The sequence below is a fragment of the Comamonas sp. 14P8.1.4 genome (assembly GCF_057799285.1).
This window is the reverse complement of the sequence record NZ_JBYOKN010000003.1, coordinates 396,355-481,364: the sequence shown is the minus strand read 5'-3', so window position 1 is coordinate 481,364 and position 85,010 is coordinate 396,355. Positions and strand designations below refer to the sequence as shown.

The following is an 85,010-nucleotide window of genomic DNA, read 5'->3' as shown; positions in this document are numbered from 1 at the left end:
AACCTAGCGCATGCGTAGTGCATCAGGTAGTTGCTGTGTAACTAGGTCGTATCAAAGGCACTTTTTTACGGCAAAGCTGCTTGTTTGGGTGCGTTGATGACTTCGGCCACGTTGAGTAGCAGCATGGGCGGGTACAGCTCTAGAGTTTGTGCTGTTTGCATGTTTACGAGTAGTGAAAAACGTTGCAATGTGGATGCTGGAATGTCCCGCGCAGTTTTTTCTCCACTGAGGATTTGCTTGGTCATGGACGCAGCAAAACGACCAACGTTCAGATCGTTGGAGAAGAGTCCAAACAGACACCCAGACTTCCGGACAATGCTTTCTGTGGTGCAAAAGGTGGGAAGTTTGTGGTGCATGGCAGCCTGTGTGACCGCATCGCGGTGCGTGAATGCCAGAAACGTGATGGGCCCCACGTAAAGCAAATCTATTTTTTGAACGACTAATTCGGCTACTTTGGGAGCAATGTCTGCAGGGCTAGGGCCTCCATTTTTTTCGGGCAAGCTAGCCTCGATGACATCAAACCCATGGCTGGGTGCGATGCTTTGTAGGCGTTTCAAAATAATGGCTGAATTGGGCTCAGATGGATTGTGTAGATAACCAATGCGTTTGAAAGGCCGGTAGGACAGCATGGCATTGATCTGAACCGGCAAGGGGGCTACATGGCTGACCCCGGTCAAATTTCGGAAACCGTTTTCCAAAGAAGGTAAGAGGCCTGAAGCAACTGGGTCCGTCACTTCTGTGAACACAATGGGAATGTGGTCCAGGTTGTTTTTGGTGTGAGGGGCATCATGACGCCCTGCCAGCGCGAGGGTGGTGGGAGTACCCCACGCATAAATTAAATCTGGCTGTGTGGCGAGTACTTGTTCGCGCAAACGCTCTGCAGAGAGCCCGGTCTCATTTCGAACGTAGGCATAGCGCAAACTAAGGTCTGTACGCGCTAAATAGCTTTTATAGCCAGACTCTGTCGCTTGGTCGTCGTGCGGCATCACCATGGTGATGGTGAATACTTTTTTGGAAGCGTACGTTATTGTGGGCAATACAGTGCCTGCCAACAATGCTTTGGTCAGTTTGCGGCGTAAGTGAGATGTGCTTGTTTTCATGGCGCGAAACCTGCTTTGATGGTGGATGCATGCTGGCGCTTTAAACGCACATACATGCTGAATGTGGCAATGAGCAAAAAGATGCTCAGACTGGTAATGGCACCTGCATAGCCCCACGCAGTGATGGCTCCTGCAATCAAAAATGGGGCAGCAACGCTGCCAGCGCGCTCAAGCAGGCGAAATGCTGCCAATGCTTGCTCCGGTGTGGCTACCCTCAGAGGATTGTCTTCAAAGGCTTCTGTGATGAGCGCAACCTGGGCGGATGACTGCATGGCTTGGCCTAAACCGAGCAGTGCACTGCATAGTGCCAGTCCCCATACGCCTTCCATAAAAATCACACTGATGCATGCCAAAGCGCATGTGAAACCTCCTGCCACGATGATGGACTGTCGATTCCCGGTCTGATCGGACCATTTCGCGCAAGCTCCAACAGAAAGCGCAAAAACAAGAAAGTACAGCAGCAAAATTCGGCCGGTGACAGCGCTCGCTGTATGGAGGTGACTGGCATAAAGGGGGATCAGAATAGACAGAATCCCAACTGCAGCCAGACGAGCAGGCAAAGCGGCACCGAGAATTATGCTCATCGCACGAGGCTCTTGCCATATATCGCGGTAGGCCTGCCATAAATAGCTTTGTTTTTTGGTCGCAGTTGTTGGATCGCCAGGAAGGCTGCGGACTTTCCAGATCGCAGCGATCGCCGCGCACATGCAGGCGGCACATCCCAGGAAGGCTATCTGCGGCCCTGCTTGGGCTGCGATCATTCCTCCGAAAGGCGGCCCTACGATGCCCGCCGCCACAATAGCTGCTGACACACTGGTCATGCCTTGTGCGCGTTGTTCGCGAGAGGTGGTTCGAACAATCGCTGTTTGAGCAAGAATAAGAGCGAGCCCGTAGGCCATTCCTGCTCCAGCCCGCCAAGCAATCAATGCTGCAATCGATTCTGAAGTGGCGCTCAGAGCCAGCATGCATGTGCTGATCAATGCTGCAGCGATCATTAATTTGCGTAAATCGAATCGACCTGCCAGCGCGGGTCCCACTGGCTGCGCTATGGCCAAGGTCAGCATGAAGGCCGCGACAGGCAGTCCCGCGCTGAGGCTGCTGTTCAGTTGACTATCGAGCTGCGATGCAAAAACAGTGAGAAATGGGCGTAGTAACTCTTCCGAGAGAGCCACTAGAAAAATAAAGAAACGAATTCTTGAAAGATTACGGCTCTTTTCTCTGGCATCGGCAGCACGGGAACTCCAATCGCCATTGGATGTCTTGATTTCCCATAGTTTTTTCCATCTTCCACGTGAAATTTCGTAAACCAAAAAAGTCGAAATAACCACGGCCAAAACGAGGTCCACCAGGATGCTTGAAAGCTGCTGATCTACAAAGTCATCGGGATAGTTGAGTGCAACGAAATAGCCGGAGTGAGCGCTGTTTGTGACGACTTCTTGGGGGGCGGGTTGGTAGCCAGGATGCCCCACTTGGATCGATGAAATTTCTGGGGCCTTGAGTTGGGCCTGTTCAAGCCAGGGTTGAACGCCCATGAGTTGCAGGTAGGGGATGCCTGCATCTAGCGCGCGTGAAAGCTCATTGGCGAGTCTGCTTCCTAGGCTCTCTGCATTGCTTTTTATTTGCTCGAACACCAGAGGTTTGGCCTCTTCTCTGGCGTTCCATAAAACGGTGATGGGTGTTATGGAAAAGCATATCAAGCAGCATGCCGTTACCAGATATCTCCATTTCCGAAGATGGCGCATTTCCGCAGGGCTGAGATGTTCACGGAGAGTCCATGCCAAAAAAACAATGCAGGCCAGAATGAATGGCCAGGTTTTGGTGAGAACTTTCAGTCCCAATACGCGTGCTTGTTGCTGGGCGTAGCTGTAGTCAAAAGCCATCATTAACGAGCCGGATTGCAGGCCAGCAGCGTCTTCAATGGGCTGGTAAATCCAGGCCTTGGTTCCTTCTCGAAGTACAGAAATATCGCTGGGATAGCTTGCCGTTTTTTCAGTTTTTAAAAGCTGCGATGGAACCTGTGTAGAGCCGATTTCCACTAAGGGCTGATGGTGTGCAGCTAAAACTTGTATGCCAGTGATTGCTTTTTCGCTCTTGAAAAGTCCGTGGAGTTGTTGCTCCAGTGGCATCTGATCTTCAAGGGCGATGCCAAGGCGAATGCCTTGCTCTGCAGAGTGGTGGATGTTTGTCGCTGTACGCAGACTTTGCTGAAGAGCTAAATCGGACAGCATTTGCTCTACCCGCCAGGTAATTAACAGCAAAGAAATCCCGAACAACAGCATCGTTGCAACGGAAGCCAGTGGGAATGCATGTCGCCATATGCGAGATCCATGGATGTTCATGCTTGTACTTGGTGGTGTGAGTGTGGATCTGGAAAACACCGCGCGTTATCGCCGGAGAAATGGAAAAGAATCGATGAACGCATCCCTTTTTGCACAACGGCCGGATTTGGTGCATCCCCAGTTATTTGGTGGTAAGTCCAATTTGAGTTTTCGGAGCTTGGGTTCTCATGATTTCGCTGCCTGGAAAGCGTTGCGTGATCTGGTTATCGGCAATCTCTCGGATCCTGACCATTACGTACGTGAACTGGATGAAGCGTGCTTTTATTCGCAGCATAGCCAGCCACATGGGCATTGCATTGGTGCATTTGCGGGCGAAACCTTGGTGGCATATGCCATGCTCAGAGTTCCAAAGTTGACCGATAAAGACAATTTGGCAAGGGTGGGGCAATTGCAACCAATGCATTGGTGTCGCGCTGCGCATTTGGCCAGTTGTATGGTCCATCCCTCTTGGCGGGGTGATCATTTGCAAGTGCTGCTCTTACGGACAAGGATGGCCTTGGCTTTGGCGTGGGGGAAGCCTTTGTGTCTAGCCATGGTTTCTTTGCGCAATCGTGCAAGTCAGCGCAATTTGTTGCGCCAGGGGATGGCGGTGATCTGGACAGGGTGGATGGATGGTCTTCAGCGGCACATCGTCGCGCTGAATTTGGAATCTCCCTGGCAAGTGTCGACCTCGCATACGGATCAAATCTTGGTTCCTGCAGACGACTTTGGTTGCATGGTGCGGTTAACGCAAAATGGCTATGTCGGTCTGGAGGAGGTGCAATTGCGGGAAGGCTCTGGATTGCGATTTGTGCGGGTGGCTATGTCTTGAGTCCCTCTCCACGCGATTTCTCTCCCAGATATTGCAATGAGACAATCGTGATGTCATCAGCCTGTGCGGCGCCCTTTTCGAAATCTCGGATGTGCGAGAGAAGGTAGCTGGGCAGCTCAGGTGATGAGGGGGCATGCTGTGTCACCGCATCCAGTAATCGTGCCTCGCCAAACAAGGCGTTGGATGTATCCGTTGCCTCGGTTACACCATCGGTATACAAAATAATGCTATCGCCTGGCATCAGTGTGAGTTCACCAGACGAAAACGTTTGCTCCTCCAAGACAGCCAGTGCCATATTCTTTTCTGCCATCAGGTAGGCTGTGCCGTTTTGTTGCTTCAAAAGTGGTGGATTGTGGCCTGCATTCACATAGCGTAGCTTGCCAGTGCTGAGCTGCAGCACTGCATAGAACACCGTCACAAACATCATCTGATCGTTCTCAGCGCACAGCTGGTTATTGAGCTGACTGATGGTTTGGCTTGCGCTCTCTAGATGCATTGCATTGCTTTTGAGCAATGTGCGAGAAATGGCCATAAAGAACGCGGCTGGTACACCTTTGCCAGACACGTCTGCGACGACCACAGCCAATTGGTCTTCATCGATCATGAAATAGTCATAGAAGTCACCGCCAACCTCTTTGGCGGGCAGCATCAGGGCATCGATGTACACCTGATGTGCTTCGGGTGTATGGCGCGGCAGAATGGAAAGCTGCATTTGTCGTGCAATTTCCAGTTCTTGCTGCAAGCTGGCGAGCACCGCTTGCGTTTGCATGGATGCCTGAAGCTCTTTAAGTAATTTGAGCAGTCGATTTTGCTGAGTGCTAACAAGTCCGGACATGCGGCCCAATACGCCAGCCAGTTTTGCCAAGGTGTTTTCTTGGTGCTGGGTTTCATGGGAGGGCGCAGGGTTTTTGTGAGCCAGGCTCTGCAAGATCTCATCACGGGAAGTGCTGTCCAGGCTGTCCGCTAGTTTTCTCAGCTCTGTGCGGATCAAGCGTTCATGCTGAACTCTCAGGCGCTGTTTTTCCTGTCGCAAAGTCTCCAGCTGAATCAGTTCATTGCGGATGGTGTGCAGGGCATGGAATAACTGCGCTTGCTCATCATCCCCATCACCGTCCAGATGGGTTTCATCGATGTGTGAATGAACGTCGCCTTGAATTAGACGATTCAAGGCCGAAATACCTCTATCAATAGGCTGCAGCTGAACGGCAAGCACTATCAATATGACCAAGAGCAAAGCACATCCTGCGAGCCCAATCATCCAAATATTACGTAGCGATTGCTGCTGGATAGATTGCAGATAAGTCTCCCAACCAAGAGGGCGCCAAACCAAATGCGCAACCAGGTGATGGTTGATGTCAAACAGTGGCAGTTCAATCGAATCTCTTGAGCTTGTGCAAGCACGCTGGGTATTGCCTGTCATGGCATCAGCGCATGATTCGGTCAGCTCCCATGGGCTTTTGAGTGAAAAATCACCACCTATTTTTTCGTGCAATTTTTTTAGCGTTGCCGATGCGGAACGCATGACAAGGTGCATCTGATCAGACTGCTTGAAAAGCATGATCCAGTGAAAACTTTGCGCATCTGTTGCAAAAAAACCGGGCATGGCGTTTGGTTGCAGCAGCCATTCCTGCAGCACATTGGCGGGAATCGGCAATTTGTCATCGACGAGCTCAGATGCCAGGAGCTGCGAGTGTGAGCCTGGAAGTTTCAAGGAGATATGCTGGGTCTCCTCATGGGCGCTGGAGGCGATATTTTTGAGTGTCTCAGTAGAAAATCCTTGCTTCAGCGCTTGCATTTCCCGCTGAGCTTGTTGCTCCCAGATGGATGCCAATTGCACTTGCCAAGATTGGCGGGCAGCAGCTTGAAGCTGTCCATCTTGATGCCAGAGCCAGATCATGCAGGCGGCGCAAATAGACGCAATCGCCAGAACAAGACTGGCATACGAGCGTTGTTTAATTTGCATGGGAAGTTCCTTGACGAGAGGGCTTCAAGGAAAGAATCCAGGAGGCGCCCAGCACAATGGCGCTCAGCGATAAAACAATGGAAGGTGCAAAGAAGTAGCTCATGATTAAGCCCGTGCAAAGGCCTGCGCCAATTGCTACAGGCGTGCGGCTCGCACGAAGTTGGGCATGTGCACCACCAGCGCCAAATGCAAGCATGTAAACCACCAGCATGATGGTGACTTCACTCGGCCAGATAAATGCCAGGGATCCTGCGGTTAGCTGTAGCACTGCGAGACCTAAACGTAAGACCTTATGTGTGCTGGAGCGTAAAAAGTATCCAGAACACCAGCCTGCGATAAGCCAGCATGCATGGTCTGCAGCGTTGTGGTTGACGTTGGTGGTGAGGGCGGCGATGCCCAGGCCGATCGCTATATAAAAAAAACTCACTGCCCAGTAGGTGCTTTTTGGACGTCGGTATTTTGTCGGGCGTATACGTGTCCGCCATGGGCTGGCGTGGCTGTTCCAAAGTAAACATGCCATCAAGCCACAAGCTGCTGGTAGTAGCAGAGCGATCCGCGCAATGTCATCGCTGAACGAGTGCACGGTCAGCATTGCCAATATGGGGCCTAAGCTCGCCAGTGCGTACAGATATGCGCGTTCAACGGGGCGTGACAGTCTTGGTTGCGCGAAGATGAACTTGCGCCGTGCTGCATGGAGCACGGACTGAAATGACTGATAGCTGAGCCCTGCGACCACGCCTGAAATGGTGGCTTGTATAACGACCCCAGCATTGCTTTGCGCAAGTAAAAATGGTGCAAACAGTAAAGCCAAGAATCCTGTGGTCAAGACTTGCATGACAGGCAGCTTGATGTGCTGGCCTAACTTATATGCCAGGAGCAGTGAGACAAAATAGGCGCTTGATGCTTGGATGGATAGGCTGTCAGCACGATCAGCAAGCATCGTTTGCCATATCCAAGGACTGGTACTTGATAGCGCCAGTATCAGGCTTAGCCAAAAGCACTGCTGTTCAATTGCATAGATGCGTTGGCGCTCAAGTCCTGTGCTGAGCGTCAGTCCTTTGGTAGCTTGACCTAGGATGGAGTCCAGCTGTTGACGATGGTGGGCGGATGGCTCCGTTTGTCGGAGTGAGTGCACCAGGCGCTGTAATCGGTCTTTGGCTTCATGCACCGAGCGAACATCTGCAGAGAGCTGCTCCGGGCGAGTGTCATGCGCTGCTGAATGCGGAACAAGCCACGAGTTTTGAAAGATGCCGCTGTGAATATTGCGAGATATGTTGGCGATGACATCTTCGCGCAACCAAGGACGCAATGAATAACTGAGCTTGGCAGCCCAGTAGCTGAGTGCGGTAAGCAATGCCAATAGGCTGACCCAGATCCATAAGTTGTGTGCGAGTAGTTCTCCCGCCTGCTGGGGGTGGATGTAGACATTGACAACGGCGGCTGTTTCGCGATTGTGATGGGCTTGAACAACGGCCGCCGCTTGTACCGACGCATCCTCGGATGGCGCCGAGCGAGAACTCCAGATTGGCAAAGACAGCGGGTCTTGAATGTCAATGGCGACAAGGTCGGCGTGCTGCTGCTGAAGGGCGTCTAGCATGGCATCTACGCCGATCAATTTTGACAGCGGAATGCCTAAGGAAATTGCATGTCCGATTTTCTGCGCAGTGTCGTTGGCAATGGTTTGCCCGCGAACCAGTGCGGCATCTTGATACATCTTCTGCAGTGTCTGCAATTGTTGCTGGTGCAGGATGGTGGCAACCAAGCACAGCATCACCAAGCTGCTGAGCGCCAAGAAAAGCGGTGCGGATCTGCGCGAGTGGGTGGTGCTCATTCTTTTCGCTCCAGGCTGTCTAAGTCATCAAAACCTTGATGAATTTGACGCAGTGCCTTGGCGGTTGCTTGCTGGGTCGCTTGCATGGCGGGGGCGTACTTCTGTTTCTCTTTTCTGGCTTGGATACCTAAAAAAATTACGATCCCAAGTCCAAGCGTTGCACACAGGCCCAAAGAGAGCAGCAGCGAATGGGTGAGTTCCGTGCTGAACAACGAGCTTTGCGTAGTCGTTTCCTGTTGCAAAAAAGCGGGTTTGCTGAAAAAGATATGACCTATTTGTTCAGCATGTGCATTGGTGACAGGGGCGCCAATGAGCCACCAGTCGCCCCATTGAAATTGCCAGCTTGCAGCGCTTGATTGCTCTTGAATGCGGGTAAGAAGCTGCGCGGGTAATTGGCGGCGCAATTCGGCGCGATTCGTGCTGTACATCACGACGCCTTGCTGATCTGCCACGTTGGCACTTTGGAGGCTGGGGTCGGTTTGGAGCGATCGCCCCAGCATGTGTTCAATGCGTGGGTTGTCCTCTAACTCCACGCCCATGGATGTGTCGGTTGCAATGGCTTCTTGAAGGGTCTGTAAGCCCAAGATCAACGCTTGCTGCTGAATGGCAAGTTGTTGCGCCTTCTGCTGTTGTGACATCAATGCCACCATCAAGATCACACCGGCTAAAACCATTGCAAGCCACAGTCCCCCGCGTTCTAGGCCAGCTTTCAAGCATTCATTTTCCGTCGACTTATTTTTTCTTTTAAACATTTTAGAAAATGATATTTTTTGTGTTAATTTAATAAAAGAAGAATGCTTTTGATATGAATTCAAAGAAAATCACAGAGATTTTGAATGGGCATGTGGATGCGCTACCTGGGTTCTTTGAGGGCCTTGAGGAGTGGTGCTTGCAGCGTGGTGTAGCTCCTCAATTGACGATGCAGTTCGTTCTTATGCTGGACGAGCTTTTGACCAATGTTGCTATGCATGCCTATGAAGGTCGTGGAGGCTGGGTCGAAGTGGCTGTTGAAGTGCTTGAGCCCATGGGCTTGCAGGCAAGGATTTGTGACCAAGGCCCCGCTTTTGATCCCACCCAACGATCGCCTGTCGATGTGACAGCCTTGCTTGAGGAACGCCCTATTGGTGGCTTGGGGGTTCATTTCATTCACCAATTGGCGAGCGAATTTGCGTACCAGCGTGTGAATGGCTTGAATGTGGTCACTATCAAAAAGATGTCTGCACAGGCTTAGATGGCAACGCGGCGTGGGGCTAGGCCTCCATCGCTTGCGCACCCGTCGCAAACTCAATTTTTTCCCGCAGCATGGTTCTTGCGCGTGACAGGCGGCTGCGCACGGTGCCGACGGGAACATTTAAATAAGCAGCCGCCTCTTCGTAGCTGAGCTCGTCGAGGGTCACGAGCATCAGGACTTCGCGCATATGCTCTGGCAGCTCAGCCATGGCTTCTTCCAACTGATGAATTTTTTGTGTGAATTCCGCGTTCTCCAGCGGATTCGGGCTTTCCTGGGCAATGTCGGTCAGTGCTTCTTCGCTAAGAAACTCATAGCGTCGATGTGGGGTGCGAGAAAGGTAGTTGCGCACCAAGTTCATGGCAATGCCATACAACCAGGTGGAAAAAGCCGATTGACCGCGAAATGAGGGGTAGGCCTCGTACGCATAGACAAAGGCTTGTTGGGTCAACTCATTGGCATCCTCGTGCGGGCCAATGTATTTGGCAATGAAGCGGTTGAGCTTCACGCTGTGTTCTTTGACGCAATCTTGGAAAACTTGGTTGCGTTCACCCTCGAAATACATGACGTATTCGCTTCGCAGCTGAGGGTCCAGCTTGGATAAGAACGCTGACATCGGTTTTCCTTACAAAGAGCAACAGTCGTATGAGCTTAGGTAAGGAGCAAATGTTTAACAATCACCAATTTCAGTGATTTTGATGTTCCGGTACGCGATGGCTGGCATCTCGTCCCCTTTGTTTTTGGTAAGGGGTTTGGCACATTTTTTTCGGAAAACTGCAGGGCGCGCAGCCCGGTGGAAGGTGTTGCTGCGAGGTGAGTCGGTCGCGTTAATTGCGTTCACGCTTCGCATCTACCCAGCAGTTGGGTAAAAAAAAGCCTGCTACTTTGGAGGTAGCAGGCTTTGCTTCACCAACGTTGGCGATACTTAGCTTTTGATCGCTACTTCGCCGCGCAATGTGTAGGTCATGGCTTCGGTGATCTGCACGTCAACCAGTTGGCCAATCAGACGCTCGTTGCCGGGGAAGTTCACCACGCGGTTGCACTCGGTGCGGCCCATCAGCTCACCGTTGGCGCGCTTGCTGAAGCCTTCGACCAGCAGTTTTTGCACGGTGCCCACGCGCTCGTTGCTGATGTCCTTGATGTTCTGGTTGATCACTGCTTGCAGCTCTTGCAGGCGGCGCAACTTCACATCGTGCGGTGTGTCGTCGTGCAGGTTGGCCGCAGGGGTGCCGGGGCGGGGGCTGAAGATGAAGCTGAAGGAGTTGTCAAAGCGCACATCGTGAATCAGCTTCATCATCTTCTGGAAGTCTTCCTCGGTCTCTCCGGGGAAGCCGACGATGAAGTCCGAGCTCATGGCCAGATCCGGGCGGATGGCGCGCAGCTTGCGGATCGTGCTCTTGTATTCCATGGCCGTATAGCCGCGCTTCATGGCCATCAGAATCTTGTCGCTGCCGTGTTGCACGGGCAGGTGCAGGTGGCTGACCAGCTTGGGCAGCTTGGCATAGGCCTCGATTAGGCGTGATGTGAACTCATTGGGGTGGCTGGTGGTGTAACGGATGCGTTCGATGCCAGGAATCTCCGACACGTATTCCAGCAGCAGCGCAAAGTCACAAATCTCGGCGGTGTCCCCCATCTTGCCTTGGTAGGCATTCACGTTCTGACCCAGCAGCGTTACTTCCTTGACGCCTTGGTCAGCCAAGCCTGCCACTTCGACCAGCACGTCTTCAAATGGGCGGCTGACTTCTTCGCCGCGGGTGTAGGGCACCACGCAGTAGCTGCAGTATTTGGAGCAGCCTTCCATGATGGACACAAAGGCCGATGCGCCTTCCACACGGGCGGGTGGCAGGTGGTCAAACTTCTCAATTTCAGGGAACGAGATATCCACCTGTGGTTTGGCCTTGGCGGCACGGGCGTTCAGCAACTCGGGCAGGCGGTGCAGGGTTTGGGGGCCAAAAACCACGTCGACGAACGGTGCGCGTTTGATGATCTCGTCACCTTCCTGGCTGGCCACACAGCCACCCACGCCAATCAGCACGCCTTTTTCCTTGAGGTGCTTCACGCGACCCAGGTCAGAGAACACTTTCTCTTGCGCTTTTTCGCGCACCGAGCAGGTGTTGAACAGGATCAGGTCGGCCTCGTCCATGTTCTGGGTGGGCTCGTAACCTTGGGCTGCGCCCAGAACATCGGCCATCTTGTCCGAGTCGTACTCGTTCATTTGGCAGCCGAAGGTTTTGATAAATACTTTTTTGCTCATCGTGGTCGCAGCGCAGCGGCCGTAGCGGGCTGCGCGTTCAAGTAAAAACGGCCGCCAGCGTAAGCTGGGCGGGCGTTGAGGGGGTAAAAACAGGAGCGTTCTGCAGCGCAGAAGCAGTGCGCAATGCGCTAGCGTTTGGCCATGAAGCTGGCCAGCTCTTCGGGCGTCAGAATCCAGGCGGTCAGCAGCCACTGGGTGCTGGCTTCCTTGAGGTAGGCCACCTTCAGTTCCTGGCTTTGCACGGTATGGGCAAAGATCAGCTTGTTGTCGGCGCTGAACAGGCGAAAGCCTGGCGCGGTACGGATGGCGGTGCCACCGATGTACGCGTGGGGAATCTGGTCGATGCGCAGCACGCCCAGCTGTACCGAAGCCGGGAAGGTGCGGTGCCCCACCTTGGTGGCGGTGTTCGCGGTTTCCACCGCAGGCAGGGTGGCCTGGGCGGTGCAGGTCAAAGCAGTGGCCAGCAGAGGGGCGGCCATCAAAGTAGAAAGCAAGCAGCGATTCATGGTGTTCATCCAGGGGCTGACAGACCGCAGCATTCTACGTAAGAGTGGCTGGCGCAGCATGCGGCTCAGGTTCTGGAGCCGCCTCAGTCCAGCGACAGGCCGGCGCCAGCTGCATACAACGTGGCTTTGGGTGGGCGGCACAGACCCCAAAAGCGCAAGCCTGTCAGCTCGGCCATATGCACGCCCATGGCGGTTGGGGCGGAGATGGTGGCGAGTGCGCCAATGCCCAGCTTGGCGCATTTGCGCACCAGCTCATGGCTGCCACGGCTGGAGAGTACGACAAAGCCGGGCTGACCCAGCTGCCCAGTGCGTGCCAGGCGGCCCAGCAGCTTGTCGAGCGCGTTGTGGCGCCCAACGTCTTCAATCACATCGTGCACCTGACCATCCAGTGTGGCCCAACCTGCTGCGTGGATGGCCCCGGCTTCAGCGTTCAGGATTTGTTTAGGAGGCAGATTGTCGATGGCCTGGAGTACGGTCGGTAAATCGATCTGAGCGACCCAGTCGCGTGCGGGCAGTGCATCGAACGATAAATCCAGCGCCGCAAAGCTCTCCATGCCACACACACCGCAGCCGGTGCGTCCGCTCATGGAACGGCGGTGGTCTTTCAGGCGCACAAAGCAGCGCGATGAAATTTCCAGCTGCACTTCCATGCCATCCATGCCAGCCGGCAGGCCTGCAGCGGCAGCGGCCACGGGGCGCACCTCCACGCCATAGCAGTCAGCGGCGCTGTCGATGATGCCTTCGCTCAGCGCAAAGCCGATGGCAAAGTCTTCCAGATCCAGCGGTGTGCCCATCATCACAGCATGCGAGATGCCGTTGAACACCAGCGCAATCGGCACTTCACTGGCCAGCACGCGCTGTTCCGCTGTCACGCCGCGCTCGGCGTGGTGAAAGCGCACATCGCGCGGGGTCAGGGCGGGAACGCTGGAGGGTTCAATGGGGCAAGCGCTGGCTTCGGTCATAACTTCCCATGATAGGGCGATGCGTTTAATCGAGCAGGGCCACGCTTTTGATTTGCGCAATTACGGGCTGGCCTTGCTGCAAGCCCAGCTCACGCACCGACCGTGCCGAGACACGTGCCAGCAAGGTGGTGCCACCGGCTTGCAGCGTCAGCATGACATGGCCTGGGCTGTCTTCGCGCAGCGCAGTGATCGTGGCTGCCACGCGGTTCAAAATGCTGCTGCCGTTGGGCGTTTGCAGCGCAATGCTCACATCGCGTGCCAGCACGCGCAAACGTACAGATTCACCATGGGCACGTTCAGAGGCGCCGCTGATAAACAGTTCACCCCGGTCAAAGTTGACTGTGCTGAGGTGGTCTTGCGCGTCGTAATGACTGATGTGGCCTTGCACCAAGCTGGCGGCATCGGCTGCGGGGCCCATGGGGTGATCGCGCTGGGTGAGGAGGGTGGCGGTATCACCCTGACTGACCACGCGGCCGGCCTCCAGCAGCACAACATGGTGGGCCAAACGCGCCACCTCGTCTTGCGAGTGGCTCACGTAGAGCACGGGAATATCCAGATTGCGCTGCAGGCGCTCCAGATACGGCAGTACCTCGGCTTTGCGCTGGGCGTCGAGTGCAGACAGGGGCTCATCCATCAGCAGCAGCTGGGGGCTGGTGGCTAAAGCGCGCGCAATCGCAATGCGTTGGCGTTCACCGCCAGACAGTGTGGAAGGGCTGCGTTCCAGCAGATGGCCAATGCCCAGCAGTTCCACCGCTTGCTCCAATTGCACTTTGCGGCGCGCGGGTGGGGTGCGCTTGAGGCCATATTCCAGATTGGCGCGGGCGCTCAGGTGCGGGAACAGGCTGGCTTCCTGGAACACATAACCCAAAGCACGTTGGTGTGTAGGCAGCCATTGGCGCAGTCCATCGTCTTGCCAGATTTGCCCATTCACCACGACGCGGCCTTTGGCGCGCTCCAGCCCTGCCATGGCGCGCAAGCAGGTGGTTTTTCCGCAGCCAGAGGGGCCAAACAAGGCGGTGATGCCGTGGCCGGGCAGGCGCACATCTATGTCCAGGGCAAAACTATCGCGCTGCACATGGAGCTTCGCTTCGATCATGCGCGGGGCTCCTTCGGTTGTAGCCAGTGCAGCAGCATCAGCACGATAAAGCTAAACACCACCATACCGCCGGCCAGAATGTGGGCGTTGGCGTACTCCATGGCTTCAACGTGGTCGTAAATTTGTACAGACACCACGCGGGTAACGCCGGGGATGTTGCCGCCAATCATCAGCACCACGCCAAACTCCCCCACGGTGTGGGCAAAGCTGAGTACCGCCGCGGTGATAAATCCCGGGCGTGCCATGGGCAGCACCACGGTAAAGAAACGGTCGAGCGGCCCTGCGCCCAGCGAGGCGGCCACTTCCAGTGGGCGACGGCCCAAGCTTTCAAAGGCGCGTTGCAGCGGCTGTACGGCAAACGGCAGCGAGTAAATCAACGAGCCGACGACCAAGCCGGGGAAGGTGAAAGGCAAACGGCCCAAACCCAGCCATTCAGTGAACTGGCCGACAGGTCCGTTGGGCCCCATGGTGAGCAATAAATAAAAACCGATGACCGAAGGCGGCAGCACCAACGGCAGCGACACCACAGCGCTGATGGGCCCTTTGGCGCGGGAGGTGGTGTGCGCCAGCCACCATGCCAGCGGTGTGCACAGCGCGAGCAGCAAGAAGGTGGTGACGGCAGCCAGCTCCAGCGTCAGTGTGATGGCGGCCCAATCTTCGGTAGACAGAATGCCCAAGGTATTTGAAAGAATAAGTGAGCTGCTTACGCAGACAAAACAAGCACTTCAGCACGAAATCATGCTGAAGTGCTTGTGGATTAAGCGCTGGGTGCTTTAGAAACCGTAGCCGTAAGAGCTGATGATGGCACGGGCTTTGTCGCCCTTCAGGTAGGTCATCAACGCCTTGGCGGCTTCGTTGTCCTTGGCATTGTTCAACACAATCGCGTCTTGGCGAATGGGTTCATGCATCTCGGCGGGGACAATCCACGCCGAGCCGGACTTGATCTTGCCATCTTCCATGACTTGCGACAGCGCCACAAAGCCCAGCTGCGCATTGCCGGTGGCGGCGAACTGGTAGGTCTGGCCGATGTTCTCGCCCTGAACAAACTTGGGCTTGATGGTCTCCAGCAAGCCCATCTTGGTCAGCGTTTGCTCTGCAGCCAGGCCGTAAGGCGCCAGCTTGGGATTGGCAATAGCGATGTGCTGGAAGTCATTCTTCTTCAGCACTTCACCCTTGTCATCGACATAGCTCGCATCCTTGCTCCACAGCACCAGTTTGCCAATCGCATAGGTAAAGCGCGAGGCTGCGTCGCCCTTGCCTTCTTTAGCGATCTTCTCGGGGGTGGTGTCGTCCGCCGCCAGCAACACGCCAAACGGGGCGCCGTTGTTGATCTGGGCGTAGAACTTGCCGGTGGCACCAAACGACAGCTCGGCTTTGTGGCCGGTGTCTTTGGCAAATTCCGCCGCAATCTTTTGCATGGGGGCGGTGAAGTTGGAGGCCACGGCCACCGAGATGGTTTCGGCGTGGGCAGCGCCCGCCAACAGAGCAGTTGCTAGCAGGCTGGCACGCAGAACAGGAGGGGTGAACATAAGCGCTATTCCTTTTGTGAATAGCGAAAGTATAGCCCTGAGCGTGGCAACCCTGCTGGGCTTGGCGGCATGATGCAGGCATGGCCAAGCATTCTTCCGACCCCGACACTCCTGCGGCAGACCCCACCGCCCCAGTCCCACCCACGCTGATGCAGGCGTTGGGCCATCCGTTGTCGGACCGTCGGCTACAAGTGCTGCGCGCGCTGGGGGAGTGTGGTTCGATCTCGCAAGCTGCCCGCGCCGTGGGTGTGAGCTACAAGGCCGCCTGGCAGGCGATTGACACCTTGGGCAATCTGGCCGGTGTGCCGGTGGTCGAGAAATCCGTGGGGGGCGCGGGTGGCGGTGGCGCCAAACTGACCAGTGCCGGACAGGAGCTGTTGCGGGCCGCGCAGGCCATGGCCCAGGCGCGTGGCGTGGTGCTGCAGCAGTTGCAGTCGCCTGTGGCCGTGCAGCGGCTGGGTATTCAGACCAGCATGCGCAACCAGTGGCCGTGCGTGGTGCAGCAGGTGGATCTGGCAGGCCCTCTGGCGCGCGTGCATGTGCACAGCGTGCACGGCAGCTTGCAACTGGCCGCGCGCATCACGGCAGAAAGTGCGCAGTTGCTGGGGTTGCAGCCGGGAATGCCGGTGCTGGCCATGTGCAAGGCCACAGCGGTCACCGTCGATGCTGCCCGCAGTGCCGCGCTGCCCGCTGCCAACACCTGGAATGGCAAAGTCCGCCGCGTGACCTCGGGTGCCATTGGCGATGAAGTGGCCGTGCAGATGGCCGACGGCGTGCAATGGGTGGGGTTTGCCAGCGCCGAAAGCGGTCTGCGGCTCGGTGCCGAGGTGGGCGTGCACATGCCCGAGTCTGCGGTGGTGCTGGCGTTGGAAGGCTAAATACACCTGCTATTGATCAATATCAGCGGAATAAGGCATATTGCGGGGAATAGTGTCCAATCGTTAAAAGAATGGACGCAATCTCAGGGTTATCACGGTGATCCCCGCCACACGGCCCTTGGCTTTTTGCCACAATAAGCACCCAATGGAGTGGTGAGTGCCTGCATGTCGCAGGCAGATCTGAAAGAACAACAGCAGTGAGCATTTTTGATCGCTTGATTTCGACATTCACAGGCAGCGAAGAGGCCGCAGCCCCTGTGCCTGCCAAAAAAACCAACGCGGAAACCGAAGGCGAAACCAAGCGTTCCCGTTTCATGGGGCGCGAAGGCGTGGAGCCCGAGTCTGCCGCCGTGGTGGAAAAAGGCCTGGTGGACGGCCCGACCCTGATCTGGCTGCACGTGCAACCCACCACCCAGCGCTTGCTGCTGGTGCCGGAGTTGGGTGTGGCGGAGGGAGAAGAGCTGAACCCCACGATGATGGCCGACCTGCACCGTGCAGGCCTGTGCGAAGAAGTGGCCTACCACGCAGGCTACGACCAGTACTGGAAGATGCCTGCGCAAGAGGCGATTTTGCGCACCCCTTCGCTGTATGAAATTCCCACGCCGCCACTCAATCGCATGAAGCTGGAGACGCGCTTGGTCAAGCAGGGCGAGCCCCGGGGCTTTTGGATGCATGTGCGCATCCGTGCAGCTGAAGAGTTGCAGCTGCATGCCGAGGAATAAGCCAAGCAGTGGCTTGTCGTCAAACCCAAAGCGCCTCACCCTGAGGCGCTTTTTTCATGCCTAGCGCAGGCTGCCGGTCACGGGCAGCCCGCTGAGCAGCGGCCACTGCGTGCGCTGCACAAAGCTCTGGTAGTCCATGGGGCGGGTGATGGCGGCATCGGCACGGTTGGCCAGCACATAGGCCCAGGCACGCTGGCCGGCTTCGTCGTAGACCAGTTTGAACAGGTGGCTGGGTATCCAGACCGCATTGCGCCCAAGGGTCTGTGTTTGCCCCTCGTGCAAGGTGCCGGAGAACACATACACATTGCCGCTGGCCCGCAGTACGTACTTGCGGGTATCGGCCTCCAGCTTGGACCACAGCTTGCGGTTGTGCGTGGGGTTTTGCGGCACCATGTTGCTCAGCGCAAAAGACTGGGCCATGGCGTGCGCCGTGGGCTGGTTGGCGGCGGCGGCCAGGTGGCCCCGGTCAAAACCACTGCCCTGGTAATCGGCCAAGGCTGCGCGCTGGGCTTCGGGGATGCGGGTGTCGGCGTAGAACTGGTCGGTGCGCTCAAGCCCGGCGGCATTTTGCAGACGCTGGCGACTGAGTTTTTCCACCACCACCATGGGGGTCTTAGTCAGCCCGGAATAGAGCACGGCAAAGGCATCCGAGCACAGGGCCAGCGGAGCCCATTGCGTGCTGATCACAGCCACTTGCAGCGGGCGCTGGGCCGGAAACTGGTCGGCACAGGCGGCAAATGCCCCTGAGGCAGCCGGGGTGTCAGGGAAACTAGCGGGTGCAGGCACGCGCGGCAGGGCGGCGGTTTGCTCGCGAATGACTTCGGTCGCAGTCCCCGTGAATGCATCGCGGATCTGGCGCACGCGCTCGCGCAGTGCTTGCAGCCACTGCTGCGATGTGGCGCTGAGCATGTGCTCCGGCGGCTCCAGCAACAGGTTCAGCGGCTGAATGGGCTGGCTGAGGATGGCATTGCCAAAGATGGCGCCCCAGACAAAACAGGCCATACGGCTGGTCAGGCGCTGGCGCAATTGGCGCAGCCAAGTCACAGGAGGGAGAGATTTCTTCTTACGCGTAGCCATGGAACATGCAGGTCAGCCGCTGTCTGCTAGCGGGCTGATAGCATGCAACGCTTGAATTCTAAGGCTGACTGGCTGTTTTGGTTGTCAAAAACTGTATGTAGATACAGTTGTTTGCGCAGAGGTGCGAAAGAATTGCGGGTATTTACGGTGTTTGGGAAAAGTGGCCCCAAAAATGTGCATATAATTGTGGCTTAGCGGCTGTAGCTCAGCTGGATAGAGTACTTGGCTACGAACCAAGGGGTCGTGGGTTCGATTCCTGCCAGCCGCACCAAACGACAAGCCTCAGAACTGAAAAGTTCTGAGGCTTTTTCGTTTGGGGCTTACTGTTTACCAGCGCAGGGGGCGGCCCTTCGCGCGCCAAGGCCCATGTCCTTGGTTATGCCGGTGGCGCTGCCTGCGGAAGGCGCAGCGTGAAACAGGCGCCTTGCCCCACTGCGCTGTGCACCACAATGCGGCCTCCGTGCTGCAGCGCCGTGGCATGGACATAGGCCAAGCCTAGGCCGGTGCCCTGAATGTTGCTGGCCTCGTGCTGCTCCTGGCGGGCAAAGGGTGCAAACAGGCGCTCCTGCTCCTGCGGGCTGATGCCTTCGCCTTCATCACGCACACTGATGCACCAGTGCTGCCCTTCCAGGGTCAGGCTGCAGTAGACCGTACCCTCCACCGGGCCGTACTTGATGGCGTTGCTGATCAGGTTGACGCAGGCACGGCGCAGCATGCTGGCATCTCCCAGCACCCAGGCTTCTTGTTCCTGGGGCATCCATTCCAAGGCCACAAACCGCTCGTTGGCCGCGGCCCAAGTGTCATCCAGGGCTTGGTCAATGATGCTGCCCAGCTCGACAGGCAGGTGCTGGGCCACGGTGTTCTGCGCCCGGGCCAGGTGAACGAAGTCATCGGCCAGTGCCAGCCCATTGCGGGCATAGCGCTGAATGCGCTCCAGCAGGATGGGGGAGATGGTGTGGGCGCTGCTGCACTCGCTTTCTGGGGCAAAGTGCTGCTCCATTTCGATCACGGTGAGGATGGCGCCGATGGGGGCTCGGATGTCGTGCGAAATAAAGTGCATGGCCTGGTCGCGCTGGGCCATGGCCTGGCGCAGGTCGCTGATGTCCACCAAGCTCACCAGCCAGCCGGTTTGCCCGGCCACGGTAAAGGGCTGGCTCAGCATCAGCAGGCTGTTTTTGTGCAGATCAATGCCTTCGCGCTGCACGGCCTGGTTCAGCGGTGGTGGGTTCTGCGGATCCCACAGCGGGTGCAGGCTGCCGCGCTCCATCGCCCCTTCCAGCAACTGTGCCACGGGCTGGTTTTCCTGCAGCGTGCGCCCCAGGCTTTGGGCGTAGCGGTGGGCGGCGCTATTGGCCAGCAAGACCTGGCCCTGGCGGTTGCAGGCCAGGGTGGGCGAGGGCAGCTGCAGCAAGGTTTCGGTCACAAACTGGTGCAGTTGGCGCAACTGCTGTGAGGCTTGCTCCACGGCGGCAATGCGGTGCTGCAAAAAGTCACCACTGGCGCGTGGGGCAGGGCTGTCGGGATGCAGACCCTGAATGCGCAGCCCCTGCATTTCCTGGTTCAGAAAGCGTGCGGCGGCATTGAGGCGGCGCCAGCTCCACAGCGGGTAGGCCAGCATCAACACCACCACGGCTGAAGCAGGGCTGAAGGTGGTGTGCCACAGAGCGGCCGCTGCAATCTGCATGCACACCGTCAACACCGCCAGCAACACGCAGGTGAGCAAGGCGGCAGAAGGGCCCAGCACCGCCAGTGCAGCCAGCCCCAATATGACGGGGATGGCATTGAACACATGGTTGGCCCAGGGGCTGGCGCTGGCCACATGCGCGCCTTGCAGCGCACCGCTGAGGATGTGGCCCAGCAATTCCACGCTGTAGCTGGCGCCTGCGGTGGCGCCGTTGGGCGTGCTCAGCATGCTACCCAAGCCGGTGGCGGCGGTGCCGATGATGACGTGCTTGTTGCGAAAGGCGCTGGCGGGAATATGGCCGCGCAGCACATCAATGTAGGAGTACATGGTGAACGGCGGCGTTCCTTGCGCAAAGGCCATGTGCATGCCGTCCTGGCGCTGCCAGGGACCGTGCGGTGGCGCCGTCTTGTCGCTGGAGCTGGCGCAGCCCACGCGTGTGGGCTGGCTGACGCAGAGCATGGACAAGCCCATGTGCAGCCAGGGATGGGGGCCGACCCCTTCGTGTGCAAAAAAGCTGCGCACATTGCCATCTTCATCGAGTGGCAGCTGTACATGCCCCAGGCGTGCAGCCGCTTGCGTGAACATGGGCAGCGGCAGGCTGGCGGTTTGATCACCAAAACCACGCACCACAGGCAGCACCACGCGCCCGCTGAGCGCGATGCTTTCGGCCAGCACCAGATCGTCTTCGGGGTAGTCCAGGTCGGGCTCGGACAGCAAAAAGTCTACGCCAATCGACTGGGGCTGGCCGGCGCTGATCTGCTGGATCACGTGGGCATGCAAAGCGCGGCGCCATGGCCAGCGGCCAATGCGGCCCAGGCTGCGCTCATCGGCCACGACCAAAATGACATCGGGCGAGGCTTCGTGTTGCTGCAGGCGCAGCGACAGGTCTTGCAACCACAGGTTGGCGCGCGACAACTGCTGTGGCCCAGAGAGCCAGAGCACGAGGACCAGCAGGCCCAGGGACATCAGCAGCCATTCGAGGGACAGTGAGCGTTTCATGCCGTGCCCTCAGCTAAATAGTGAGCAGCTTGCGCTCGATGCTCCTTGCTTTCCAAATGAAATACATTGGAAAACCAGCTTGATCGTGCGCTACATGCTCACTTTTTCTCATGAACTCAGTCGTGCTCAAGGCCCAGACCAAAGCCGGAGTTGACGGGGGCGCCAGAGCCGTCGTTCACCAGATCCAGCACTTGCACGCTGCGCGTGGGGGAAAAAGCGCTGAGCAACCCGGACGGGTCTTGCACCTGGATGCGGACATGCCAGGTGCCTGCGGGCAGGCCCGCCGCCGTCCAGCGCGGGGTCTCCAGCATGGTGTCCAGCACCGGCTTGGCGGTGTCTACGCCATCGGGGCTGGCAAAGGCCTGCAGGCGAAAGCGCTGTGCAGGCTCGCCCACCCAGTAGATGGTGGACAGGCCAGCATGCATCTGCACTTGCACATCGTCCAGCGACAGCGTTTTGGGTTTGGGCGCAATGCGAAACACGTGGGCGGGGGCAAATGGTCCGAGGTCTTCCTGGCCGCGCACGGTGCGCACACTGGCTGCACGCCAGGCATAGGCGCCGGCAGGCAGAGCATTCAAATCCAGGCTGCACGCGGGGCTGACGCTGTGCAGCAGCGGCGTGGCAAAGGCCGAAGCCGGTGCGGGCGCTTCCACGCTGGGCAGCGCAATCAGCTGGTGGCGGTAGTGGCTGACGCCATCCACCGGGGTGCACTGCAGCTGTGCTTCGCCCTGCGGCAGCACGCCCGCAGGTGCAGGCGCTTGCGCCAGCGGGGGCACGGGGTGCGCCTTCACGCGCAGCGGGGCGGTGGCAGGCATGCCGCTGATGCCCTGGCTGTCGACGGCGCGCACATGCAAAAAGTAGCGGCCATCGGCCACGGCGACAAAGCGTGCAGCTGGCCCTGTAAACACACCGTTGCGCAGAATGTGCTGGCCACGTTCGTCTTGGCTGATGCTGACGCGCCAGGCCTGGGCTTTGTCCCAGGCGGGCAAGGGCAGATGCAGCCATTGCGCATCTTCATTGAGGGCGGGCAGCTCCTGCGTCGTGGCTGCGGGCAGCAGTGCGGTCACAGGCCCGGCCTGGCCAGCGGCAGACACGGCGATGCCGTTGCGTGCAGGTAGCAGGGCGGAAGGGGCTTCCTTATTGGCATCGGCCTGGGCGTGAACGGCCACCACGCCTTTCAGCACGGCAGCGGTGGCACGGCCATCAGGGGTCAGCTGTACATCAAATTCGGTACCGCGCACGCTGGTGGCGGCCACGGGGGTGATGACTTCCAGGCGGCGCTGCGGGTCTGGCTTGCCAGGCACTTGCACCTCCACACCGCCGCTTTGCACTTCCAGCACCGACTGCAAGCTGCCTGCGCGGCCATGCCGTCGCAGCTGATGGAGCTGTAGCTGCGACTGGGCCTGCACGCGCACCGTGCTGCCATCTGCCAGCTTGACGGTGACAAACGCCTGGGGATCAAGCTCCAGGCGGTCGCCCTCTTGCAAGGGCATGCCACGCGTGACGGTTGTGGTGGTGCCACTGCGCTGCAGGTTGGCGCTGCCCTGCACGTAGTCCACCGAGGCGGAGGCGCTGCGCATCAGGGGCAGCGGAATCTCCAGCAGGGAGCCGGGGCGCAGCCGGTAAGGGCTGGCCACACGGTTGTGGCTTTGCAGGCTGGGCCACAGTGTGGCGTCACCCAGGTATTTCTGCGCCAGATGCTCCAGCGTATCGCCCACACGTACCTGGTGGGTCAGGGTGGTGTGGGGGGCGAAACGGGACTGCGCCGAGGCGGTGGCAACCGTCATCGCGCAGGCCAGCAGGATCAGAGAACTGGGTGTGCAAAGGGGGGCAGCAAAGTGGCGCATAGGACTGGGGTGTAGGAACGCTAGTGCTCGTGGCTATCGAGGCGGTAACCCAAACCGTACACCGCTGCAATGGAGTACGTATTGCCGGGGCGCAACTGAAGGATCTGACGCAGGCGGGAGACGTGCGTATCCAGCGAGCGCGAGAGCACTTCGGAGTTCTGACCCCAAACGGCTTCGCGCAAATGGTCACGCGACATCAGGCGCCCGGTGTTTTGAAACAGCAGCATGGCCAGCGCAAATTCACGGTAGGTGAGCGTGAATTCCTTGTTCCCAAAAGCCACACTCAACGCCGAGCGCGTGAAGGTGTAGGGGCCAAAGCTTTGCACATCGTCGGTGCACTGCGGGTAGGCGCGGCGCAGCAGGGCCAGTATGCGGGCCTTGAGTTCTGCCACGCGCAGGGGCTTGGTCATGAAGTCATCGGCACCGCACTGCAGGCCTTCGACGATGTCGCTTTCTTCGCTGCGGTGGGTGATGAACAAAATGGGTAGCCCGGGGTCCAGGTGCTCTCGTGCCCAGCGAATGACTTCGAGGCCGCTGGTGTCCGGCAGCTCCCAGTCAACAATGAGCATGTCGAAGGTTTCGCGGCGCAGGTCTTGCAGACAGGCATGGCCTGTCTCATAGAGACGGCAGGAATGCCCCATCTCTTCGGCGACACGCTCCATCATGTCGAGTTGCAGTCGATCGTCATCCAGAACGGCAATGCGCATGCAGACGGCTCCTTCTCTTTATCTGGCTGTGTCGCTATCTTAGTTAGGCCTTGGCTGCTTCTTGCAACGTGTGCAGCGCTTGCGCCACAGCATCTTGCGAGATGCCTTGCGCCAGTTGCAGCACAGCAGCCATTTCCGTCAAGGCGCTGGCGCCTTGCTGCTGCAGCTGCGCAATGTGCTGCCCTGCCAGCTTGGGTTGCTCAAACCCGGTGCTTTGCAGCAGCAGCTGGCCATCGGCCGCCATGAACTTGAAATAGAACTTGCCGTCGGATTCACGGTATTGCTTGAAGCTGGGCAGCGCTACTTTGGCCGCTTTGGCCTTCTTGGCACCGCTGTCCTGGCTGGCCAGGCTGCGCAGGCCCACGGCAGCACGCAGCTTGGTGATGAAGGGGCGGCTCAGCGCGCGGGCACGCTCAGCGCCAATTTGCAGGGCTGCTTCCACTTTCTCAGGGTGGGCCATCAAGTCTTCATACAGCGCACGCTTGGGGGCAATCTCTGCATCGATGCGCTCGAACAGCATGTGCTTGGCATCACCCCAGCCAATGCCATCGGCAAAGGCCTGGCGCATGGCGGCGGTCTCGGCTTCGGTGGCAAAGGCCTGGTACAGCTGGAACAGGGCCGATCCTTCGGTGTCTTTGGGTTCGCCGGGCGCACGCGAGTCGGTCACGATACCGCCGATCAGCTTCTTGAGCTGCTCGCGCGAGGCAAACAGCGGGATGGTGTTGTCGTAGCTCTTGCTCATCTTGCGGCCATCCAGGCCGGGCAAGGTCGCGACGTTTTCTTCAATCGCAGCTTCTGGCAGCACAAAGTGCTCGCCGTACAGGTGGTTGAAGCTGGACGCCATATCGCGCGCCATTTCAATGTGCTGGATCTGGTCGCGCCCCACGGGCACCTTGTGGGCGTTGAACATCAGGATGTCAGCGGCCATCAGCACGGGGTACATGAACAGGCCCGCATTCACGCCATCGTCCAGGTCCTTGCCAGCTTCAGCGTTCTTGTCCTGCGATGCCTTGTAGGCGTGGGCGCGGTTGAGAATGCCTTTGCCGGTGACGCAGGTCAGAAACCAGTTCAACTCGGGGATCTCTGGCACATCCGACTGGCGGTAGAAAACGACTTTGTCCGGATCCAGGCCGCAAGCCAGCCAGCTGGCTGCAATCTCCAAGGTAGAGCGGTGCACGCGCGCGGGGTCCTGGCACTTGATCAGTGCGTGGTAGTCCGCCAGAAAGTAAAAGCTCTCCACGTTGGCGGTCTGGCTGGCGGCTACGGCCGGTCGAATGGAGCCCGCATAGTTGCCCAGGTGTGGGGTGCCAGAAGGGGTAATGCCAGTCAGAAAGCGGGTGGTGCTCATATCTCAAACCAATGGGGAAGAAGGGTGGCCGTGCCTGCAGCACAGCTGGTGAAGTGTTTAGCGCAAGGCTGCAAGCAGGGGCTGAATGATAAAGTCGATAGCGCTGTAACCAATGTTTACAAGCGGTTGCAGCCAAATGGTGCCGACGATCCCAAACAGAACCAGCGCCAGGACGATAAAGAAGCCATACGGCTCAAGGCGCGAGAAAACGATCGCAGCCCGGGTGGGAAGCAAGCCTGCCACGATGCGGCCACCGTCCAGCGGTGGCAGCGGGAAGAGGTTGAAGGCCCACATGACCAGGTTGACCAGCACGCCTGCGCGCGCCATTTCCAGGAAAAAGCGCTCGTTGGTGCCCGTGACGACCAGCAGTACCAGCACCACGGCCCAGAGAATGGCTTGCAAAAAGTTGGAGGCCGGGCCTGCCAGGGCCACCCAGATCATGTCGCGCTTGGGGTGGCGCAGATTGCCAAAGTTGACCGGAACGGGCTTGGCATAGCCAAACAGGAAGGCCCCTGAGGTCGAAAAATACAGCAGCAGCGGCATCAAAATCGTGCCGATGGGGTCAATGTGCTTGATCGGGTTGAGCGTGATGCGCCCGAGCATGGAGGCAGTGTGATCCCCGAAATAGCGCGCGGCATAGCCGTGGGCAGCTTCATGCACCGTGATGGCAAACAGCACGGGCAAGGCATAGATCAGGACGGTTTGAATGAGATCGTTCACCCGGTGATTGTCGCAAACATCGTTGGGGCTGTCTTATCTGGGGGCGTGGTTACAGGCCGAGTGTCTGCAGCGTGCCCGCACCTTGGCGCAGAACCAGGGGGGCATCTCCGGTGGCCATGGGGGTCAGGTCGAGCACTGTGGTGGGCTCCAGCGGGCATGCCCCAGCATCCACGATGGCATCGACCTCGTGCTCAAAACGTTCGCGAATGGCTTGGGCATCGTTCATCGGCGTTGTTTCGCCCGGCGCGATGAGCGTGGTGGCAAGCAGGGGTGCACCGTGCAGCTCCAGCAGCATTTGGGTGCCCTTGCGCTGGGGAACGCGCAGACCGATGGTCTTGCGCGATGGATGGCTGACGCGGCGTGGCACTTCCTTGGTCGCATCCAGAATGAAGGTGAAGGGCCCGGGCGTGCCCAGCTTCATGAGCCGGTATTGCTTGTTGTCGACCACCGCGTAGTTGGCCAGCTCTGACAAGTCGCGGCACAGCAGCGTCAGATGGTGCTTGTCGTTGACTTGGCGAATGCGGCGCAGCCGGTCTACGGCATGTTTGTCATCGAGCTGGCAAACCAGGGCGTAGCTGGAATCCGTCGGAATGGCCAGGACCCCGCCTTTTTGCAAGATGGTGACGGCCTGCTTGAGCAGACGTGGCTGCGGGTTTTCGGGGTGAATTTCAAAGTACTGGGCCATGGTGCGTCCTTTGCTGGGGCTGCATGCATTGTGCGCGTGGCACCACTTTACGCCTAGCTGGCCGCCGCCTTGCAGATGCGTGCTTGCAGCAGCTCCCAGACGCCGGGGACTCCTGGTGGATCGGCAGGCAAGCCACCCAGATCCATCTTGGATTCCTTGGGGCTGTGGAAATCACTGCCGCGCGAGATGGCCAGGCCCAGCTCTTTGGCCAAGGCGGCATAGCGTGGAAACTCGTGCGCTGCATGGCTGCCGGTGACTGCCTCGACGGCCTGGCCGCCATAGGACTGGAAGCTGCTGAAAAACGCATATTCCTCGGTATGGCTGAACCCGTAGCGTGCAGGGTGGGCAATGACGGCCACGCCATGCGCGTCGGTGATCCAGCGCACGGCGTCTTCCAGCGAAGTCCAGCGCTGGGCCACATAGCCGGGTTTGCCTTCAACCAGAAAGTGCTTGAAGACTTCGTAGGTGTCTTTGCATACCCCGGTTTCCACCAGAAAACGCGCGAAGTGGGTGCGGGAAATCAGGGCGGGATTGCCCACGTAGGTCAGCGCACCCTCGTAGGCATTCGGAATGCCAGCTGCCGCCAGCTGGCGGCCCATCTCCTGGGCGCGTGGGCCACGGTTGTGGCGCAGCGTGTGCAGGCCTTGCTGCAGCGCCGTGTTGGCTGGATTAAAGCCCAGCCCCACGATATGCACGGTGGTGTTGGCAAAGCTGACGGAAATCTCCACCCCGGTCAGAAAGTCCATGCCCAGTGCCTGTGCGTTGGTCTGTGCCTCCGGCAGACCGGCAATTTCATCGTGATCGGTCAGTGCCCACAGTGTCACGCCATGGCTTTGAGCACGCTGTGCCAGGGCTGCGGGTGTGAGCGTGCCATCCGAAAACGTCGAGTGGCAATGCAGATCTGCGTGAAAAGGATGAGGCATAGAAAAAACAGAATCCGCGGGCGCAGCCAGGGACTCGAAAAGTCTGAAAGATGCGACGGATTGTTAACTGGGTTTGAGTTCCCGCAAGAAGCGTCGGGTTGGTTGTTCGCATTTTTTGACACTTTTAGATACTGGGAGCACCGCTGGTCGGGAGAGGGAAAGCACCTTGCGCGGCTTCTGTGAGACGCAGGGTGCTTCATCCACCGGGGCACGGTGTTGCGCCGGGCCATTGTCATCAGGGTTAGCGAGAGCAGCTGCCGCTGAGCGGCAGTGAAAAAATGGAAAAGCCTCTCAGTTGCAGTGCAGCAAGAGGCGGTGGCGCAGGGAGGCTGTGCCGCCCATCAGTGAGACAAAGTCAGGAAATAGCTTGCTGCAAACAGCAAGAACAATAAGTTCGAGGGAGCCATCATGCGTTTGAATAACCTGCCTGTTGCGTACAAGCTGTGGGGTGTGGTGCTGGGGTCTATGGCCTCCATGCTGCTGCTGGCATTTGCCTTGACAACGCTGGCAGAGCAACGTGCCAGTGAGATGAACCTGAAGACGCAGCAAGTGGATCTGCGCATAGCCACCACCATGCGCTGGAGAGCGCTAACGGAGCTGACGGTCGAACGCGTGGTGGTCAGCGCCATGTCGTCGGAAGCCCAGCTGGTGCAAGAGATGAAAGAGCTGGGTGCCAAAGGCATTGCCGGCGTGAGCGAGCTGCAAAAGCAGGTGGAGGCGCTGGCCGAAACCGAGCAGGAAAAGGCGCAGCTGACCAAGGTGGGCCACAACCGCGCGCAGGCCCTGGCGGCGGTGGCCAAGATCAACCAGGAGCGCGATTCGGGCGATGTGCTGCAGGCCATGGACACTGCTGTCAACCAGTTGCGCCCTGCAGTGGCCGTGTATGTGCAGTCGCAGGAGGAGTTGCTGAACCTGCAGGAACGCATGCGCAGCGATATGCGTGAGCAGGCCATCGTCCAGCGCCAGCAGTCGTACTGGTGGGTGGGCGGGATCTGTTTGCTCGTGGTGCTGGTGGGCGTGGTGCTGGCGGGCATGATTGTGCGTTCCATCACACAGCCGCTGGACCGGGCGGTGAACCTGGCCGACACCATTGCATCCGGTGATTTGACCGTCGATGTGCACGATGACCGCAAGGATGAGCTGGGGCGCTTGCTGCGCAGCCTCAGCGAAATGACGCATAAGCTGCGCTCTGTGGTGGGTGAAGTGCGCAGCGGTGTGGAATCGGTGTCTTCCGCCGCCAGCGAGATTGCGACGGGCAACCACGATCTGTCGGCACGCACCGAGCAGACGGCCGCCAACCTGGAAGAAACCGCCGCCAGCCTGGAAGAGCTGACCGCGACGGTCACCCAGTCTGCCGACACATCGCGCCAGGCCAACCAGCTGGCCAGCACCGCCGTGCAGGCGGCCGAGCGGGGCGGCGAAGTGGTCAAGCAGGTGGTGCAGAGCATGGAGCAGATCAACCACTCCAGCCGCAAGATCAGCGACATCATCGGTGTGATCGATGGGATTGCCTTTCAGACCAACATTCTGGCGCTGAACGCCGCCGTGGAAGCCGCGCGCGCCGGCGAGCAAGGCCGTGGCTTTGCCGTGGTGGCTGGTGAGGTGCGCAGCCTGGCCGGGCGCAGCGCCGAAGCGGCCAAGGAAATCAAGACCCTGATTACCGACAGCGTGCAGAACGTGGACATTGGCTCCAGCCAGGTGGCCCAGGCGGGCGAGAGCATGCAGGAAATCGTGGCCAGCGTGCGCCGTGTCACGGATTTGATCGGTGAGATCAGCGCCGCAGCCAATGAGCAGCACGATGGTTTTGCACAGGTGAATCTGGCCGTGAGCAATCTGGATCAGATGACCCAGCAGAATGCGGCCCTGGTTGAGGAGTCCAGCGCAGCCGCCATGGCGATGAATGAGCAAGCCCAGCGCCTGTCCGAGGTGGTGGCCGTGTTCAATGTAGGCAGCGCAGGGTTCAATGCGGTGGTAGCGAGCACGCCCGCTACCGTGCGCGCGGCGGCCCCTGCCAAGCCAGGGAAAGTGGTGAAAACACCGGCATCGCTGGGACGCACGTCCGCTGCGCCGGTCAAGCCGGCGGCTGCCCTCCCTGTGGCTGCAGCACCTAAGGCTGCGGTCGCGCCAAAACCCGTGGCCACGACGGCTGCTGCTGACGATGAATGGGAAAGCTTTTAAGCCCAGTCATCGCCATCAACGGTTGAGCGACTGAAGGGAGGCGCTTGCCAGTGGCGGCGTGCTGCTGGATGACTCCCGGTGCACAGCGGTTCTGCTGGCGCACTGCGACAAAAGCCAAGGCCTGCATTGCAGGACTTGGCTTTTTTAGGAGCGTTCAGCGCTTGTGTGGCAAGGGTTTCAGCGCAAATAGAGGCTCAATTTTGCGTGCTAGGGCCTAGGCGCAAGGCGCCAGTGCAGCATCCGCATGCACGGACTTAAAAGCTCTCCCAGTCATCTTCGGCCGCAGGCGCTGCGGTCTTGGCGGTGCCGGGAGCCTGGGGTGGCAAGCTGGGTTGGCGCGCAGCAGGCGCGCGCGGTGCGCTGGCAACGGCGGCCGTACGGGTAGCCGTTGCCGCCTTGGGGGCTGGGCGCGTTGGCACAGCCGCAGGGGCTGCCGTGGCTGCGGGCGCGGTGCGCATGGCTGTGCTGCGGTCTGTCAGCTGAAACACGCCTGCAGCCTGTACCAAAGCCTGTGCCTGCTGGCTGAGGCTGTTGGCCGCTGCCGCCATTTCTTCTACCAGGGCTGCGTTTTGTTGGGTGGTCTGGTCCATCTGGGTGATGGCCTCGCCCACCTGGGCAACGCCCTGGCTTTGTTCCTGCGATGCGGCACTGATTTCGCCCACGATGCCGTTCACACGGCGGATGGCACCCACCACTTCGGTCATGGTGGCACCTGCTTTGTCGACCAGCTGTGTGCCTTGCTCCACACGCTGCACGCTGGCGGTAATCAGGGTTTTGATCTCCTTGGCCGCTTCGGCGCTGCGCCCGGCCAGGCTGCGCACCTCACCGGCGACCACAGCAAAGCCCCGGCCTTGCTCACCGGCGCGCGCGGCTTCCACGGCGGCGTTCAGCGCCAAGATGTTGGTCTGGAAGGCAATGCCGTCGATCACGCTGATGATGTTGGCAATCTTGTGGCTGCTTTCGTTGATGTCCTTCATGGTGTGCACCACTTCGGCCACCACGGCACCACCTTCGGCGGCCACGGTGCTGGCACTGGAGGCCAGCTGGTTGGCCTGGTGTGCGTTGTCGGCGTTTTGGCGCACGGTGGCGCTGAGCTGCTCCATCGCCGCTGCCGTTTCTTCCAGCGCGCTGGCTTGCTCTTCGGTGCGGCTGGACAGGTCGGTGTTGCCTTGCGAAATCTGGGTGCTGGCGCTGGCCACGCTTTCCGCATTCGCACGCACGCTGGAGATGATGGTCGAGAGATTGCCCTGCATGTGCTGCAAAGCGGCCATCAGTTCGGCCAGCTCGTCACGGCCTTGGGCCTGAATGGGTTGCGTGAGATCGCCTTCGGCAATCTGTGCGGCGCTGCGCACGGCCTGCTGCAAGGGGCTGCTGATTGAGCGGCTGAGCAACACGGCGGCGCTCACCCCGAGCAGCACGGCGAGGATGGCTGCCGCAATCAGCAGGGAGCGACCTTGGTCGGCGTTGCTGATGGCTTGCGTCCGTGCAGCGTCGTGGAAGGCTTGCTGACGCTGCACAAAACTATCCAGCGCTTGCAAATAGGCGTTGGACAGCGGCGTCAGCTGGCGCTCCAGTGCATCGCTGACATCTTCCCCGGTGGCGCGGCGCTTGAGCAGTTCGGCACGCGGGTCGCGGTAGGCGGCGCGGGCTTTGTCAATCTCGGCCAGCATCTGGCGGCCCAGGTCGGTGGTGACCAGTGTTTCCACGATTTTGCGTTGGGCGTTGACGCTGTCCGAGGCTTTATCCATCTCGGCCTGCCACTGCGGCAGGTGCTGGATGTCCGAGTCGAGTACCGCGGCACGTGTGCGGACCCAGTTCAGCTCAATGCCGGAGCGCCACTGCTGCGCTGCGCTCAGGCGCTCGCTGTCGGTAGTGGTCAGCTGGGTGGTGATGCTGGCCAGCTCCTGCAAACGCCAGATGCCAATGCCGCCCATGAGGACGGTAATCAGCAGCACCAGGCCGAAGGAGAGTGCAAGTCGGGTGCCAACCCGCAAGTGATTGAGATGCATGAAAAGATTCTTGGATGGAGTGTTGCACTGCAACAAAAAAGTGTAGCAACATTTGCTTACCTTCCATCGGCGGAAATATGCGGAATAACCCCGGATGTTGCGATCTGCTTGCCGTCGCGCTGGGGCATGTAGATGGGCGTCGCTGTGGACCACCGGCAGCGCCGCGATGCTGCGGCTGTGCGGTGTGCGGCTGTGCTGTAGGGATTGAGGGTGAAAATAGCTGCTAGCACAGGTGCAGAAAGCGCTAGCAGCTATTGATTTTGAAAGCGCCTAGCCCTCTGTGCCTTCCACCAGAAACTGCACTTTGCGCTCGCCCCGGAATTCGTTGATGTCCAGGCGAAAAGCCATGTGCACCCATTCGGGCAACGGCTCGGTGCGGCCAAACCAGATGCCGTCCACCACATCGCCACGGTGGCGCAGCTGCAGCTTCAGGTGCTTCTCGCCCACCAAGCGCTGGGAAACGATTTCCACGTCTTCGCTGAACGTGGGGTAGGCAAAGCCCTGGCCCCAGACTTCCAGGTTCAGCTGCTCCACGACTTCCGACTGGCGGAACGCGGGGTCCAGCGGGCCGTCGGTTTCCACGCAACGGGTCAGCGTTTTGGCATCCAGCCACTCCTGCGCGACCTGCGCAAAGGCTTGCTCAAAGGTGTGAAAGTGCGCTTCCGCAATCGTGCAGCCTGCCGCCATGGCGTGACCGCCAAAGCGCAGCAGCACGCCCGGGTGGCGTTTGGCCACCAGATCCAGCGCATCGCGCAGGTGAAAACCGGGGATGGAGCGGCCCGAGCCCTTGAGCTCGTGCGCTTTGCCATCGGCTTGGCTGGCGGCAAACACAAAAGTGGGGCGGTGCAGCCGGTCTTTGACGCGCGAGGCGACGATGCCGACCACGCCTTCGTGAAAGTCCGGATCAAACACGCTGATGGCCGCTGGTGGCGTGACACCGTCTTCAAACAGCTCATCGGCCAGCGCAAAGGCCTGCACGCGCATGCCGGACTCCATCTCCTGGCGGTCGCGGTTGATGCTGTTGAGCTGGCGTGCCAGCTCCAGGGCCAGGGCATCGTTGTCGGTCAGCAGGCATTCGATGCCGATCGTCATATCGGCCAGGCGGCCAGCGGCGTTGATGCGTGGCCCCAGCGCAAAGCCAAAGTCGGAGGTGGCGGCCAGGCGGTATTCACGCCCGGCGGCTTCATACAAACCGCGAATGCCCGCTTGCATATGGCCTTTGCGGATGCGCTGCAGCCCTTGTGCCACCAGGCGGCGGTTGTTGGCATCGAGCTTGACCACGTCGGCCACGGTGCCCAGGGCCACCAGGGGCAAGAGGGTGTCCAGCTTGGGTTGGTTGCCAGCATCGAACACGCCGCGCGCGCGTAGTTCGGCACGCAGGGCCAGTAGCACATAGAACATGACACCCACGCCCGCCATGGCCTTGCTCTCGAAGGTGCAGCCGGGCTGGTTGGGGTTGACCATGGCGTGGGGCGTGGGCAGCGTGTCGCCGGGCAGGTGGTGGTCGGTCACCACCACGGTCAGGCCCAGGTCCATGGCTTCAGCCACACCGGCCAGGCTGCCAATGCCGTTGTCCACGGTCAGCAGCAGCTCATGGCCTTGCGCGTGCACGCGGCGGGCGATGGGGGCCGAGAGGCCATAGCCATCGGTGATGCGGTCGGGCACTTCGTAGGTGACGTGCTGCGCACCCAGCATGCGCAGGCCGCGCACGCCGACGGCGCAGGCGGTGGCGCCATCGCAGTCGTAATCGGCCACGATGCAGATGCGCTTTTGCATGGCCAGCGCATCGGCCAGCACGCATGCGGCTTCCTGAATGCCTTTGAGGCCTGAGGGCGGCAGCAACTTTCCCAGGCCCGTATCCAGCTCGGCCGAGGATTGCACGCCGCGCGCCACGTACAGGCGTGCCAGCAGAGGGGGGATGCCCGATTGCACCAGGGCTTGGACGGTACTTTCGGGAATCTCGCGTTCAATAATCTTCATAGCGCTTGGTGCAGGCCAGCAAAGCGCTGGGGGCTGAAATAGTTCTTGATTTTCTCGCGCAGCGTGCGGCGCTGGGTGGTGAAGCTGCGCACATGGCGCTCACCGCAGAAGGTGACGGTGGCTGTGCCACCGAGCTGCACATGGGCTAGCACCTGGGCGACCGGGCCGGCATCGGCGGCCAGCCAGGCGGCTTTCCAGGCGGGCCAGTCCTGGCGCAGTGCGGCTTGGCGCAGGCTGTCCACCAGTTGCAAAGGGGCCACTTTTTGCAGCGTGCGTGCAGCCTGCAGCGCTTCGGCACTGAGCTGGCCAGCGCCATGCAGCCAAAACGCGTTGATGGGGGGCAGGCCGCGTTCGCTGCGCTGGGCGTTGAAGCGGTGGTTGTACAGCAGCATCTGCACCTCGCTGTGCAGGCGTTGCAGGGTGCGGGCGGCGGCCGCTTGGGGCAGCCACGGCGTGACATCGCGCAGCAGCACGCGGTCCAGCGAGGCGGTGTCCAGCCCCTGCAGCAGGGCGCCCGAGATGCGCCAGCGTCCTGCGTCCACCATCTCCAGCTGCAGGCCATCTTCGGCAAACCACGGCTGCAGCACGGCCAGCAGGGCCTGGGCATCGGCCATTTCCAGCGGGAGGGTGGCGGGGTCGTCCATGCGGACCTGATCGGCACCGGCGGTCCAGTGGCACAGCGTCATCCAGGCACAGGGCTGGGGCGCTGCATCAGTCTGTGCCAGCGCAGCCCAGGCAGGCGTCTGGGTATGCAGCCCCCAGGCGTGGGCCACGGCACGTTCGTGCGGGGGAATGGGGTGGTCCACCGTGCCTTCATCCACATGGCTGGGGCTGAGCAGGGGCAGCAGCTGTGCCAGTTGGGGCAGGGCCAGATCTTGCAGTAGGTGCTGGCAGCTGTCGTCCAGCAGCGCGGCATAGGGCAGGATCAGGTGCTGGTGGCGGGCCGTGCCGCCAGGCAGGGCGAACGGCAGAGGGAAAACGGGCAGGGTGGGGGACGGCATAGCCCTGTATTGTCCCTAAACCGCAGAGCGGTCGTCGGCGCAGTATGACAAGACAGCCTTCGCGCCAATGCCACAATGCTGCCCACGTATGAAAATTCCCTACGAACTTGTTCTGGGCTGGCGCTATACGCGCGCTGGCCGCGCCACGCGGCGCAATGGTTTCATTTCCTTCATCTCCGGGGTGTCCATGCTGTGCATGTCGCTGGGGGTGGCGGCGCTCATCATCGTGATCAGTGTGATGAACGGCTTTCAAAAGGAAGTGCGCGACCGCATGCTCAGCGTGGTCTCGCACATCGAGATTTTTGCGCCCAATGGCCAGGCCATGCAGGACGTGGACACGACCATGCTGCAGGCCAAGAAGCACCCCGAGGTGATCGGGGCCGCGCCGTTTGTGGCCGCGCAAGGCTTGATCGCCCGTGGCGAAGACATGAAAGGCGCCATCGTGCGCGGCATTGACCCGGCGCGCGAAGGCGAGGTCACCGATCTGGCGGCCACGAACGCCGAGGTGCTCAAACAGCTGACGCCCGGCACCTTCAACATCGTGCTGGGTCAGGAGCTGGCCCGCCAGATGGGGGTGGGCGTGGGCGATACCGTCACCCTGATTGCCCCGAGCGGCCAGGTCACCCCTGCGGGCGTGGTGCCGCGCCTGAAGCAAATGCACGTGGCGGGCACGTTTGATTCGGGACATTACGAGTACGATTCGTCCATGGTCATGCTGCACTACGAGGATGCGCAGCGCATCTTCCGCCTGGAAGGCCCCACGGGCATTCGCCTGAAGCTCAAAGACCTGCACGAAGCGCCGCGCGTGGTGCAGGAGCTGTCGGGCATGATCACCGAGTTTCTGTACCTGCGTGACTGGACGCAGCAAAACAAGACGTGGTTTGCCGCCGTGCAGGTGGAAAAACGCATGATGTTCATCATCCTGACGCTGATCGTTGCCGTGGCGGCGTTCAACCTGGTCTCCATGCTGGTGATGACGGTGACCGACAAGCGCGCTGACATTGCGATTTTGCGCACCCTGGGCGCTTCGCCCTCGTCCATCATGGGTGTGTTCATGGTGCAAGGCGCCATGGTGGGCGTGATCGGCACCTTGGCTGGTGTGGCGCTGGGGCTGGTGGTGGCGCTGAACATCGACGTCATCGTGCCTGCGATTGAGCATGCGCTGGGGGCCAGCTTCCTGCCCAAGGACATCTATCTGATCAGCAAAATGCCCAGCGATCCGCAAAGCAGTGACATTGTGCCAATCGCCATCATTTCCCTGGTTTTGGCCTTTGTGGCCACCATCTACCCCAGCTGGCGTGCCAGCCGCGTGAACCCTGCGGAGGCATTGCGCTATGAATAAGCAAGTTGTGCTGGAGGCGCGCGGCCTGTCCAAGCGCTTTGAAGATGGGCACCTGAACGTGCAGGTGCTGCAGGATGTGGGGCTGCAGGTGCATGCGGGCGAAACCTTAGCGATCGTTGGTGCCTCGGGTTCGGGCAAGAGCACGCTGCTGCATTTGCTGGGCGGGCTGGATCTGCCCACGCAGGGCAGCGTGGAACTGCTGGGTCAGCCCATGCATGCGCTCAGCCCCAAAAAACAAGGGGTGCTGCGCAACCAGCACCTGGGTTTTATTTACCAGTTTCACCACTTGCTGCCCGAGTTCAGCGCGCAGGAAAACGTGGCCATGCCGCTGCGCATTCGCCGTGACACGGCCGAGCAGGCCATGGCGCAGGCCGTGCAGATGTTGCAGGCCGTGGGCCTGAAGGAGCGCATGGCGCACCGCCCGGCCGAGCTATCTGGCGGCGAGCGCCAGCGCGTGGCGATTGCGCGTGCGCTGGTCACGCAGCCCGCCTGCGTGCTGGCCGATGAGCCCACGGGCAATCTGGACCGCGGCACCGCCGACAGCGTGTTCGCGCTGATGCTGGAGCTGGCCCGCAACCACGGCACCGCCTTTGTGATGGTGACGCACGACGAAAGCCTGGCCGCCAAATGCGACCGCGTGGTGCGGCTGGTGAAAGGCCAGTTGGCCATATAAAAAAAGGAGCTGTCTGCGCTTGCTTTGACTGGTTTTGACAATGAATCGATGTTGATTGCCAGACTGCACGAGCGCTAGCTGCTATTTTTTATGACAAGCTGGATCGATACCCATTGCCACCTGGATGCGTCCGAGTTCGACTCGGACCGCGACGCCGTGCGCGCTGCAGCCCGCGTGGCAGGGGTGGGGCATCTGGTGATTCCTGCCGTAGACCGCGCGCACTGGCGCACCGTGATTGCGCTGGCGCATGCCTATGGCGACAGCTACGCACTGGGCATTCATCCGCTGTACACGCCGCAGGCGCAGGAGGCCGACGTGGCGGCGCTGCGCACGCTGCTGCACGAGGTGCGCGATGACCCGCACTTGGTGGCGGTGGGTGAAATTGGTCTCGATTTTTTTGTGCCCGGTCTGGATGCGCAGCGGCAGATCTGGTTTTATGAGCAGCAGATTGCGCTGGCGCGTGAGCTGGGGCTGCCCGTGATCTTGCATGTGCGCAAAAGCAGCGACCGGCTGCTCAAAACTCTGCGCGCCCAGCCCGTGGTGGGCGGTATTGCCCATGCCTTCAATGGCAGCGCGCAGCAGGCGCAGGCGTTCATCGACCTGGGTTTCAAGCTTGGTTTTGGGGGCGCTGCCACGTATGACCGCGCACTGAAGTTGCGTGCGCTGGCGGCGACCTTGCCGCTGGAGAGCATCGTCATGGAAACCGATGCCCCCGACATTCAGCCGCACTGGATTTACACCACGGCCGAAGACCGCGCCGCAGGCCAGCCACAAGGGCGTAACAGCCCTGCAGAGTTACCGCGCATTGCCCAAGAGGTGGCGGCGCTGCGTGGCATGGGCTTAGATGCGCTGGCGCAGGCCACTGGGGTCAACGCCCGCAGCGCCTTGCGTGGCTTGCCAGCCTGGCCTGTGTTTTGACATGTTTGATGCCTTTAGCCTAGGTGTGGACTGCGCTGAAAGCTATGGTTTGTGAAAACTCTACCTCCGGCAGGCAGCATGCGTTTGCCCGCACAATGCCCAGCCATGACGCTGGTTGATGCAGAAACTTCGTTGCGCTTGCAAGGGCTGCCCCCGGTGGCCGATGCACGCACGCGCCTGGTGATTTTGGGCAGCTTTCCCGGCGTGGCCTCACTGCAGGCGCAGCAGTACTATGCGCACCCGCACAACAAACTTTGGCCCATTCTGGCGGCCTTGTGGCCGCAACATCCGCAGCCCGATCGCTCGGATTACGCCGCGCGCTGCGACTGGCTGCTGGCACGTGATTTGGGGCTGTGGGATGTGTATGACAGCTGCGAGCGGCTTGGCAGCCTGGACAGCGCCATTCGCACCCCGCAGGTCAATGACTTTGCCGCGCTGCAACGGCGTTGCCCGCAGCTGCAGGCTGTGGCGCACAACGGTGGCGAAAGCTACAAGCACGCTGGCAAGCTCGAAGGTTTGGGGTTGACAGTGTACAAGCTGCCTTCCACCAGCCCGGCCAACGCCGCCATGCGCTGGGACGATAAGCTGAGTGCGTGGCGCACAGTGATGCAGGCCGCAGGCCTTTTACCGATACAGAAAGATTGATCCGTGGCAGCACGCAAGAAAATTTCCACCGATCGCACGGAAGAAGACATGCCGCAAGTGAGCGTGTCGGACGATGGGGTGGCCCGCTATCTGCACCTGGGCACGCCGTGGGTGCAGGGCTCCATGAACCTCAAGAAGCCGTTTGATATCGATCTGGAATACGTGCAGCGCATGATGGCGTGGCTGCTGTTTGTGGAGCCCGAAAGCCTGCCCGAACGGCAGGCCGTGCAGCTGGGGCTGGGGGCTGCCGCGCTGACCAAGTTTCACTACAAGAAGCTGAAGATGCGCACCACGGCCATCGAGATCAATCCGCTGGTGGTCAATATCTGCCGCAGCTGGTTCAAGCTGCCGCCAGACAACGAGCAGCTGGAAGTGGTGCTGGGTGACGCTTCCATGGAAATTCTCAAGGCCCGCTGGCAGGGCGCGGTGGATGCACTGCAGGTCGATCTGTACGACCACAATGCGGCCGCACCTGTGCTCGATAGCGTCGAGTTTTACAGTGACTGCCACAACATGCTCACGCCGGAAGGCTGCATGACCGTGAACCTGTTTGGCCGGGCCTCCAGCTACCAGCGCAGCCTGGACAAGATCAGCGCCGCCTTTGGCGCTGAGAACGTCTGGGCCTTCAAGCCCACCCGTGAAGGCAACACCATTGTGCTGGCACAGCGCGTGGCAATGCCCTTGACGCGCGAGGAGTTGCTGGCGCGTGCTGAGGCCGTACAGACACGCTGGGAGCTGCCAGCCACCAAGTGGCTGAAGGTTTTCAAGCGTGTCGCTGATGACGGGCAAAAGCCCGGGAAGGCAGAGCAAGTACAGTAAGGCTTGGCTTTATCTGCTTGCTGCCATGACCTCTTCGCTCACACCCACGGTTTCCTCCCATTCCTCACGCGCGGTCGATGGCCCGCACAGCGGCCATGTTTTGACCTGGCGCTTGCTGCTGCAGTGGCTGCGTGAAGACGGTGTGATCGACAGCGCGGAGGCGCAGCGTGTGCATGACCGCTGCGCCACGGCAGAAAGTACCCAGCACCCGCTGGTGCGCTTGGCCAGTGTGGGCGTGACACGGGCCAGCGATGGCCTGCCGCTGGATGCCGAAGCGTTGACCGCTTGGGTGGCGGCCAGCACAGGCATGGGCTACCAGCGCATCGACCCCCTGAAAGTGGATGTGGGCCGCGTTGGCGAGGCCATGAGTGCGCCCTATGCACAGCGCCACAAGGTGCTGCCGGTGCAGGTGGGCAACAGCGAGATTGTGGTGGCCACGTCAGAGCCGTTTGTGCAGCACTGGGTGGCGGAAGTAGAGCGCCAGACGCGCCGCGCCGTGCGGCTGGTGATGGCCAATCCGGTGGACATTCAGCGCTACACGGGAGAGTTTTTTGCCCTGGCCAATTCGGTGCGTTCGGCCCAGAAAGCCGGGGGTGCATCTGCCTCGGCCAGTTTTGAGCAACTGGTGGAGCTGGGACGCACCCACAAGCAGCTGGATGCGAACGACACCGGGGTGATCCGTGTGGTGGACTGGTTGTGGCAGTACGCGTTTGACCAGCGTGCCAGTGATATCCACCTGGAGCCGCGGCGTGAGCAGGGCGTCATCCGCTTTCGCATCGACGGGGTGCTGCACAGCGTCTACCGCATGCCGATGGGCGTGCTCAACGCCATGATTGCGCGCATCAAGCTGCTGGGGCGCATGGACGTGGTGGAAAAGCGCCGCCCGCTCGATGGCCGCATCAAAACCCGCAACCCGCGTGGTGAAGAAATTGAAATGCGCCTGTCCACCTTGCCCACGGCGTTTGGCGAGAAGATGGTGATGCGTATTTTTGACCCCGACAACACCATCAAGCAGCTCGATCAGCTGGGCTTCATGGTGCACGACGCACAGCGCTGGGAGGTGCTGGTCAAACGGCCGCATGGCATCATTTTGGTGACAGGGCCTACGGGCTCAGGCAAAACCACCACGCTGTATTCCACGCTCAAGCGCGTGGCGACCGAGGAGGTCAATGTCAGCACGGTCGAAGACCCGATTGAAATGATTGAACCGGCCTTCAATCAGACCCAGGTGCAGCCGCAGCTGGATTTTGGTTTTACCGACGGTCTGCGGGCGCTGATGCGCCAGGACCCGGACATCATCATGGTGGGCGAAATCCGGGACACGGCCACGGCCGAAATGGCTGTGCAGGCGGCCCTGACCGGGCACCTGGTGTTTTCCACGCTGCACACCAACGATGCACCCAGTGCCGTCAGCCGCTTGATGGAGCTGGGGGTGCCGCCGTATCTGCTCAATGCCACCTTGCTCGGGGTGCTGGCGCAACGCCTGGTGCGGGTGCTGTGCCCGCAGTGCAAGCAGCCAGATACGCAGTCCACGCCTGAAGCGCTGGCGGAAGTCATGAGCCCCTGGAAATTCAATGGCAGCTACCAGCCCTATCAGGCCGTGGGCTGCGAGGCCTGCCGCATGACGGGTTTCAAGGGGCGGATGGGGCTGTATGAGCTGCTGGTCAGCAGTGACAGCCTGCAGCAGCACATCAACCACAGCCCTTCCATGGAAGTACTGCGCCGCCAGGCCATTCAGGATGGTATGCGCCCCTTGCGGGTGTCCGGCGCCTTGCGCGTGGCAGAGGGCCTGACGACGCTGGCCGAGGTCATGGCCGCAACCCCTCCCTTGCGTTGAACGGCGGCGGGTAGATGTTCCTGCCGACCATGCATGAATGCTGGGTGGCGTGGGCCGTGCATCACTCCGCCATAAATGCGGGAGCGTGACTGCTTACATCCACGTTTTTCAAGGGTAAACGCCTAAAAAACACACGAACGTGCGTGCCATATCGGCGATTTTGTAGGTGGAATCCACATCAATTTCACGTAAGTTTGCTTACAGAATTCCATCGGTCGTAAATCCTCTCTTGGGAGACGTTTCGTGAAAATCAAGAGTCAAAAAGACTTTTTTGCTGGACTGATGTATTTGGTCGTGGGTGGCGCTTTTGCCATCGGCGCTATGGAATACAACGTCGGCACTGGTGCCCGTATGGGGCCTGGCTACTTCCCGCTGATTCTGGGCGTGATCTTGGCTTTGATTGGCCTGGCTATCTCGTTCAAGGCCACAGTCAGTGGTCCTGACGATGGAGATCCCATCGGCAAGTGGGCGTGGAAGCAAGTGTTCTTCATTTTGGCCGCCAACTTTGCCTTCGGCATCTTGTTGGTGGGTGTGCCTGCACTGGGCATCCCCGGCTTAGGCTTGATGGTTGCCATCATCGCATTGGTGTTCATTGCCAGTGCTGCTGGCTCCGCCGTCAATTGGAAGGAAGTACTGATCCTTTCCTTGGTCTTGGCGGTTGGCAGCTATGCCGTGTTCGTGTGGGCGCTGAACCTGCAGTTCCCCGTGTGGCCTACCTTCATCGTTGGCTAATCGCGCCAGGAGATACAGATCGTGGAATTGCTTGAACATTTATCGTTGGGTTTTGGCGTTGCGTTTACCGCCCAGAATCTGCTGTACTGCCTGATCGGCTGCGTATTGGGTACGCTGATCGGCATCTTGCCGGGCCTGGGCCCAGTGGCGACCATCGCCATGTTGCTGCCTGCCACTTACTCGCTGCCCCCCGTGGCTGCGTTGATCATGCTGGCCGGTATTTACTACGGTGCCCAGTACGGTGGTTCGACCACTGCTATTTTGGTGAACTTGCCCGGTGAGTCCTCTTCCGTGGTGACGATGATTGACGGCTACCAGATGGCGCGCAAGGGCCGTGCAGGCCCTGCGCTGGCTGCGGCTGGTATCGGCTCGTTCTTTGCGGGTTGCGTGGGTACCGTTATCCTGGCAGCCTTTGCACCTCCACTGACCGAAGTGGCCTTCATGTTCGGCCCTGCCGAGTACTTCTCGCTGATGGTCTTGGGCCTGATTGGTGCAGTGGTGCTGGCTTCGGGTTCGCTGCTCAAGGCGATCGGCATGATCGTGCTGGGTCTGCTGTTCGGCATGATCGGCACCGACGTGAACTCCGGTGTCGCACGCTACAGCTTTGACATTCCTGAATTGACCGACGGTATCGACTTCGTCGTGATCGCCATGGGTGTGTTCGGTTACGGTGAAATCATTGCCAACCTGTCCAAGCCTGACGACGAGCGCGAAGTGTTCACCGCCAAGGTGACTGGCCTGATGCCTTCCAAAGAAGACTTCAAGCTGATGTTCCCTGCCATGGTGCGCGGTACGGTGCTGGGTTCGGCCCTGGGTATCTTGCCTGGTGGCGGTGCGATGTTGTCGGCGTTTGCTGCCTACACACTGGAAAAGAAGACCAAGCTCAAGGCTGGTGAAGTTCCTTTCGGTCAAGGCAATATCCGTGGTGTGACTTCGCCTGAAGCCGCTAACAACGCGGGTTCGCAGACATCGTTCATTCCGCTGCTGACATTGGGTATCCCACCTAACGCCGTGATGGCGCTGATGGTGGGTGCAATGACCATCCACAACATCCAGCCTGGTCCTCAGGTGATGACCAGCAACCCAGAACTGTTCTGGGGTCTGATCGCTTCGATGTGGATTGGTAACGCCATGCTGATCATCTTGAACCTGCCCATGATTGGCATGTGGATCAAGCTGCTGAGCGTGCCTTACCGCTGGCTGTTCCCTGCCATCGTGCTGTTCTGTGCGGTGGGTGTGTACGGCACCAAGAACTCCGAGTTCGACGTGTGGTTGGTGGGTATCTTCGGTTTCATCGGCTATCTGTTCTACAAGCTGGGTACCGAGCCTGCGCCGCTGCTGCTGGGCTTCATCTTGGGCCCAATGATGGAAGAAAACCTGCGTCGTGCACTGCTGCTGTCGCGTGGTGACTGGAGCGTGTTTGTGACACGTCCTATTTCTGCCGTGATGCTGGCCCTGGCTGTGATCTTGCTGATCATCGTGTGCTTGCCTGCAGTGAAGAACAAGCGCGAAGAAGCGTTTGTGGAAGAATGACGCGGCTTTCAAGCCCTGCCTAAAAAGCACCCTTCGGGGTGCTTTTTTTATGGGTTCATGGGTTTTCGATAGACCAGATAACGCATCAGTGACTAGATTCCTCGTCGCGATGATCCTGATGCATGTGCATACCAATTTTTTAATGCAGAGCTTGTGAGTTTTCAGAAATCACGCATTGCAGGGACGATTCATGTGCACGATGAATTGGTGTATACCCTCATTTGTAACAAAATATACGCAATAATCAGCGTTGCTGAGGGCGCACCTGTGTGAAAGCTTGGGGCGCAAAGCTACGGATTTGACGGCGCTGCTGTAAACAGCGTGCAAGGTGGCCGAGTTGCAAGATGAGAGATTGACGCGCGCAGACATGTTTGCACGTGGCGATGCACTGCAGAGAGGCTGGTCATGATTTCGGAGGCTCTTGGCATTTTTCATGCATGGCTGTGGCATGCCCATGCTCTGAGTCTTTCGAGAGAGTTTTTTGGTGAATCTAAATAACGTACGTATGGCGCCCAAATTGTGGGCAACTATCTTGGGCTTGCTGGTGATCATGCTGATATCCAACCTCTGGGTGCGCAGCAATACCGAAAAGGTGATGGAAGAGTCCCGGCAAGACCTGCAGCAAATCGAGCGCAAGATTGCAGCGGTCCAGCATTTGCGCGGCACGGCACTGGCGGCTTCTGAGATCGGCATTGCGCAATTTGCCACGAATGAGCCACAGGTGCAGGCAGAGCTACGCAAGCGTTTGACGGTCAATGCGAAGGTGACCGTGGATGCGTTTGCCGACATTGAAAAAATATTCACCACAGATGGTGAGCGCGCTGAGTTTGAAAAGCTGCTCAGAATCCGCAAGGACTTGCGTGATTTGCGAGTGGAATCCGAAAAGAATCTGGATGTCGATGACTACAACGCGCGGGCAGCGTTTGCCTTTGGACCGTATGCCAGTGGTGCAGATGCGTACTACCAATCCTTTGATGGAATGGTTAAGTATTTGCGGGATCAGCAAGCGGTAGTGATTCAGGACGCGCAGCTGCGACGCGAACAAAGCATCTTGATTGGCTGGAGTGTGAGTGCCGTGCTGCTGGTGGTGGGCGTCTTGCTGGCTTACTGGTTGGTGGGGACTGTTTCCAAGCCTTTGCAAGAAGCTGTGAAGGTGACGGAAGCTATTGGCGAAGGCAAGCTGACTGTGGTGGTGCAAACTGATCGCAAGGATGAGTTTGGTCAGTTGCTGAGCGCGCTAGAAAAAATGGCGGGCCGCCTGCGCAGCGTGGTGGGTGAGGTTCGTGTGGGGGTGGATGCTGTTTCGTCGGCCGCAGGGCAGATTGCGTCGGGGAATCAGGATCTGTCGGCACGCACTGAGCAGTCGGCTTCCAGCTTGCAGCAAACAGCGGCCAGTGTGGAGCAGATGACTATGGGCGTCAGCCAGGCTGCGGAAACCTCCCGTCAGGCGCAGCAACTGGCAGCTACCGCTGTGAAGGCAGCAGAGCGCGGCGGTGTGGTCGTGCAGCAGGTGGTGCAAAGCATGGAGCAGATCAATGCCTCCAGCCGCAAGATTGGCGACATCATCGGTGTGATTGATGGCATTGCTTTCCAGACGAATATCTTGGCCTTGAATGCCGCTGTGGAAGCAGCACGTGCCGGCGAGCAAGGCCGTGGATTTGCGGTTGTCGCTGGTGAGGTGCGCTCTTTGGCCGGCCGCAGCGCAGAGGCGGCCAAAGAGATCAAGGCCTTGATTTCTGACAGCGTGAGCAATGTCGACGCTGGTTCCGTGCAGGTTGGTCAAGCCGGCGATAGCATGCTGGAGATTGTGTCCAGCGTTCGTCGCGTGACAGACTTGATCGGTGAGATCACTGCTTCTGCGAACGAGCAACAGCAATCTTTCAGTGAGATCAATCAGGCGGTGAACAGCCTTGATCAGATGACCCAGCAAAATGCCGCCTTGGTCGAAGAGTCCAGCGCTGCAGCCAATGCCATGCGTGACCAAGCAGCGCATCTGCTGCAGACGGTGTCCGTGTTTGATGTGGGACCCGCCAGTGCTGTAATGCGCACGCCGTCTATGAACCATCGTGGAGCGGGTTTTCGTACAGATTCCACTATCTCGACAACGCCGAGCAGCGCGCAGCGTCCTGCCAGTCAAGTGACTGCAGTTAAAAAGCACAAAGAGGCCGTATCGCCCAGCTTGCCCAAACCAGCGCCCGCTGCAAGTACCCATGACGAATGGGAATCTTTTTAAGGTGCTCTAAAAGACAAAGCCTACAAAGCCCCGCTGGTCGGGGCTTTGTCATATCTTCAGGTCAAACTGATGGCACGCGAATGTGCAGAACCATGTGAGGTAGCCGCGATGCAGGCCTGCGTTGTTTGTGCTGACGCAGACCTAGGGAAAGCCCCACAATAAGCAACTGTTTGCCGTTGCCCGGATTGTCATGCCTGTCTTGCCTCAACCTCTCCAGCACCCTTTACGCGCCTTGTTGCACAACGAGGTCCATGCCCGCCCCGCAGAGCCCCTACACGGACCGGCTGCCATCACCCATGTGGTGATGTGGACCGATGCGGCGCAGCGCGAAGCCAGCCGTGCCCACCTGGCGGCGCTGATGCATGACCACCACCGCACTGGCCCGGATGCCGACTGCACACACCTGCGCATGGACTTTGGCGCGTTCCGCCTGCGCTGGGAGTTGCATACGGAGTTTGTCTGCTGGACCTTCATGGTGCCCCTGCCTGCCGATGCGGCGCTGGATGTGCGGGCGCCCGCCACCGCCATCGAGGCCGTGCCGCAGCAGTGGCTCAAAGATTTGCCGGGCCTGTGCCTGAGCAGCGTGCACCTGTGGATCGTGAAAGATGCGCAGTGTGAGCACCGTGGCATCAAGCACCTGGTGCAGCAGATGCTCAACGACGACACCTTGGCGGGGGCTGCCGTGCACGTGGGCCACACCGAGGTGTGCACAGATTTCGCCATCCATGCCGACGGTTACTCGCGCATGCTGGTCAAACCATCAGACAGCATCAGCTCACGCCGCCTGGGGCGCCTGGTGCAGCGTGTGCTGGAAATTGAAACCTACCGCATGGCAGCGCTACTGGGCTTGCCTGCGGCGCGCAAGGCAGCCGTGGTGCTGGGAACCGCAGAGAAAGAGCTGGCCGAGCTGGCGCAAGCCATCCGCGAAGCACAGCGCGACGATGAGCCTGAGCTGTTGGACCGCCTGACACGCCTGGCCGGGCAGGTGGAGAGCGAGTACGCGGCCACCCATTCGCGCTTTTCGGCCAGCAAGGCGTATTTTGAGTTGGTGGACAAGCGCATCCACGATCTGCGTGAAGAGCGCCTGTCGGGCCTGCTGACCATGCAGGAATTCATGGAGCGACGCCTGTCGCCCGCGCGCAGCACCTGCGAGTGGGCGGTGCACCGCCAGAATGCGCTGTCGCAGCGCGTCTCGCGCGTGAGCAATTTGCTGCGCACGCGGGTGGAGATCGAGCAGCAGCAAAGCAACCAAGAGATTCTGGCCTCCATGAACGACCGCCAGGGCATGCAGCTGAAGCTGCAGTCCACGGTGGAAGGGTTGTCTGTGGCGGCCATCACCTACTACATCACCGGCCTCATCAGCTACCTGACCAAGGGCGCGCAAAAACTGGGCTGGCCGCTGTCGCCGGAGATCACGGCCGCCATTGCCATTCCGGTGGTGGCTTTTAGCGTGTGGTGGTCACTGCGCCGCCTGCACCACAAGTTGTTTGGCCACAAGCACTGATGTTTAAAAACAGGAGCGCATAGTGCTCGTGTTGACTGAGTTTGAAAGATAAAAGTGTCTGAAGTGCAGGATTTGCAAGCGCAAAAAGCTCAGAAAAGAAGAGCAATTGGCCTGACGCTAGCCGTGCTGGGTGCGATGGCTTTCAGCGGCAAAGCCATCATCGTCAAGCTGGCCTACCGCTATGGCGTCGATGCCGTCACGCTGCTGATGTACCGCATGCTGTTTGCACTGCCCGTGTTTATCGGCATGGCCTGGTGGGCCGGGCGCGGCCAGGCGGCGCTGACACGCAAGGACTGGCTGGGCGTGCTGGGGCTGGGCTTTTCGGGCTACTACCTGGCCAGCTACCTGGACTTTGCTGGGCTGGCCTACATCACGGCGGCGCTGGAGCGATTGATTCTGTACCTCAACCCCACCTTGGTGGTGATCTTTGGCTGGGTGGTCTACCGGCGCGGCATCACCTGGGGGCAGTTTGCGGGCATGCTGCTGAGCTATTGCGGCGTGCTGCTGGTATTTGGCCATGAAGTGGGCGTGCAGGGCAGCGATGTGGTGCTGGGCAGCCTGCTGGTGCTGGCCAGTGCCATCAGCTACGCCATCTACATGGTCTACAGCGGTGAGATGGTCAAGCGCCTGGGCTCGCTGCGGCTGGTGGGCCTGGCCTCCAGCGCCGCGTGCTTTTTCTGCATTGCGCAGTTTCTGCTCACGCAGCCGCTGTCCGCCATGCAGGTCGCGCCGCAGGTGCTGTGGCTCTCCCTGCTCAACGCAACGGCCTGTACCGTGGCACCGGTGTTGATGGTGATGATGGCGATCGAGCGCATCGGCGCTGGCATGACGGCGCAGACGGGCATGGTTGGCCCGCTGTCCACCATTCTGATGGGCGTGTGGCTGCTCGGTGAGCCGATCAACACCTTTATGGTGGCGGGCACCAGCCTGGTGATGGTGGGCATTTTTGTATTTACACGCTGGGCACGCAAACCCGGTGTGGGCAAGTAAAACAGCAAGGAGCAAACGGTATGGAATTGGGTATTTCGGGCAAGTGGGCGCTGGTGTGTGGTGCCAGCAAAGGCCTGGGTTTTGGCTGCGCCAAGGCCCTGGTGCAAGAAGGCGTGCACGTGGTGATCAACGCCCGCAACGATGTGGCGCTGCAAGAAGCAGCTGCGCAATTGAGAGCTATCAGCGCAGAGCTGGCAAGCGCTAGCGGCCAAAAAGCTGCTCAAGTTCTGACTGTGGCCTGCGATATCACCAGTGCCGAAGGACGTGCGGCCGTGTTCAGCGTGGCGGGTGGCCCGGGCACTGATTTCGACATTCTGGTGACCAATGCCGGTGGCCCGCCGACGGGCGACTTCCGCGACTGGGACCGCGAGGCCTGGATCAAGGCGGTGGACGCCAATATGCTCACCCCGATTGAGCTGATCAAAGCCACGGTGGACGGTATGGCAGCGCGCGGTTTTGGCCGCATCGTCAACATCACCTCCAGCGCGGTGAAGGCGCCGATTGACATCCTGGGTCTGTCCAACGGCGCGCGCACCGGCCTGACGGGCTTTGTGGCGGGCCTGGCACGTTCGGGCATTGCGGGCCAGGGCGTGAGCATCAACAACCTGCTGCCAGGCAAGTTCGACACCGACCGTCTGGCGGCCACCCACCAAGCGGCGGCGGCCAAGAGTGGCAAGGCGCTGGATGCGATTCGCAGCGCGCAGCAGGCGCAAATTCCGGCCAAACGCTTTGGCAATGCCGAAGAGTTTGGGGCAATCTGCGCCTTCCTGTGCAGCCAGCACGCGGGCTATATGACGGGCCAGAACATCCTGCCCGACGGCGGTCTGTTCGGCGGCACGTTCTGAGCGGCAGTCACAGCATCAAAAAAGGCAGCCCAGGCTGCCTTTTTTGATGGGGAAAACGCTGCGGATCAGCGGCGCGACGAGACCACGATGCCGCCCACAATCAGCGCAAACGCCAGCGCGTGGTAGAGCTGCGGTATCTGCCCCAGGATGGGGATGGACAGCAGGGCGGTGAACAGCGGAATCAGGTTCGCAAAAAAGCCTGCGGTGGCCGGGCCAGCATGACGCACGCCTTCCCCCCAGCAGCGGTAGGCCAAAATGGCTGGCCCCACCACGATGAACAGCATGGCGGCTGCCAGCGTCCAGCTGGGTTGCAGCACCAGGTCACCGGCCACTGCTTCGCCACCGGCCAGCAGGGCCGACCAGGCAATGCCAAACACCATCTGCGCCATCAGAAAGGCGGCCCAGTTGCTGCGCACCTCGGCCTGGCTGGGCATGGTCTGCGCACTGCGAGCCAGCAGCCAGCTGTAGAGCGACCAGACGATGGTGGCCAGCAAAATGAACCAGTCACCGGGCACCAGCTGCAGGCCCAGCAGCTGCTGGGCATCGCCGCGGCTGAGTACCACGGCCACGCCGAGTACCGACAGCACCGCCCCTGCCGCCTGGCGGCCACTGATGGCGGTGCCAAACCAGATGCGCCCAATCACCAGCATCCAGATCGGCATGCTGGAGCCTACCAGCGTCACATTCAGCGGTGAAGAGGTCTTGAGCGCCAGGTACAGCAGCGCGTTGTAGCTGCCAATACCGAGCACACCTAGCACGGCGTACTGCTTCCAGGACTGCCAGATGGCACTGTTTTTGCGTAAGACATGGCCAGCCAAGGGCAGCAGCAGCACAAAGGCGATGCACCAGCGCACCAGGTTGAGGGTGAAGGGGGAAATCAGGTCGTGCACCAGGCGGCCAACAATGGCATTGCCTGCCCACAACAGGGGTGCCAGCGTCAGCATGGCAACCGTGCGGAATGTCAATGGGGAACTCATCCTCGGAATGGTAGCCTGCCTGTGTCATCGTGGTGCGTCACAGACATGGCAGGATGGAAGGCTTGCCAGCCAATGAAGCCTAAAAGGAGACAGATCAGCATGGGGATGACCACCAGCAAAGCCGTTCAGATCACGCGCAACGGTGGCGCAGAAGTTTTGACCGTTGTGACGCGAGACGTGGGGCAACCCGCTGCCGGAGAAGTTTTGTTGCGCCACCACACGGTGGGGCTGAATTTTATTGATGTGTACCAGCGCTCTGGCCTGTACGCCTTGCCCCTGCCGCTGCAGCTGGGCATGGAGGCTGCTGGGGTGGTCGAGGCCGTTGGCGACGGGGTCTCCCATCTCCAAATCGGTGACCGTGTGGCGTACGCCAGCAACCCGCCGGGCAGCTACTGCGAGCGCAGGGTGATGCCGGCCACCCATGTGTGCAAGCTGCCGGACAGCATCAGCTTTGAAACCGGTGCAGCCATGATGCTCAAGGGGCTGACGGTGCAGTACCTGCTCAAGCAGTGCATTCCCGCAGAAGGTCTGCAGTCGGGTGACCATGTGCTGTTTCATGCCGCAGCCGGTGGGGTCGGGCTGATTGCCTGCCAGTGGGCCAAGGCGCTGGGGCTGCAGCTGATTGCCACAGCCGGTAGTGACGAAAAATGCCAGCTAGCCCTTGCCAATGGGGCGGCGCACGCTATCAATTACCGCAGTGAAGACTTTGCGGCCCGGGTGGCGGAAATCACCGAAGGCCAGGGTGTGAAAGTGGTCTACGACAGCGTGGGCAAGGACACCTGGGAAGGCTCGCTGGCCTGTCTGCGTCGTTTTGGCTTGATGGTGTCGTTCGGCAATGCCTCGGGGGCGGTGCCGGCCATCAGTCTGGCGGCGCTGGCCCCCAAGGGGCTGTACCTGACACGGCCCAGCATCTTTGTCTATGCCCATAGCCGTGTAGCCACACAGGCTATGGCCGACGATTTGTTCGAAGTGGTCACCAGCGGTAAGGTCAAGATCCATATTGCCCAGCGCTACGCATTGGAAGATGCGCGCGCTGCGCACGAAGCACTCGAGGCACGGCAAACCACGGGATCCACCATCTTGACCGTGTAAGGCCCAGGAGGAGAGACGATGAATTGGTTGGAAAAACTACGTGATGATGCGCAACGCTCGCCCGCCCAGCCGCGCATGCCGCTGCTGTGGAATGGGCAGGTGATCGGGACGGTTGCGCAAGGCTTTTTGGAGAGTGTGGACGTAGATTTCCTGCGCGGGCAACGCATCACTTTTACGCACAAAAAGACCCCGGGCCTGGGTGAAGCATGGAGTTTTGTGGCCCCCGATGCCAGTTTTGGCCTCAATGCTCTGGCGCAGCTGCTGCGCGAGAAAGGCCGCAGCGGCCCGTGGCGCAATGAACAGATTGCCGTGTGCACCCCGCAGGGGCAGCGCGTGGCCACGGTGGAGCGGGGCGCGGTGCGCGTGCTGGGCGTCAGCACGCATGCTGTGCACCTGATCGGCCTGGCGCCGGATGGGCGCATGTGGGTGCAGCAGCGCAGCAAAAAGAAACCCAACCACCCCAACAAGTGGGACACGCTGATGGGCGGCATGGTGTCGGCTGCAGATACCCTGGCGCAAGCGTTGGCGCGTGAAACGCTGGAAGAGGCTGGCCTGGATGTGCTGCAGCTGGAACAGTTGCAGCATGGTGGCCAGGTTGCGTTTGCCTGCCCCAGCGACGAAGTCAAAGGCGGTGTGGCTTATATGCGTGAGCGCATTGACTGGTTCAGCGCCACCGTGCCGCAAGACCTGGTGCCAAAGAACCAGGACGGTGAGGTGCAGCAGTTCCAATGCATTGACCGGGCCACGCTGATGGCGTGGCTGGAGCAGGGGCAGTTCACCCCGGAAGCCACCCTCGTGCTGGCGGACTATCTGCAGCTGTAAGGACACAGCGCAGCCATACAAAAAGCCGCTCTCTGAGCGGCTTTTTTGGTGGGCGGTGGCATCACAGCATGCAGGGGCTTCAACGGTGTTCCAGCGGCTCGCGCAAGCGGCTGGGGGCCAGCGCGCCGGCCGACTCCAGAATCGGATAGGCCACCGAGCACAGCAGCGAGTTGATGCGCTTGAGGTCGCTGATCAGGTCAATGTGCAGCGAGCTGGTTTCAATGCTCTGCACCGTGTTGTCTGACAGTCGATCCAGGTGGGTGGCCGAGTAGGCCAGCTCCAGATCGCGAAAACGGGCTTTTTCTTCCAGCAGCTTTTGCGCATCGCGCACATTGCCGTTGAGGAACACGCTCATGGCCAAGCGCAGGTTGGCCACTAGGTGGCCATGCATGCGGTTGATTTCTTCGAGCCCGGCCTGCGAGAACTGGCGCCCCTTCTTGATCTTCTTGTCTTCCACGTCCTGCAGCACGCGCTCCACCAAGTCACCGACCTGTTCCATATTGATGGTGAAGCTGATGATGTCGGTCCAGCGGCGGCCTTCGCGCTCATCGAGTTCGGCGCGCGAGATCTTGGTCATGTAGTACTTGATGGCCGAGTATAGGTCGTCGACCTCATCGTCCAGCTGGCGCAGGTCCTGCGCGAGTTTCTGGTCATCGGTTTGCCATACGCGTTGCAGGCCCAGCAGCATGGATTCCACCACGTCGGCCTGGTGCAGCGCTTCGCGCGCAGCGCAAGAGATGGCCAGCGACGGTGTGCTCAGTGCCGAGGCATCCAGGTGGTGCGGCCGGCTGGAGGAGGGCGATGCCACTTTCACGGGCAGAATTTTTTCCACCAGCATGGCAATCTTGCCGGTCAACAAGATACACACCACTGCCACCACGGTGTTGAATGCCAGGTGGAACATCACCACCAGCGTGCCCACATCGGGTGCCAGCGCGCGCACATGTTCGTTCCATGGGCCAATCAGCGGAATCATCAGCACCACGCCCACCATCTTGAACATCAGATTGCCCAGGGGCACCTGGCGTGTCTGCACATTCGCCTTCAAGGTGGTCAGCACGGCCAGCAAGCCGCTACCCAGGTTGGCACCAATCACCAGCCCCAACGCCACATCGACTGGAATACCGCCCGAGGCGGCCAGCGTGGCCACCAGCAGCACGGTGGCCAGGCTGGAGTACGAGATGATGGAGATGATGGCGCCCGTTAGCACTTCCATGGTGATGTCGCTGGTCACGGCTTCCAGCAGGGTCAGCATGGTGGGGCTTTGGGTCAGGACCGTGGTGGATTCGGTAATCAGACGCAGCGCCAGCAGCATCAGCCCCAGTCCAATAAAGACGCGGCCTACGCGGCCCACCGTGGTGTCTTGGCGCGAGATGAACATCACCACGCCGACAAAGATGAACAGCGGCGACAGCCACGAAAGGTCCAGCGAAAACACCACCGCCATGACGCTGGTGCCCACATCGGCCCCCAGCATCACCGCCAGCGCAGCCGTCAGCGAGACCATGCCCTGCCCCACAAACGAGGACACGATGAGCGCAGTCGCGGTGCTGGATTGCACAATCGCCGTCACACCAATGCCCGAGAGCACGGCCTTGAGCCGATTGCTGACGCCATGCGAGATAAATTGGCGCAAGTTGGCGCCAAAAACGCGCAGAACGCCGGTGCGAACCAGCTGGGTGCCCCAGACAAGCAGGGCAATGGCGGCTAAGAGATTGAGTAAATGCTTCATGGGTGCTCTGACAAGGAGCCAAGGAATATACGCTGTGCTGCTGAAATGTGCGGATTTTTTGCGCAATAACGCACGGTGCGGAATATTTTGAATAAAAAAGCCGTGGCTACGCCATAAAAAAAGCAGGCTTTGTGCCTGCTTTTTTATGGGGGTGGGCTATCTATTGCAGCAGCGTCAGCACACTGCGGGGGGCCTGGTTGGCTTGCGCCACCATGGCGGTACCCTCTTGCTGCAGAATTTGCGAGCGACTGAGTTGGGCTGTTTCCACGGCAAAGTCCGTATCCATGATGCGCCCCCGACTGGCGGACGCGTTTTCACTGCTGATTTGCAGCGTGGCAATGATGTTTTCAAAGCGTGACATCAGTGCGCCCATGGCACCGCGTTGGCTGCTGACATAGTCAATGGCTTTGTCGAGCAAGCCCAGTGCCGCGGTGGCACTGGCTGCGGCGCTGATGTCGAGCTTTTCTAGCCCCAGGGCGCCGAGGTTCATGGCCCCCACGCTGGTATAGACGTAGTCTCCGGCATTGGCACCTACCTGAAAGCCAAGCTGGTTGGCCATTCCGCTGCTACCTCCGCCCAGATCCTCCCAGATGCCGGTGAATTTGGCCATGTCTGGACCCGTGCTTGCGTTGGGGGTGACTGCCGCAATCGCCGTCTTGGATGGCCCGGTGCCTCCGTTGGCGTCGGAGCCACTCACTGAGCCGGAGTCCGCATTGGTCAGATCCAGCCAAGTCGGAGGGGTTGGGCTGCTCACCAGCTGGGTGTGCGCCGTCTTGAAATCGCTGAGTGTCAGCATATTGCCGGTGACGTTCTGGATCGCAGCATCCAAGCTGAGTTGCTCTGTGGTTTGCAACAGTTGCAGCAGATCTGTGAAGTCTTTGCTGCCGTTGGTCGCCGCTTTGATGGACTCGTGCAAGGAGCGTACGGCGACATAGCCTGCCGCGTAATCTTCACTGCTGCCCCCCCCCAAGTGTCAAAGATGTTTGGGTTGTTCATGGTATTCCAGCCATGGACTGCCACGCGGCTATTGGCACCGTAGATGAACTCGGCCGCACCTTCAACCAGCCACTTGTTGCCTTGGATGTGAGACCAGCTCTCCCCCCGTGCCATGACTGCATGCACCATTTCATGGGTCAGAATTTGCTGGGCCTCATCGTCACCCATGCCTGCGTAGTCCGCCATGTCAATGAAAAGCTCCACGCTGACCGCGGGCCCTTGTCCTGCGATAGTGCCGGATCGGACGAATGCTGCAGTGTTGCCAGGGCCATCGGATTCAGAGGTGAGATTGACCGGCATGTTGATGCTGACACTGGGCGTGATGCCATAGGCCTCTTGGATGACGGCCTCCGCCTGCGCCAGCCAGCCACCTTTGAGTTTGGCCATGAGCGCTTCGGCATCCGGGTCACCACCCGCAGCAGGTTTGCGGCTGGGGTCAAACACATACTGACCGTTGAACTTGCTCGTCTGCCCCACGCGGTCAATCTCTAGCTTGAGCTGCGTCACCTCTGCCTGCAGTGCTTTGCGGTCAGCGGCACTGTTGGTGGCATTGATGGACTGCACGGCCAATTCACGCATGCGCTGCAGCATGTCCGTGATTTTGCTGCTCGCACCTTCAGCGGTCTGTAGCAGTGAGATGCCGTCATTGGCATTTCTTGCTGCTTGGTTCATGCCTCTGATCTGGCTGTGCATACGCTCTGCAATGGCAAGCCCTGCAGCATCGTCTTTCGCGGAGTTCACGCGTAACCCGCTAGACAGCCTTTGCATGGAGGTGGCCAGTCCACTCTGTGAGTGGCTCAGCATCCTCTGTGCATTGATCGAGGCAAGATTGGTATTGATGCCCATAGCCATGGGCACCTCTTGCGTTGTCCGTAGTGCGTGCCTCCCTGCGTCAGCACACACTCAGCCCGTCGTACGTATAAATAACGGGCTTGTTCGTTTGTCGGCAGCGAAGACATAAACTGAAACACTTGTCGACAAGCGAGTTACAAATAAAGGGCCGCAGGATCAAAAAAGCCCGCACAACGCGGGCTCTGGGGTGTGGCTTGATCGCGCAATCAGGCGGGAGATTTCGCCCGGCGCGCGCGCAGCACCTCATCGAGGATCAGGCAGGCAGCGCCGACGCAGATGGCAATGTCGGCCACGTTGAAGGCCGGGTAGTGCGAGCCTGCCCAGTGAAAGTCGAGAAAGTCCACCACATAGCCGTGCTGCAGGCGGTCGATCACATTGCCCAAGGCGCCGCCCAAGATGCAGGAGATGGCAAAGCAGAAAAACTTCTGCTGTGGGTGTTTGCGCAGCTGCCAGACGATCAGCAGCGTGGCGACTGCGCCAATACCGACAAACAGCCAACGCTGCCAGCCACCGTGCTCGGCCAGGAACGAGAACGCAGCGCCCGTGTTGTGCGCGCGCACGATGTTGAAGAAGCCGGTAATGGGCGTCCAGTCACCGTATTCGTAGAAGCTCAAAATCCACTGTTTGGTGAACTGATCCACCACGATCAACACCAGGGCCCACACCAGCCATGGCCAATAAGCGGGCTTGCGGGTGGCACCACTGGGGAGGGAAGCCGGAGAACTCATGGATCGCGCCTTTGTCGGTAGAAACTAAAAAAGATAGCTGCTAGCGCTGGTGATTGCTGCAATTCATAGAAAAAACTGTCTGAGGTGCAGCAAATTCCAGCGCAAGGCGCTCTTGTTTTTGTGTATTCAAGAGCGCCCAGGCTGGGGCGGTTTAAGCCTTGTTGCGCACTTCACCGGCGCCGTGCAGGTTGCTGTCGCAACGGCCGCACAGGGTGGGGTGGGCAGGGTTCACGCCCACATCGTCGCGGTAGTGCCAGCAGCGCTCGCACTTGGCGTGCTCGCTGGCCTTGACGGTGGTGGTCAGTGCATCGCCAGCCACCGCTGTGGCGGCGGAGGTGATGAAGACGAATTTCAGGTCATCCTTGAGGCTTTGCAGCAGGGCCAGGTCTTCAGGCTCAGCGGTCAGCGTGACTTCGGCTTGCAGGGACGAGCCCACCGCGCCGGTGCCGCGCACCACTTCGATGTCCTTGTTGACCACGTTGCGGATCTCGCACAGGCGCTTCCACTTGGCCAACAGGGCTTCGCTGCCTTCGGGCAGGTCGGTGAACTGTTCCAAGAAGATGGATTCGCTGTGGCCAAAAATCTTCCACGCTTCTTCCGCCGTGAACGACAGGAAAGGCGCCATCCAGCGCAGCAGCGCGTGGGTGATCTGGTGCAGTGCGGTCTGGGCCGAGCGGCGGGCCAAGCTCTTGGGGGCGCTGGTGTACAGGCGGTCCTTGAGTACATCCAGATAGAAGCCGCCCAGGTCTTCCGAGCAGAACAGCTGAATCTTGGCGACCACGGGGTGGAATTCATAGACCTTGTAGTGGCCCAGAATTTCCTTTTGCAGCTCGGCCGCACGCGCCAGCGCGTACTGGTCGATCTCCAGCATGTCGTCGTAGGCGACGGCATCGGTGGCCACGTCAAAGTCGCTGGTGTTGGCCAGCAAGAAGCGCAGCGTGTTGCGGATGCGGCGGTAGCTGTCCACCACACGGGCCAGGATCTTGTCGTCGATACCCAGGTCGCCCGAGTAATCGGTCGATGCCACCCACAAACGGATGATTTCCGCGCCCATTTTGTTGGACACGTCTTGTGGTGCCACAGTGTTGCCCACGGACTTGGACATCTTCTTGCCCTGACCGTCCACGGTAAAACCGTGGGTCAGCAGGCCGCGATAGGGCGCACGGCCAAAGATGGCAGATGCCAGCAGCAGCGAGCTGTGGAACCAGCCGCGGTGCTGGTCGTGGCCTTCCAGGTACAGATCGGCCTCGGGGCCTTGGTCATGGTGGTGCTCGGGATGGGTGCCGCGCAGCACGTGCCAGAAGGTGGAGCCGGAGTCGAACCACACCTCCAAGATGTCGGTGCTCTTGGTGTAGTGCTGGGCTTCTTCAGCGCCCAGGATTTCTTCGGTGGTCACGCGGCTCCAAGCCTCGATACCGCCGGTCTCGATCATGGCCGCGGCCTGGTCGATGATCTCCATGGTGCGGGGGTGCAAAGCACCGGTGTCCACATGCAGGAAGAAGGGAATAGGCACGCCCCACGAGCGCTGGCGCGAGATGCACCAGTCCGGACGTCCGGCGATCATGGCGCGCAGGCGGTCCTGGCCGTTTTGGGGGTAGAAGCTGGTGTGGTCAATCGCTTCCAGCGCGATTTGGCGCAGCGTTTGCGCAGGCTTTTGGGCGGGGTCGGTGAACACGCCTTCGCCTTCGTCCATGCGGATGAACCACTGGGCCGCCGCGCGGTAGATCACGGGCGTCTTGTGGCGCCAGCAATGGGGGTAGCTGTGCTCCAGACCGGTGGTGTCCATCAGGCGGTTGGCAACCTTCAGTGCGTCCAAGATGACGGGCACAGCCTTCCAGATGTGCTGGCCACCGAACATGGGCAGGTCGGCCGCGTACACGCCATTGCCTTGCACGGGGTTCAGGATGTCCTTGTAGTCCATGCCATTGCTGATGCAGGAGTTGAAGTCATCCACACCATAGGCAGGCGCCGAGTGCACGATACCCGTGCCGTCTTCGGCGGTTGCGTATTCGGCCAGGTACACGGGCGAGATGCGGTCAAAGCCCTTGTCCACATGGGCCAGTGGGTGCTTGAAGGGCATATGGTCGAGCTTTTCGCCCTTGGCAGTGGCCACCACGGTGCCCTCGATCTTCCAGCGCGCCAGGCACTTCTCGACCAGTGCCGAGGCCAGCACCAGCAGGCCACGCTCGGTGTCTACCAGGCTGTATTCCAGATCGGGGTTGACGTTCAGCGCCTGGTTGGCAGGAATCGTCCATGCGGTGGTCGTCCAGATCACCACAAACGCTTCTTTGTTCAGCGAAGGCAGGCCAAAGGCTGTGGCCAGCTTGGCAGGGTCAGCGGCGGGGAACATTACGTCCAGCGTCTGCGACTTCTTGTCCTGGTATTCGATTTCGAACTCAGCCAAGGACGAGGCGCAGTCAAAGCACCAGTACACGGGCTTGAGGCCACGGTAGACAAAGCCACGCTCCATCACCTTCTTCAAGGCGCGCAGCTCGGCGGCCTCGTTGGCGTAGTTCATGGTCTTGTAAGGATGGTCCCATTCGCCCAACACACCCAGACGCTTGAAGTCCACCATCTGCTGCGCGATTTGCTCGGTGGCAAAGGCGCGGCTCTTGGCTTGCATCTCGTCGCGGGGCAGGTTGCGGCCGTGCAGCTTCTCGATGGCGTTCTCGATCGGCAGACCGTGGCAGTCCCAGCCCGGTGCGTACAGCGCGTCAAAGCCTTCCAGCTGGCGGCTCTTGACGATCATGTCCTTGAGCACCTTGTTCACCGCGTGGCCGATGTGAATCTGGCCGTTGGCGTAGGGAGGGCCATCGTGCAAGATGAACTTGGGCGCACCCGCACGCGCGACGCGCAGCTTTTTGTACACGCCTTGCTCGCCCCATTGCTTGGCCCATGCGGGCTCGCGCTTGGGCAGGTCGCCGCGCATCGGGAATGGGGTGTCGGGCATGTTCAGCGTGGCGCGGTAGGCGGACGCTTCGGGCTTGTTCGATTTGGATTCAGACATGGGGGAACCTTGAGGGCAGGCCAAGCTGCAAGCAGCTGGGCGTAAAAAGCAGGGTGGAGCACCGGGCGCTGCCAGCGCTCGAGCGGACGAAGGCGAGCGTCAAATTCGGTCGCGCGTGGTTTGGCGACGGGTTTCGGTATACGTGGCGAAGAACGCGTGCGCATCATCGCAGTCCTTGGCGATGCCTTGGGTCAAGGCGGCCAGACTGTCGTATTTCAGCTCGTCGTGCAGTTTGTGCAAAAGTTCCACGCGGATGATTTTACCGTAGGCACCTTCGCCACCCAGGTGGCGCGGCCAATCCAGGCAATGGGTCTCTAGCAGTACCCGCCCGCCGTTCACATCGTTGGGGTCCAGCGAAGGGCGAACGCCCAGGTTGGCCACCCCGCGCAGCGGCGCATCGTCCAGGCCATGCACCAGCACGGCAAAGATGCCGCTGGCAGCGGGTTTCCAGTGGTTGAAGCGCAAATTCAGGGTGCGAAAGCCGTCCATCGCTCCGGGCGTGGACTCGGCTAACTGGCGCCCCAGCTTGCGGCCATGCACCACATGGCCTGAGATGGTGTAGGGGTGGCCCAGCATCTGTGCGGCCACGGCCATGTCTCCGTCGGCCAGGGCGGCCCGCACGGTGGTGCTGGAGACGCGTTCGCCCCGTACCTCGTAGCTGTTCATGCGCGCGACGTCAAAGCCCAGCTGCTGGCCTGCAGCGTCCAGCATGGCGTAGTCACCTGCGCGTTGGGCGCCAAACTTGAAGTCGTCGCCGACCAGGACATATTTGGCGCCCAGCCCATCGAGCAGCACTTCCTGGATAAAAGCCTCGGGCGACTGGCTGGCCAGTGCATCGTTGAAAGGCAGCACGATGACCTGATCGACGCCACAGAACTCCAGCTGCGAGAGCTTGTCGCGCAGCGTGCCCACACGGGCAGGCGCCAGCTCGGGCTTTTTGAACTTCTCGGCGAAGTAGTCGCGCGGGTGGGGCTCGAACGTCAGCACGCAGGTCGGAATGTTGCGCTGCGTGGCTTCGGCGGACAGCAAGGCCAGCATGGCTTGGTGCCCACGGTGTACGCCGTCAAAGTTGCCGATGGTCACAGCGCAGTGCGGGGCCAGTCCCGGGTGCTTGAATCCGCGAAAAATCTTCATCTGTATTGCTTTGGTTTTTATAGCTTGCAAAACCTGCCCTGTGACAGCGTGGTGGCAGTTTGTCATCGAAAGCAAGTATATTGTGCTGGAGATAGACGGCGCGCTAAGCCCGACTGTGGGCTGCATGGTGCGCCCGCTGTTGTGCAAGGAGGCCGAACTTGAGAGTTTTGAAGCTGTCCGCCCATGGCTTGCCCCAGTCCTGGATCACGCTCGAAGAAGCGGTGTTGCACTACGCCGCTGACGATGTGCGCTGGACCATGGGCTCTGCCGTGGCCGTCTTTCACGGCGGACACAATGCCATGACGGGCCAGCAGTCGTGCATTGAGGTGCACAGCATCATTGGCACGCGTGGCGTGCCACGTGTCAGCCCACACGAACTCAAGCCGGGCCTGACCAATGGCAAGCTTTTTGCCCGCGACCGCAATGTTTGCGCCTATTGCGGTAAAACTTTTGATAGCAACTGCCTGACCCGCGAGCACATCTTGCCGGTCTGCCAGAAGGGGCAGAACACCTGGATGAACCTGGTGACCGCCTGCGTGAGTTGCAACCACCGCAAAGGCCCGCGCACACCAGAGCAGGCGCGCATGCCATTGCTGTATGCGCCTTACGTGCCCAGCATCTGGGAGGACTTCATCTTGCGCAACCGCCGCATTCTGGTGGACCAGATGGAGTTCCTGCGCATGCATGTGCCCAAGACTTCACGCCTGGCCCAGGGCAAAGACCATGTTCCAGAGTTTGAATATTTCAGCAATGGCTGAAATAGGCTTTGACCGCGTGGTGAAATCTAGGGTTTTCCTACAACGCATGCTGCCATGATCGTTCACGAGCGTCCCAATGGACTGACCCTATTTGTCATGATGCGGGGGTCGGTGCTACAGCGCATCCGTTGGAAACTCTGTCTGAACATTCTGCTGGCGCTGTTGGTCACCTTCGCCCACGGTTACCTGTTCGACATCAAGATCACGGTCACGACCATCCCCTTCACCCTCATTGGCCTGCCGCTGGCCATTTTTCTGGGCTTTCGCAACAACACCGCCTACGACCGCTACTGGGAGGGCCGCAAGCTGTGGGGCGATCTGAACATCCGTGCCCGCGTCATGGCGCGCCAGTGCCTGAGCCTGATTGACCTGCACCAGCCGATCGACCCGCACAACCGCGAAGGCGATGTGCGCGTGCGTGTGGTGCACCGCACGCTGGCCCATGCCCATGCGCTGCGTGCGCAGTTGCGTGGTCATATGGACGATCGTGCCGTACAGCGCTGGTTGACCGACAAAGACTGGGACCAGGTGCGTAACTTGCCATTGGGTTACCGCGGCGACGCCATCATCCAGGCCAATGCCAACGACCTGAGCGAGTGCATGCGCGACGGGCGCATCGATGCCATCAACTACAACAAGATGGATGAGACGCTGACCTTCATGACGTTTGCCGCTGCCTCGTGCGAGCGCCTGCGCCACACGCCCATGCCGTTCTCCTACACCCTGCTGCTGCACCGTACGGCGCACCTGTATTGCTTTTTGCTGCCGTTTGGTCTGGTGGATGTGACCGGTTTCATGACCCCGTTTGTGGTGGCCATCGTGGCCTACACCTTCTTTGGTCTGGATGCGTTGGGCGATGAGCTGGAAGAGCCGTTTGGCACCGACAACAACGACCTGCCGCTGGACGCCATGTGCCGCAGCATGGAGATGAACCTGCTGCATCTGCTGGGCGACACCGAGATTCCCGCTGCCATGCAGCCGGTGCACAACCGCCTGACCTGAAGGCTGCTCAGCAAGGGAGCGCGAACAACGCGCCGCACCCCGCCCTCTGCATAAAAAAAGCCACCCGAAGGTGGCCTTTTTTATTGCTGCGCGGAGGGTGCAGGTTTATGCGTCGCCCACGCCGGCGGTCTCCAGCATGCGGGCCGACAGCTCGCCCAGGTGGTGCAGGCCGTCGCCATACGTCATCTCCAGCTGCGCCAGCTTCTTGAACTGGTGGCTGACGATGTATTCATCCGTCACGCCAATGCCGCCGTGCAGCTGTACGGCCTGCTGACCGACAAAGCGCATGGCCTGGCTCAGCTGCACACGGGCGCGGGCGATGGCGCGGCGGCGCTGTTCGGCGGGGGTGTCCAGCTGCAGGCTGGCGTAATAGCTCATGGAGCGGGCCAGCTCCAGCTGCATCTTCATGTCGGCCAGGCGGTGGCGCAGGGCCTGGAAGCTGGCAATTGCCACGCCAAACTGCTTGCGCTGGTTCAGGTAGTCGGCGGTGATGGTGAGCACCTGGTCCATCACCCCCACAGCTTCGGCGCAGACGGCGGCGCTGCCGGTGTCCACGGCCAGCTCCAGCGCTGCCAAACCTTCGGTGGTGACCAAGGTGGCCGGGCTTTGCGCCGTTTCCACTTCGGCAGCGCGGCTGCCGGTCTGGGTGATGTAGCCACGGGTGGTTACGCCGGGGGCGCTGCGCTCGACCAGGAACAGTGCCTGCTGGCCGTCCAGCAGTGCGGGCACCAGGAAAGCATCGGCTTGGTCACCGATTGGAACAATGCTTTTGTGAGCTGTCAGCGTATAGCCATTGGGCGTTTGCGTGGCTTTTGACTCACATTTGTCCAGGTGGTAGCGCGCACGGCGCTCCTGGTGGGCCAGCACCACCAGCGCTTGGCCGCTGGCCACGCGGGGCAGCCACTGGGCCTGCACGGCGTCAGGGGCGTACTGGCTCAGCACCTTGGCGGTGATGAAGCTTTGCGCCAAAGGCTCCAGTACCATGCCGCGGCCCATTTCTTCCATCACCACCATGGCTTCCACCGCGCCCATGCCCATGCCTTCGTGGGCTTCGGGCACGTTCAGTGCGGTCAGGCCCAGCTCGGCCAGGGCGTTCCAGGTCTCGCGGCTGAAGCCGCCGGCTTCCACTGCTGCACGGCGGTGTTCAAAGGTGTAGGCCTTGTCCACCCAGCGGCGGGCGGCATCACGCAGTTGTTGCTGATCGTCAGAAAAATCGAAATCCATGTTCTTGTCTCCCTCTTAGCCCAGCAAGGTCTGCGCCACGATATTGCGTTGCACTTCGTTGGAGCCGCCGTAGATGGTGGTCTTGCGGTAGTTGAAGTAGGCGCCGGCCAGCGGGGCGTTGCCCACGGTGCCGCCGGGGAAGTCGCCTTGCCAGCCCGCTTCCATGGCTTCTTCGATGAAAGGCAGGCTGTAGGGGCCAGCGGCCAGCATCATCAGCTCGGTATAACGCTGCTGGATTTCGCTGCCCTTGATCTTCAACAGGCCTGCAATGTCCAGCGAGTTCTTGCCGCTCTTTTCGGCCGACAGCACGCGCAGCACCAGCATTTCCAGCGCAATGATGTCCACTTCCAGCAGGGCGATCTGGTCGCGAAAACGCGTGTCTTCCCACACGCCTTCTTGCTTGGCGATGCGCTTGAGGCGCTCCAGCTCGCGCTTGGAGCGGTTCACGTCGGCAATGTTGGTGCGCTCGTGCGCCAGCAGGTGCTTGGCGTAGGTCCAGCCCTTGTTTTCTTCGCCAATCAGCTGGTCGGCGGGCACTTTCACGTTGTCAAAGAACACTTCGTTGACTTCGCACTCGCCGTCCAGCAGCTTGATGGGGCGCACGGTCACGCCGGGGCTCTTCATGTCCAGCAGCAAGAAGCTGATGCCGGTCTGCGGCTTGCCTTCGTTGCTGGTGCGCACCAGGTTGAACATCCAGTCGCCATGCTGGCCCAGTGTGGTCCAGGTTTTTTGGCCGTTGACGATGTAGTGGTCACCCTGGCGCTCGGCACGGGTTTTGACACTGGCCAGGTCAGAGCCCGAACCGGGCTCGCTGTAGCCCTGGCTCCACCAGACTTCACCACTGGCAATGCCGGGCAAAAAGCGCTTTTGCTGTTCCGGCGTGCCGTAGGCCATGATGACCGGGGCCACCATCACCGGGCCAAATGGCACGACGGCGGGGGCGCAGGCGCGCGCGCATTCTTCGGCAAACAGGTGTTTTTGCACCGCGGTCCAGCCGGGGCCACCAAACTCCTTGGGCCAGCCGCTGATCAGCCAGCCTTTTTTGCCCAGCGTCTTGGCCCAGCCTTGCATGTCGTCGCGGCTCAGGCGCAGGTCGTTGCGTACTTTGGCAGCCAGTGCGGGGTCAAGGTTGTCTTTGAGCCAAGCGCGTACTTCTTCGCGGAAGGCTATCTCTTCGGGCGTATATGCCAAGTCCATGCAGTGTCTCTCCTGGTTATCAAGGCGGGCGCAAGGCCCGTCATGCCAGCAAGGGTGCGTGTTGCGCTGCAACGCTGCAACAGGGGGAACGCGCAGAACTTGTCGCCTAGGTGCCTGAAGGCACTAGAGAATTCCGTTAGGCGGAATCTTTGAGGCCGGCGCACAGGCGCTGCACCTGGGCTTCCAGCGCGGCCACACGGGCTTCCAGGGCTTCGATGCGGCCGTTGTCGGCTGGGGGCAGGGCTGTGGCGTCGGCACCACTGCTGGCGGGCAGTGCTGGGGCACCGCACAGCAACTGGGCCCAACGCGCCTCGCGGGCCCCGGGGGGCTTGGGCAGCAGCTGTACCAAGGCGCCGCCTTTTTCTTCAGCGCGATCTTGCAGCTCTTGCAAGAACGCGTCGACCGAGCCCGTGTCCGCAAAGCGGTGCCAGCGCTCGGCATTGGTGCGCAGCTCGGCCGCTGTCTGCGGGCCGCGCAGCATCAACAGGCCCAGCAGCGCGCTGGACTGGCTGGGCACAGCCAGCACCCGCTCGAAGTTGTGCTCCCAGCGCATGGCACGCTGGCCGCTGACTTCGATCACCAGGTGGCGTTCACGCAGGCTGTCCAGCGCAGCCAGGATATCGGCCTCGCTCAAGCTCATCACGGGCTCGCGGCTGGTCTTTTGGTTGCAGCCGCTGAGCAGGCTGTTGAGCGTCATAGGATAGCTGTCGGGCACGGTGCGCGCTTTTTCCATGAGGGTGGCAAGCACACGTGCTTCAGTCGGGGACAAGGGCAGGTTTTGATGGTCGAAGGTCATGGCAGGGATAATTGCGGCGCAATGAAAAACATCGTGATTTTGATCTCGGGCGGCGGATCCAATATGGCTGCCATTGTGAAAACCGCCCAGCAGCAAGACTGGGAGCGCCGTTATGGCGCACGCGTGGCGGCCGCCGTCAGCAACAAGGCCGAGGCCAAAGGGCTGGTTTTTGCCAAGGAACACGGCATTGCCACCGAGGTCCTTGATCACAAGCAGTTTGACAGCCGCGAGGCATTTGATGCCCGGCTGGCCCAGGTGATTGACCAGTACAGCCCCTCGGTGGTGGTGCTGGCGGGCTTTATGCGCATTCTGACGCCCGGCTTTGTGCAGCACTTTGAAGGCCGCATGGTCAATATTCACCCCTCGTTGCTGCCGGCCTTCACCGGTTTGCATACCCACCAGCGCGCCATTGACGCGGGTTGCAAGTTTGCAGGCTGCACCGTGCACGGGGTGACGGCAGAGCTGGATGTTGGCCCGATCTTGGAGCAGGCCGTGGTGCCTGTGCTGCCGGATGACACCGCTGAAACGTTGGCGGCCCGCGTGCTCACGCAAGAGCACATCATCTATCCGCGTGCCGTGGCCGCTTTGCTGCAAAAGGCTTAATCAGACGACAAAAAAAAGAGACCCGAAGGTCTCTTTGCGTGGTTGCTGGGTGAGCTTTTTATCCATTTCTCAGCAGTGATAAAACCTGTTGAGGGCTTACATTCGACTGTGCAAGCATCGCGTTAGCCGCCTGTTGCATGAGCTGTGCTCGTGTGAGATTTGAAGTCTCTATCGCAAAGTCTGCATCCTGGATGCGTGATCGGCTGGAGGTCAAGTTTTCGCTGCTGGTTTGCAGGTTCGCTATGGTTGCGCTAAATCGGTTCTGAGCAGCGCCTAGCTCTGAGCGCGTGCTGTTCACGACGTCTAACGCGCGATCAATATCTTGCACGGAGCTGAAGTTGGCCAATTCGGACATGTTGCCGATGGCTGGGACTTGGGTGCCTGGGCTGGACGGGTCATTGAGGCCTTGAAAAGATCCGTCTAGTAACTTTTGCCCGTTGAATTCAGTGGTACTCGAAATACGCACAATCTCCTCAGACACCTGAGTAATTGCGTTTTGGAGATCTTCGTTGTCTTTCGCAGAGTTGGCGTCGTTATCAAGTTGCATTGTTAACTCGCGTGCGCGCTGTAACTTAACTCGCGTGCGCGCTGTAACAAATCCCCCACATCGGACAGGGAGCCTTCTGCAACCTGGGTCAGTGAAATGGCGTCATTGGCATTGCGTGCCGTCTGATTGAGTCCACTCACTTGATCCATGAGTTTTTGCGCGATATGCAGGCCTGCAGCATCGTCCTTCGCCGAATTAATGCGAAGGCCGCTGCTTAATCGGTTCAGCGATGTACTTAGGCTTGCTTGCGCGGCGGACTGGCTGCGCTGCACATTCAGACTTGCAACGTTGGTATTGATGACTAATGCCATAAAGTGTCTCGTTGAAACAATTGATTACATGTGAGTGTAGAAGCGACTCCGGGCTGGTGCAAGTAGGCGGGGGCTGCATGGCGCCCAGTGATCCGTGTCGCGCAGGTGGCAGAAACACGGCGATTAGGTCGTCAATCAAAGGGGTTGTAGCTCAGATTTTTGGGGCGGTGGATGCGGGTTGGCGTCGCCCCTTTCCGTGCCACCGCAGTGCACGGCCAAGGCGTTTTGACTGTGGTTGTTATTGCGGAACCTTGGCGAAACGGGGTTGTTCTACACCGTCAATCACCACCGTCTCATTGAACATGGCCGCCGGGCGCACCCACAGGCCGCGCTCGCCGTACAGCGCGCGGTACAGGGTCAGGGGCTCCAAGGTTTCGCTGTGGCGCACGGTGCCCAACACCTCATAGCTTTGGCCTTTGTAGTGGCGGTACAACCCTGTGGGCACCTCTTGCGGTAAACGTAGTTCGACAGATTGATGCATGGTTAGGATGGCCCATTCTTTGAAGTTGACCCACCCTACGACACTGCGATTACTCTATGAACTACGCTGATTTTGTCCATCTGGTGCGAATGTGTGAACTGGAGAGTGCGGCCAATAGTCGGCGCTACCGCCGCAGCATCATGGCGTTTGCGGCGCTGGGGTATGCGTGGGTGATCGCTTGCTTGGGGCTGGGTCTGGGTTTGCTGGTATGGACTGTGCCGGGTTTGTTGCAAGGCACAGTGAGCGGATGGCGAATTTTGACCGCTCTGCTCGGGCTGGGACTGATTTGGACATGCTTGCGCGCAATGTGGGTGCGTATCCCAGAGTCGCAAGAGGCTGTGCGCATCACGCAGCAACAAGCGCCTGCGTTGTTTGAGGCTTTGGAACGCATCCGTCAAAAAGTCAAAGGACCACAGATTCATGCGGTCTATATCGATGGTGAATTCAATGCCAGCATTACCCAGATCCCGCGCTGGGGTTTGTTGGGCGGGGTGCAAAACACCCTCACCTTAGGGCTACCTTTGGCGATGGCATTGGATCGACCGCGGCTGCTGGCCGTTTTGGCCCATGAGTATGGACATCTGCGTTCTGACCATGGGCGCTTTGCTGCGTGGGTGTATCGCACACGCCAGTCGTGGCACCGCATGCAAGAAGGCTTTGATGAAGATGATGACCCGATCTCCATGGCCACACAGGCTTTTTTTCGCTGGTATTTCCCACGTTTTCAGGCCCGCACCTTTGCGCTGGCGCGTCAGGATGAATACGAAGCCGACCATATCTCGGCCAAGTTGCTGGGGTATGACGTAGCCGGCGCAGCCTTGGTGGAAATTGCGATCAAGGCGGCGTGGCTTCAAGAAAAGTTCTGGTCGCAGCACTGGCATTCGGCCTTCAACCAAGCGCAACCGGTGGGGCCATTTCAGTCAATGGTGCAGCGGCTACTGCAGCCGGTCGAGCAAGATTTTGCGCAAAAGGCGCTGCAAGCGGCTTTGCGCCGCACGAGCGATGTGGCCGACACCCACCCTAGCCTGAGAGAGCGGCTGGAGGAGCTGGAGCAGGCTGCGCAGCTGCCGACATGGTCGACGCAAGGTGCTTTGGGACTGCTGGGCAAGGATGTGGCGGACTGGATTCAAAAGTTTGATAAGCAGTGGAGTCTTGATCATGCCGACGGTTGGCGGGATCACCATGCGCGGCTGCAGCGCTGGCGCCAACATGTGGTGGCGTTGTCAGAGTCACGCCCGATGGCCAATGAGAATGAGCTGGTGCAAGAAGCCATGTTGCGCCGCTTGCTTTTGCCGCAATCTCAGGAACAGGTACTGCCCTTGTACTTGCGAGCGCTACAGATGAATCCCCAACATGCGTTGTCATTGCTTGGGGCAGCACAGGTGCTGCCCACTGGCGATGCACGGCGGGCGCCGTACCTGCAGCGCGTATGGGAAAGTCATCCGCATTACCAATGGCGCAGCGCGCAGTGGATGATCAATATTTTGGAGCAGCCTCCCGCCGGAGAAAGCCGCGATGTCGAAGCCCTGCAACTGTGGCGTCAGCGCCGCAATGATGCTGAAGTTGCAGAGCAGCGTGCCGGGCAAGAGCTAAGGGATGGTGACTTTCTGCGCAATGTGAGCCACCACGATCTACGTCCTTTCGAGCTGGCCCAGTTGCAGGCCGAGCTGGCCTTGTCGCCCAGCGTGGCGCAGGCATGGCTGTTGTGCAAAAATTTACGCGAGTTTCCGCAGCGCAGGGCCTATCTGCTGATGGTGGAGTGGACGCAGGCCGCGTGGCAGCAGCATGGCGGTGACGATGTGGATTTACTGGAATCGCTGAACTCGTATTTGGACGGCTGGAATGCGTTGCCGGGGATGTTTTACCTCGTTAGCGTGGGATCGTCTGTGTCCAGCGAAGAAGTACGCAAACGGGCTGGGGCGGCGATCCACACGCGTTAGGCGAAATACAAGGACATGGGACAATAACGGCTATGCACCCCAAAGCCCTTCTGGACGCTTGCTCCGAACTCGTCAAGCTGACCCTCCAATTCCAGCACCCCGCCGACTCGGTGGTGTCCCGCTATTTCCGCGACCACCGCAACCTTGGTCCGCGTGAGCGCGCCACGCTGGCTGAAACCGCGTACACCGTGCTGCGCAAGAAAACCCTGTTTGAAGCGCTGGCCCGCAGCGGCAGTGGCCCCAAAGAGCGCCGCATGGCCATTCTGGGTTTCCACGCGCCACGCAACTTTCTGCAGGCCGCGCTGAGCGACCAGGAAATCAAGTGGCTCAATGACTGCGACGCCACGAAGCCTGAAGAGCTGATGGCCCAGCACCGCCACAATCTGCCGCAGTGGATGGCTGACGCCCTGCAAGCCCAGGTGGGCGACCAGTTTGAAGCCCTGGCCGCCAGCATGCTGGAGCCTGCACCGCTGGACTTGCGCGTGAACGCCCTGAGCGCCAAGCGCGAAGCCGTGCAAAAAGAACTGAACCAGGCGGGTATCAAGGCCGTTGCCACCCCGTATTCCCCCTGGGGCCTGCGCGTGCAAGACAAGCCTGCGCTGACCAAGCTGGCCGCCTTCCAGGAAGGCCGTCTGGAAGTGCAGGACGAAGGCTCGCAGTTGCTGGCCCTGCTGCTGGACGCCAAGCGCGGCGAAATGGTGGTGGACTTTTGCGCCGGTGCCGGTGGCAAAACCCTGGCCATTGGCGCACAAATGCGCAATACCGGCCGCCTGTATGCGTTTGACGTGTCGGCGCACCGTCTGGAAGCGCTCAAGCCCCGCCTGGCGCGCAGCGGTTTGTCGAACGTACACCCCGCCGCCTTGGCGCACGAGCGCGATGAGCGCGTGAAGCGCCTGGCTGGCAAGATCGACCGCGTATTGGTCGATGCGCCTTGCTCGGGCCTGGGTACCTTGCGCCGCAACCCCGATCTGAAGTGGCGCCAGGACGAAAAGGCCGTGGCTGAACTCAACGAGAAGCAAATCTCCATCTTGACCAGCGCCGCGCGCATGGTGAAGTCGGATGGCCGCTTGGTCTACGCCACTTGCTCGGTGTTGCCGGAAGAAAACGAGTTGGTGGCCGAAGCCTTCCAGAAGGCCCACCCTGACTTTGTGCCGCTGGACGCCGGTGAGACCTTGGCCCAGCTGAAGGTGGACAACGCCGCCAGCCTGTGCGCCGGTGGCGAAACCGGCTCGCGCTATGTGCGCCTGTGGCCGCATACGCACCAGACCGATGGCTTCTTTGCGGCGGTGTGGGTACGTAAATAAATTGGCCCCTTCGGCGCCGCTGCCTGCAGTGGTACGCCGGGTGGTTTGATCCCCGCCAGCTTGCAGGTTGGCGGGGATTTTTTATACCGTTCCCTTTTTTCTTGTGCAGCCACGTACGATCACACGATGACCACCCAATACGAAAACCTCGCCACACTGGAGTTGTGGAACGACTTTTTCAAAGTTTCCCCTGCCGAACTGCCTGCCGAACGCCAGATGCGCGGGCGGCGCATATCGGGATTTATTCGTGGCACGGTGCTGCCCAGCGCAGAAGCGGCGGATCTTGCTGTACCAGCGCTTGAGGCTGCAGGTGAAGGCGCAACCGATGCACCCGTGAGTAGCAAGAAAGCTGCACCGCAGGTACAGCGTGAATGGGTGCCAGCGCAGTGGGGCTTTATTCCACCGCAGGCCAAGTCGGTCAAAGATGCCAACCTGCGCTCGACCAAGCTGTTGGTGGCGCTGAATGAGACCGTGAGCACCACGCAAGCCTTTCGCGATGCGTGGCTGGCGGGGCAGCGCTGCATCATCCCCATGCAGGCGTTTTATGTGGACGATGTACGCACAGGCAAGGCGGTGCCGACGCGCATTGCCCGCGTGGACGGTCAGCCCATGGGTGTGGCCGGTGTGTGGAGCCATTGGAAAGACCCAGAGACGGGCGCTGAGTTGCTGAGCTACGCCATCCTGACCATCAACGCCAACAGCCATGCGCTGATGCGCCGCTATGGCCCGCAGGGCACAGACCGCCGCATGCCGGCCATCTTGGGCGAGGGCACGTACGACGCCTGGCTGACCACCCGCCAAGAAAAGGCGCGCGAATTCATGCGGGCCTACCCGGCCAACTGGATGCTGGCCAATCCTGTAGAAAACAAGAAAGACAAAAAGCCCAAGGGCTTGTTTGATTGATTCCTCGATGGATTGGATGATTTTGATAGCTGCTAGCGCTGGTGTTTATTGGGTTATAGCGTGATTTTTATCAGATGCTAGCGCTGCTTCGGCTCCTGCCTTTCCGGGGCATAGCCACCCCGTCCTGCCCTCCTAGGTGCTGGCTATTTTTGGCGTAACCACCCTCTGCTTGCATGTCTTTCCCTTCCGTGGATTCCATCCTTGCCCCCGTCCAAGCCTGGGCATACGCCATGGCCCCGGTGAATTCGGTCGCGTTTGATGCGCTGGCCTGGCTGTCTTTGGGCTTGTACCTGCTCTTTGCCGTGGTGGCCCTGCATTACGCGCTCAAACCCTGGGCGGAGAAAGCGATGGGCGTGGCCCTTGCGGGTGCAACCGTGGCATCGCTGCTGCTGCACCTGTCGCTGCGCAGTACGCCGGCGTACGTGGGGGAGGGGGCGCTGTGGAAGTTTGTGGCGGTGTCTCAGTATCTGCCCTGGGCGGTGATCGGCGTGGCCTGCCTTTACCTGCTCTACCGCGTAGTCACTACCCTGCGCAAAGGACGTGGCTCAAGCGGTGAGCCGTGAAGGCCCTCTGGGAGACGGCCAACCAGGGGGGTGAGCAGCCGCTGTGCTGAAAACAGAAAAACCTGTTGCAGGTGAATGGGCAACAGGCTTTTGATTTTGATAGCTGCTAGCGCTTGTTGAATAAGCGCTGGCGCCATCTATCCCCCCGAAATTTTTACGCAGTGACGGATTCGCCCAGCAGGGCGTCGACCGCCGCATGCGCGGCCAGCGTTTGCGCGCAGGCATTGGCGGCTTCTTCGCCCTTTTTCACGAAGTGCTCACGGAAAAAGCCCAGCAGGTCTTCCGAAGGCTGGAAGTTGTAGGGCGTCAGCGCCACGGAGAACACGGGCACGCCGGTGTCCAGCTGCACGCGCATGAGGCCATCGACCACGGCGGTGGAAACAAACTCGTGGTGGTAGATGCCGCCGTTGACGATCACGGCGCAGCCAATCACGGCGTCAAACTTGCCGGATTGGGCCAGCTTTTGCGCCATCAGCGGGATTTCGAAAGCGCCGGGCACTTCCACCTGGTGGATGCGGGCGGGCGCAGCACCCAGGGTTTGCAGCTGCTGGGCGCAGGCATTGCGGGCGTTGTGCACCACATCGCTGTGCCAGTTGGCGCTGATGATGGCAATGCGGGCCTGGGCCAGTGCCGCTTGGGTGGCTGTGGCATTGGCGGAAGGGGTCATGGTCTGATTCATGGGGTGTGTCTTTCTGAGACGAGCAACAAATGAATCAGGGCGCGCGAAGGCAGGCGCAGCCGTGGCAAAGGCAGCGCGCAGGCCTTGTGGCACGCACGCCAGCGCCTTGCGGCCAGCTGGGGAACAGGTCTTCACGTATCTCTTTCATCCGGACTGTGACCGTCGGCTCTGGAGTTGCACCAGATCTGCTGACCTTGCGCGGCAGTGCCGCCCAAGCGCTCGCGGGCTTGCAGCCAAGGCTGCTTTACCGCCGGTGGGGAATTGCACCCCGCCCTGAGAACGTATGTCGCCCAGCCAAAGACCGGGCGACAAAAGCCATTGTAGGCCGATGTGCCAGGGGGTGGAGTCACTTCGGTTGCGCAGCCCACCGCCAGTGTGGCCACAGCCGCAACAGTCGCTGCAGGCGGCTGAACCACCGACTGGCCCCGTCTGGCGAAGGTGCAGGGGCAACCGTCTCAGTAGCCGCAGGCAGCGCGGCGTGGTGCAGCAGGTAGGCCGGGCCGTGCACGGCGGTGGCTTGCAGCTGTATCTGCTGCGGGGCGCGCCAGCTGTGTCCGGTGCGCAGTGCAAAGCACAGGCCGCCGGACGCAGCCTCCAGCCCCAGCACTGGTGAGGTCTGGATCAGCAGTTGACCGCTGGTGCAGCGCAGTTCAGCGCCTGCGGGCAAGAACAGGGTCAGTGTTTGGCCACAGGCCAGGGGGTGGGGCTGGGGGGAGAGCGACATGCGGTGCCTGTCAGGGAGTGAAATGCATACCGGGCAGTGTCCGGTTTTGGGCGGCAGCGCAACAGGCACAGCGCTGCACTGCAGCAACCGCAGCAGTGCAAAAGGGGGTGGCTTGTTATGGCTGTGATGCCAGTGATCTGTATCTGTTGCAGAACAGATGAGTGGGGCATGATGGGGGCGATATTTGCGACTGGAGAGTGCCCATGTTGACCCCTGTGATGCCATCGCAGCCTTTGTATCGCCGCTTGGCGCACGAGTACGTGCAGGCCATGGCGCTGGGCACGCTGCCACCGGGGGAGCGCATGCCTTCGGTGCGGGAGTTGATGCGGCGCCACCAGGTCAGCCTGTCGACGGCGCTGCAGGTGCTGCGGCATCTGGAGGCCGAAGGCCATCTGCAGGCCAAACCCCGTGTGGGCTATTTTGTGTGCACGCCGGAGGCTGCCAGCACGGTGGCGCTGACCAGTGAGCCCGATCTGAGTCAGCCGGTGCAGCCCAGCGCGCAAGCGCACTTTGTGGGCATCAGCGAGCACATCTCTTTGCTGCTGGAGCGGGGGCGGATCGCCCAGGTGCACATCGACATTGGCGGTTGCACGCCGCCGCCCGGCCTGTTTGACCACCGCTATCTGAACCAGCTGGTGAACCAGCTGCTGCGCGACGACCCCACGCTGCTGGTGCAGGGGCGCTCTTTGCTGGCCAATCAGGGCAATCACCCAGAGTTTCAGCAGGCCATGGCGCGCCGGGCGCTGGCCGCAGGCATTCGCGTAGCGCCTGCCGATGTGCTGGCCACGACGGGCAATTCGGAGGCCGTGAGCCTGGCGCTGGCGGCGGTGGCCTCCCCCGGAGATGTGGTGGCGGTGGAGTCGCCCACCTATTACGGTCTGCTGCAGGTGGTGGAGTCGCTGCAGCTGCAGACGCTGGAGATTCCGTGCAGCCCGCGCACCGGTCTATCGATCGAGGCGCTGGAACTGGCTTTCCAGACCCAGCCGCGTCTCAAAGCCGTGGTGGTGGTGCCCGAGCTGCAGATGCCGCTGGGCACCCGCATGCCCGATGCGCACAAGGCGCGCTTGGTGGCGCTGTGTGTCCAGTACGGGGCTGCATTGATTGAGGATGATTCTTACGGTTTGTTTGTGGAGAATGCACAGCCCGTTAAGCCGCTGAAGGCCTGGGACAGCGTGTCGGGCCATGTGATTTACTGCCAGGCCTTCAACAAAAGCCTGGCACCGGGGCTGCGCCAAGGGTGGATGAATGCCGGGCGCTGGCATGGGCGGGTGCAGATGCTCAAATTTGCGCAAAGCCGCAACACGCAGACGCTGGGGCAACTGGTGGTGGCGCAGGTGCTGGGCTCTCCCATGCATATGCGCAGTCTGGAGCGAATGAAAAAACAGCTCAAGGCGCAGCGCGAGGGCATGGCAAGGCTGGTGGCGCGTTACTTTCCGCTGGGTACGCGCATGAGCTTGCCGGCTGGCGGGCTGTGCCTGTGGCTGGAGCTGCCGCAGGGCTTCTCCAGTGCACAGCTGTTTGGTGATGCGCTGGAGCACGGCATTCGCATTGCGCCGGGCAGCATGTTCTCGAACTCGGGCCGCTATGAACATTGCCTGCGGCTGGCCTGTACCCACCCGGTGGATGCGGTGATGGAGCAGGCTTGTCAGACGCTGGGGGCCATGGCCTGTCAGCAGTTGGGGCAGGCGGTGCGCGGCTAGGCACTTTCTGGCCTGCTGCAAGCAGCCAACAAAAAACCGCCAGCGCTTGCGCGGAGGCGGTTTTTTGAAGGGGAAACAGGCCGAATTACTTCAGCTTGGTTTCCTTGTACTCGACGTGCTTGCGAGCCTTGGGGTCGAACTTCATGATCGACATCTTTTCAGGCATCGTCTTCTTGTTCTTGGTCGTTGTGTAGAAGTGACCTGTGCCAGCAGTCGAAGCCAGCTTGATCTTTTCGCGTCCGCCTTTGGAAGCCATGTTGATTCTCCTTCAGTGGAAATTAAGCTTGGCCACGGGCGCGCATGTCTGCGAGCACGGAGTCGATGCCGTTCTTGTCGATCAAACGCAGAGCAGCGCTGGAAACGCGCAGGCGCACCCAACGGTTTTCTGTTTCAACCCAGAAACGACGGTACTGCAGGTTAGGCAGGAAACGACGCTTGGTCTTGTTGTTGGCGTGGGAAACGTTGTTGCCCACCATGGGCTTCTTGCCCGTAACTTCACATACGCGTGCCATTTGGACACTCCGATATTTGAAACGGCCACCAGCACGGAGATCACACAGAAGTGTGTGATGTGCCAGCAGGCCTCACCTCGCCAGATAAAAGGGTGGCGGTAACCCAAATTTGTCGCACTCTGCAGCTGTTAGCAACCAGCGCTAAATGCAGCAAAGCCCGCGATTATACGGGCTTTGTGAAAAATTGCGTGGCATGACAGGGTTTTAGCCTGCAATGCCCGATGCGGCGCGTGGTTTATTGGTCCAGGAAGCGCTGTGCGTCCAGGGCCGCCATGCAGCCGGTGCCGGCGCTGGTGATGGCCTGGCGGTACACGTCGTCCTGCACGTCACCGGCGGCGAACACGCCGGGGACGCTGGTTTGGGTGGCAAAGCCCTTGCGGCCGCCCTGGGTGACGATGTAGCCACCGTCCAGCTCCAGCTGGCCCTTGAAGATGTCGGTGTTGGGCGAGTGGCCAATGGCGATGAAGCAGCCTTGCAGGGCGATGTCTTCGGTGGTGCCGTTTTGGGTGCTCTTGATGCGGATGCCGGTCACACCGGATTGGTCGCCCAGCACTTCGTCGAGGGTGAAGTGGGTCTTGAGCTCAATCTTGCCTTCCTTGACCTTCTCCATCATCTTGTCGACCAGGATGGGCTCGGCCGTGAACTTGTCGCGACGGTGGATGAGGGTGACCTTGGACGCAATGTTCGACAGGTACAGCGCTTCTTCCACGGCGGTGTTGCCGCCGCCGACCACGCACACAGGTTGCTCGCGGTAGAAGAACCCGTCGCAGGTGGCGCAACCGGAGACACCGCGGCCCATGAAGGCTTCTTCGGAGGGCAGGCCCAGGTACTTGGCCGATGCGCCGGTGGCGATGATCAGGCTGTCGCAGGTGTAGGTGCCGCTGTCACCGGTCAGGGTGAAGGGGCGCTGGGACAGGTCCACGCTGTGGATGTGGTCGAACACCATTTGGGCCTTGAAGCGTTCGGCGTGCTCCATGAAGCGCTGCATCAGCTCAGGGCCTTGCACGCCGTTCACATCGGCGGGCCAGTTGTCCACTTCGGTGGTGGTCATCAGCTGGCCACCTTGGGCCATGCCCGTCACCAACATGGGGTTGAGGTTGGCGCGCGCAGCGTAAATGGCAGCGGTGTAGCCGGCAGGGCCGGAACCCAGAATCAAAACTTTGGCGTGTTGGTTGGTGGACATGTTGCTTTTCTATGAGGATGTTGCGCCGCTGGCGCGACACTGTGGAACACTCGCGCAGCCCGGCTGCAGGCATCAAGGCTTGCAGGGGCCAGTCCTGCATTGTAGAAAGCTGGCGGTGTCCTTGGGATGCGTATCCATAAACTGGCTCATAGCCTCAGGCTAAGGGTTGTGCCAAATCCCGGGGTACCAACATGCTTGCTGCTTTTGCAAGAGTGTGTAACGTAGCGGACAGCACCCCAGGGGCCCCACCTGAGTGAGAAGCACACGGTGCAAGGCTGGCGCACTTTCGCGATTGATGAACATGACCGGCGCCTAAGGTAAGCTCCCATCTGCGTATGACTTATTCCTCCAATGCACTGAACGCCAATTCCAGCAAAACTGCGCCCCGAAATGGGCTGGCGCGGTTTGGCCACGAGATTTGCTTGATCGCAGGTTCGCTGGGCCTGTTCTTCTGGCTGCTGGCGATGTTGAGCTATTCCATCAATGACCCGGCCTGGTCGACGTCGGGCAATAACGACGGTGGGCTGGTGCTCAACTGGATGGGGCGTCTGGGTGCCATCGTGGCCGATGCCTGCTACTTTGGCTTTGGCATGTCGGTGTGGTGGCTGGTGCTGATTGCCATCTATACCCTGGCGCGCTCGGCGCTGCGCTGGATGCGCGGCCAGAGCATGCTGGATGTGATGCTGCCCGAACGCCTGAAATGGTGGGGTGGCGTATTTTTGCTGGTGGGCGTGAGCTGCGCACTGGAATGGTCGCGCCTGTACCGCTTTGAAGCACTGCTGCCCGGCCACGCGGGTGGGGTGATTGGTTATTCGCTGGGCCTGACAGGCGTGCGCTGGCTGGGCTTTACGGGCTCGGGCCTGATTGGCATCGTGCTGATGGTGCTGGCGCTGGCACTGGTCTTCCGTTTTTCCTGGGGGCACTCCGCAGAAAAATTGGGAGCGCGCATCGAAGGTCTGGTAAGACTGAACCAGCAAAAACGTGAAAAAGTCAAAGACTTGGCAGAGGGGCGCAAAGCGGCCCAGGAACGTGCCAAGGTGCTGGAAGAAGAGCGCCACGAGCAGGAAGATGCACACCATGAGCCGGTGCTGATCATCACCCCGGCTGCGCCGGCGGCCACACCGAGTGAGCGGGTGCTCAAGGAGCGCCAAAAGCCCCTGTTCCAGGATTCGCAAATGCACGAAGGCGGCTTGCCGCAGGTGGATTTGCTCGATGCCGCCCCGGCCAAGCAGGAAACCGTGGCCCCCGAGACGCTGGAGATGACCAGCCGCCTGATTGAGAAAAAGCTCAAGGACTTTGGTGTCGAAGTGCGCGTGGTGCAGGCCACGCCCGGCCCGGTGGTCACGCGCTATGAGATTGAGCCCGCTACGGGCGTCAAGGGCTCGCAGGTGGTGAACCTGGCCAAGGATTTGGCGCGTTCGCTGTCGCTGGTGTCGATCCGCGTGATCGAGACCATTCCCGGCAAAAACTACATGGCGCTGGAGCTGCCCAATACCAAGCGCCAGTCGATCCGTCTGTCGGAAGTGCTGGGCTCGCAGGTCTACCACGAGGCCAAGAGCCTGCTGACCATGGGTCTGGGCAAAGACATCGAAGGCAAGCCCGTGGTGGCTGACCTGGCCAAAATGCCCCACGTGCTGGTGGCCGGTACCACGGGTTCCGGCAAATCGGTGGGTATCAATGCCATGATTTTGTCGCTGCTGTACAAGGCCGAGGCCAAGGATGTGCGCCTGCTGATGATTGACCCCAAGATGCTGGAAATGTCGGTCTACGAAGGTATTCCACACCTGCTGGCCCCCGTGGTGACCGATATGAAGATGGCGGCCAATGGCCTGAACTGGTGCGTGGCCGAGATGGAGCGCCGCTACAAGCTGATGTCCAAGCTGGGCGTGCGTAACTTGGCGGGCTACAACACCAAGATTGGTGAAGCCAAGGCAAAGGGCGAAATCATTGGTAACCCGTTCAGCCTGACGCCGGAGTCGCCCGAGCCGCTGGATCGCCTGCCGCACATCGTCATCGTGATCGATGAGCTGGCCGACCTGATGATGGTGGTCGGCAAGAAGATAGAAGAGCTGATTGCCCGCCTGGCGCAAAAGGCGCGAGCAGCCGGTATTCACCTGATTTTGGCCACCCAGCGCCCCAGCGTGGACGTGATTACCGGCCTGATCAAGGCCAACATTCCGACACGTATTGCGTTCCAGGTGTCATCCAAGATTGATAGCCGAACCGTTCTAGACCAGATGGGTGCCGAAAGTCTGCTGGGCATGGGTGACATGCTCTACATGGCCAGCGGCACCGGTCTGCCCATTCGGGTGCACGGCGCCTTTGTCTCGGACGACGAAGTGCACCGCGTGGTGAGCTATCTGAAGGAACAAGGCGAGCCCGATTACATCGAAGGGGTGTTGGAGTCCGCCACGTCGGAAGACGGTGGTGGCGACGGCGAGGGTGGTGAAGGCGGTGAAAAAGACCCCATGTACGACCAGGCCGTGGAAATTGTTTTGAAGGACCGCAAGGCCAGCATCTCGTACGTGCAGCGCAAGCTGCGCATTGGTTACAACCGCTCGGCCAATCTGCTTGAGCAGATGGAGCAGGCAGGGCTGGTGAGTTCGCTCACCAGCAGCGGCCAGCGCGAAGTGCTGGTGCCCGCGCGCTCCGAATAAATTCCTTGTGGCCTTGGCTGCAAGGCGAAAGGATATGGATATGAAAAAGTCGTTGGCGGCGCTGGCCGTTTTGACACTCTTGCCCGTGGCTGTCTGGGCCGATGGCCTGCAAAGCCTGGAGCACTTTATGCGTAACGCCAAGGCAGGCCAGGCGCAGTTCACGCAGACCGTGACGGCCCCGGCCAAGGAAGGCCAGACTGCGCGCAACAAGGTCAGCAGCGGGCAGTTTGAGTTTCAGCGCCCTGGCCAGTTCAAGTTTGTCTACACCAAACCATTTGCACAGACCATCGTGGCCGATGGCAAGACGGTATGGCTGTTCGACGTGGATCTGAACCAGGTCACCCAGCGCAAGCAGGCCGACGCACTGGGCAGCACGCCTGCGGCGATCCTGGCTTCGGCCAACGACCTGGCGGGCTTGCAAAAAGACTTTGCGCTGAAGGCAGTGCCGGATGCGGATGGTTTGCAGTGGGTGGAAGCCACCCCCAAATCGACGGACGGCCAGCTCAAGAGCGTGCGGGTGGGCTTTCAGGGTGAAACCCTGGCCGCCATGGACATTCTGGATGGCTTTGGCCAGCGCTCCGTGATTCGCTTCAACAACCTGCAGGTGCTGCCATCGCTGCCTGCGGCCCACTTCAAGTTTGAAGTGCCGGTGGGCGCAGACATCATGCAGCAGTAACGCTGTACGATGCGAGATTGAAAATTGAGAGCGGCTTGCGCTCGTCAATGCTGACTTTCAAAAGGATTTGATAGGGGAATGAAGGCTGGGTAAGCGATACCAGCTTTGTTTTTCCTAGCGATCCCTATAAAAAAAGCCCCGTTGGCAGCAGCCAGCGGGGCTTTTTTGCAGCAAGGGCCGCGTGCTTAGGCTTGGGGCGCTGGCACGGGGCGGGTGCGATCCAGCACGCCAGCAATCACCAGCACCACCACCACGGGCAGCAGCCAGCTCAGGCCCATGGCACTGCCGGGCAGGTTGTTGAAGAGGGCGGGCACGCTCCAGCCGATGGCCTTGATGGCGTCCACAATGCCGAACACCAGCGCCACGCTCATCACCGGGATGAACACGCGGCGGGGGTGCTTCCACAGCTTGGACATCAGGCCCAGTGCGATCAACGCGATGGCCACGGGGTAGATGCACACCAGCACGGGCACGGCTACGGCAATCAGCTGCGCCAGACCCTGGTTGGCCACGGCGGCGCTGAACACACACAGCACGATCACCACGGTGCGGTAGGACACGCCCAGCAAGGTGCTGAAGTAGGTGGAGCACGCGCTCACCAGGCCCACGCCGGTGGTCAGGCAGGCCAGCAAGATCACGGCGGCCAGCAGCACAATGCCGCCCGTGCCAAAGGTGCGCTCGACATAGGCGGTCAGAATCTGCACGCCGCTGGCGTCAGCGGGCACGACGGTGCCGCTCATGGCGCCCAGGTAGATCAGCGATACATAGACCAAGCCCAGACCAATGGCTGCAATGATGCCGGCCATGATGGTGTAGCGCGTGTGCAGGCGGGTGTCGGTCACGCCAGCGGCCTTGATGGAGGTCACAATCAAAATGCCAAACACCAGCGAAGCCAGGGCATCCATGGTCTGGTAGCCCTGCACAAAACCTTGTCCCAGTGCCTTGCCGAAGCTGTTGTAGGCCTCCACGGCGGCGGTGATGTCGCCAGCCGGGGCGATGGCTGCAGCGCCACCCAAAATGGCCAGCACCACAATCAGCGCGGGGGTGATGATCTTGCCGATGTTGTCCATCAGCTTGCCGGGGAACAGCGACAGCACCATGACCAGTGCAAAGTAGCCCACGGTGAAGGCCAGCAGCGCGCCTGGGGTGTTGCCGGTGAACGGCGCCATGCCCACTTCAAACGACACCGTGGCCGTGCGTGGGGTGGCAAAGAAGGGGCCGATCGTCAGGTAGATCGACAGGCCCATCAGTGTGCCGGCCAGCTTGCCGATGGGGCTGGTCAGGGTGTCCAGACCACCGCCCACGCGCGCCAGGGCCACCACGCCCAGCAGGGGCAGGCCCACGCCGGTCAGCAAAAAGCCCAGGGCGGCCGACCACTGGAATTCCCCGGCCGCCAAGCCTACGCTGGGGGGGAAGATGATGTTGCCTGCGCCCAGGAACAGTGCAAAAGTCATGAAGCCGAGGGCGACGATGTCCCGCGTCTTGAGTGTTTTCATGGGAAAGACCGAAATGCCTCATTCACCGCTGCGGGGTCAGTGCAGACGGAAGCTGTGTTGCGAATCAAAGGGATCCGCGGATCGCAGTGGGTGATCGCTGAAGGCGCGTATCGCGCACGGTCAGGATGAAGGTGGCGTTGCCGTGCGTGGATCGCAGCGCAGGCAAGCAGAGGGTGCATGGCTGCCGTTAAGCTTGTGGCTTGTCGGCAGGTGATGCGGTCTTCCAAGCCGGTGGTGGTAGCCATCGCGCAAGAAGTGCAAGAATCCGCTGAAGTACCTATTTTGCTGCATATAAAGTTTTGTTATATGGCGAAGTCAAAACAACCCTGAAAGGTGCAGTCAATTTGTTCAATGTCAACTCAACGCGTGATGCGGCTTTGCACCAACCGCTGGCCGAGCGCCTGCGCCCCCGCACCTTGGGCGAAGTGGTGGGGCAGCAGCAGGTGTTGGGTGCGGGCATGCCCTTGCGGCTGGCTTTTGAGTCGGGTCGCCCGCACAGCTGCATCCTGTGGGGGCCGCCTGGTGTGGGTAAAACCACGATCGCCCGCCTCATGGCGGATGCGTTTGATGCGCAGTTCATTGCCATCAGCGCCGTGCTGGGCGGGGTCAAGGACATCCGTGAGGCGGTCGAAAAGGCCGAAGCCGCCCGCAGCGGCCTGATGCCGCAGCGCACCATCGTGTTTGTGGACGAGGTGCACCGCTTCAACAAAAGCCAGCAGGATGCTTTTTTGCCGCATGTGGAGAGCGGCTTGTTCACCTTCATCGGTGCCACGACCGAAAACCCGTCGTTCGAAGTGAATTCGGCGTTGCTCTCGCGGGCGGCGGTCTATGTGCTGCAGAGCCTGGCGGCGGACGATTTGAAGAAAATAGTGGCTAAAGCGCAGGCGCTGCAAGCGGTTCCAGCTATGGAAGATGAAGCGATGGAGCGGCTGATTGCCTACGCCGATGGCGATGCGCGGCGGCTGCTGAACACGCTGGAGACGCTGTCCATCACCGCCGAGCAGGCGCAGATCGGCACCATCACCGATGCCTGGCTGCTGCAGGTGCTGGGTGAGCGCATGCGCCGCTATGACAAGGGCGGCGAGCAGTTCTACGACACCATCAGTGCGCTGCACAAATCGGTGCGCGGCTCAGACCCTGACGCCGCTTTGTACTGGCTGGTGCGCATGCTGGACGGTGGTGCCGACCCGCGCTACATGGCGCGGCGCATTGTGCGCATGGCCTGGGAAGACATTGGCCTGGCGGACCCGCGCGCCATGCAGATCGCCAACGATGCAGCCCTGACCTATGAGCGCCTGGGTAGCCCCGAGGGTGAGCTGGCACTGGCCCAGGCTGTGCTCTATCTGGCGGTGGCGCCCAAGAGCAATGCGGGCTACCAAGCCTATAACCAGATGAAGGCACTGGTCAAAACCGAGGGCACGCGCCCCATTCCCATGCACCTGCGCAATGCGCCCACCCAGATGATGAAAGATCTGGACTGGGGCAAAGGCTACCGCTACGCCCACGATGAAGAAGGTGGCTTTGCAGCCGGGGAGGATTACTTTCCAGAGGGCATGGACAATCCCCACGTTTACCAGCCGGTGCCCCGAGGGATGGAAATCAAGATTGGGGAAAAGCTGGCCCATTTGCGGCAGTTGAATGCCGCATCGCCCCAGCGCCGAAAGCCCTGAGGCGGGATGTGGGTGCAGTTGTTGCTGCACTGCAACAACTTGGGTGGTGTGCGGCGGATCAAGCAGGTTTTTTGCAAAGACTGCCGCACAAACCACGGACAAGCAGCGTGTACTCACGTTGCACGGGTTTGTTACAAATGATGTCACGCAACTGTCATAAAAATTTAATTAAATCTTCATGGCGTTGTCATGGAAAATCCCGGCACACGCACGGTGGTCATGCTGACTGGCAGCACCGTGCACTTCAAGGCAATTTGTTACGCAGCTTTTCTGGGGCATCGGCTTCAATCGATGTGGCACGGGCTGCCTGACACGCACCATTTTCTGCAGCCTACGCGCATGGCGTGTGGGCTGTTTACCTTTCATTCGCACTCTTCCTTTTAAGGAGCGTTCATGCTGTTTGGCAAGCTCTTGCCGCGCGAAGGCAATTTTTTCGAAATGTTCAATCAACATGCGGATCGCATTGTTGAGGCCGCGCGCGCCTTCTCTCAATTGGTGGCCAACTACAACGACCCCCATCTGCGCGAGAAATACAACAGCGATGTGGACAACGCCGAGCGCGCTGCCGATCGCGTGACGCACGAAGTCAGCAAAACGCTGCACCAGACCTTCATCACGCCCATCGACCGCGAACACATCCACAGCCTGATCAACAGCATGGATGATGTGGCCGACCTGATTCAGGACTCGGCAGAAGCCATGGCGCTGTACGACATCCGCACCATGACCGATGAAATCCATCGCCTGACGGATCTGAGCCTAAAGTGCTGCGAGCGTCTGCGCGATGCCGTGAAGCTGCTGGACCACATCGCCGATCAAAGCACGGCCGAAGCGGCGCTGAAGACCTGCGAAGAAATCGACCGTCTGGAATCCGATGCCGACCGCGTGCTGCGCGCGGCCATGAGCAAGCTGTTCCGTGAAGAGCCCGATGTGCGTGAGCTGATCAAGCTCAAGGCCGTCTACGAACTGATGGAAACCATCACCGACAAGTGCGAAGACGTGGCCAACATCATCGAGGGCATCGTCCTCGAGAACTCCTGATCGACCAGCACGGGGAATCCTGAACATGGAAACCGTACAAGCCGCCCTGTGGGTGGTCATTTTGCTGGTGGCAATGGCGCTGGTGTTCGATTTCATGAATGGTTTTCATGATGCAGCGAACTCGATTGCGACCGTGGTCTCGACCGGCGTGCTCAAGCCCACGCAAGCCGTGGTGTTTGCAGCGTTTTTCAACTTCGTCGCCATTTTTGTCTTCCACCTGAGCGTGGCAGCCACGGTGGGTAAAGGCATTGTGAATCCGGGCATTGTGGACACGCACGTGGTCTTCGGCGCCCTGGCTGGTGCCATTGTCTGGAACCTGATCACCTGGTACTACGGCATTCCCTCCAGCTCCTCGCATGCGCTGATCGGCGGCATTGTGGGTGCGGTGATTGCCAAGGCGGGCACGGGCTCGCTGGTCGCCAGCGGCATTCTCAAGGTGGTGGCGTTTATCTTTATCTCACCGTTGCTGGGTTTTTTGTTTGGCTCGTTGATGATGGTGGTGGTGGCCTGGATGTTCCGCCGCTCCCGCCCCAACAAGGTGGATAAGTGGTTCCGCCGCTTGCAGCTGGTGTCTGCGGGTGCGTATTCGCTGGGCCATGGTGGCAACGATGCGCAAAAGACCATCGGTATCATCTGGCTGCTGCTGATTGCCACGGGGTATGCCTCGTCGGGTGATGCCGCACCTCCGCTGTGGACCATCATCAGCTGCTACGCAGCCATTGGTATGGGCACCATGTTTGGTGGCTGGCGCATTGTGAAGACCATGGGGCAGAAGATCACCAAGCTCAAGCCTGTGGGCGGTTTCTGTGCTGAAACCGGCGGCGCCATGACGCTGTTCTTTGCCACGTTCCTGGGCGTTCCGGTCTCCACCACGCACACCATCACCGGTGCGATTGTGGGTGTGGGCTCCACCCAGCGCATGAGCGCTGTGCGCTGGGGCGTTGCTGGCAACATCGTCTGGGCCTGGATCTTGACCATTCCTGCCAGCGCCTTTGTGGCTGCGGTGGCGTACTGGGTCAGCCTGCAGCTGTACTAAGCACAAACCGGTCTGTAATGGTTTGAGGAGCGCCTTGCGCTGATAAAACAAGGACTTCAAAGTGAAAACACTTTGAAGTCCTTTTTATTTGTACGCTATTTGCTATGTCTTTGCGAGTGCTGCGTTACTGCGAGATCTTGCGTGCCTCTTCGATCTGGTATTCAAAATAGTGCTGAAAACTGTAGGCCAGGCTGGCCATGAGCACTGCTGCGCCAACCA

76 protein-coding genes, 1 tRNA gene, 1 pseudogene and 1 riboswitch (1 of these 79 running past the window's edge) are annotated in these 85,010 nt (G+C 60.2%); of the genes and pseudogenes, 34 read left to right on the top strand and 44 right to left on the bottom strand.

The window, feature by feature from the left end; all coding sequences use genetic code 11:
• Window positions 1–65: 65 nt before the first annotated feature.
• Together AC27VO_RS09245 and AC27VO_RS09240 are read right to left on the bottom strand one after the other, a co-directional pair.
• Entirely contained in the window at window positions 66–1,100 is a 1,035-nt protein-coding gene (locus AC27VO_RS09245; protein WP_488666406.1) for an ABC transporter substrate-binding protein, read from the bottom strand.
• Window positions 1,097–3,439, bottom strand: coding sequence for an MFS transporter (locus tag AC27VO_RS09240; RefSeq protein WP_488666405.1), 2,343 nt, complete (start codon window positions 3,437–3,439; stop codon window positions 1,097–1,099). The genes AC27VO_RS09245 and AC27VO_RS09240 overlap by 4 nt, the downstream gene beginning before the upstream one ends.
• On the opposite strand from AC27VO_RS09240, the gene AC27VO_RS09235 reads away from it, so the two are divergent.
• On the top strand, window positions 3,432–4,250 hold the full coding sequence (locus tag AC27VO_RS09235) for a hypothetical protein (protein ID WP_488666404.1): 819 nt from the start codon (window positions 3,432–3,434) through the stop codon (window positions 4,248–4,250). The genes AC27VO_RS09240 and AC27VO_RS09235 overlap by 8 nt on opposite strands.
• On the opposite strand, the gene AC27VO_RS09230 is transcribed toward AC27VO_RS09235, so the two are convergent.
• From AC27VO_RS09230 to AC27VO_RS09220, 3 genes are read right to left on the bottom strand one after another with little or no spacing between them, the layout of a single operon-like run.
• A complete protein-coding gene (locus AC27VO_RS09230; protein WP_488666403.1) occupies window positions 4,240–6,213 on the bottom strand; it encodes a PP2C family protein-serine/threonine phosphatase in 1,974 nt (657 codons plus the stop codon). The genes AC27VO_RS09235 and AC27VO_RS09230 overlap by 11 nt on opposite strands.
• Window positions 6,203–8,044, bottom strand: coding sequence for a hypothetical protein (locus AC27VO_RS09225; RefSeq protein WP_488666402.1), 1,842 nt, complete (start codon window positions 8,042–8,044; stop codon window positions 6,203–6,205). Before AC27VO_RS09225 ends, AC27VO_RS09230 begins: the two co-directional genes overlap by 11 nt.
• Complete coding sequence (locus AC27VO_RS09220; RefSeq protein ID WP_488666401.1) at window positions 8,041–8,859, bottom strand: hypothetical protein; 819 nt, start codon at window positions 8,857–8,859, stop codon at window positions 8,041–8,043. Before AC27VO_RS09220 ends, AC27VO_RS09225 begins: the two co-directional genes overlap by 4 nt.
• Here AC27VO_RS09220 and AC27VO_RS09215 point away from each other — a divergent pair.
• On the top strand, window positions 8,850–9,275 hold the full coding sequence (locus tag AC27VO_RS09215; protein ID WP_488666400.1) for an ATP-binding protein: 426 nt from the start codon (window positions 8,850–8,852) through the stop codon (window positions 9,273–9,275). The genes AC27VO_RS09220 and AC27VO_RS09215 overlap by 10 nt on opposite strands.
• 19 nt (window positions 9,276–9,294) lie before the next feature.
• Here the strand turns inward: AC27VO_RS09215 and AC27VO_RS09210 are convergent, their stop codons facing one another.
• The 7 genes from AC27VO_RS09210 to modA all read right to left on the bottom strand — a co-directional run bounded on the left by AC27VO_RS09210 (window position 9,295) and on the right by modA (window position 15,619).
• A complete protein-coding gene (locus tag AC27VO_RS09210) occupies window positions 9,295–9,888 on the bottom strand; it encodes an RNA polymerase sigma factor (RefSeq protein WP_488666399.1) in 594 nt (197 codons plus the stop codon).
• A 309-nt stretch (window positions 9,889–10,197) separates the two neighbouring features.
• Window positions 10,198–11,526, bottom strand: a complete 1,329-nt coding sequence (miaB, locus tag AC27VO_RS09205; protein ID WP_488666398.1) for a tRNA (N6-isopentenyl adenosine(37)-C2)-methylthiotransferase MiaB — start codon at window positions 11,524–11,526, stop codon at window positions 10,198–10,200.
• A 128-nt stretch (window positions 11,527–11,654) separates the two neighbouring features.
• Window positions 11,655–12,032, bottom strand: a complete 378-nt coding sequence (locus tag AC27VO_RS09200; protein ID WP_488666397.1) for a hypothetical protein — start codon at window positions 12,030–12,032, stop codon at window positions 11,655–11,657.
• Window positions 12,033–12,115: 83 nt separating this feature from the next.
• Window positions 12,116–12,994 carry a formate dehydrogenase accessory sulfurtransferase FdhD gene (gene fdhD / locus AC27VO_RS09195; RefSeq protein WP_488666396.1) on the bottom strand — a complete coding sequence of 293 codons (879 nt, stop codon included), beginning with the start codon at window positions 12,992–12,994 and terminating at the stop codon, window positions 12,116–12,118.
• 25 nt (window positions 12,995–13,019) lie between these two features.
• Window positions 13,020–14,090: a molybdenum ABC transporter ATP-binding protein gene (modC, locus tag AC27VO_RS09190; RefSeq protein ID WP_488666395.1), complete on the bottom strand. Its 1,071-nt coding sequence runs from the start codon at window positions 14,088–14,090 to the stop codon at window positions 13,020–13,022.
• The gene (gene modB, locus AC27VO_RS09185) at window positions 14,087–14,767 is read right to left on the bottom strand and encodes a molybdate ABC transporter permease subunit (RefSeq protein ID WP_488666394.1); all 681 of its coding nucleotides are present in this window, start codon (window positions 14,765–14,767) and stop codon (window positions 14,087–14,089) included. Before modB ends, modC begins: the two co-directional genes overlap by 4 nt.
• A gap of 96 nt (window positions 14,768–14,863) precedes the next feature.
• Entirely contained in the window at window positions 14,864–15,619 is a 756-nt protein-coding gene (gene modA, locus AC27VO_RS09180; protein ID WP_488666393.1) for a molybdate ABC transporter substrate-binding protein, read from the bottom strand.
• 80 nt (window positions 15,620–15,699) lie between these two features.
• Between modA and AC27VO_RS09175 the strand changes: the two genes are divergently transcribed.
• Together AC27VO_RS09175 and AC27VO_RS09170 are read left to right on the top strand one after the other, a co-directional pair.
• Window positions 15,700–16,497 carry a TOBE domain-containing protein gene (locus AC27VO_RS09175; RefSeq protein WP_488666392.1) on the top strand — a complete coding sequence of 266 codons (798 nt, stop codon included), beginning with the start codon at window positions 15,700–15,702 and terminating at the stop codon, window positions 16,495–16,497.
• A gap of 197 nt (window positions 16,498–16,694) precedes the next feature.
• Window positions 16,695–17,219: a hypothetical protein gene (locus AC27VO_RS09170; protein WP_488666391.1), complete on the top strand. Its 525-nt coding sequence runs from the start codon at window positions 16,695–16,697 to the stop codon at window positions 17,217–17,219.
• Window positions 17,220–17,279: 60 nt separating this feature from the next.
• Here AC27VO_RS09170 and AC27VO_RS09165 read toward each other — a convergent pair whose 3' ends face one another.
• Window positions 17,280–18,296, bottom strand: a complete 1,017-nt coding sequence (locus AC27VO_RS09165) for a DNA/RNA non-specific endonuclease (RefSeq protein WP_488666390.1) — start codon at window positions 18,294–18,296, stop codon at window positions 17,280–17,282.
• 194 nt (window positions 18,297–18,490) lie between these two features.
• Here AC27VO_RS09165 and AC27VO_RS09160 point away from each other — a divergent pair.
• Window positions 18,491–18,567: transfer RNA gene (locus AC27VO_RS09160), tRNA-Arg, on the top strand.
• A gap of 105 nt (window positions 18,568–18,672) precedes the next feature.
• Here the strand turns inward: AC27VO_RS09160 and AC27VO_RS09155 are convergent.
• The 7 genes from AC27VO_RS09155 to AC27VO_RS09125 all read right to left on the bottom strand — a co-directional run bounded on the left by AC27VO_RS09155 (window position 18,673) and on the right by AC27VO_RS09125 (window position 27,209).
• Window positions 18,673–20,979, bottom strand: a complete 2,307-nt coding sequence (locus AC27VO_RS09155; RefSeq protein ID WP_488666389.1) for a CHASE2 domain-containing protein — start codon at window positions 20,977–20,979, stop codon at window positions 18,673–18,675.
• Window positions 20,980–21,095: 116 nt separating this feature from the next.
• Window positions 21,096–22,766 (bottom strand): FecR family protein, encoded by a 1,671-nt coding sequence (locus AC27VO_RS09150; RefSeq protein ID WP_488666388.1) that lies wholly within the window; start codon window positions 22,764–22,766, stop codon window positions 21,096–21,098.
• Between the two features lie 80 nt (window positions 22,767–22,846).
• Entirely contained in the window at window positions 22,847–23,533 is a 687-nt protein-coding gene (locus AC27VO_RS09145; protein WP_488666387.1) for a response regulator transcription factor, read from the bottom strand.
• 43 nt (window positions 23,534–23,576) lie between these two features.
• Window positions 23,577–24,881 carry a tryptophan--tRNA ligase gene (locus AC27VO_RS09140; RefSeq protein ID WP_488666386.1) on the bottom strand — a complete coding sequence of 435 codons (1,305 nt, stop codon included), beginning with the start codon at window positions 24,879–24,881 and terminating at the stop codon, window positions 23,577–23,579.
• 57 nt (window positions 24,882–24,938) lie between these two features.
• Window positions 24,939–25,601: a site-2 protease family protein gene (locus AC27VO_RS09135; RefSeq protein WP_488666385.1), complete on the bottom strand. Its 663-nt coding sequence runs from the start codon at window positions 25,599–25,601 to the stop codon at window positions 24,939–24,941.
• Window positions 25,602–25,650: 49 nt separating this feature from the next.
• The gene (locus tag AC27VO_RS09130) at window positions 25,651–26,286 is read right to left on the bottom strand and encodes an L-threonylcarbamoyladenylate synthase (protein WP_488666384.1); all 636 of its coding nucleotides are present in this window, start codon (window positions 26,284–26,286) and stop codon (window positions 25,651–25,653) included.
• A gap of 53 nt (window positions 26,287–26,339) precedes the next feature.
• Window positions 26,340–27,209, bottom strand: a complete 870-nt coding sequence (locus tag AC27VO_RS09125; protein ID WP_488666383.1) for a PHP domain-containing protein — start codon at window positions 27,207–27,209, stop codon at window positions 26,340–26,342.
• Window positions 27,210–27,617: 408 nt separating this feature from the next.
• Here AC27VO_RS09125 and AC27VO_RS09120 point away from each other — a divergent pair, with 408 nt between their 5' ends.
• A complete protein-coding gene (locus AC27VO_RS09120) occupies window positions 27,618–29,387 on the top strand; it encodes a methyl-accepting chemotaxis protein (RefSeq protein ID WP_488666382.1) in 1,770 nt (589 codons plus the stop codon).
• Between the two features lie 254 nt (window positions 29,388–29,641).
• Here AC27VO_RS09120 and AC27VO_RS09115 read toward each other — a convergent pair whose 3' ends face one another.
• From AC27VO_RS09115 to AC27VO_RS09105, 3 genes are all read right to left on the bottom strand, one after another.
• Window positions 29,642–31,396, bottom strand: coding sequence for a methyl-accepting chemotaxis protein (locus tag AC27VO_RS09115; protein WP_488666381.1), 1,755 nt, complete (start codon window positions 31,394–31,396; stop codon window positions 29,642–29,644).
• 270 nt (window positions 31,397–31,666) lie between these two features.
• Entirely contained in the window at window positions 31,667–33,376 is a 1,710-nt protein-coding gene (gene recJ, locus AC27VO_RS09110) for a single-stranded-DNA-specific exonuclease RecJ (protein WP_488666380.1), read from the bottom strand.
• Window positions 33,373–34,377 (bottom strand): phosphoglycerate mutase, encoded by a 1,005-nt coding sequence (locus AC27VO_RS09105; protein WP_488666379.1) that lies wholly within the window; start codon window positions 34,375–34,377, stop codon window positions 33,373–33,375. The genes recJ and AC27VO_RS09105 overlap by 4 nt, the downstream gene beginning before the upstream one ends.
• Before the next feature lie 88 nt (window positions 34,378–34,465).
• Between AC27VO_RS09105 and AC27VO_RS09100 the strand changes: the two genes are divergently transcribed.
• From AC27VO_RS09100 to AC27VO_RS09045, 12 genes are all read left to right on the top strand, one after another.
• On the top strand, window positions 34,466–35,719 hold the full coding sequence (locus AC27VO_RS09100; protein ID WP_488666378.1) for a lipoprotein-releasing ABC transporter permease subunit: 1,254 nt from the start codon (window positions 34,466–34,468) through the stop codon (window positions 35,717–35,719).
• Window positions 35,712–36,392: a lipoprotein-releasing ABC transporter ATP-binding protein LolD gene (lolD, locus tag AC27VO_RS09095; protein ID WP_488666377.1), complete on the top strand. Its 681-nt coding sequence runs from the start codon at window positions 35,712–35,714 to the stop codon at window positions 36,390–36,392. Before AC27VO_RS09100 ends, lolD begins: the two co-directional genes overlap by 8 nt.
• Window positions 36,393–36,482: 90 nt before the next feature.
• On the top strand, window positions 36,483–37,310 hold the full coding sequence (locus tag AC27VO_RS09090; RefSeq protein ID WP_488666376.1) for a TatD family hydrolase: 828 nt from the start codon (window positions 36,483–36,485) through the stop codon (window positions 37,308–37,310).
• A 105-nt stretch (window positions 37,311–37,415) separates the two neighbouring features.
• Window positions 37,416–37,955, top strand: coding sequence for a DNA-deoxyinosine glycosylase (locus AC27VO_RS09085; protein WP_488666375.1), 540 nt, complete (start codon window positions 37,416–37,418; stop codon window positions 37,953–37,955).
• 48 nt (window positions 37,956–38,003) lie between these two features.
• Complete coding sequence (locus tag AC27VO_RS09080; protein ID WP_488666427.1) at window positions 38,004–38,774, top strand: class I SAM-dependent methyltransferase; 771 nt, start codon at window positions 38,004–38,006, stop codon at window positions 38,772–38,774.
• 25 nt (window positions 38,775–38,799) lie between these two features.
• Complete coding sequence (tfpB, locus tag AC27VO_RS09075) at window positions 38,800–40,611, top strand: type IV pilus assembly ATPase TfpB (protein WP_488666374.1); 1,812 nt, start codon at window positions 38,800–38,802, stop codon at window positions 40,609–40,611.
• Between the two features lie 243 nt (window positions 40,612–40,854).
• Window positions 40,855–41,343: a tripartite tricarboxylate transporter TctB family protein gene (locus tag AC27VO_RS09070; protein WP_488666373.1), complete on the top strand. Its 489-nt coding sequence runs from the start codon at window positions 40,855–40,857 to the stop codon at window positions 41,341–41,343.
• 21 nt (window positions 41,344–41,364) lie between these two features.
• Window positions 41,365–42,876 carry a tripartite tricarboxylate transporter permease gene (locus AC27VO_RS09065; protein WP_488666372.1) on the top strand — a complete coding sequence of 504 codons (1,512 nt, stop codon included), beginning with the start codon at window positions 41,365–41,367 and terminating at the stop codon, window positions 42,874–42,876.
• A 550-nt stretch (window positions 42,877–43,426) separates the two neighbouring features.
• Window positions 43,427–45,109 (top strand): methyl-accepting chemotaxis protein, encoded by a 1,683-nt coding sequence (locus tag AC27VO_RS09060; RefSeq protein WP_488666371.1) that lies wholly within the window; start codon window positions 43,427–43,429, stop codon window positions 45,107–45,109.
• A gap of 190 nt (window positions 45,110–45,299) precedes the next feature.
• Window positions 45,300–46,613, top strand: a complete 1,314-nt coding sequence (locus tag AC27VO_RS09055) for a DUF3422 family protein (protein ID WP_488666370.1) — start codon at window positions 45,300–45,302, stop codon at window positions 46,611–46,613.
• Window positions 46,614–46,667: 54 nt separating this feature from the next.
• The gene (locus tag AC27VO_RS09050) at window positions 46,668–47,603 is read left to right on the top strand and encodes a DMT family transporter (protein ID WP_488666369.1); all 936 of its coding nucleotides are present in this window, start codon (window positions 46,668–46,670) and stop codon (window positions 47,601–47,603) included.
• Window positions 47,604–47,623: 20 nt separating this feature from the next.
• The gene (locus tag AC27VO_RS09045) at window positions 47,624–48,448 is read left to right on the top strand and encodes an SDR family oxidoreductase (RefSeq protein ID WP_488666368.1); all 825 of its coding nucleotides are present in this window, start codon (window positions 47,624–47,626) and stop codon (window positions 48,446–48,448) included.
• A 65-nt stretch (window positions 48,449–48,513) separates the two neighbouring features.
• Here AC27VO_RS09045 and AC27VO_RS09040 read toward each other — a convergent pair whose 3' ends face one another.
• A complete protein-coding gene (locus tag AC27VO_RS09040; RefSeq protein ID WP_488666367.1) occupies window positions 48,514–49,425 on the bottom strand; it encodes a DMT family transporter in 912 nt (303 codons plus the stop codon).
• Window positions 49,426–49,530: 105 nt separating this feature from the next.
• On the opposite strand from AC27VO_RS09040, the gene AC27VO_RS09035 reads away from it, so the two are divergent.
• On the top strand, window positions 49,531–50,517 hold the full coding sequence (locus AC27VO_RS09035; RefSeq protein ID WP_488666426.1) for a quinone oxidoreductase family protein: 987 nt from the start codon (window positions 49,531–49,533) through the stop codon (window positions 50,515–50,517).
• A gap of 18 nt (window positions 50,518–50,535) precedes the next feature.
• Complete coding sequence (locus AC27VO_RS09030) at window positions 50,536–51,339, top strand: NUDIX hydrolase (protein ID WP_488666366.1); 804 nt, start codon at window positions 50,536–50,538, stop codon at window positions 51,337–51,339.
• A gap of 79 nt (window positions 51,340–51,418) precedes the next feature.
• On the opposite strand, the gene AC27VO_RS09025 is transcribed toward AC27VO_RS09030, so the two are convergent.
• The 6 genes and pseudogenes from AC27VO_RS09025 to AC27VO_RS09000 form a co-directional block, all read right to left on the bottom strand.
• The gene (locus AC27VO_RS09025) at window positions 51,419–53,071 is read right to left on the bottom strand and encodes a Na/Pi cotransporter family protein (protein WP_488666365.1); all 1,653 of its coding nucleotides are present in this window, start codon (window positions 53,069–53,071) and stop codon (window positions 51,419–51,421) included.
• A gap of 160 nt (window positions 53,072–53,231) precedes the next feature.
• A complete protein-coding gene (locus tag AC27VO_RS09020) occupies window positions 53,232–53,900 on the bottom strand; it encodes a flagellin (protein WP_488666364.1) in 669 nt (222 codons plus the stop codon).
• Between the two features lie 596 nt (window positions 53,901–54,496).
• Window positions 54,497–54,919, bottom strand: a pseudogene (locus AC27VO_RS09015) (flagellin N-terminal helical domain-containing protein); the annotation flags it as partial.
• A 206-nt stretch (window positions 54,920–55,125) separates the two neighbouring features.
• Window positions 55,126–55,647 carry a signal peptidase II gene (gene lspA, locus AC27VO_RS09010; protein WP_488666363.1) on the bottom strand — a complete coding sequence of 174 codons (522 nt, stop codon included), beginning with the start codon at window positions 55,645–55,647 and terminating at the stop codon, window positions 55,126–55,128.
• A 151-nt stretch (window positions 55,648–55,798) separates the two neighbouring features.
• Window positions 55,799–58,654 carry an isoleucine--tRNA ligase gene (gene ileS / locus AC27VO_RS09005; RefSeq protein WP_488666362.1) on the bottom strand — a complete coding sequence of 952 codons (2,856 nt, stop codon included), beginning with the start codon at window positions 58,652–58,654 and terminating at the stop codon, window positions 55,799–55,801.
• Between the two features lie 99 nt (window positions 58,655–58,753).
• Window positions 58,754–59,788, bottom strand: coding sequence for a bifunctional riboflavin kinase/FAD synthetase (locus tag AC27VO_RS09000; RefSeq protein WP_488666361.1), 1,035 nt, complete (start codon window positions 59,786–59,788; stop codon window positions 58,754–58,756).
• Between the two features lie 158 nt (window positions 59,789–59,946).
• Between AC27VO_RS09000 and AC27VO_RS08995 the strand changes: the two genes are divergently transcribed.
• On the top strand, window positions 59,947–60,546 hold the full coding sequence (locus AC27VO_RS08995) for an HNH endonuclease (protein WP_488666360.1): 600 nt from the start codon (window positions 59,947–59,949) through the stop codon (window positions 60,544–60,546).
• A gap of 54 nt (window positions 60,547–60,600) precedes the next feature.
• Window positions 60,601–61,548, top strand: a complete 948-nt coding sequence (locus tag AC27VO_RS08990; RefSeq protein WP_488666359.1) for a bestrophin family protein — start codon at window positions 60,601–60,603, stop codon at window positions 61,546–61,548.
• A 105-nt stretch (window positions 61,549–61,653) separates the two neighbouring features.
• Here AC27VO_RS08990 and AC27VO_RS08985 read toward each other — a convergent pair whose 3' ends face one another.
• The 3 genes from AC27VO_RS08985 to AC27VO_RS08975 all read right to left on the bottom strand — a co-directional run bounded on the left by AC27VO_RS08985 (window position 61,654) and on the right by AC27VO_RS08975 (window position 64,765).
• On the bottom strand, window positions 61,654–62,772 hold the full coding sequence (locus tag AC27VO_RS08985; protein ID WP_488666358.1) for an acyl-CoA dehydrogenase family protein: 1,119 nt from the start codon (window positions 62,770–62,772) through the stop codon (window positions 61,654–61,656).
• A gap of 15 nt (window positions 62,773–62,787) precedes the next feature.
• A complete protein-coding gene (locus AC27VO_RS08980) occupies window positions 62,788–63,969 on the bottom strand; it encodes an acyl-CoA dehydrogenase family protein (RefSeq protein ID WP_488666357.1) in 1,182 nt (393 codons plus the stop codon).
• Between the two features lie 136 nt (window positions 63,970–64,105).
• On the bottom strand, window positions 64,106–64,765 hold the full coding sequence (locus AC27VO_RS08975; RefSeq protein ID WP_488666356.1) for a YceH family protein: 660 nt from the start codon (window positions 64,763–64,765) through the stop codon (window positions 64,106–64,108).
• A 21-nt stretch (window positions 64,766–64,786) separates the two neighbouring features.
• On the opposite strand from AC27VO_RS08975, the gene purN reads away from it, so the two are divergent.
• Window positions 64,787–65,368, top strand: a complete 582-nt coding sequence (gene purN, locus AC27VO_RS08970; RefSeq protein WP_488666355.1) for a phosphoribosylglycinamide formyltransferase — start codon at window positions 64,787–64,789, stop codon at window positions 65,366–65,368.
• Window positions 65,369–65,426: 58 nt separating this feature from the next.
• On the opposite strand, the gene AC27VO_RS08965 is transcribed toward purN, so the two are convergent.
• From AC27VO_RS08965 to AC27VO_RS08955, 3 genes are all read right to left on the bottom strand, one after another.
• Window positions 65,427–65,915: a flagellin gene (locus AC27VO_RS08965; RefSeq protein ID WP_488666354.1), complete on the bottom strand. Its 489-nt coding sequence runs from the start codon at window positions 65,913–65,915 to the stop codon at window positions 65,427–65,429.
• Between the two features lie 2 nt (window positions 65,916–65,917).
• Window positions 65,918–66,226, bottom strand: coding sequence for a flagellin N-terminal helical domain-containing protein (locus AC27VO_RS08960; RefSeq protein WP_488666353.1), 309 nt, complete (start codon window positions 66,224–66,226; stop codon window positions 65,918–65,920).
• 238 nt (window positions 66,227–66,464) lie between these two features.
• The gene (locus AC27VO_RS08955; protein WP_488666352.1) at window positions 66,465–66,707 is read right to left on the bottom strand and encodes a DUF1653 domain-containing protein; all 243 of its coding nucleotides are present in this window, start codon (window positions 66,705–66,707) and stop codon (window positions 66,465–66,467) included.
• Window positions 66,708–66,763: 56 nt separating this feature from the next.
• Here AC27VO_RS08955 and AC27VO_RS08950 point away from each other — a divergent pair, with 56 nt between their 5' ends.
• From AC27VO_RS08950 to AC27VO_RS08935, 4 genes are all read left to right on the top strand, one after another.
• Window positions 66,764–68,647, top strand: coding sequence for a M48 family metallopeptidase (locus AC27VO_RS08950; RefSeq protein WP_488666351.1), 1,884 nt, complete (start codon window positions 66,764–66,766; stop codon window positions 68,645–68,647).
• Window positions 68,648–68,679: 32 nt separating this feature from the next.
• Window positions 68,680–69,951 carry an RsmB/NOP family class I SAM-dependent RNA methyltransferase gene (locus tag AC27VO_RS08945; protein ID WP_488666350.1) on the top strand — a complete coding sequence of 424 codons (1,272 nt, stop codon included), beginning with the start codon at window positions 68,680–68,682 and terminating at the stop codon, window positions 69,949–69,951.
• Window positions 69,952–70,077: 126 nt separating this feature from the next.
• Window positions 70,078–70,854 (top strand): SOS response-associated peptidase, encoded by a 777-nt coding sequence (locus tag AC27VO_RS08940; RefSeq protein ID WP_488666349.1) that lies wholly within the window; start codon window positions 70,078–70,080, stop codon window positions 70,852–70,854.
• 173 nt (window positions 70,855–71,027) lie between these two features.
• Window positions 71,028–71,417 (top strand): hypothetical protein, encoded by a 390-nt coding sequence (locus AC27VO_RS08935; protein ID WP_488666348.1) that lies wholly within the window; start codon window positions 71,028–71,030, stop codon window positions 71,415–71,417.
• Between the two features lie 154 nt (window positions 71,418–71,571).
• Here AC27VO_RS08935 and AC27VO_RS08930 read toward each other — a convergent pair whose 3' ends face one another.
• A complete protein-coding gene (locus AC27VO_RS08930; RefSeq protein WP_488666347.1) occupies window positions 71,572–72,096 on the bottom strand; it encodes a 6,7-dimethyl-8-ribityllumazine synthase in 525 nt (174 codons plus the stop codon).
• A 131-nt stretch (window positions 72,097–72,227) separates the two neighbouring features.
• Window positions 72,228–72,381, bottom strand: a riboswitch (FMN riboswitch).
• A 61-nt stretch (window positions 72,382–72,442) separates the two neighbouring features.
• The gene (locus AC27VO_RS08925) at window positions 72,443–72,820 is read right to left on the bottom strand and encodes a hypothetical protein (RefSeq protein ID WP_488666346.1); all 378 of its coding nucleotides are present in this window, start codon (window positions 72,818–72,820) and stop codon (window positions 72,443–72,445) included.
• Between the two features lie 203 nt (window positions 72,821–73,023).
• Between AC27VO_RS08925 and AC27VO_RS08920 the strand changes: the two genes are divergently transcribed.
• Window positions 73,024–74,520, top strand: a complete 1,497-nt coding sequence (locus AC27VO_RS08920) for an aminotransferase-like domain-containing protein (RefSeq protein ID WP_488666345.1) — start codon at window positions 73,024–73,026, stop codon at window positions 74,518–74,520.
• Between the two features lie 85 nt (window positions 74,521–74,605).
• Here the strand turns inward: AC27VO_RS08920 and rpmG are convergent, their stop codons facing one another.
• The 3 genes from rpmG to trxB form a co-directional block, all read right to left on the bottom strand.
• On the bottom strand, window positions 74,606–74,776 hold the full coding sequence (rpmG, locus tag AC27VO_RS08915) for a 50S ribosomal protein L33 (protein WP_120966500.1): 171 nt from the start codon (window positions 74,774–74,776) through the stop codon (window positions 74,606–74,608).
• A gap of 22 nt (window positions 74,777–74,798) precedes the next feature.
• The gene (gene rpmB, locus AC27VO_RS08910; RefSeq protein WP_066539714.1) at window positions 74,799–75,032 is read right to left on the bottom strand and encodes a 50S ribosomal protein L28; all 234 of its coding nucleotides are present in this window, start codon (window positions 75,030–75,032) and stop codon (window positions 74,799–74,801) included.
• 235 nt (window positions 75,033–75,267) lie between these two features.
• Window positions 75,268–76,215 (bottom strand): thioredoxin-disulfide reductase, encoded by a 948-nt coding sequence (trxB, locus tag AC27VO_RS08905; RefSeq protein ID WP_488666344.1) that lies wholly within the window; start codon window positions 76,213–76,215, stop codon window positions 75,268–75,270.
• A 335-nt stretch (window positions 76,216–76,550) separates the two neighbouring features.
• Between trxB and AC27VO_RS08900 the strand changes: the two genes are divergently transcribed.
• Together AC27VO_RS08900 and lolA are read left to right on the top strand one after the other, a co-directional pair.
• Entirely contained in the window at window positions 76,551–78,872 is a 2,322-nt protein-coding gene (locus tag AC27VO_RS08900) for a DNA translocase FtsK (RefSeq protein ID WP_488666343.1), read from the top strand.
• A 40-nt stretch (window positions 78,873–78,912) separates the two neighbouring features.
• Complete coding sequence (gene lolA, locus AC27VO_RS08895) at window positions 78,913–79,548, top strand: outer membrane lipoprotein periplasmic chaperone LolA (protein ID WP_488666342.1); 636 nt, start codon at window positions 78,913–78,915, stop codon at window positions 79,546–79,548.
• 185 nt (window positions 79,549–79,733) lie between these two features.
• On the opposite strand, the gene brnQ is transcribed toward lolA, so the two are convergent.
• Window positions 79,734–81,044 (bottom strand): branched-chain amino acid transport system II carrier protein, encoded by a 1,311-nt coding sequence (gene brnQ, locus AC27VO_RS08890; protein WP_488666341.1) that lies wholly within the window; start codon window positions 81,042–81,044, stop codon window positions 79,734–79,736.
• 177 nt (window positions 81,045–81,221) lie between these two features.
• On the opposite strand from brnQ, the gene AC27VO_RS08885 reads away from it, so the two are divergent.
• Window positions 81,222–81,374 carry a hypothetical protein gene (locus tag AC27VO_RS08885; RefSeq protein WP_488666340.1) on the top strand — a complete coding sequence of 51 codons (153 nt, stop codon included), beginning with the start codon at window positions 81,222–81,224 and terminating at the stop codon, window positions 81,372–81,374.
• Window positions 81,375–81,388: 14 nt separating this feature from the next.
• The gene (locus AC27VO_RS08880; protein WP_488666339.1) at window positions 81,389–82,714 is read left to right on the top strand and encodes a replication-associated recombination protein A; all 1,326 of its coding nucleotides are present in this window, start codon (window positions 81,389–81,391) and stop codon (window positions 82,712–82,714) included.
• A 168-nt stretch (window positions 82,715–82,882) separates the two neighbouring features.
• Here the strand turns inward: AC27VO_RS08880 and AC27VO_RS08875 are convergent, their stop codons facing one another.
• The gene (locus AC27VO_RS08875) at window positions 82,883–83,167 is read right to left on the bottom strand and encodes a hypothetical protein (RefSeq protein WP_488666429.1); all 285 of its coding nucleotides are present in this window, start codon (window positions 83,165–83,167) and stop codon (window positions 82,883–82,885) included.
• On the opposite strand from AC27VO_RS08875, the gene AC27VO_RS08870 reads away from it, so the two are divergent.
• Window positions 83,108–83,755: a DUF47 domain-containing protein gene (locus tag AC27VO_RS08870; protein WP_488666338.1), complete on the top strand. Its 648-nt coding sequence runs from the start codon at window positions 83,108–83,110 to the stop codon at window positions 83,753–83,755. The two genes, AC27VO_RS08875 and AC27VO_RS08870, sit on opposite strands and share 60 nt — an antisense overlap.
• A 25-nt stretch (window positions 83,756–83,780) precedes the next feature.
• A complete protein-coding gene (locus tag AC27VO_RS08865; protein WP_488666337.1) occupies window positions 83,781–84,791 on the top strand; it encodes an inorganic phosphate transporter in 1,011 nt (336 codons plus the stop codon).
• A 124-nt stretch (window positions 84,792–84,915) separates the two neighbouring features.
• Here AC27VO_RS08865 and AC27VO_RS08860 read toward each other — a convergent pair whose 3' ends face one another.
• Window positions 84,916–85,010 carry the final stretch of a TM2 domain-containing protein gene (locus tag AC27VO_RS08860; RefSeq protein WP_488666336.1) on the bottom strand. Its footprint extends 352 nt past the window's final position, so only the last 95 of its 447 coding nucleotides appear in the window; its start codon lies beyond the right edge, outside the window — the gene reads right to left on this strand; its stop codon occupies window positions 84,916–84,918.

Bases quoted from the DNA above. Each gene is read 5' to 3' on its own strand.
- AC27VO_RS09175 (WP_488666392.1), top strand. From the start codon at position 15,700: ATGGCCAAGCATTCTTCCGACCCCGACACTCCTGCGGCAGACCCCACC.
- AC27VO_RS08920 (WP_488666345.1), top strand. From the start codon at position 73,024: ATGTTGACCCCTGTGATGCCATCGCAGCCTTTGTATCGCCGCTTGGCG.
- AC27VO_RS08960 (WP_488666353.1), bottom strand. From the start codon at position 66,226: ATGGCATTAGTCATCAATACCAACGTTGCAAGTCTGAATGTGCAGCGC.
- AC27VO_RS09115 (WP_488666381.1), bottom strand. From the start codon at position 31,396: ATGCATCTCAATCACTTGCGGGTTGGCACCCGACTTGCACTCTCCTTC.
- AC27VO_RS08965 (WP_488666354.1), bottom strand. From the start codon at position 65,915: ATGCAACTTGATAACGACGCCAACTCTGCGAAAGACAACGAAGATCTC.
- AC27VO_RS09130 (WP_488666384.1), bottom strand. From the start codon at position 26,286: ATGGCCCAGTACTTTGAAATTCACCCCGAAAACCCGCAGCCACGTCTG.
- AC27VO_RS09150 (WP_488666388.1), bottom strand. From the start codon at position 22,766: ATGACGGTTGCCACCGCCTCGGCGCAGTCCCGTTTCGCCCCCCACACC.
- AC27VO_RS08975 (WP_488666356.1), bottom strand. From the start codon at position 64,765: ATGACCTTCGACCATCAAAACCTGCCCTTGTCCCCGACTGAAGCACGT.
- lolD (WP_488666377.1), top strand. From the start codon at position 35,712: ATGAATAAGCAAGTTGTGCTGGAGGCGCGCGGCCTGTCCAAGCGCTTT.
- AC27VO_RS08885 (WP_488666340.1), top strand. From the start codon at position 81,222: ATGGCTGCCGTTAAGCTTGTGGCTTGTCGGCAGGTGATGCGGTCTTCC.
- AC27VO_RS08925 (WP_488666346.1), bottom strand. From the start codon at position 72,820: ATGTCGCTCTCCCCCCAGCCCCACCCCCTGGCCTGTGGCCAAACACTG.
- AC27VO_RS09025 (WP_488666365.1), bottom strand. From the start codon at position 53,071: ATGAAGCATTTACTCAATCTCTTAGCCGCCATTGCCCTGCTTGTCTGG.
- AC27VO_RS09060 (WP_488666371.1), top strand. From the start codon at position 43,427: ATGCTGATATCCAACCTCTGGGTGCGCAGCAATACCGAAAAGGTGATG.
- AC27VO_RS08985 (WP_488666358.1), bottom strand. From the start codon at position 62,772: ATGGATTTCGATTTTTCTGACGATCAGCAACAACTGCGTGATGCCGCC.
- AC27VO_RS09210 (WP_488666399.1), bottom strand. From the start codon at position 9,888: ATGTCAGCGTTCTTATCCAAGCTGGACCCTCAGCTGCGAAGCGAATAC.
- AC27VO_RS08865 (WP_488666337.1), top strand. From the start codon at position 83,781: ATGGAAACCGTACAAGCCGCCCTGTGGGTGGTCATTTTGCTGGTGGCA.
- modC (WP_488666395.1), bottom strand. From the start codon at position 14,090: ATGATCGAAGCGAAGCTCCATGTGCAGCGCGATAGTTTTGCCCTGGAC.
- AC27VO_RS09100 (WP_488666378.1), top strand. From the start codon at position 34,466: ATGAAAATTCCCTACGAACTTGTTCTGGGCTGGCGCTATACGCGCGCT.
- AC27VO_RS08940 (WP_488666349.1), top strand. From the start codon at position 70,078: ATGACCACCCAATACGAAAACCTCGCCACACTGGAGTTGTGGAACGAC.
- ileS (WP_488666362.1), bottom strand. From the start codon at position 58,654: ATGTCTGAATCCAAATCGAACAAGCCCGAAGCGTCCGCCTACCGCGCC.
- modA (WP_488666393.1), bottom strand. From the start codon at position 15,619: ATGTTCACCCCTCCTGTTCTGCGTGCCAGCCTGCTAGCAACTGCTCTG.
- AC27VO_RS08900 (WP_488666343.1), top strand. From the start codon at position 76,551: ATGACTTATTCCTCCAATGCACTGAACGCCAATTCCAGCAAAACTGCG.
- AC27VO_RS09000 (WP_488666361.1), bottom strand. From the start codon at position 59,788: ATGAAGATTTTTCGCGGATTCAAGCACCCGGGACTGGCCCCGCACTGC.
- AC27VO_RS09165 (WP_488666390.1), bottom strand. From the start codon at position 18,296: ATGGCTACGCGTAAGAAGAAATCTCTCCCTCCTGTGACTTGGCTGCGC.
- AC27VO_RS09225 (WP_488666402.1), bottom strand. From the start codon at position 8,044: ATGAGCACCACCCACTCGCGCAGATCCGCACCGCTTTTCTTGGCGCTC.
- AC27VO_RS09215 (WP_488666400.1), top strand. From the start codon at position 8,850: ATGAATTCAAAGAAAATCACAGAGATTTTGAATGGGCATGTGGATGCG.
- brnQ (WP_488666341.1), bottom strand. From the start codon at position 81,044: ATGAAAACACTCAAGACGCGGGACATCGTCGCCCTCGGCTTCATGACT.
- fdhD (WP_488666396.1), bottom strand. From the start codon at position 12,994: ATGACCGAAGCCAGCGCTTGCCCCATTGAACCCTCCAGCGTTCCCGCC.
- AC27VO_RS09040 (WP_488666367.1), bottom strand. From the start codon at position 49,425: ATGAGTTCCCCATTGACATTCCGCACGGTTGCCATGCTGACGCTGGCA.
- AC27VO_RS08980 (WP_488666357.1), bottom strand. From the start codon at position 63,969: ATGGACTTGGCATATACGCCCGAAGAGATAGCCTTCCGCGAAGAAGTA.
- AC27VO_RS09240 (WP_488666405.1), bottom strand. From the start codon at position 3,439: ATGAACATCCATGGATCTCGCATATGGCGACATGCATTCCCACTGGCT.
- AC27VO_RS09120 (WP_488666382.1), top strand. From the start codon at position 27,618: ATGCGTTTGAATAACCTGCCTGTTGCGTACAAGCTGTGGGGTGTGGTG.
- AC27VO_RS09085 (WP_488666375.1), top strand. From the start codon at position 37,416: ATGACGCTGGTTGATGCAGAAACTTCGTTGCGCTTGCAAGGGCTGCCC.
- AC27VO_RS08950 (WP_488666351.1), top strand. From the start codon at position 66,764: ATGAACTACGCTGATTTTGTCCATCTGGTGCGAATGTGTGAACTGGAG.
- AC27VO_RS09030 (WP_488666366.1), top strand. From the start codon at position 50,536: ATGAATTGGTTGGAAAAACTACGTGATGATGCGCAACGCTCGCCCGCC.
- recJ (WP_488666380.1), bottom strand. From the start codon at position 33,376: ATGAAGATTATTGAACGCGAGATTCCCGAAAGTACCGTCCAAGCCCTG.
- AC27VO_RS09045 (WP_488666368.1), top strand. From the start codon at position 47,624: ATGGAATTGGGTATTTCGGGCAAGTGGGCGCTGGTGTGTGGTGCCAGC.
- AC27VO_RS08870 (WP_488666338.1), top strand. From the start codon at position 83,108: ATGCTGTTTGGCAAGCTCTTGCCGCGCGAAGGCAATTTTTTCGAAATG.
- AC27VO_RS09055 (WP_488666370.1), top strand. From the start codon at position 45,300: ATGCCTGTCTTGCCTCAACCTCTCCAGCACCCTTTACGCGCCTTGTTG.
- AC27VO_RS09145 (WP_488666387.1), bottom strand. From the start codon at position 23,533: ATGCGCATTGCCGTTCTGGATGACGATCGACTGCAACTCGACATGATG.
- AC27VO_RS08945 (WP_488666350.1), top strand. From the start codon at position 68,680: ATGCACCCCAAAGCCCTTCTGGACGCTTGCTCCGAACTCGTCAAGCTG.
- AC27VO_RS09200 (WP_488666397.1), bottom strand. From the start codon at position 12,032: ATGAATCGCTGCTTGCTTTCTACTTTGATGGCCGCCCCTCTGCTGGCC.
- AC27VO_RS08955 (WP_488666352.1), bottom strand. From the start codon at position 66,707: ATGCATCAATCTGTCGAACTACGTTTACCGCAAGAGGTGCCCACAGGG.
- AC27VO_RS09105 (WP_488666379.1), bottom strand. From the start codon at position 34,377: ATGCCGTCCCCCACCCTGCCCGTTTTCCCTCTGCCGTTCGCCCTGCCT.
- AC27VO_RS09140 (WP_488666386.1), bottom strand. From the start codon at position 24,881: ATGAGCACCACCCGCTTTCTGACTGGCATTACCCCTTCTGGCACCCCA.
- AC27VO_RS09245 (WP_488666406.1), bottom strand. From the start codon at position 1,100: ATGAAAACAAGCACATCTCACTTACGCCGCAAACTGACCAAAGCATTG.
- AC27VO_RS09230 (WP_488666403.1), bottom strand. From the start codon at position 6,213: ATGCAAATTAAACAACGCTCGTATGCCAGTCTTGTTCTGGCGATTGCG.
- AC27VO_RS08930 (WP_488666347.1), bottom strand. From the start codon at position 72,096: ATGAATCAGACCATGACCCCTTCCGCCAATGCCACAGCCACCCAAGCG.
- rpmB (WP_066539714.1), bottom strand. From the start codon at position 75,032: ATGGCACGCGTATGTGAAGTTACGGGCAAGAAGCCCATGGTGGGCAAC.
- AC27VO_RS09080 (WP_488666427.1), top strand. From the start codon at position 38,004: ATGCCGCAAGTGAGCGTGTCGGACGATGGGGTGGCCCGCTATCTGCAC.
- lolA (WP_488666342.1), top strand. From the start codon at position 78,913: ATGAAAAAGTCGTTGGCGGCGCTGGCCGTTTTGACACTCTTGCCCGTG.
- tfpB (WP_488666374.1), top strand. From the start codon at position 38,800: ATGACCTCTTCGCTCACACCCACGGTTTCCTCCCATTCCTCACGCGCG.
- AC27VO_RS08935 (WP_488666348.1), top strand. From the start codon at position 71,028: ATGTCTTTCCCTTCCGTGGATTCCATCCTTGCCCCCGTCCAAGCCTGG.
- AC27VO_RS09090 (WP_488666376.1), top strand. From the start codon at position 36,483: ATGACAAGCTGGATCGATACCCATTGCCACCTGGATGCGTCCGAGTTC.
- AC27VO_RS09235 (WP_488666404.1), top strand. From the start codon at position 3,432: ATGTTCATGCTTGTACTTGGTGGTGTGAGTGTGGATCTGGAAAACACC.
- miaB (WP_488666398.1), bottom strand. From the start codon at position 11,526: ATGAGCAAAAAAGTATTTATCAAAACCTTCGGCTGCCAAATGAACGAG.
- AC27VO_RS09125 (WP_488666383.1), bottom strand. From the start codon at position 27,209: ATGCCTCATCCTTTTCACGCAGATCTGCATTGCCACTCGACGTTTTCG.
- lspA (WP_488666363.1), bottom strand. From the start codon at position 55,647: ATGAGTTCTCCGGCTTCCCTCCCCAGTGGTGCCACCCGCAAGCCCGCT.
- AC27VO_RS08875 (WP_488666429.1), bottom strand. From the start codon at position 83,167: ATGTTGATTGAACATTTCGAAAAAATTGCCTTCGCGCGGCAAGAGCTT.
- trxB (WP_488666344.1), bottom strand. From the start codon at position 76,215: ATGTCCACCAACCAACACGCCAAAGTTTTGATTCTGGGTTCCGGCCCT.
- rpmG (WP_120966500.1), bottom strand. From the start codon at position 74,776: ATGGCTTCCAAAGGCGGACGCGAAAAGATCAAGCTGGCTTCGACTGCT.
- purN (WP_488666355.1), top strand. From the start codon at position 64,787: ATGAAAAACATCGTGATTTTGATCTCGGGCGGCGGATCCAATATGGCT.
- AC27VO_RS09155 (WP_488666389.1), bottom strand. From the start codon at position 20,979: ATGAAACGCTCACTGTCCCTCGAATGGCTGCTGATGTCCCTGGGCCTG.
- AC27VO_RS09035 (WP_488666426.1), top strand. From the start codon at position 49,531: ATGACCACCAGCAAAGCCGTTCAGATCACGCGCAACGGTGGCGCAGAA.
- AC27VO_RS08990 (WP_488666359.1), top strand. From the start codon at position 60,601: ATGATCGTTCACGAGCGTCCCAATGGACTGACCCTATTTGTCATGATG.